At 67.5% G+C, this 111,017-nt stretch carries 110 protein-coding genes, 2 tRNA genes and 1 other RNA gene (2 of these 113 cut by a window edge); 47 read left to right on the plus strand and 66 right to left on the minus strand.

Translation table 11 applies throughout. From position 1 onward, the window contains the following. The 12 genes from LGM42_RS15390 to LGM42_RS15445 all read right to left on the minus strand — a co-directional run. Positions 1–871, minus strand: partial view of a MucB/RseB C-terminal domain-containing protein gene (locus LGM42_RS15390; RefSeq protein ID WP_059638278.1) — the 5' portion only. It extends 182 nt beyond the left edge of the window; only the first 871 of its 1,053 coding nucleotides appear in the window; its start codon is at positions 869–871; the stop codon falls past the left edge of the window. Between the two features lie 5 nt (positions 872–876). Next, positions 877–1,494, minus strand: a complete 618-nt coding sequence (locus tag LGM42_RS15395) for a sigma-E factor negative regulatory protein (protein ID WP_059574007.1) — start codon at positions 1,492–1,494, stop codon at positions 877–879. 86 nt (positions 1,495–1,580) lie between these two features. Further along, positions 1,581–2,180 carry an RNA polymerase sigma factor RpoE gene (gene rpoE / locus LGM42_RS15400; RefSeq protein WP_006490873.1) on the minus strand — a complete coding sequence of 200 codons (600 nt, stop codon included), beginning with the start codon at positions 2,178–2,180 and terminating at the stop codon, positions 1,581–1,583. A 91-nt stretch (positions 2,181–2,271) separates the two neighbouring features. Further along, positions 2,272–2,736: a hypothetical protein gene (locus LGM42_RS15405; protein ID WP_059574008.1), complete on the minus strand. Its 465-nt coding sequence runs from the start codon at positions 2,734–2,736 to the stop codon at positions 2,272–2,274. An 11-nt stretch (positions 2,737–2,747) separates the two neighbouring features. Further along, complete coding sequence (gene fabF, locus LGM42_RS15410) at positions 2,748–3,980, minus strand: beta-ketoacyl-ACP synthase II (RefSeq protein ID WP_059574009.1); 1,233 nt, start codon at positions 3,978–3,980, stop codon at positions 2,748–2,750. A 164-nt stretch (positions 3,981–4,144) separates the two neighbouring features. Next, positions 4,145–4,384 (minus strand): acyl carrier protein, encoded by a 240-nt coding sequence (gene acpP / locus LGM42_RS15415; RefSeq protein WP_004197638.1) that lies wholly within the window; start codon positions 4,382–4,384, stop codon positions 4,145–4,147. Positions 4,385–4,528: 144 nt separating this feature from the next. Continuing rightward, positions 4,529–5,278 (minus strand): 3-oxoacyl-ACP reductase FabG, encoded by a 750-nt coding sequence (gene fabG / locus LGM42_RS15420; RefSeq protein ID WP_226232613.1) that lies wholly within the window; start codon positions 5,276–5,278, stop codon positions 4,529–4,531. Between the two features lie 36 nt (positions 5,279–5,314). Continuing rightward, positions 5,315–6,247 (minus strand): ACP S-malonyltransferase, encoded by a 933-nt coding sequence (fabD, locus tag LGM42_RS15425; protein ID WP_060313575.1) that lies wholly within the window; start codon positions 6,245–6,247, stop codon positions 5,315–5,317. 84 nt (positions 6,248–6,331) lie between these two features. Next, the gene (locus LGM42_RS15430) at positions 6,332–7,321 is read right to left on the minus strand and encodes a beta-ketoacyl-ACP synthase III (RefSeq protein ID WP_006476506.1); all 990 of its coding nucleotides are present in this window, start codon (positions 7,319–7,321) and stop codon (positions 6,332–6,334) included. Beyond that, positions 7,322–8,428 carry a phosphate acyltransferase PlsX gene (gene plsX, locus LGM42_RS15435; protein ID WP_060313235.1) on the minus strand — a complete coding sequence of 369 codons (1,107 nt, stop codon included), beginning with the start codon at positions 8,426–8,428 and terminating at the stop codon, positions 7,322–7,324. It lies immediately after the preceding gene. Positions 8,429–8,557: 129 nt separating this feature from the next. Further along, positions 8,558–8,737 (minus strand): 50S ribosomal protein L32, encoded by a 180-nt coding sequence (rpmF, locus tag LGM42_RS15440; protein WP_006051932.1) that lies wholly within the window; start codon positions 8,735–8,737, stop codon positions 8,558–8,560. A 98-nt stretch (positions 8,738–8,835) separates the two neighbouring features. Further along, the gene (locus LGM42_RS15445) at positions 8,836–9,471 is read right to left on the minus strand and encodes a YceD family protein (protein WP_059638276.1); all 636 of its coding nucleotides are present in this window, start codon (positions 9,469–9,471) and stop codon (positions 8,836–8,838) included. Positions 9,472–9,692: 221 nt separating this feature from the next. Here LGM42_RS15445 and LGM42_RS15450 point away from each other — a divergent pair, with 221 nt between their 5' ends. Both LGM42_RS15450 and LGM42_RS15455 read left to right on the plus strand, forming a co-directional pair. Beyond that, positions 9,693–10,325 carry a Maf-like protein gene (locus LGM42_RS15450; protein ID WP_226232614.1) on the plus strand — a complete coding sequence of 211 codons (633 nt, stop codon included), beginning with the start codon at positions 9,693–9,695 and terminating at the stop codon, positions 10,323–10,325. Continuing rightward, positions 10,322–11,044, plus strand: a complete 723-nt coding sequence (locus LGM42_RS15455) for an SAM-dependent methyltransferase (protein WP_059574014.1) — start codon at positions 10,322–10,324, stop codon at positions 11,042–11,044. Before LGM42_RS15450 ends, LGM42_RS15455 begins: the two co-directional genes overlap by 4 nt. 69 nt (positions 11,045–11,113) lie before the next feature. On the opposite strand, the gene LGM42_RS15460 is transcribed toward LGM42_RS15455, so the two are convergent. The 4 genes from LGM42_RS15460 to LGM42_RS15475 are packed head-to-tail and all read right to left on the minus strand — an operon-like array spanning position 11,114 to position 14,186. Continuing rightward, complete coding sequence (locus LGM42_RS15460; protein ID WP_226232615.1) at positions 11,114–12,106, minus strand: S49 family peptidase; 993 nt, start codon at positions 12,104–12,106, stop codon at positions 11,114–11,116. 12 nt (positions 12,107–12,118) lie between these two features. Further along, positions 12,119–12,520, minus strand: coding sequence for a Rieske (2Fe-2S) protein (locus tag LGM42_RS15465; protein ID WP_059574322.1), 402 nt, complete (start codon positions 12,518–12,520; stop codon positions 12,119–12,121). Next, positions 12,517–13,176 carry an HAD-IA family hydrolase gene (locus LGM42_RS15470; protein ID WP_059574016.1) on the minus strand — a complete coding sequence of 220 codons (660 nt, stop codon included), beginning with the start codon at positions 13,174–13,176 and terminating at the stop codon, positions 12,517–12,519. Before LGM42_RS15470 ends, LGM42_RS15465 begins: the two co-directional genes overlap by 4 nt. Positions 13,177–13,181: 5 nt before the next feature. Next, entirely contained in the window at positions 13,182–14,186 is a 1,005-nt protein-coding gene (locus LGM42_RS15475) for an RluA family pseudouridine synthase (RefSeq protein WP_059574017.1), read from the minus strand. 721 nt (positions 14,187–14,907) lie between these two features. On the opposite strand from LGM42_RS15475, the gene LGM42_RS15480 reads away from it, so the two are divergent. The 6 genes from LGM42_RS15480 to LGM42_RS15505 all read left to right on the plus strand — a co-directional run bounded on the left by LGM42_RS15480 (position 14,908) and on the right by LGM42_RS15505 (position 22,153). Next, positions 14,908–18,054 carry an Rne/Rng family ribonuclease gene (locus tag LGM42_RS15480; RefSeq protein WP_226232616.1) on the plus strand — a complete coding sequence of 1,049 codons (3,147 nt, stop codon included), beginning with the start codon at positions 14,908–14,910 and terminating at the stop codon, positions 18,052–18,054. Positions 18,055–18,186: 132 nt separating this feature from the next. Continuing rightward, positions 18,187–19,299 carry a GTP 3',8-cyclase MoaA gene (gene moaA / locus LGM42_RS15485; RefSeq protein ID WP_059638265.1) on the plus strand — a complete coding sequence of 371 codons (1,113 nt, stop codon included), beginning with the start codon at positions 18,187–18,189 and terminating at the stop codon, positions 19,297–19,299. Positions 19,300–19,328: 29 nt separating this feature from the next. Further along, positions 19,329–19,946: a molybdenum cofactor guanylyltransferase MobA gene (gene mobA / locus LGM42_RS15490; protein ID WP_059574020.1), complete on the plus strand. Its 618-nt coding sequence runs from the start codon at positions 19,329–19,331 to the stop codon at positions 19,944–19,946. A gap of 111 nt (positions 19,947–20,057) precedes the next feature. Then, positions 20,058–21,356 carry a gephyrin-like molybdotransferase Glp gene (gene glp / locus LGM42_RS15495; protein WP_226232617.1) on the plus strand — a complete coding sequence of 433 codons (1,299 nt, stop codon included), beginning with the start codon at positions 20,058–20,060 and terminating at the stop codon, positions 21,354–21,356. Positions 21,357–21,395: 39 nt separating this feature from the next. Next, positions 21,396–21,671, plus strand: a complete 276-nt coding sequence (locus tag LGM42_RS15500) for a hypothetical protein (RefSeq protein WP_006476519.1) — start codon at positions 21,396–21,398, stop codon at positions 21,669–21,671. Next, positions 21,668–22,153, plus strand: a complete 486-nt coding sequence (locus LGM42_RS15505) for a GNAT family N-acetyltransferase (RefSeq protein WP_089464629.1) — start codon at positions 21,668–21,670, stop codon at positions 22,151–22,153. The genes LGM42_RS15500 and LGM42_RS15505 overlap by 4 nt, the downstream gene beginning before the upstream one ends. Before the next feature lie 90 nt (positions 22,154–22,243). On the opposite strand, the gene rmuC is transcribed toward LGM42_RS15505, so the two are convergent. The 5 genes from rmuC to pncB form a co-directional block, all read right to left on the minus strand. After that, entirely contained in the window at positions 22,244–23,719 is a 1,476-nt protein-coding gene (gene rmuC, locus LGM42_RS15510) for a DNA recombination protein RmuC (protein ID WP_226232618.1), read from the minus strand. Then, positions 23,716–24,705, minus strand: a complete 990-nt coding sequence (locus LGM42_RS15515; protein ID WP_059638337.1) for a 2-hydroxyacid dehydrogenase — start codon at positions 24,703–24,705, stop codon at positions 23,716–23,718. The genes rmuC and LGM42_RS15515 overlap by 4 nt, the downstream gene beginning before the upstream one ends. An 81-nt stretch (positions 24,706–24,786) precedes the next feature. Beyond that, entirely contained in the window at positions 24,787–26,217 is a 1,431-nt protein-coding gene (locus LGM42_RS15520) for a sodium:proton antiporter (RefSeq protein ID WP_226232619.1), read from the minus strand. A 43-nt stretch (positions 26,218–26,260) separates the two neighbouring features. After that, positions 26,261–26,923, minus strand: a complete 663-nt coding sequence (locus tag LGM42_RS15525; RefSeq protein WP_226232620.1) for a LutC/YkgG family protein — start codon at positions 26,921–26,923, stop codon at positions 26,261–26,263. Between the two features lie 87 nt (positions 26,924–27,010). Next, positions 27,011–28,210 carry a nicotinate phosphoribosyltransferase gene (pncB, locus tag LGM42_RS15530; RefSeq protein ID WP_059836733.1) on the minus strand — a complete coding sequence of 400 codons (1,200 nt, stop codon included), beginning with the start codon at positions 28,208–28,210 and terminating at the stop codon, positions 27,011–27,013. A gap of 279 nt (positions 28,211–28,489) precedes the next feature. On the opposite strand from pncB, the gene fdxA reads away from it, so the two are divergent. From fdxA to LGM42_RS15570, 8 genes are all read left to right on the plus strand, one after another. After that, positions 28,490–28,813, plus strand: coding sequence for a ferredoxin FdxA (gene fdxA, locus LGM42_RS15535; RefSeq protein WP_011544919.1), 324 nt, complete (start codon positions 28,490–28,492; stop codon positions 28,811–28,813). Positions 28,814–28,915: 102 nt separating this feature from the next. After that, positions 28,916–28,991: transfer RNA gene (locus LGM42_RS15540), tRNA-Asn, on the plus strand. 72 nt (positions 28,992–29,063) lie between these two features. Beyond that, a tRNA-Asn gene (locus LGM42_RS15545) sits at positions 29,064–29,139 on the plus strand. Positions 29,140–29,269: 130 nt separating this feature from the next. Beyond that, positions 29,270–29,755, plus strand: a complete 486-nt coding sequence (locus LGM42_RS15550; RefSeq protein ID WP_059574027.1) for a CreA family protein — start codon at positions 29,270–29,272, stop codon at positions 29,753–29,755. A gap of 61 nt (positions 29,756–29,816) precedes the next feature. Beyond that, positions 29,817–30,743: an AraC family transcriptional regulator gene (locus LGM42_RS15555; protein ID WP_226232621.1), complete on the plus strand. Its 927-nt coding sequence runs from the start codon at positions 29,817–29,819 to the stop codon at positions 30,741–30,743. Positions 30,744–30,870: 127 nt separating this feature from the next. Continuing rightward, a complete protein-coding gene (locus LGM42_RS15560; protein ID WP_226232622.1) occupies positions 30,871–31,638 on the plus strand; it encodes an AzlC family ABC transporter permease in 768 nt (255 codons plus the stop codon). Further along, positions 31,635–31,973, plus strand: a complete 339-nt coding sequence (locus LGM42_RS15565; RefSeq protein WP_059574030.1) for an AzlD domain-containing protein — start codon at positions 31,635–31,637, stop codon at positions 31,971–31,973. The genes LGM42_RS15560 and LGM42_RS15565 overlap by 4 nt, the downstream gene beginning before the upstream one ends. Positions 31,974–32,133: 160 nt before the next feature. Further along, on the plus strand, positions 32,134–32,910 hold the full coding sequence (locus tag LGM42_RS15570; RefSeq protein WP_059574031.1) for a DUF4088 family protein: 777 nt from the start codon (positions 32,134–32,136) through the stop codon (positions 32,908–32,910). Between the two features lie 132 nt (positions 32,911–33,042). Here the strand turns inward: LGM42_RS15570 and LGM42_RS15575 are convergent, their stop codons facing one another. After that, positions 33,043–33,450: a hypothetical protein gene (locus LGM42_RS15575; protein WP_226232623.1), complete on the minus strand. Its 408-nt coding sequence runs from the start codon at positions 33,448–33,450 to the stop codon at positions 33,043–33,045. Positions 33,451–33,718: 268 nt separating this feature from the next. Here LGM42_RS15575 and LGM42_RS15580 point away from each other — a divergent pair, with 268 nt between their 5' ends. The 3 genes from LGM42_RS15580 to fumC all read left to right on the plus strand — a co-directional run bounded on the left by LGM42_RS15580 (position 33,719) and on the right by fumC (position 37,042). After that, positions 33,719–33,937: an RNA-binding S4 domain-containing protein gene (locus LGM42_RS15580; protein WP_006486208.1), complete on the plus strand. Its 219-nt coding sequence runs from the start codon at positions 33,719–33,721 to the stop codon at positions 33,935–33,937. A 137-nt stretch (positions 33,938–34,074) separates the two neighbouring features. After that, on the plus strand, positions 34,075–35,463 hold the full coding sequence (norM, locus tag LGM42_RS15585; protein WP_059574033.1) for a multidrug efflux MATE transporter NorM: 1,389 nt from the start codon (positions 34,075–34,077) through the stop codon (positions 35,461–35,463). Between the two features lie 184 nt (positions 35,464–35,647). Continuing rightward, entirely contained in the window at positions 35,648–37,042 is a 1,395-nt protein-coding gene (gene fumC / locus LGM42_RS15590; protein WP_059574034.1) for a class II fumarate hydratase, read from the plus strand. Positions 37,043–37,088: 46 nt separating this feature from the next. On the opposite strand, the gene LGM42_RS15595 is transcribed toward fumC, so the two are convergent. After that, positions 37,089–37,601 (minus strand): acyl-CoA thioesterase, encoded by a 513-nt coding sequence (locus tag LGM42_RS15595; RefSeq protein WP_023475851.1) that lies wholly within the window; start codon positions 37,599–37,601, stop codon positions 37,089–37,091. A 164-nt stretch (positions 37,602–37,765) separates the two neighbouring features. Then, positions 37,766–37,906 (minus strand): hypothetical protein, encoded by a 141-nt coding sequence (locus LGM42_RS15600; protein ID WP_226232624.1) that lies wholly within the window; start codon positions 37,904–37,906, stop codon positions 37,766–37,768. Between the two features lie 187 nt (positions 37,907–38,093). Between LGM42_RS15600 and LGM42_RS15605 the strand changes: the two genes are divergently transcribed. Together LGM42_RS15605 and LGM42_RS15610 are read left to right on the plus strand one after the other, a co-directional pair. After that, positions 38,094–38,801: an ArsR/SmtB family transcription factor gene (locus tag LGM42_RS15605; RefSeq protein ID WP_059638245.1), complete on the plus strand. Its 708-nt coding sequence runs from the start codon at positions 38,094–38,096 to the stop codon at positions 38,799–38,801. 162 nt (positions 38,802–38,963) lie between these two features. Next, positions 38,964–41,513: a DUF6600 domain-containing protein gene (locus LGM42_RS15610; protein WP_226232625.1), complete on the plus strand. Its 2,550-nt coding sequence runs from the start codon at positions 38,964–38,966 to the stop codon at positions 41,511–41,513. A gap of 97 nt (positions 41,514–41,610) precedes the next feature. On the opposite strand, the gene LGM42_RS15615 is transcribed toward LGM42_RS15610, so the two are convergent. The 3 genes from LGM42_RS15615 to LGM42_RS15625 are packed head-to-tail and all read right to left on the minus strand — an operon-like array spanning position 41,611 to position 44,318. Further along, a complete protein-coding gene (locus LGM42_RS15615) occupies positions 41,611–42,582 on the minus strand; it encodes a thymidylate synthase (protein ID WP_059574036.1) in 972 nt (323 codons plus the stop codon). 42 nt (positions 42,583–42,624) lie between these two features. Beyond that, positions 42,625–44,022 (minus strand): sigma-54 dependent transcriptional regulator, encoded by a 1,398-nt coding sequence (locus tag LGM42_RS15620; protein WP_060313194.1) that lies wholly within the window; start codon positions 44,020–44,022, stop codon positions 42,625–42,627. Then, entirely contained in the window at positions 43,998–44,318 is a 321-nt protein-coding gene (locus LGM42_RS15625; protein WP_185716486.1) for a hypothetical protein, read from the minus strand. The genes LGM42_RS15620 and LGM42_RS15625 overlap by 25 nt, the downstream gene beginning before the upstream one ends. Before the next feature lie 310 nt (positions 44,319–44,628). On the opposite strand from LGM42_RS15625, the gene LGM42_RS15630 reads away from it, so the two are divergent. Further along, the gene (locus LGM42_RS15630; RefSeq protein WP_226093723.1) at positions 44,629–44,841 is read left to right on the plus strand and encodes a hypothetical protein; all 213 of its coding nucleotides are present in this window, start codon (positions 44,629–44,631) and stop codon (positions 44,839–44,841) included. Between the two features lie 287 nt (positions 44,842–45,128). Continuing rightward, positions 45,129–45,629 carry a dihydrofolate reductase gene (locus LGM42_RS15635; RefSeq protein WP_226232626.1) on the plus strand — a complete coding sequence of 167 codons (501 nt, stop codon included), beginning with the start codon at positions 45,129–45,131 and terminating at the stop codon, positions 45,627–45,629. An 84-nt stretch (positions 45,630–45,713) separates the two neighbouring features. Here the strand turns inward: LGM42_RS15635 and pmbA are convergent, their stop codons facing one another. Next, positions 45,714–47,084 (minus strand): metalloprotease PmbA, encoded by a 1,371-nt coding sequence (pmbA, locus tag LGM42_RS15640; protein WP_059574040.1) that lies wholly within the window; start codon positions 47,082–47,084, stop codon positions 45,714–45,716. 127 nt (positions 47,085–47,211) lie between these two features. On the opposite strand from pmbA, the gene yjgA reads away from it, so the two are divergent. Beyond that, positions 47,212–47,814, plus strand: a complete 603-nt coding sequence (gene yjgA, locus LGM42_RS15645; RefSeq protein WP_319001453.1) for a ribosome biogenesis factor YjgA — start codon at positions 47,212–47,214, stop codon at positions 47,812–47,814. Further along, positions 47,798–48,406, plus strand: coding sequence for a molybdopterin adenylyltransferase (mog, locus tag LGM42_RS15650; protein WP_226232628.1), 609 nt, complete (start codon positions 47,798–47,800; stop codon positions 48,404–48,406). The genes yjgA and mog overlap by 17 nt, the downstream gene beginning before the upstream one ends. Before the next feature lie 33 nt (positions 48,407–48,439). On the opposite strand, the gene orn is transcribed toward mog, so the two are convergent. Continuing rightward, complete coding sequence (gene orn, locus LGM42_RS15655) at positions 48,440–49,060, minus strand: oligoribonuclease (RefSeq protein WP_040143720.1); 621 nt, start codon at positions 49,058–49,060, stop codon at positions 48,440–48,442. 125 nt (positions 49,061–49,185) lie between these two features. On the opposite strand from orn, the gene LGM42_RS15660 reads away from it, so the two are divergent. The 3 genes from LGM42_RS15660 to LGM42_RS15670 are packed head-to-tail and all read left to right on the plus strand — an operon-like array spanning position 49,186 to position 51,752. Further along, the gene (locus LGM42_RS15660) at positions 49,186–50,445 is read left to right on the plus strand and encodes a M48 family metallopeptidase (protein ID WP_059574043.1); all 1,260 of its coding nucleotides are present in this window, start codon (positions 49,186–49,188) and stop codon (positions 50,443–50,445) included. Further along, positions 50,442–51,383, plus strand: coding sequence for a ribosome small subunit-dependent GTPase A (gene rsgA, locus LGM42_RS15665; RefSeq protein WP_059574044.1), 942 nt, complete (start codon positions 50,442–50,444; stop codon positions 51,381–51,383). The genes LGM42_RS15660 and rsgA overlap by 4 nt, the downstream gene beginning before the upstream one ends. Positions 51,384–51,434: 51 nt before the next feature. After that, on the plus strand, positions 51,435–51,752 hold the full coding sequence (locus tag LGM42_RS15670; protein ID WP_226232629.1) for a putative signal transducing protein: 318 nt from the start codon (positions 51,435–51,437) through the stop codon (positions 51,750–51,752). 77 nt (positions 51,753–51,829) lie between these two features. Here the strand turns inward: LGM42_RS15670 and LGM42_RS15675 are convergent, their stop codons facing one another. The 6 genes from LGM42_RS15675 to rpsP form a co-directional block, all read right to left on the minus strand. After that, positions 51,830–52,768: a CobD/CbiB family protein gene (locus LGM42_RS15675; protein ID WP_059574045.1), complete on the minus strand. Its 939-nt coding sequence runs from the start codon at positions 52,766–52,768 to the stop codon at positions 51,830–51,832. A gap of 120 nt (positions 52,769–52,888) precedes the next feature. Then, positions 52,889–53,575: a CoA pyrophosphatase gene (locus LGM42_RS15680; protein WP_060313186.1), complete on the minus strand. Its 687-nt coding sequence runs from the start codon at positions 53,573–53,575 to the stop codon at positions 52,889–52,891. 87 nt (positions 53,576–53,662) lie between these two features. Continuing rightward, the gene (gene rplS / locus LGM42_RS15685) at positions 53,663–54,055 is read right to left on the minus strand and encodes a 50S ribosomal protein L19 (RefSeq protein WP_059574047.1); all 393 of its coding nucleotides are present in this window, start codon (positions 54,053–54,055) and stop codon (positions 53,663–53,665) included. A gap of 133 nt (positions 54,056–54,188) precedes the next feature. Then, on the minus strand, positions 54,189–54,983 hold the full coding sequence (trmD, locus tag LGM42_RS15690; protein WP_059638231.1) for a tRNA (guanosine(37)-N1)-methyltransferase TrmD: 795 nt from the start codon (positions 54,981–54,983) through the stop codon (positions 54,189–54,191). 1 nt (position 54,984) lies between these two features. Beyond that, a complete protein-coding gene (gene rimM / locus LGM42_RS15695; protein ID WP_060313183.1) occupies positions 54,985–55,662 on the minus strand; it encodes a ribosome maturation factor RimM in 678 nt (225 codons plus the stop codon). Between the two features lie 42 nt (positions 55,663–55,704). Beyond that, positions 55,705–55,959 carry a 30S ribosomal protein S16 gene (gene rpsP, locus LGM42_RS15700; RefSeq protein WP_006476550.1) on the minus strand — a complete coding sequence of 85 codons (255 nt, stop codon included), beginning with the start codon at positions 55,957–55,959 and terminating at the stop codon, positions 55,705–55,707. Positions 55,960–56,111: 152 nt separating this feature from the next. On the opposite strand from rpsP, the gene LGM42_RS15705 reads away from it, so the two are divergent. Further along, positions 56,112–57,251 (plus strand): PQQ-dependent sugar dehydrogenase, encoded by a 1,140-nt coding sequence (locus LGM42_RS15705; RefSeq protein WP_226232666.1) that lies wholly within the window; start codon positions 56,112–56,114, stop codon positions 57,249–57,251. Positions 57,252–57,360: 109 nt separating this feature from the next. Further along, on the plus strand, positions 57,361–57,828 hold the full coding sequence (locus tag LGM42_RS15710; RefSeq protein ID WP_059574326.1) for an NINE protein: 468 nt from the start codon (positions 57,361–57,363) through the stop codon (positions 57,826–57,828). Positions 57,829–57,879: 51 nt separating this feature from the next. Here the strand turns inward: LGM42_RS15710 and LGM42_RS15715 are convergent, their stop codons facing one another. Both LGM42_RS15715 and LGM42_RS15720 read right to left on the minus strand, forming a co-directional pair. Further along, complete coding sequence (locus tag LGM42_RS15715) at positions 57,880–59,058, minus strand: PA0069 family radical SAM protein (protein WP_226232630.1); 1,179 nt, start codon at positions 59,056–59,058, stop codon at positions 57,880–57,882. Positions 59,059–59,148: 90 nt separating this feature from the next. Further along, complete coding sequence (locus LGM42_RS15720; protein WP_012492860.1) at positions 59,149–59,637, minus strand: Lrp/AsnC ligand binding domain-containing protein; 489 nt, start codon at positions 59,635–59,637, stop codon at positions 59,149–59,151. 145 nt (positions 59,638–59,782) lie between these two features. Here LGM42_RS15720 and LGM42_RS15725 point away from each other — a divergent pair, with 145 nt between their 5' ends. Then, on the plus strand, positions 59,783–61,069 hold the full coding sequence (locus LGM42_RS15725; protein ID WP_226232631.1) for a D-amino acid dehydrogenase: 1,287 nt from the start codon (positions 59,783–59,785) through the stop codon (positions 61,067–61,069). Between the two features lie 337 nt (positions 61,070–61,406). Here LGM42_RS15725 and LGM42_RS15730 read toward each other — a convergent pair whose 3' ends face one another. The 5 genes from LGM42_RS15730 to LGM42_RS15750 form a co-directional block, all read right to left on the minus strand. Then, positions 61,407–62,342: an electron transfer flavoprotein subunit alpha/FixB family protein gene (locus LGM42_RS15730; protein ID WP_059638223.1), complete on the minus strand. Its 936-nt coding sequence runs from the start codon at positions 62,340–62,342 to the stop codon at positions 61,407–61,409. Positions 62,343–62,358: 16 nt separating this feature from the next. Continuing rightward, positions 62,359–63,108 carry an electron transfer flavoprotein subunit beta/FixA family protein gene (locus tag LGM42_RS15735; RefSeq protein ID WP_021157446.1) on the minus strand — a complete coding sequence of 250 codons (750 nt, stop codon included), beginning with the start codon at positions 63,106–63,108 and terminating at the stop codon, positions 62,359–62,361. 227 nt (positions 63,109–63,335) lie between these two features. Continuing rightward, positions 63,336–64,130: a MetQ/NlpA family ABC transporter substrate-binding protein gene (locus LGM42_RS15740; RefSeq protein ID WP_059574054.1), complete on the minus strand. Its 795-nt coding sequence runs from the start codon at positions 64,128–64,130 to the stop codon at positions 63,336–63,338. 29 nt (positions 64,131–64,159) lie between these two features. Continuing rightward, positions 64,160–64,813 carry a methionine ABC transporter permease gene (locus tag LGM42_RS15745; protein ID WP_059574055.1) on the minus strand — a complete coding sequence of 218 codons (654 nt, stop codon included), beginning with the start codon at positions 64,811–64,813 and terminating at the stop codon, positions 64,160–64,162. Further along, entirely contained in the window at positions 64,803–65,837 is a 1,035-nt protein-coding gene (locus LGM42_RS15750; RefSeq protein WP_059574056.1) for a methionine ABC transporter ATP-binding protein, read from the minus strand. Before LGM42_RS15750 ends, LGM42_RS15745 begins: the two co-directional genes overlap by 11 nt. A 216-nt stretch (positions 65,838–66,053) precedes the next feature. Here LGM42_RS15750 and LGM42_RS15755 point away from each other — a divergent pair, with 216 nt between their 5' ends. Further along, entirely contained in the window at positions 66,054–66,962 is a 909-nt protein-coding gene (locus LGM42_RS15755; protein ID WP_226232632.1) for an alpha/beta hydrolase, read from the plus strand. 31 nt (positions 66,963–66,993) lie between these two features. On the opposite strand, the gene LGM42_RS15760 is transcribed toward LGM42_RS15755, so the two are convergent. Beyond that, positions 66,994–67,917, minus strand: coding sequence for a histone deacetylase family protein (locus tag LGM42_RS15760; RefSeq protein ID WP_059574058.1), 924 nt, complete (start codon positions 67,915–67,917; stop codon positions 66,994–66,996). Positions 67,918–67,960: 43 nt separating this feature from the next. Between LGM42_RS15760 and mltB the strand changes: the two genes are divergently transcribed. After that, complete coding sequence (gene mltB / locus LGM42_RS15765) at positions 67,961–69,304, plus strand: lytic murein transglycosylase B (protein ID WP_226232633.1); 1,344 nt, start codon at positions 67,961–67,963, stop codon at positions 69,302–69,304. A gap of 84 nt (positions 69,305–69,388) precedes the next feature. Here the strand turns inward: mltB and cysM are convergent, their stop codons facing one another. From cysM to gyrA, 16 genes are all read right to left on the minus strand, one after another. Next, a complete protein-coding gene (gene cysM / locus LGM42_RS15770) occupies positions 69,389–70,291 on the minus strand; it encodes a cysteine synthase CysM (protein ID WP_059574060.1) in 903 nt (300 codons plus the stop codon). Positions 70,292–70,504: 213 nt separating this feature from the next. Then, entirely contained in the window at positions 70,505–70,852 is a 348-nt protein-coding gene (locus LGM42_RS15775) for a ComEA family DNA-binding protein (RefSeq protein ID WP_226232634.1), read from the minus strand. Between the two features lie 74 nt (positions 70,853–70,926). Further along, entirely contained in the window at positions 70,927–71,919 is a 993-nt protein-coding gene (gene rfaD, locus LGM42_RS15780; RefSeq protein WP_060313159.1) for an ADP-glyceromanno-heptose 6-epimerase, read from the minus strand. A 63-nt stretch (positions 71,920–71,982) separates the two neighbouring features. Next, a complete protein-coding gene (gene rfaE1, locus LGM42_RS15785) occupies positions 71,983–72,933 on the minus strand; it encodes a D-glycero-beta-D-manno-heptose-7-phosphate kinase (protein ID WP_059574062.1) in 951 nt (316 codons plus the stop codon). Between the two features lie 7 nt (positions 72,934–72,940). Beyond that, the gene (locus LGM42_RS15790) at positions 72,941–74,341 is read right to left on the minus strand and encodes a UDP-glucose dehydrogenase family protein (protein WP_059574063.1); all 1,401 of its coding nucleotides are present in this window, start codon (positions 74,339–74,341) and stop codon (positions 72,941–72,943) included. 90 nt (positions 74,342–74,431) lie between these two features. Further along, complete coding sequence (gene lapB, locus LGM42_RS15795) at positions 74,432–75,604, minus strand: lipopolysaccharide assembly protein LapB (protein ID WP_059574064.1); 1,173 nt, start codon at positions 75,602–75,604, stop codon at positions 74,432–74,434. Positions 75,605–75,658: 54 nt separating this feature from the next. Next, complete coding sequence (locus tag LGM42_RS15800) at positions 75,659–75,952, minus strand: lipopolysaccharide assembly protein LapA domain-containing protein (RefSeq protein WP_034183038.1); 294 nt, start codon at positions 75,950–75,952, stop codon at positions 75,659–75,661. Between the two features lie 210 nt (positions 75,953–76,162). After that, on the minus strand, positions 76,163–76,486 hold the full coding sequence (locus LGM42_RS15805; protein ID WP_006486894.1) for an integration host factor subunit beta: 324 nt from the start codon (positions 76,484–76,486) through the stop codon (positions 76,163–76,165). 22 nt (positions 76,487–76,508) lie between these two features. Beyond that, complete coding sequence (gene rpsA, locus LGM42_RS15810) at positions 76,509–78,221, minus strand: 30S ribosomal protein S1 (protein WP_059574327.1); 1,713 nt, start codon at positions 78,219–78,221, stop codon at positions 76,509–76,511. 142 nt (positions 78,222–78,363) lie between these two features. Next, complete coding sequence (gene cmk / locus LGM42_RS15815; protein WP_059574065.1) at positions 78,364–79,050, minus strand: (d)CMP kinase; 687 nt, start codon at positions 79,048–79,050, stop codon at positions 78,364–78,366. A 13-nt stretch (positions 79,051–79,063) separates the two neighbouring features. Continuing rightward, positions 79,064–80,368 carry a 3-phosphoshikimate 1-carboxyvinyltransferase gene (gene aroA / locus LGM42_RS15820; RefSeq protein ID WP_059638209.1) on the minus strand — a complete coding sequence of 435 codons (1,305 nt, stop codon included), beginning with the start codon at positions 80,366–80,368 and terminating at the stop codon, positions 79,064–79,066. Positions 80,369–80,381: 13 nt separating this feature from the next. Further along, complete coding sequence (locus LGM42_RS15825) at positions 80,382–81,308, minus strand: prephenate dehydrogenase (RefSeq protein ID WP_226232635.1); 927 nt, start codon at positions 81,306–81,308, stop codon at positions 80,382–80,384. Positions 81,309–81,494: 186 nt separating this feature from the next. Further along, a complete protein-coding gene (pheA, locus tag LGM42_RS15830; protein WP_034206715.1) occupies positions 81,495–82,577 on the minus strand; it encodes a prephenate dehydratase in 1,083 nt (360 codons plus the stop codon). Positions 82,578–82,610: 33 nt separating this feature from the next. After that, a complete protein-coding gene (gene serC, locus LGM42_RS15835) occupies positions 82,611–83,693 on the minus strand; it encodes a 3-phosphoserine/phosphohydroxythreonine transaminase (RefSeq protein WP_059574068.1) in 1,083 nt (360 codons plus the stop codon). Between the two features lie 155 nt (positions 83,694–83,848). Next, on the minus strand, positions 83,849–84,448 hold the full coding sequence (locus LGM42_RS15840) for a DUF2059 domain-containing protein (RefSeq protein ID WP_006486966.1): 600 nt from the start codon (positions 84,446–84,448) through the stop codon (positions 83,849–83,851). A gap of 83 nt (positions 84,449–84,531) precedes the next feature. Then, entirely contained in the window at positions 84,532–87,135 is a 2,604-nt protein-coding gene (gyrA, locus tag LGM42_RS15845) for a DNA gyrase subunit A (RefSeq protein WP_059574069.1), read from the minus strand. Between the two features lie 535 nt (positions 87,136–87,670). Between gyrA and ompA the strand changes: the two genes are divergently transcribed. The 4 genes from ompA to ssrA all read left to right on the plus strand — a co-directional run bounded on the left by ompA (position 87,671) and on the right by ssrA (position 90,304). Continuing rightward, the gene (gene ompA / locus LGM42_RS15850) at positions 87,671–88,339 is read left to right on the plus strand and encodes an outer membrane protein OmpA (RefSeq protein WP_059574070.1); all 669 of its coding nucleotides are present in this window, start codon (positions 87,671–87,673) and stop codon (positions 88,337–88,339) included. 152 nt (positions 88,340–88,491) lie between these two features. Continuing rightward, the gene (ubiG, locus tag LGM42_RS15855) at positions 88,492–89,190 is read left to right on the plus strand and encodes a bifunctional 2-polyprenyl-6-hydroxyphenol methylase/3-demethylubiquinol 3-O-methyltransferase UbiG (protein ID WP_023475819.1); all 699 of its coding nucleotides are present in this window, start codon (positions 88,492–88,494) and stop codon (positions 89,188–89,190) included. 13 nt (positions 89,191–89,203) lie between these two features. Then, complete coding sequence (gene gph / locus LGM42_RS15860) at positions 89,204–89,917, plus strand: phosphoglycolate phosphatase (protein WP_226232636.1); 714 nt, start codon at positions 89,204–89,206, stop codon at positions 89,915–89,917. Positions 89,918–89,934: 17 nt separating this feature from the next. Further along, positions 89,935–90,304, plus strand: a transfer-messenger RNA (tmRNA) gene (ssrA, locus tag LGM42_RS15865). 259 nt (positions 90,305–90,563) lie between these two features. Here the strand turns inward: ssrA and LGM42_RS15870 are convergent. The 3 genes from LGM42_RS15870 to LGM42_RS15880 form a co-directional block, all read right to left on the minus strand. Further along, positions 90,564–90,917, minus strand: coding sequence for a DUF4148 domain-containing protein (locus LGM42_RS15870; protein ID WP_099316180.1), 354 nt, complete (start codon positions 90,915–90,917; stop codon positions 90,564–90,566). A gap of 354 nt (positions 90,918–91,271) precedes the next feature. After that, entirely contained in the window at positions 91,272–91,541 is a 270-nt protein-coding gene (locus LGM42_RS15875) for a hypothetical protein (RefSeq protein ID WP_059574073.1), read from the minus strand. Positions 91,542–91,642: 101 nt separating this feature from the next. Further along, positions 91,643–92,749, minus strand: coding sequence for a substrate-binding domain-containing protein (locus tag LGM42_RS15880; protein WP_226232637.1), 1,107 nt, complete (start codon positions 92,747–92,749; stop codon positions 91,643–91,645). A gap of 131 nt (positions 92,750–92,880) precedes the next feature. On the opposite strand from LGM42_RS15880, the gene LGM42_RS15885 reads away from it, so the two are divergent. Genes LGM42_RS15885 through LGM42_RS15900 form a run of 4 tightly spaced genes read left to right on the plus strand, consistent with a single transcriptional unit; the run spans position 92,881 to position 98,183 of the window. Then, positions 92,881–93,381, plus strand: a complete 501-nt coding sequence (locus LGM42_RS15885; RefSeq protein ID WP_226232638.1) for an NAD(P)H-dependent oxidoreductase subunit E — start codon at positions 92,881–92,883, stop codon at positions 93,379–93,381. Continuing rightward, positions 93,378–94,955 (plus strand): formate dehydrogenase beta subunit, encoded by a 1,578-nt coding sequence (locus tag LGM42_RS15890; RefSeq protein WP_226232639.1) that lies wholly within the window; start codon positions 93,378–93,380, stop codon positions 94,953–94,955. Before LGM42_RS15885 ends, LGM42_RS15890 begins: the two co-directional genes overlap by 4 nt. A 17-nt stretch (positions 94,956–94,972) precedes the next feature. Beyond that, entirely contained in the window at positions 94,973–97,924 is a 2,952-nt protein-coding gene (gene fdhF, locus LGM42_RS15895) for a formate dehydrogenase subunit alpha (protein ID WP_226232640.1), read from the plus strand. Between the two features lie 7 nt (positions 97,925–97,931). Then, positions 97,932–98,183, plus strand: coding sequence for a formate dehydrogenase subunit delta (locus tag LGM42_RS15900; RefSeq protein WP_060313131.1), 252 nt, complete (start codon positions 97,932–97,934; stop codon positions 98,181–98,183). Positions 98,184–98,191: 8 nt separating this feature from the next. Here LGM42_RS15900 and LGM42_RS15905 read toward each other — a convergent pair whose 3' ends face one another. Then, positions 98,192–99,838: an FAD-dependent monooxygenase gene (locus LGM42_RS15905; RefSeq protein ID WP_226232641.1), complete on the minus strand. Its 1,647-nt coding sequence runs from the start codon at positions 99,836–99,838 to the stop codon at positions 98,192–98,194. A gap of 130 nt (positions 99,839–99,968) precedes the next feature. Here LGM42_RS15905 and LGM42_RS15910 point away from each other — a divergent pair, with 130 nt between their 5' ends. Continuing rightward, positions 99,969–101,804: a tetratricopeptide repeat protein gene (locus LGM42_RS15910; protein WP_413227417.1), complete on the plus strand. Its 1,836-nt coding sequence runs from the start codon at positions 99,969–99,971 to the stop codon at positions 101,802–101,804. Between the two features lie 82 nt (positions 101,805–101,886). Here the strand turns inward: LGM42_RS15910 and LGM42_RS15915 are convergent, their stop codons facing one another. Next, a complete protein-coding gene (locus tag LGM42_RS15915; RefSeq protein ID WP_226232643.1) occupies positions 101,887–103,182 on the minus strand; it encodes an MFS transporter in 1,296 nt (431 codons plus the stop codon). 291 nt (positions 103,183–103,473) lie between these two features. Between LGM42_RS15915 and LGM42_RS15920 the strand changes: the two genes are divergently transcribed. Then, positions 103,474–104,490 (plus strand): hypothetical protein, encoded by a 1,017-nt coding sequence (locus LGM42_RS15920; protein WP_319001454.1) that lies wholly within the window; start codon positions 103,474–103,476, stop codon positions 104,488–104,490. Positions 104,491–104,568: 78 nt separating this feature from the next. On the opposite strand, the gene LGM42_RS15925 is transcribed toward LGM42_RS15920, so the two are convergent. After that, entirely contained in the window at positions 104,569–105,267 is a 699-nt protein-coding gene (locus tag LGM42_RS15925) for a DUF2968 domain-containing protein (protein ID WP_060313122.1), read from the minus strand. 115 nt (positions 105,268–105,382) lie between these two features. Further along, the gene (locus LGM42_RS15930; protein ID WP_089464619.1) at positions 105,383–106,564 is read right to left on the minus strand and encodes a gamma-glutamyl-gamma-aminobutyrate hydrolase family protein; all 1,182 of its coding nucleotides are present in this window, start codon (positions 106,562–106,564) and stop codon (positions 105,383–105,385) included. A gap of 287 nt (positions 106,565–106,851) precedes the next feature. On the opposite strand from LGM42_RS15930, the gene LGM42_RS15935 reads away from it, so the two are divergent. From LGM42_RS15935 to xdhC, 4 genes are all read left to right on the plus strand, one after another. Continuing rightward, the gene (locus tag LGM42_RS15935) at positions 106,852–107,532 is read left to right on the plus strand and encodes a GntR family transcriptional regulator (protein ID WP_059574086.1); all 681 of its coding nucleotides are present in this window, start codon (positions 106,852–106,854) and stop codon (positions 107,530–107,532) included. Positions 107,533–107,538: 6 nt separating this feature from the next. After that, positions 107,539–108,915 (plus strand): amidase, encoded by a 1,377-nt coding sequence (locus LGM42_RS15940; RefSeq protein ID WP_226232644.1) that lies wholly within the window; start codon positions 107,539–107,541, stop codon positions 108,913–108,915. A 158-nt stretch (positions 108,916–109,073) separates the two neighbouring features. Continuing rightward, positions 109,074–109,586: a disulfide bond formation protein B gene (locus LGM42_RS15945; protein WP_060313112.1), complete on the plus strand. Its 513-nt coding sequence runs from the start codon at positions 109,074–109,076 to the stop codon at positions 109,584–109,586. Positions 109,587–110,205: 619 nt separating this feature from the next. After that, positions 110,206–111,017, plus strand: partial view of a xanthine dehydrogenase accessory protein XdhC gene (xdhC, locus tag LGM42_RS15950; protein ID WP_226232645.1) — the 5' portion only. 193 nt of this gene lie beyond the right edge of the window; the window shows 812 of its 1,005 coding nt (coding positions 1–812); it begins with the start codon at positions 110,206–110,208; its stop codon lies off the right edge, out of view.

The raw sequence follows: 111,017 nt of genomic DNA on the forward strand, positions 1-111,017 counted from the left end.
TCGCGAGGCCGTCGGTGAAAACGGCCTGATCGACCGGGATCGGCGGATCGCCCGCATCGCGCGCGGCCATCGGCCGGCGCACTTCACGAATCTTCTGGAAGCCGGCCACGCTCGGCGCGAGCTGCCAGCCCTGCGCTTCCATGTCGACCGTCGCGACCGGCGGGCGCACGACCGTCCAGCCGTTCAGGTTGCGCATGCCGGCGGCAATCGCGGCCTTGTCGCCGCTTGCACCGCCCGTCTGCAATTGCGAGAACGCGATCTGCTCGAGCACGTGATCGTTCGCGTCGAGCGTCTGCGAACGCAGCAGCAGCCCGGTGCGGGCGTCGGCCCACAGCTTGTACGTGAAACGGTACGCATCCTTCGGCACGAGCTCGACGACCTGCGCGTCGATCCCGGCCACGCGGTCCTTGCCGAGCGGCTTCGCATCGTAGACGGACATCACGTGCTCGCCGCTCGCGCCGAGCAGCGCCGGAAACGAATCGCGCGTCTGGCGACGCTCGACCACGCACAGCTTGCGCTCGGGTACGAACGTGTACAGCTCGTCGTTATGCCGCAGCAGCTTGCGCGGCTTGCCGTCGAGCGTCTCGATCCGCTCGAACTCGCCGTCGCGGGACGCGACGTGCGCGATGCGCGACGACTGTACGTACCCGCCGCGCTGGTAGACGAACGTCCCTTCGTAGCTCTGCTGCTGCGCCGCCTGCTGGACGCGGTCGAGCCAGTCCGCGGCGCCCTTGCGGGTGGCGAGGGGATCGTCCGGTTGCTGGGCGCTGGCGGGAAGGGATTGAACGGACAACAGGGCGGCTGCGCAAAGCAGGAGGGCCGGCAGCCGCTTCCATCCGGAGATGGCGTGATTCAACTGCAATGTCCGCATCGGGTTTATTGGCCTGGCGTGGTGGTCACGGCAGCGCGGATCAGCGGCATCGAACCCGTGACGACGGGCTGCTGCGCGAATTGCTGGTGCGCTTCAAGGTATTGGTCGAGGCTGGCGTCGCGAATGATGTTGACGTCCTGCAGGCCCGGCTGGGCCGATGCCTGCGCAACCGTCACGCGCTGCAGGTTGCCGTTTTGCGGCGCGCCTGCCGAGGCGACCTGGACGGCGCCCGGCGCACCGGCCGTCTGCATCTGCGGGACGACGATCCACGTCAGCGTGGCGGCCGCGGCGGCCACCGCGAACGCGGGCACGACACGGCGGCGCAGCGACAGCAGCTTGCGCGCGACCGGCGCGGCCGCCGGCGCCAGCAGGTGCGGCTCGCTCTCGAGCGCGGCCGACATGCGCGCGGTGAACGCGACGCTCAGCGCGGGCGGCAGCGCGAGTTCGTCCGAGCGCAGCGCATCGCCGATCAGGTGGTAATGGGCCCACGCAGCGCGATCCGCGCGGTCGAGCTCAGCCAGAAACTGCCCGTGATCCGGGCCATCGAACATTTCGCCGTCGACCAGCGCGGAAAGGCGCTCGCCGCGCGAGCACGCCTGCGATTGCGTATTGACCGACCCCATGATGCTCCCCATCTTGCACACCCCGTCGTGACTTCACGACTCTATCCGTAACTAGACCCCGACCCGCGTCGCTCCGCCCGTCGCGCTTACCAGCGCTTGCCTTCGGGCGTATCGAGCAGCGGACGCAATTTGGCAGCGATTGCTTCGCGCGCGCGGAAGATCCGCGAGCGGACCGTCCCGATCGGACAGCCCATCATTTCCGCGATCTCTTCGTAGCTCAGGCCCTCGATCTCGCGCAGCGTGATTGCCTGACGCAGTTCCTCGGGCAGCAGAGCCATCGCAGCGTTGACCGTCTCGGCAATCTGCTTGCTCATCAACATCGACTCAGGCGTGTTGATATCCCTTAGTTGGTCTGCGTCGGAGAAAGTTTCCGCTTCCTCCGCATCGGCCTCGGTGGAGGTCGGCGCCCGGCGGCCTTGCGTCGCAAGGTAGTTCTTCGCCGTGTTGACAGCAATTCGGTACAACCACGTATAGAACGCCGATTCGCCGCGAAATTGCGGCAGCGCACGATACGCCTTGATGAACGCGTCCTGGGCCACATCCTCGACCTCGGCGGGATCCCGCACGAGGCGCGAGATCAGCCGAATGATCTTGCGGTGGTATTTGGAGACCAGGAGTTCGAACGCCGCCTTGTCGCCCTTCTGTACGCGCTCGACCAGAGCCTGATCGATTTCTTTTTCACTCACCTGACAAATCCGTTAACTAGGGATGCAACGCGGAGCGTTATTGTAGCGTTCCGGCGCCGGCCGCTGGTTACGGTCGGTAACCATGCCGCCGTCATGCCCGCCCCGCCGCCCCGGCCGTTCTCGCCAGCACCGACAGCGCGCTGAACGACGCGGCATCGAGCGCGTCGGCCGGAATCAGCAGCGGCCGGGCGCGCCGGGCGCCCTGCCCGACCGACAGCACCAGCAGCAGGCTGCTCCAGTGCGCGTGGCCCGTCACGCGGCCGCGGGCCAGCAAGCGCCCGGTGCGGCCAAACGCCGCGATCTCCCCGAACGCATCGATCCGCAACTCGGCCGGCAGCCGGCGGGCGCAAGCCCGCACCGCGCATACGGCCAGCAGTGCAGCCGTCACGGCCGACACGCCCGCGCCGGCGGCAGCGCCCGCGCGCGGCGCCCAGAACAGGTACGCCGAGGCGGCAGCCGACGCGACGAACGCGGCCAGCACGAAATACGACACGGCCGAGGCCCGCAACGCAAAGCGCTGCGGACGCCCGGCCGGAGCATCGAATGGACTCGTCAAGCGATTCAGCGTCAGACGCGCTTGAACACCAGCGTGCCGTTGGTACCGCCGAAGCCGAAGTTGTTCTTCACGGCCACGTCGATCTTCATGTCACGCGCGGTGTTCGCGCAGTAATCGAGATCGCATTCGGGGTCCTGGTTGAAGATGTTGATGGTCGGCGGCGACACGTTGTTGTGCAGCGCCAGCACCGTGAACACCGACTCGAGGCCGCCCGCGCCACCTAGCAGGTGGCCCGTCATCGACTTCGTCGAATTGACCACCATCTTGTACGCGTGCTCGCCGAAGGCCGCCTTCACCGCGTCCGACTCGTTCTTGTCGCCCAGCGGCGTCGACGTGCCGTGCGCGTTCAGGTACTGAACTTCATCCGGGTTCACGCCGGCGTCGCGCAGCGCCGCGACCATGCAGCGGCGCGGGCCGTCCATGTTCGGCGCGGTCATGTGGTACGCATCGCCCGTCATGCCGAAGCCCGAGACTTCCGCGTAGATCTTCGCGCCGCGCGCCTTCGCCGCCTCGTACTCTTCGAGCACCATCACGCCGGAGCCCTCGCCCAGCACGAAGCCGTCGCGGTCCTTGTCCCACGGACGCGACGCGGTGGCCGGATCGTCGTTGCGGGTCGACAGCGCGCGCGCTGCCGCGAAGCCACCGATGCCGAGCGGCGACACCGTCGATTCGGCGCCGCCCGCGACCATCACGTCGGCGTCGCCGGCCTGGATCAGGCGCGCGGCGAGGCCGATGCTGTGCAGGCCGGTCGTGCAGGCCGTCACGGCCGCGAGGTTCGGGCCCTTCAGGCCGAACATGATGCTCAGGTGACCCGAGATCATGTTGATGATCGAACCCGGCACGAAGAACGGCGAAATCCGGCGTGCGCCGCGATCGACGTAGGTCTGGTGCGTATCTTCGATCATCGGCAGGCCGCCGATGCCGGAACCCACCAGCACGCCGATGCGTTCCGCGTTGGCTTCGGTCACTTCCAGCCCGCTGTCCCGCATGGCCTGGACGCCGGCGGCGATGCCGTAATGGATGAACGTATCCATGTTCCGGGCTTCCTTCGCCGGGATGTACTCCTCGGCGCTGAAACCCTTCACTTCGCCCGCGAAATGGCAGGCGAGGTTCGACGCATCGAACTTCGTGACGGTGGCGATACCGGACTTGCCGGCGACGAGATTGGCCCAGCCGTCGGCAACATTATTGCCAACAGGCGAAATCAGCCCCAGGCCTGTAACGACAACACGACGGCGGCTCACGGTAACCTCTTTTCCATTATTGGATGACAAAAACAAAAGCCACAGTGGCCACAGGAACCAGCCCTGCGAGCCCTGTGGCTGTTAGCCCGTCCGGCGCGAAGCCGGCAGGATGGCGCGTCAATCGCGAAGATCGCGGCGACGTGGCGGACAAGCGCGAAAGGCGCTTACGCCTTGACGTTTGCGCGAGCGTAGTCGATCGCTTGCTGAACGGTCGTGATCTTCTCTGCTTCTTCGTCCGGGATTTCCATGCCGAACTCGTCTTCGAGCGCCATCACCAGTTCGACCGTGTCGAGCGAGTCCGCGCCCAGGTCGTTCACGAACGAAGCCTCGTTCTTGATCTCGGCTTCCGCGACGCCCAGTTGTTCAGCGACGATCTTCTTGACACGTTGTTCGATGTTGTCCATTACCCCTCCGAGGGAAAGTTCAGATTTACAAGTGCGCGCATTTTATCAGGTTTGCTGACGCCAAAACGCGCGTTGGCTTGATGGTCGATCAAGCGCCGGTCCGCCTGAAAAACGGGATACGGCGCGGATGGTAAACGAAAACCGTTACGACATGTACATGCCGCCGTTCACGTGCAGCGTCGTGCCGGTGATGTAGCCGGCCTGCGGCGATGCGAGGAACGCGACGGCATGGGCGATGTCCTCCGGGCTGCCGAGTCGGCCGAGCGGAATCTGGGTCTTGAGCGCGGCCTGCTGTTCTTCCGGCAGCGTCTTCGTCATGTCGGTGTCGATGAAGCCCGGCGCCACGCAGTTCGCCGTGATGCCGCGGCTGCCGATTTCGCGCGCGAGCGCGCGCGTCATGCCCGCGACGCCGGCCTTCGCGGCCGCGTAGTTGACCTGACCCGGATTGCCGGCCGAGCCGACCACCGACGTGATGTTGATGATACGGCCGCCGCGCGCCTTCATCATCGGGCGCAGCACCGCGCGCGACAGGCGGAACACCGACTTCAGGTTGGTGTCGATCACCGCGTCCCAGTCCTCGTCCTTCATCCGCATCGCGAGCTGGTCCTGCGTGATGCCCGCGTTGTTGACGAGCACGTTCAGCGCGCCGAATTCCTTCACGGTCGCATCGATCAGCGCCTCGGCGGCGGCCGCGTCGTTGACGTTCAGCACCGCGCCGCGGCCCGTGACGCCCGCTTCCGCGAACGCCGCGGTGATCGCGGCGGCGCCCGATTCGCTCGTCGCCGTGCCGATCACCGTCGCGCCCAGGCGCGCGAGTTCGAGTGCGATCGCACGGCCGATGCCGCGCGACGCGCCGGTCACGATCGCAACCTGTTTATCGAGAGTCTTGTCCATGAATCGAATATCCGTTGCTTGGGAAAAGGCGCCGCGTCAGGCGGTCGCGAGCTTGAGCGCTTCGTCGAGCGAAGCCGGATCGAACACCGACGCGCCCGTCAGGTTGCCGTCGATGCGCTTCGTCAGGCCGGCGAGCACCTTGCCCGGACCGCATTCGATCACGTGCGTGACGCCCGTGCCCGCGATGTGACGCACGCACTCGACCCAGCGCACCGGCCCCGCGGCCTGGCGCACCAGCGCATCCTTGATCGCGGCCGGATCGCTGAGCACGGCGACGTCGATGTTGTTGACGACCGGAATCTGCGGCGCCTTCACGTCGACGTTCGCAAGGTAGTCGCGCAGCTGGTCCGACGCCGGCTTGAGCAGCGACGAATGGAACGGCGCCGACACCGGCAGCGGCAGCGCGCGCTTCGCGCCCTTCGCCTTCGCGATCTCGCACGCCTTTTCGACCGCGGCCTTGCTGCCTGCGATCACGACTTGCGCGGGCGCATTGAAGTTCACCGCTTCGACGATGCCCGCTTCCGCGGCCTCGGCGCACACCGCACGCACCGTGTCGTCGTCGAGGCCCAGGATCGCGGCCATGCCGCCCTGGCCGACCGGCACGGCCGTCTGCATCGCCTGCGCACGGAAGCGCACGAGCGGCACCGCGTCCTTGAATGCAATCGCGCCGGCCGCGACGAGCGCCGTGTACTCACCGAGGCTGTGGCCGGCGACGATCGACGGCGCCGGGCCGCCCGCCTGCTGCCACGCGCGATAGCACGCGTACGCGGCGGTCAGCATCACGGGCTGCGTGTTGGTGGTCAGGTTCAGCTCTTCGGCCGGACCTTCGGCGATCAGCTTGCCGAGATCCTGATTGAGCACATCGGACGCTTCCTGGAGCGTCTCGCGCACGACGGCCAGATCGGCGAATGCGTTGAGCATGCCGATCGCCTGCGAGCCCTGCCCCGGAAAAACGAATGCAAATTTCATATCGTCCCCAATTGAATCGATGCGGACGGCGCGCACGAGCGGCGCGCCGACGGGATCCGCGCGCGGCAAATCGCGCGCCGCGGATCAGAAACGGAAGACCGACGCGCCCCAGGTGAAGCCGCCGCCGACGCCTTCGATCAGCACGTGCTGGCCGCGCTGGATGCGGCCGTCGCGCACCGCGGCGTCGAGCGCCAGCGGAATCGACGCAGCCGACGTGTTGCCGTGCTGGTCGACCGTCACGACCATGCGCTCCTGCGGCAGGCCGAGCTTGCGGCAGGTGCTGGTCATGATGCGGATGTTGGCCTGGTGCGGAATCAGCCAGTCGATTTGCTCGGGCGCGAGATTCGCCTTCGCGAGCGCTTCGATCGCGACCTTTTCGAGCACGTTGACCGCGAGCTTGAACACGGCCTGCCCGTCCATGTGCAGGAACGCGCTGCCGTCGATCACGCCGCGATTGACGTTGCCCGGCGTGCACAGGATGTTCGAGTAGCTGCCGTCAGCGTGCAGCGCGCTGCCGAGCACGCCCGGCTCTTCGGATGCGGACAGGATCACCGCGCCCGCGCCGTCGCCGAACAGCACGCAGGTCGTACGGTCCTTGAAGTCGAGAATGCGCGAGAACGTCTCCGCGCCGACGATCAGCGCGGTGCGGTGCTGGCCGCTGCGGATGAAGCTGTCGGCCGTCGCCATCGCGTACGCGAAGCCCGAACACACGGCCTGCACGTCGAACGCCGCGCCGCCGTTCTTGATGCCGAGCTTGTTCTGCAGCAGGCACGCTGTGCTCGGGAACACGAAATCGGGGGTCGAAGTCGCGACGATGATCAGGTCGATCGACTGCGGATCGACACCGGCCGCCTCGATCGCACGACGCGACGCCTCGAGCGCGAGATCGCTCGTCGTGACGTCCGGTGCGGCGAAATGGCGCGCATGGATGCCCGTGCGCGCCACGATCCATTCATCGCTGGTCTCGATGCCTTCCTTCGCGAGACGATCGGTCAACTGCTGGTTCGTGACGCGGTCGGGCGGCAGATAGCTGCCCGTGCCGAGCACGCGGGAATAGAGAGTCGATTGGGCCATTTATGCTTTAGAGGATTGCGCAGCGGAAGGTTCGGCGTGATGGCCTGGGGCCGGGCTTGCATGGCCCGAGCCGCCCGCGTCGTGTTCGCCCTCGCCGAGCGACACTGAATTATCCGCCATCGCGCGCGCGAGGCGCTCCAGCACCCCGTTTTTGACGGCATCATACCCGCGTTTGATCGCCCACTCAAACGCGTAGGCGTCGGCCGAACCGTGGCTCTTGATCACGAGGCTCTTCAGCCCCAGCAGCGCCGCGCCGTTGTACTGGCGGTGGTCGACGCGCTTCTTGAAACGCATCAGCACGGGCAGCGCGAGCAGCGCCATCAGCTTCGACATCAGCGAACGGCCGAACTCCTCGCGGATGATGTCCGACAGCATCTGCGCGAGCCCTTCGGACGTCTTCAGCGCGACGTTGCCGACGAAGCCGTCGCACACGATCACGTCGACGGTGCCCTTGTAGATGTCGTTGCCTTCCACGTTGCCGCGGAAGTTGAGCGTGCTGGCGCGCAGCAGCTCGCCTGCGCGCTTGATCGTCTCGTTGCCTTTGATGACCTCTTCGCCGATGTTCAAGAGGCCGATCGTCGGGCGCTCCTTGCCTTCGAGCGCGGCCACGAGCGCATGTCCCATCTCCGCGAACTGCAGCAGATGCTGCGGTTCGCAGTCGACGTTCGCGCCGAGGTCCAGCATCATCGTGTAGCCGGTCGGGTTCGGCAGCGCGAACGCGATCGCCGGCCGCTCGATGCCGGGCAGCGTCTTGAGTACGTAACGGGAAACGGCCATCAGCGCGCCGGTATTGCCGGCGGAGATGCAGGCCTGCGCCGCGCCTTCCTTGACCTGGTTGAGCGCGACGCGCATCGAAGAATCCTTCTTCTTGCGCAGCGCCACTTCGACAGGGTCGTCCATCGCCACGACTTCGGTGGCGGGCACGATGGTCAACGCGGGATCGTCGAGGGCTTTCAGCTTCTTGAGCTGAGCGCGAATCGCGCTTTCGATGCCGACGAGCATCAGGTGCGCATCGGGATGCGCGCGGACGAACTTGACTGCCGCGGGAACGGTCACGGACGGGCCGTGGTCGCCTCCCATGCAATCGATTGTGAGCTTTACGGTCATGGAATGCGACGAATTTCAGGCACAAAAAAGCGGCAGTTGAATGCCGCCTTCTTGTTGAGCCAGGAAAGTGTCAAGCGAACCAGTTGTCACGCGAACGGCGAACGTAGCGCGCAACGCGTGACTTGACGCTTAGTCGTTCTTCGTCTTGACGACTTTCTTGCCGCGATAGTAGCCGTTCGGGCTGACGTGGTGACGCAGGTGCACTTCACCCGTGCTCGGCTCGACTGCCAGCGGCGCTGCCGTCAGGAAATCGTGCGAACGATGCATGCCGCGCTTCGACGGCGACTTCTTGTTTTGCTGGACTGCCATGACTAACTCCTAAATAATTTTCCGGATTCTAACACAGCCCGATCCGGCGCTTAACTACCCTGGCCCAAAGCCCTTACGCCTTCCCGCGCCACGACTGCTTAGTGTTTCTTGGTGCCGTCACCGTCCTTCTTCAACGCTTGCAGCGCTGCGAACGGATTCGGCCGTTTGCCTTCGTCCCCGGCTTCGTCGGACGCCTCGTCCGTCTCTTCCGCGGGACCGCTCGCACCCGACACGAGGCTTTCGTGAACTGCCGGGCAAACCTCGTGCTTGGGCACGAGCGGCAACGAAAGCAGCAATTCCTCTTCGATCAAGTCGACGAGATCGAACTGGCGTGAGCCCACGATCACATCGGCTTCATCGTCGTCGAGCGGAAATTCCTCGGCTTCTTCTTCGGTCGCGACGATCCGGTACGTCATGTCGACGTCGAACGTCTGGTCGTACGGCGTCATGCAGCGCTGGCACGTGAGCCACGCATGGCCGTGCACCGCGAGGCGCAGATACGGCTGCTGGCCGTCGGTGCCGTCGTCCTGCAATTCCTTCTGCGTGAACCCTTCCGCCTGCCACGTAAACACCGTGTCGCGATCTGGCGCGTCCGCCGGCACTTCGTTTAACATGCGCGGCAGTTGCGACAGGTGCACCGCGCCAGCCGCTTGCCGCCCGCTGCGGGCGAACTCGAACAGGTCGACCGCGTGCGGGTCGAGCGCCGCCGCAGGCTTGCCAGAAGAAGTGTTCATGCGCGCTCCTGTCTACAGGCTGACTTGCGGGATCCGGCCTGGCACCGGGCTCATCGAAGGATGACGTACCTTCCTTCCGAAGACCGGCAGGCGCCACCACAGCGAAAGCCTGCCGACGAAAAGCGGGAAAGCATACCTGTTTTACCTTTTGCGGTCAATCACTTAAGCTTGCGTCCGCGCAACGCCGCGCCACATCTGACGACTCACCGATCCAACCGACCATGCCGGATACCGTTTGCCGCCCGCCGCGGCTGATTCTTGCTTCCAGTTCCCGTTACCGCCGCGCGCTCCTCGAGCGCCTCGGCGTGCCGTTCGACGTCGTGTCGCCCGACCTCGACGAAACTCCGCTCGCCGGCGAAAGGCCGGCCGCGACCGCGCTGCGCCTCGCCGGCGCGAAGGCACGCGCCGTGGCCGCCACGATCGATGCGCCGGACGGCGTGCTGGTGATCGGGTCGGATCAGGTCGCGACCTTCGACGGGCATCAGATCGGCAAGCCCGGCACGCACGAACGCGCGCTCGCGCAGCTCATGTCGATGCAGGGCCGCGAAGTCGAATTCCACAGCGCGCTCTGCCTGTACGACAGCCGCACCGACGACGCGCAGGTCGAGGACATCGTGACGCACGTGCGCTTCCGTTCGCTGCCCGAGGCCGAACTCGACGCCTACCTGCGCGCGGAAACGCCGTACGACGTGGCCGGCAGCGCGAAGTCCGAAGGGCTCGGCATCGCCCTGCTCGACGCGATCGACTCGGACGATCCGACCGCGCTCGTCGGCCTGCCGCTGATCGCCCTCACGCGGATGCTGCGCGCCGCCGGCTACCCGTTGTTCGCTACCACCCGAGGAGACCGCGCATGACCGCCGGCACGCTTTATCTCGTCCCGAACACGCTCGGCGAAGGCGACGAATCGATGCTCGCCGCCGTGCTGCCCGCCGCCGTGCAGGCGCGCGCCGGCACGCTCGGCTATTACATCGGCGAGAACGCGAAAACGACCCGCGCGTTTCTGAAGAAGATCGGTACGACGCGGCCGATCCAGGAAATCGAGATCAGCGAGCTGAACGTCAATACGCCGGCCGGCGCCATCGACCGGCTGCTCGCACCCGTGCTGGCCGGTGCGGATGCAGGCCTCGTGTCGGAGGCCGGCTGCCCGGCCGTCGCCGACCCCGGCGCGCTGCTCGTGCGCCGCGCGCACGAGCGCGGCGTGAAGGTCGTGCCGCTCGTCGGGCCGAGCTCGATCCTGCTGGCGCTGATGGCGTCGGGCCTGAACGGCCAGAGCTTCGCGTTCAACGGCTACCTGCCGGTCGATGCGGCCGCGCGCGCGAAACGCCTGCGCGAACTCGAGCAACTGTCGCGCAAGGCGCGCCAGACGCAGATCTTCATCGAAACGCCGTACCGGAATCACGCGATGCTGGACACGCTGGTCGCGACCTGCGCGCCGTCGACGCAGATCTGCGTCGCGGCCGATCTGACCCTCGCGACCGAGACGATCGCGAGCCGCACCGTCATGGACTGGAAAAAGGCGCCCGCGCCGAATCTGCACAAGCGCCCCGCGATCTTCCTGCTGCTCGCGAACTGATGCCGCGACCGGCGATCGGCTGACTGAATGAAAGGCGGGCCATCGCGGCCCGCCGGGTACCGTCGATCGTCAGCGCAGGCTGACCGCCGCGCCGCCGGCCGTCAGCGCCTTCATCGCGGCGCCCCCGACGGCCGCGCCGAACTTGCGCGCGACCCGATTCGTCAGGCTTTCCTTCACCGTATAGTCGACCAGATCCGGCGCCTTCAGCACGTCGCGCGCGACCGTATCGGTCGTGCCGTAGCCGTCGGCGAGCCCGAGCTCGACGCTCTTCTCGCCGGTCCAGAACAGGCCCGAGAACATGTCGGGCGTCTCGTGCAGGCGCTTGCCGCGGCCATCCTTCACGGCCTTGATGAACTGCGCGTGCACCTGGTCGAGCAGTGCCTGCGCGTGTGCGTCCATCTTCGGCGTTTCCGGCGAGAACGGATCGTAGAAGCCCTTGTTTTCGCCCGACGTATGCAGGCGCCGCTCGACGCCGAGCTTGCCCATCAGCCCGGTGAAGCCGAAGCCGTCCATCAGCACGCCGATCGACCCGACGATGCTCGCCTTGTCGACGAAGATCTTGTCGGCCGCGGACGCGATGTAATAACCGCCCGACGCGCACATGTCGGTCACGACGACGTACAGCGGCTTGTCCGGATACTTGCCGCGCAACCGCCGGATCTCGTCGTAGACCATGCCCGCCTGCACCGGGCTGCCGCCCGGGCTGTTGATCCGCAGCACGACGCCGACCGTGCCGTCGTCGTCGAACGCGGCGTCGAGCGCCGTGTTGATGTCGTCGGCGTTCGCGTTGACGCCGGCCGCGATCTCGCCGTCGATCGTCACGAGCGCCGTATGCCGCCCGCTCGACGAGAGCTTCGAATCGCCCGAGAAATCGATCAGCGCGAACGCGAACAGCACGAACACGCCGAGAAACGCGAAGCGGAAGAAGATCTTCCAGCGCCGTGCCGCGCGCTGTTCCTTGACGGCCGCGAGCGCGATCCGTTCGAGCGCCGCGCGCTCCCAGCTCGGTTCACAGCTGTCGGGACGGGCGGAGGAATCCGGGGAATTCGGTTGATCGGTCATGCAGTGGTGTCGTCAGTCGGTCGTGGCGGAAGTGGCGGGATGCAGATCGGCATCGGGCACCCAGAATACCGCACGGCCGTCGGGCGTATCGCGCTCGTCGACCTCGACCGGCCGCAAGCGGCCGCCGCGGCACGGGCCGCCGACGCACTTGCCGGTATCCGGCGCGTAGATCGCACCGTGCGTCGCGCACATCAGATAGAGGCCCGACGACTCGAAGAACTGCCCTTCGGCCCAGTCGAGCTCCATCGGCACGTGCGCGCAGCGGTTCAGGTAGCCGTACGCGCGGCCGTCGTAGCGCACGAAGAACACGACGGCCTGCTCGCCGCGCAGCGTCGCGTCGACGCGCACGCCGGCCCCGCCGTCGGTCAACGCGCTCGATGCGCACACGCGCACGGCGTCCGGCGCCGCGCTCATGCGTGCTCCCGCAGCCATGCGGCCAGCGCCCCGACGTCCGGCGCGACGAAGCGCGGGGTGAGCGCCGCCAGCGCATCGGCCGTATGCGCGCCGTATGCCACGCCGACGCCGGCCGCGCCGGCGCTGGCGGCCATCTGCAGGTCGTGCGTGGTGTCGCCGATCATCACGGTGCGCGACAGGTCCTGCCCCAATTCCCGCGACAACTCGTGCAGCATCGCCGGATGCGGCTTCGAGAACGTCTCGTCCGCGCAGCGCGTCGCGTCGAACCAGCTCGTCAGCTTCGACTGGTCGAGCACGCGGTTCAGCCCGACCCGGCCCTTGCCGGTCGCGACGGCGAGCAGATAACCCGTGTCGCGCAGCTCGGCGAGCAGCTCGCGGACGCCGGCGAACAGCTCGATGCGCTGGTCGTCGAGCAGATAGTGATAGCGGTAGCGCTCGGCCAGCCGCGCGTAGTCGGACGGATCGAGGGTCGGCGCGGCGATCTGCAGCGCATCGCGCAGGCCGAGGCCGATCACGTAACGGGACGCCTCGTCGGACGGCGCGGGCAAGCCGAGATCGCGGCACGCGGCCTGGATGCTGTGCGCGATGTGCGCGGTCGAATCCATCAGCGTGCCGTCCCAGTCGAAGACGATCAGGTCAAATTGCTGTCGGGCCATGCGGTTCAGGCGGTATCGCGCAATGCGCTGAGTTGATCGAGGAAGCGCCGGCATTCGGCCGGCAGCGGCGCATCGAACTGCAGCGCCTCGCCGGTCAGCGGATGGGCGAGCTTGAGGCGGTGCGCATGCAGGAACATCCGTTTCAGCGACGGCTGCGCGTTCGCGCGCGCCAGCGCCTTGTTCAGTGCGAAATCGCCGTACTTGGCGTCGCCGGCGATCGGCAGGCCGAGATGCGCGAGGTGCACCCGGATCTGATGGGTCCGCCCCGTTTTGAGTTCCGCTTCGACGAGCACATAGTCGGACCAGCGGTCGACGAGGTTGAACACCGTATGCGACGGCAGCCCGTCGTCCTGCACGCGCACGCGGCGCTCCCCTTCCGGGGTCGAATACTTGAACAACGGCGCCTTCACCGCGCGGCGGCGCCCCCAGTCGGGCTGCCATTCGCCGTGCGCGCACGCGAAGTAGCGCTTGTCCATCCGGTTCTCGCGGATCTGCTCGTGCAGCCCGACGAGCGCCGTACGCTTCTTCGCGAGCATCAGGATCCCGGACGTCTCGCGGTCGAGCCGATGCACGAGTTCGAGGAATTTCGCGCGCGGGCGCGCCTGGCGCATCTGCTCGATCACGCCGAACGCGACGCCGCTGCCGCCGTGGACCGCGACGCCGGCCGGCTTGTCGATCACGAGCATCGCGTCGTCCTCGTACAGCACGTCGAAATTCGCGGGCGGCACGACGGGCGTGTCGGCGCGCGCGAGGTCGGCCGCCGCCACGCGCACCGGCGGCACGCGGACGAGGTCGCCCAGCTCGAGGCGGTACTGCGCGTCGATCCGGCCCTTGTTCACGCGCACTTCGCCGCTGCGGAGGATCCGGTAAATATGGCTTTTCGGCACGCCTTTACAGACGCGCAACAGGAAGTTGTCGATGCGCTGACCGGCCGAGTTTTCGTCGATCTCGATCATCGATACCTGGCCGCTTGCGACCGAATTCTGGGATATTTTGCCTAACTCATTCATACTGAATATAATTTTGCCCAGCCTGACGTTGTGGGTGGCCTGACCGGCCGGCCCCGGCTGAATCGGGCAAGGCGCAAGCGCAAACTGCTATTTTACTTGCGCCGGGGGTCCGCTGCTCGCCCCTGATCAAAGAGATGCAGCAAGTTGCACGCACGGCGCCGCCCGTCGGCAAGGATCTCGCCCACAGGCGGATTCGGTCGGCAAGGCGCCGCGGTAACGGAAAGTTGGTTGAAAAGAATTCGATCGGCAGCCCGACGGCGCGAAGTGCGTCCGCAGGCTGCCGGTTGCGAAAATTACGGCGTTGCGCCCGATTTGGCCCCGCGAAGCGTGCGGGGCTTGGCGACGTCAAACCAGGGAAGTACACCCCAAGCGGGAAAGTCGGGCTGGATTCGATACTCCCCGCTGCGGCCCAAGCCGCAGCATCTGCCGCCCGTCGGCGCGCGCGACGCATTGCGCGCGCCCGTGGCGATGCCCGGATCAGGCTTAGCGCGCTTTTGCAGCGTGCGGTGTGTGAACGCCGTGCTTTGAAGCCGTATTCGCAGGTGCCCTATGGCCGCCGGCCCCGTCTTTCGGGCCCAAGCGCCTCTTCAGGCAATTCTCCCCGCCAGCGTTCCCGCTCCAGCGTGCTCGTGACAACACAACAAGGTGCGGCCTGCCGTCGTTCCCGCCCTCGCGCCTGACAACCGCGAGGCGTCGGCAGCGGAGCCGCCTGGAGCCGTTCATGAAACGCATGCTGTTCAATGCGACGCAGCAGGAGGAGCTGCGCGTCGCCATCGTCGATGGGCAAAAGCTCATCGACATCGACATCGAAACCGCCGGGCGCGAACAGCGCAAAGGCAATATCTACAAAGGGGTCATTACCCGTATCGAGCCGTCGCTCGAAGCGTGCTTCGTCAACTACGGCGAAGACCGCCACGGCTTCCTGCCGTTCAAGGAAGTCGCGCGCCAGTACTTCAAGGACGGTGTCGACATGCGCTCGGCGCGCATTCAGGACGCGCTGCGCGAAGGCCAGGAACTGATCGTCCAGGTCGAGAAGGAAGAGCGTGGCAACAAGGGCGCCGCCCTCACCACCTTCATCTCGCTCGCCGGCCGTTACCTCGTGCTGATGCCGAACAATCCGCGCGGCGGCGGCGTGTCGCGCCGGATCGAAGGCGACGAGCGCCAGGAACTGCGCGAAACGATGGCGCAACTGCAGATTCCGGACGGCATGAGCATGATCGCCCGTACCGCGGGCATCGGCCGCAGCGCCGAGGAACTGCAGTGGGACCTGAACTACCTGCTGCAACTGTGGCGCGCGATCGAGGCTGCCTCGCAAAGCGGCAACGCCGGCCAGCCGATGCTGATCTATCTGGAATCGAGCCTCGTGATCCGCGCGATCCGGGACTATTTCCAGCCCGATATCGGCGAAATCCTGATCGACACGAACGAAATCCACGATCAGGCCCGTGCGTTCATGGACATCGTGATGCCGGACAACGTCGCGAAGGTGAAGCGCTACCACGACGACGTGCCGCTGTTCTCGCGCTTCCAGATCGAGCACCAGATCGAAACCGCGTACTCGCGCACGGTGCCGCTGCCGTCCGGCGGCGCGATCGTGATCGACCACACCGAAGCGCTCGTCGCGATCGACGTGAACTCGGCCCGCGCGACCAAGGGCGCGGACATCGAGGAAACGGCCACCCGCACGAACCTCGAGGCGGCCGACGAAGTCGCCCGCCAGTTGCGCCTGCGCGACCTCGGCGGCCTGATCGTGATCGATTTCATCGACATGGAATCGGCGAAGAGCCAGCGCGAAGTCGAGCAACGCCTGAAGGACGCGCTCAAGCACGACCGTGCGCGCGTGCAGATGGGCAAGATCTCCCGCTTCGGCCTGATGGAGCTGTCGCGCCAGCGCCTGCGTCCGGCGCTGTCGGAAGGCAGCCACGTGACGTGCCCGCGCTGCAACGGCACCGGCCACATCCGCGACACCGAATCGTCCGCGCTGCAGGTCCTGCGGATCATTCAGGAAGAAGCGATGAAGGAAAACACCGCGGCGATCCACTGCCAGGTGCCGGTCGAGGTGACCGCCTTCCTGCTGAACGAAAAGCGTCAGGAAATCAACAAGATCGAGTCGCGCTTCAAGGTCGGTATCGTGCTGATCCCGAACAAGCACCTCGATACGCCGCACTACAAGCTCGAGCGCCTGCGTCACGACGACGCGCGCCTCGACGATCCGCGCGCATCCTGGAAGATGGCCGAGGAAGCGGCGCGCGAGCTCGAGTCGGAAACCGGCTACAGCAAGCGCGCGGCCGAAGTGAAGCCGAAGCAAGAAGCTGCGGTCAAGGGCATCACGCCCGAGCGTCCGGCGCCGAGCCCGGCGCCGCAGCGCGCGGTCGAGCCGGTCCCAGCGCCCGCGCCTGTGGCGGCGACGAGCGGCGGCTTCATCGGCTGGCTGAAGGGCTTGTTCGGCGTGTCGCCGGCACCGGCGCCCGCACCGGTTGCCACGCCGGCACCGGCGAAGGAGCAGGCAGCCCGTCCGGCTCGCGAACGCACCGAAAAGACCGAGCAGCGCGGCGGCGATCGCAATCGCAACCGTCGCGGCGGCGCCCAGCAGGCGCAAGGCGGCCGCGACCAGGCGGCTGCCGGCCGTGGCCAGCCGCAACGCCAGGAGCGCGAAGGCAAGGAAGTGCGCGAACCGCGTGAAGGCCGCGAGCCGCGCGAGGGCCGTGAGCTGCGTGAAGGTCGAGAGGGTCGCGACGGCCGCGAAGGTCGTGAAAACCGCGAAGGTCGCGAGGGCCGTGGCCCGCGCGAAGGCCGTGAGCCGCGCGAACCGCGTGAGAACCGCGAGCCGCGCGAGCGTGCCGAACAGCCGGAAGGCGTCGAAGCAGGCGGTCGTGGCGAGCGCCAGGAACGCGGCGAGCGTCGCGAGCGCGGCGAACGCCGCAAGCCGACCCAGCATGCGGCCACGCTCGAAACCGTCACCCGTGGCGAAAACCATCCGGAACCGGAAACCGACAAGGCCGCGGCAGAAGCCCTGCCCGGCGCGGACCTCACAGCCGATGCGGAAGCCGGTGCGCGTGACGGCGAAGAACGCCGCCGTCGCCGTCGCGGCCGCCGCGGCGGTCGTCGCGAGCGCGAGGAAGACGGCGCGGTCGTCGACCAGGCCGAGCAAGGCGCAGATGGCGAAGTCGCAGCGCAAGCCGTGACGCCGGCCGCCCCGGTCGCAGCCGAACCGGCTTACACGGCCGCACCGGCTGTCGTCGCGGCCGTGGCCAGCGCGGTCGCCGTCGAAGCCGTCGCCGAGCAGCAGGCCGCACCGGCCGTTGTCGAAGCGCAGCCGGCTCCGGCACACGCCGAAGCGGCGCCGGTCGCACCGGTTGAGCCCGTCGTCGCCGTCGAGGCAGCAGAACCGGCACCGGTCGCAGCACCGGTGGCCGCGGAAGCGGGCCCGACGCCGGTCGCGGTGTCCCCGACCGATGCGTTCGAAGTGCCGGCTGCCGCTGCGGCCGCTGTCGAGGCACCGCAAGCCGCGGCCGTCGAGCCAGCCGCACCGGCCGCCGTGGCGATCGAAGCCGCGCCGGTGGCGGTCGAGGCGCCGGTCGAAACCGCGCCTGCGCCTGCGCCGGCCGAGGCCGTCGCCGCGCCGGCACCGGCACCGGCTCCCGCCCCCGCCCCCGCACAACCGGCAGCCGCGCCCGCGTCGGCAAGCCTGGATGTCGTGCTGGAGCAGGCCGGTCTCGTCTGGGTGAACACGGACGCCGACAAGTTCGCGGCCGCGCAGGAAGCCGCGTCGCGGCTCCCGCGTCCGGCCCGCGTGCCGCGCGAACGCAAGGTGCTGCCGCCGGTCGATACGGCCCCGATGCAGCAGGTCGAAACGACGCACCGTTGAACGGCGCATCGCCCGACCAGGAAAAGCCCGCCTTCCGGCGGGCTTTTTTACGTCCGCGCTGCGGGTTTCCGCTCACCGGCCCCGTCAGCCGGTTGCAGCTAAAATAGCGGTCTGGCTCGTACTTCTTTCAACATGTCCCGACGCATCATTCCTCTCGCCGACGTCAGCGGGATGCCGGACGTCTCCGGCGTCGCGCATGCCCCCGACGGCACGCTGGCCGACACGTTCGCCAGGCCGCTGCGCGATCTGCGCATTTCGGTGACGGACCGTTGCAATTTCCGCTGCGTGTACTGCATGCCGCGCGCGGTCTTCGACAAGGATTACCCGTTCCTGCCGCACAGCGCGCTGCTCACGCACGAGGAAATCGAGCGCGTGGCGCGGCTCTTCGTCGCGCACGGCGTCGAGAAGATCCGCATCACGGGCGGCGAGCCGTTGCTGCGCAAGAACCTCGAATTCCTGATCGAGCGCCTCGCGCGCCTGACGACGCACGCCGGCCGCCCGCTCGACCTGACGCTGACGACCAACGGCTCGCTGCTCGCCCGCAAGGCGCGCGCACTGAAGGACGCCGGGCTCACGCGCGTCACGGTCAGCCTCGATGCGCTCGACGATACGCTGTTCAAGCGCATGAACGATGCCGAGTTCGCGAGCGCCGACGTGCTCGACGGCATCTTCGCCGCGCAGGCCGCCGGCCTCGCGCCGGTCAAGGTCAACATGGTCGTGAAGCGCGGCACCAACGACAGCGAGATCCTGCCGATGGCCGAGCGTTTCCGCGGCACCGGCGTGATCCTGCGTTTCATCGAATACATGGACGTCGGGACGTCGAACGGCTGGAACATGACCGAGGTGCTGCCGTCGGCGGACGTCGTCGCGCGCATCGCCGAACATTTCCCGCTCGTGCCGCTCGAGCCGCACACGGCGGCCGAAACCGCGCAGCGCTGGGGCTATGCGGACGGCCGCGGCGAGATCGGCGTGATCTCGAGCGTCACGCAGGCCTTCTGCGGCGACTGCACGCGCGCGCGGCTGTCGACCGAAGGCAAGCTGTACCTCTGCCTGTTCGCGTCGGCCGGCCACGATCTGCGCGCGCTCGTGCGCGGCGGCGCGAGCGATGCCGAGATCGCGACCGCGATCGCCCGCATCTGGCAGGCGCGCACCGACCGCTATTCGCAACTGCGCGGCAGCGCATCGGCCGCCGCCGCGCCCGACGGCGCGGGCAAGCGCGTCGAAATGTCGTATATCGGCGGCTGACGCACGCCGCCCCTTTCCGCCTTCGCACGATGCCCGCTCCCGCCTCCACGTCGATCGCCGGCCTGCTGCTTGCGGGCGGACGCGCCACGCGCATGGGCGGAGTCGACAAGGGCCTGCAACTGCTCGACGGTACGCCGCTCGCGCTGCACGTGTTGCGCCGGCTGTCGCCGCAGGTCGACGAGACGCTGATCAGCGCGAATCGTCATGCCGATCGCTATGCCGAACTCGGTGCGCCGTTCGACGCGCGCATCGTCGCGGATGAAACCCCCGACTTCCCCGGGCCGCTCGCAGGCCTGCTCGCCGGCATGCGAGCGGCGCGCGCGCCGCTGGTCGCGTGCTCGCCGTGCGACACGCCCTATCTGCCCGCCGACCTCGTCGCACGGCTGCATGCGGCGCTCGACGCGCAGCAGGCCGACATCGCGATGGCGGTCACCGTCGACGCGCAGCGGATGCGCTCGCCGCAGCCGACGTTCGCGCTGCTGCGCACGTCGCTGGCCGACGATCTGGCCACCCGGCTCGCGGCCGGCGACCGCAAGGTGCGTGCGTGGTACGCACGCCACAAGACGGTCGAAGTCGAGTTTCGCGACGAGCGTGCGTTTTACAATGCCAACTCCTGGCAGGAACTCGCCGCGCTGGCCCGCCGCTGACGGCCCCGTGCCGTTCCCGCCCGGCGCCCGCCACACGCGACACCCGCGCCCAGGCACCCTCCTCGCGCCACCGGCCACGAACCCGATACGCCTCGCGGCGCAGTCCGACTGATGATCACGCAATCCTCGCCCGCCTCCCGAACCGCACCCGACCCCGACGCCCCGCTGTCGCTCGCCGACGCGCAGGCGCTCGCGTGCCGCTTCGCGACGCCCGTCGACGCGTGCGACACGGTGGCACTGCGCGATGCGCTCGACCGCGTGCTCGCGGCCGACGTACGCGCGCCGTTCGACATTCCCGCGTACGACAACTCGGCCATGGACGGCTATGCGTTCGACGGCGGCAGCGCGGCGCTCGCGGCGCCGCAGGGCGAGGTCGCGATGGCGGTCGCCGGCAGCGCGTTCGCCGGTCATCCGTTCGACGGCGCCGTGGCGGCCGGCGCATGCGTGCGCATCATGACGGGCGCGCCGATGCCGGCCGGATGCGACACGGTGATTCCGCAGGAACGCGTGCGTGTCGATGGCGACACGATCCGCTTCGCCGCGCACGACGTCGCACGCGGCGCGAACCGCCGCCAGGCCGGCGAGGATCTCGCACGCGGCGCCTGTGCGCTCGCCGCGGGCCGCATCCTGCGGCCGTCCGATCTCGGCCTGCTCGCGTCGTTCGGCATCACCGACGTCACGGTGCGCCGGCGCGTGCGCGTCGCCGTGTTCTCGACCGGCGACGAGTTGCGCGAGCCCGGCGAACCGCTCGGCCGCGGCGCGCTGTACGACAGCAATCGCGGGATGCTGATCGCGATGCTCGAACGGCTGCACGTGGACGCGATCGACCTCGGGATCGTCCGGGACGACCCGGCCGCGCTCGAAGCCGCGTTGCGCGACGCCGTCGCCGCGCAGGCCGATGCGGTCATCACGTCGGGTGGCGTGTCGGTCGGCGAAGCCGACTTCACGCGCGACGTGATGGCGCGGCTCGGCGACGTGACGTTCGCGAGCCTCGCGCTGCGGCCCGGCCGGCCGCTCGCATGCGGCACGCTCGCACGCGCGGCCGACGGCGCCGGACACGCGCTGTTCTTCGGGTTGCCCGGCAATCCTGTCGCATCCGCCGTGACGTTCCACGCAATCGTGCGCCCCGCGCTGCTGACGCTGGCCGGCGCACGGACGCCACCGCCGGCCATGTACACGGCACGCAGCACGCAGCCGTTGAAGACGCGTCCCGGCCGCACCGAATACCTGCGCGGCATCGCGACGCGCGCCGCCGACGGCCAATGGCACGTCGCGCCGGCCGGATCGCAAAGCTCCGCGTCGCTGAGCGGTCTTGCCGCCGCCAACTGTTTCATCGTCCTGGGCCACGATACCGCGGCAGTCGACGCGGGCGCCCCGGTCGACATCCTGCCGCTCGACGGCCTGATCTGAATTCCACTATCGGTATATTTCTACGGGGGCAATTCGCACATGAAGAAACAAATCTCGTCGATCGCCGCGGGGCAGACCGCGAAGGCGCTGATTCTCGTCTACCTGACGTTCAGCGTACCGATCGTGCTGCTCGGCATTCTCGTCGCGTACATCCGCTACGGGATGGTCGAACTGAGCACGATCCTGAGCGCGCTGCTGCTGAACGCGATCCTCGGCTTCGTGCTGCTGTGGATCGCGTGCCACGCGTACAACTGGGTCGCGTCGCGCTTCGGCGGCATCGAGATCGTGCTGTCCGATCCGCCGGAGGAAGCGTGAGCGGCACGCCGCTGATCCGCGCGGCCGACCCGCGCGACGTCGGCGCGATCCTCGCGCTGATGCGCGAGCTGGCCGAGTTCGAGCAGCTCACGGCGCTGTTCGTCGCGACCGAAGCCGATCTGGCCGACGCGCTGTTCGGCGAGCGCCCGGCCGCCGAAGCGCTGGTTGCCGAGCGCGACGGCGCGATCGTCGCGTACGCGCTGTTCTTCCACAACTATTCGACGTTCCTCGGCCGCCGCGGGCTCTATCTCGAGGATCTGTACGTGCAGCCGTCGCAGCGCGGCACGGGCCTGGGCACCGCGATGCTGCGTCATCTCGCGGCGCTCGCCGTCGAGCGCCGCTGCGGGCGCTTCGAATGGTCGGTCCTCGACTGGAACCAGCCGGCGATCGATTTCTACGAGAAGATGGGCGCGACCGTGCTGCCGGAGTGGCGCATCGTTCGCGTGACGGGCGACGCGCTCGACACGCTCGCCGCGCATTGAGCGCGAGCCGGCCGCGCCGGCGATCGCCGCAAAGGAAAACGGGCGCCGCAGCGCCCGTTTTCTCTATCCGACGGCTATCGACGACGTGCGTCACGCGTCGTCCGCATCGGCGCCGTCGGCCCCTTCCGCGCCGAGCAGCCCGGCCGCCGTCTCTCCCGGCAGCGCCTCGACCTGCTTCAGCTTGCGGCTCATCACACGCGTGCGCTGCTCGGCGGACTCGATCGAGCGCGTGACCGTTTCGAGCTGCGCCTTCGTGCGCGCGAGCACGTCTCCGAACTTGCCGAACTCGGTCTTGACCGCGCCGAGCACCTGCCATACCTCGCTCGAGCGCTGCTCGATCGCGAGCGTGCGGAACCCCATCTGCAGGCTGTTCAGCAATGCGGTCAGCGTGGTCGGCCCGGCGACCGTCACGCGATAGTCGCGCTGCAGCAGGTCGGTCAGCCCCGGGCGGCGCAGGATCTCCGCATAGAGCCCCTCGGTCGGCAGGAACAGCAGCGCGAAATCGGTCGTGTGCGGCGGCGCGACGTACTTCTCGGCGATCGTGCGCGCCTCCATCCGCACCCGCGCCTCGAGCGCACGCGCCGCTTCCTCGACGGCCACCGCGTCGGCACGCTCCTGCGCGTCGATCAGCCGCTCGTAGTCTTCGCGCGGGAATTTCGCGTCGATCGGCAGCCACACCGGCGGCGCGTCGCGCGTGCCGGCTTCGCGCCCCGGCAACCGGATCGCGAATTCGACGCGCTCGGTGCTCTTCGGCACCGTCGCGACGTTCTTCGCGTACTGGTCGGGCGTGAGCATCTGTTCGAGCAGCGCCGCGAGCTGCACTTCGCCCCAGGTGCCGCGCGTCTTCACGTTGGTCAGCACCTTTTTCAGGTCGCCGACGCCGGCCGCGAGCGTCTGCATCTCGCCGAGCCCGCGATGGACCTGTTCGAGCCGGTCCGACACGAGCTTGAACGATTCGCCCAGCCGCTGCTCGAGCGTCGCGTGCAGCTTCTCGTCGACGGTGCGGCGCATCTCCTCGAGCTTCGCCGCGTTGTTCGTCTCGATTTCCTTCAGCCGCTGTTCGAGCGTCGCGCGCACCTCGCCGATGCGGCGATCGTTCGCCTCGGTCAGTTGTGTGAGCTGCCGGTGCAGCGTGTCGCCGAACAGCCGCAGCGCGCCCGTCTGTTCCTCGCGCGCCTGCTGCGCCTGCCGCTGCAGGCTCTCGCGCATCGCGTCGAACTGCTGCGCATTGCCGGCGACGAGCTTGCCGAGCTGCTGCGCGAAGCCCTCGATCTGGTTGTTCTGCACGGTCGCCACGCTCGTCAGTTGCGCGGCGAGCGTCTGCTGCAACTGGGCGAAGCTGCCGGCCAGCTCGGTACGCGAGCCGCGCGCGTTTTCGACGATCTCGCCGCGCAATTCGCGTTCGAGCCGCTCGACGGCACGCGCCTGCGCATGCGCGGCATCCTCGATCTGATCGCCGAGCACGGCCGCATCGTCGTGGCGGCCGCCGCGCACGAGCGCGACGATCGCCACCGCGAGCGCGACGGCCAGCACGACGACCGCCGCAAGCAACAACGTCATCGTCATGCGCGCGGCTTCCCGATCACGTCAGGGTTGATCGGATTCGGCGGCTGCCCCGCGCGCGGCCCCTCGCCCAGCGCGGCGATCAGGTTGTCGGCGGCGAGATTCGCCATCGCGCGGCGGGTCTTTTCGGTCGCGCTCGCGATATGCGGCGTCAGCACGACGTTCGGCACCTCGAGCAGCGCCGGATGCACGGTCGGCTCGCCTTCGTACACGTCGAGGCCCGCCGCGGCGATCGTCCCGTCGCGCAGCGCGGCGGCCAGCGCCGCATCGTCGACGATCCCGCCGCGTGCGATGTTGGTCAGCGTCGCCGTCGGTTTCATCTTCGCGAGCTCGGCCGCGCCGATCGTGTGATGGTTCTCCTTCGTATATGGCAGCACGAGCACGACATGGTCGGCGCGCGCGAGCAGCGCCTCCTTCGACACGTATTCGGCATTCAGCTCGGCCTCGATCTCGGGCGCGACCCGCGACCGGTTGTGATAGATCACCTGCATCCCGAAGCCGCGCGCACGGCGCGCGAGCGCCTGCCCGATGCGGCCCATGCCGATGACGCCGAGCGTCGAGCCGTAAATGTCGGCGCCGAGGAAACCGTCGTACGCCCACTTCTGCCAGTGACCGGCGCGCAGCCAGTGCTCGGATTCGGCGATCCGGCGCGCGGCGGCCATCATCAGCGCCCAGCCGAAATCGGCGGTCGATTCGTTCAGCACGTCAGGCGTGTTGGTGCCGAGCACGTTCGCCGCGTTGAACGCGGCCATGTCGAAGTTGTTGTAGCCGACCGCCATGTTCGCCACGACGCGCAGGCGCGGCGCCGCCGCGAGCGTCGCCGCGCCGACCGGGTCGCCGGCCGTCAGCGCGCCGTCCTTGTCGGCCAGGCGCGCGGCGAGCGCGTCGGGTGCGAGCGCGTCGCCATCGTTCCAGTCAACGTCGAAATACTGCTTGAGCCGTTCGATCACGTCCGGAAAGATCGGACGCGCGACCAGGATCTTCTGCATCGCCATCTCCGCATGCCGCGGGCCGATCGCGGCGCGCATCGCGCCGCCGGGACTGCCCGCGCTTGGTTGAAAGTCGTCAGGTTACGCCGGGAAGAAAATCAGCGACGTCAGCAGGAACACGGGCACCAGGATAACGAGCGCCCAGCCGAGGTACGCGAAGAAGCTCGGCATCTTCACGCCGCGCGATTCGGCGATCGCCTTCACCATGAAGTTCGGCGCGTTGCCGATGTAACTGTTCGCGCCCATGAACACCGCACCGGCGGAAATCGCGGCGAGCGTCGACGCACCGGCCGTCATCAGCGTCTGCGCGTCGCCGCCCGCGAGGTTGAAGAACACGAGATAGGTCGGCGCGTTGTCGAGGAACGACGACAGGATGCCTGTCGCCCAGAAGTACATCGCGTCGATCGGCTTGCCGTCGGCCCCCGTGACGAGATGGACGATCTGCGCGAACGCGCCGTCCGCGCCCGCGCGCAGGATCACGATCACCGGCGCGATCGTCACGAAGATGCCCGCGAACAGCTTCGCGACCTCCTCGATCGGTGCCCAGTTGAACGCGTTGCCTTCACGTGCGGAACGCGGCGTCAGCGCGAGCGACGCGAGCGTCACCACCACGAGCGCGACGTCGCGCACGAGATTCTGCAGCGCGACGTGCGTACCCCACACGTCGAACGCGATGCCCGGCTTCCATACGCCGCTCATCAGCACGAGTGCGATCACGGCCGCCAGCAGCACGAAGTTGATCTTGCCGTCGATCGACAGCGCCGCGCCGTCGGGCGTCGGATCGAGCGCGGCCGGCCGCTCCTCGCCGCCCTTCCGATAGAAGTACGTATCGAGCGCGAAGAACAGCGTCAGCAGCACCACGCAGATGAACAGCATCGGCAGCGCGAGATGCGTGGTCGTCCAGAAAAAGCTCACACCGTTCAGGAAGCCAAGGAACAGCGGCGGATCGCCGAGCGGCGACAGCGAGCCGCCCGCGTTCGCGACGAGGAAGATGAAGAAGATCACCACGTGCACGACGTGCTTGCGGTTGTCGTTGGCGCGCAGCAGCGGCCGGATCAGCAGCATCGCGGCGCCCGTCGTGCCCATCACGCTCGCGAGCAGCGTGCCGAGCGCGAGGATCGCCGTATTCAGCTTCGGCGAGCCATGCAGGTTGCCGTTCACGCAGATGCCGCCCGCGACCGTGTAGAGCGCGGTGAGCAGCACGATGAACGGAATGTATTCCTCGAGCAGCGCATGCACGAGCGTGCCGAACGCGGCGCCGGCGCCGAACGCGACGGCGAACGGCGCGAGGAACACGATCGCCCAGCCGGCTGCGATCTTGCCGAAGTGGTGATGCCAGAACACGGGGGCGACGAGCGGGAACAGCGCGATGGACAGCAGGATCCCGGCGAACGGGATGCCCCAGAGCGCGGACAGCGTGGCTCCGTCGAGCGTGGCGGCCGATGCGAGCGCGGGCGCGGCGCCAAGCGCGATTCCCGACGCCATGCCCGCCCAGGCGGCATGTCGTTTCATGCAGAACTTCCTTGTTCGAGTAGCGGTGGATGCGGCGGGTGCGTCATGCGCCCCGTACGACGATCGCGTGCACGCGGTACGGGCCGTGCGCGCCCAGAATGATCGTTTGCTCGATGTCGCCCGTGCGCGACGGGCCCGACACGAAATTGACCGCACGCGGCAGCTCGCCGCGCTCCGCGCGAATCAGCGCGAACGCGTCTTCATGACCGGCGACGATGCGCGACGCCGGCACGATCGCGATGTGGGTTTCCGGGAGCAGGCCGGCCGATGCATAAGTGTCGGGGCCGGACAGCAACACCAGCGACCCCGTTTCGGCGGTCGCGCAAAAGCAGCCGGTCAAGCCGACGAGATCGCCGTCGCGCGGCTTGCGGCACTCGACCGACAGGCCGGCGCCGGCCCAGTCGAAATCGGCCAGCGTGCGCCATGCGACGGCCTGCGTCGGCAGACCATGAGCGGCAAGATAACGGGCGGCGGCGGCAGGCACGTCGGCCAGCGTCGCGACTTCGTCGACCGTGGTCGACAGGCGTGCCGCCTCGTCGACGAAAGCGGCGACGAGATCGGCCGGCACCGGCGGGCGCGGGCCCTGCGGATGACGGGCGAGATAGTCGGCGACGCCGTCGCGCTCCGCTGCATCGGGTTCGGCCGCGCGCCCCTGCGCCGCGCGAATGCGCGCGAGGATCTGGCGACGGGCAGCGGAAGTGTCCATGAACGGTCCTCGTGACGTTGGCGTGCAATACGTCGGATTATACCGGCCGCCCCTGCCGCGACGCACCTTCGGCCGAACGGCCAAAGCCTACTTCGACGCGTCTTCCTCGACCGGCTGCGCGATGCCGAAGACCTGCCGCAGGTACGCGAGATACGCCTTGTCGTCGCACATGCTCTTGCCAGGCGAATCGGACAGCTTCGCGACCGGCTGGCCGTTGCAGCGGACCATCTTGATGACGATCTGCAGCGGCACGTAGCCGAGATCGTTGGTGAGGTTGGTGCCGACGCCGAACGCGAGCTTGCAGCGGCCGCGGAACCGTTCGTACAGCTGCATGACCTTCGGAATGTCGAGCGCGTCGGAGAACACGAGCACCTTGGTGCGCGGGTCGCATCGGTTCGCCTCGTAATGGCGCAGCATCCGCTCGCCCCAGTCGAACGGATCGCCCGAATCGTGGCGCGCGCCGTCGAACAGCTTGCAGAAGTACATGTCGAAGTCGTTCAGGAACGCGTCCATGCCGTAGACGTCCGACAGCGCGATACCGAGATCGCCGCGATATTCCTTCGCCCACATCTCGAAGCCGTAGATCTGCGAATCGCGCAGCCGCGGGCCCAGCGCCTGGCACGCCTGCAGGTATTCGTGCGCCATCGTGCCGAGCGGCGTGATGTCGTGCTTCATCGCGTACAGCACGTTGCTCGTGCCCGCGAACTGCGGGCCGAGCCCGTCGCGCAGCGTGAGCGCGACTTCCTCGTGCCAGACCTTCGAGAAGCGCCGGCGCGTGCCGTAGTCGGCGATCTTGCAGTCGGCGAATTCGGGCTTCGCGCCCAGCAGCTTGATCTTCTCGCGCAGCCGCTCGCGGCCTTCGCGATAGTCGGGCTCGCGCTGCGTGTTGCGGAAATAGACTTCGTTGACGATCGCGAGCACCGGAATCTCGAACAGGATCGTATGCAGCCACGGGCCCTCGATCACGATGTCGATCTCGCCGTTGCCCTTCGGCGACGGCGTGATCGAGATGTACTTCTCGTTCAGGTGGAACAGCGCGAGGAAATCGACGAAGTCGCTCTTGATGAAGCGCATCCGCCGCAGGTAGTCGAGTTCGACGTCGGAAAAGCGCAGCGAGCACAGGCCGCGCACCTCGTCGCGAATCTCGTCGATGTACGGGACGAGATCGACGCCGGGCGTGCGGCACCGGAAACGGTATTCGACGTTTGCGGCGGGGAAGTGATGCAGGACGACCTGCATCATCGTGAACTTGTAGAGATCCGTGTCGAGCAGCGAAGTGATGATCATGATGACGGCAGCGCCAATATCGTGACCGGCCCCGGCGCACCGCGCGCCGCCCGGTCTGTCGGTCATGTTACCCGAATGCGTGCCGGACCATCGCGAAACCGCCCCGCCGGCTCGCGCTTCGCGCCGCCGGTGCGTGTGTCCGCGTTGCGCACCCCATAAACTAATCACGAAACGATATAAGCCGGATAGCCGACCACGACATGCGGGTTTTGCGCTTCAGTTACAATGCCGCTTTTGGCGCAAACGCCACCCCATATACCGCCAAGCAGGAGCGTTTTAATGACTCACGTTGTGACCGAAGGCTGCATCAAGTGCAAATACACGGATTGCGTGGATGTGTGCCCGGTGGATTGCTTCCGTGAAGGTCCCAACTTTCTCGCCATCGATCCGGACGAGTGCATCGACTGCGCCGTGTGCGTCGCCGAATGCCCGACCAATGCGATCTATGCCGAAGAAGACGTTCCGGGCGACCAGCAGCAGTTCACCGAGCTGAACGCCGAGCTGGCGAAGAACTGGCCGTCGATCACGAAGACCAAGCCGGCGCCCGCCGACGCGGACGAGTGGAAGGACGTGCAGGACAAGCTGCACCTGCTCGAGCGCTGATCGCGCGGCGGCCGCAAAAAATTTTTATGTGTCGCGGCTCCAAAGTATTGACAGGTTAGCGGACACTCCATACAATCTCGTTTCTCTGCTGTTGTTGTTTGTTCCCCGATAGCTCAGTCGGTAGAGCGCCGGACTGTTAATCCGTAGGTCCCTGGTTCGAGCCCAGGTCGGGGAGCCAAAAACGCAAAGGCCCGTTGAAAGTGGACGGGTTTTTTGTTGAAAAGCACGACACGCAGATATACCGATTTATTCCCCGATAGCTCAGTCGGTAGAGCGCCGGACTGTTAATCCGTAGGTCCCTGGTTCGAGCCCAGGTCGGGGAGCCAAATAGCGAAAGGCCCGTCATTCGACGGGCCTTTTGTTTTTCCGGCCACCGTTCCGTCTTTCTGCTTTTCGTGGCCCGGCCATGCGCATGCTAGAGTCTCTGTCCCGCATTCGCATCCTCCGGTTCCGTCGATGAAGCATCGCCTCCTCCGTTTCGCCCCCGTCGCCCTCCTGCTCTCCGCCTTCGCCGCCGCACCGCTCGCGCACGCGGAGGAAGTCGGCAGCGTCAACACCCATTTCCGCGTCACGGGGTCCGACCGCGTGGTCGTCGAGGCCTATGACGATCCGGTCGTGAACGGCGTGACCTGCTACGTGTCGCGCGCCCGCACCGGCGGCATCAAGGGTACGCTCGGCGTCGCCGAGGATCCGAGCGAAGCGTCGATCGCGTGCCGGCAGGTCGGCCCGATCAGCTTCAAGGAGCCGCTCAAGCAGCAGGCCGACGTGTTCAGCGAACGCATGTCGTTCATCTTCAAGACGCTGCACGTCGTGCGCGTGGTCGACAAGAAACGCAACACGATCGTCTACCTGACCTACAGCGACCGTATCGTCAGCGGCAGCCCGAAGAACGCCGTCACCGCGGTGCCGATGCCGGCCGGCACGACGATTCCGCTCAAGTAAGCCCGCACCCGCCGGGCGCGCGAGCGATACACTGTCGGTTCGACCGCTCCCGCGCCCGATCATGCCCGCCACCCGCCTTCCCGATTCCGCACGCTACTGGCGCACGCCGCTCGTGCCGGACGCGGATCTGCTCACGGCCACCTACCGCGATCACGCGTTCGCGCCCCACTGGCACGACGCGTACACGATCCCGGTGATTCTCGAAGGCGCGGAACGCTTCACCTATCGCGGCACCGGTTATGTCGCCGAGACAGGCACCGTGCCCGTGATCAATCCCGGCGAAGTGCATACGGGCTCGCGTGCCGCCGACGAAGGCTGGTGCTATCGCGTCAGCTACATGCCGGTCGAATTCATCCGCGAACTCGCGAGTGCGATCGCGGGCCGCCCGCACGATGCACCGTGGTTCGCCCCCGGCGTGATTCGCGACGCCGATCTCGCGGCGCGGCTCACGCGGGCGCACCGGATGCTGGAAGCCGGCAGCGAGCGCGCGCTGTCGTCGCATGCGCATGCGCGTGCGCCCGGGCAGCCGGTAGACGATCCGGCGGCCGGCGATCCGGCGGCCGGCGTGCCGCGCCCGTACGATCCGCTCGCCGCCGAAACGGCAATGCTCGACGCGCTGTCGACGCTGATCGCGCGCCACGCCGACGCGCGGCCGCGACCGGCGCCGCTCGCGGCCGACGAACCGCGCGTCGACGCGATGCGCGAGCGGCTCGCCGCCGATCTGACGAGCACGGTGACGCTCGACGATGTCGCACAGGCAGCCGGCCTGTCACCGTTTCACGCGGCGCGCCTGTTCACGCGCACGACCGGCATGCCGCCGCATGCGTGGCGCAACCAGTTGAGGCTGCAGCGTGCGCTGGCGCCGCTGCGCGCGGGCGTGCCGGTCGCCGATGTCGCGGCGGCCAGCGGCTTCGTCGACCAGAGCCACTTCACGCGGCATTTCAAACGGATGTTCGGCGTGCCGCCCGGGCGCTGGCAGGCAAGCTGACGCGCGGCTTCCCGCAGCCGGCCACCACGCTGCAACTCGCTCCGGCCCTCGCTCGGGCACCGGCCCCGCTTCGGCGAGCGCAAGAACATACAAGCCGGCCCGCCAGCGGCCCGCTATCCTCCCGCTCATGGAGGAGCGCTTCTTGAACAAGACACCCGCATCGCCCCCGCGCCGCCCGCTCAACGAATGGCTCGACGGCGCGCGCGACACGATTCCGATGATGATCGGCGCCGCACCGTTCGGCGTGATTTTCGGCACGCTCGTCGGCGCCGGCCCGCTCGCCGCATGGCACGGCGCGCTGATGTCGCTCGCCGTGTTCGCGGGCTCCGCGCAGTTCATCGCACTCGGCCTGATCGCCGGCAGCGCGAGCTTCGTCGTGGTGCTTGCCACGACGCTGATCGTGAACCTGCGCCACCTGCTGTACAGCGCGACGCTCGCGCCCTATGTCGCGCACCTGCCGCTGCGCTGGCGCGCGACGCTCGGCGCGCTGATGACCGACGAAGTGTTCGCGGTCGCCTACGGGCACTACCGGCACCACCCGCCCGGCACGATCGGCCCCCACTACTTCTTCGGCTCCGGGCTCGCGATGTACCTGAACTGGCAGGTCTGGACGCTCGCGGGCATCGGCTTCGGCACGGCGTTCCCCGGCCTGCAGTCGCTCGGCCTCGATTTCGCGATGGCGGCGACGTTCATCGCGATCGTCGTCCCGCAGCTCGGCACGCTGCGCTATTTCGCGGCGGCCGCCACGGCCGGCACGCTCGCGTACTTCTGGCAGGGCTGGCCGTACAAGCTCGGGCTGCTCGGCGCGGTCGCCGCCGGTGTCGCGATCGGCGTCGTGCTCACGCTGCGGCACGATCGCACGCGCGCCGGCTCTCGCCCGGAGGCCGCATCGTGAGCTACGCGCTGTTGATCCTCGGCATGGCCGTCATCACGTACGCGATCCGCTCGACGCTGTTCCTGTTCGGCGAGCGGCTGACGTTCCCGCCGCTCGTGCGCACCGCGCTCGGCTTCGTGCCGGTCACCGTGCTGACCGCGATCATCGTGCCGATGACCGTCTCGCCGCATGGCGGCACGGCCGAACTGACGTGGCGGAATCCGCAGCTCGTCGGCGCGCTCGCGGCCGTACTCGTGTCGGCCGCGACCCGCCGCCCGCTCGTGACGATCGCCGTCGGGCTCGGCGTGTTCTTCCTGTGGCAAGGGGTCGTCCTCCCGCACTGGCCGCCGGCCTGAGCGCACGCTCCACCGTGCGCGCTCAAGTTTCCGCCCGGCGCGCCGATATAGGAGAGGAAGACCCGCCACCGGCCCCGGCGCGCACCGGTCAGTCGACGCTGCGCCCGCTCCGGTGCGCCGTGCCGGCGCCGGCTTGCGCGGGCCGCCATCGAGACGATTCATGGGCCAGATCACCCTTTCCCTCAAGGACGACACGCTCGAGTCCCTGCGCAAGGACTACGACGCGTTCGTGCGCGTGTCGCTGAAACTCGACCCGCAATTCGCGACGCCGTCGTTCGAGGATTTCCTGCGCGCGAAGCTGCTCGACAACATGGTGCCGCTGACCGAGCACGCCGTGCAGCGAATGCTGCAGGGCGGCCAGTACGCGTGGGCCAAGCGCACGCTCGACAAGGAATTCCCGGACGTCGTCGCGATCCTGATGCGGCAGGCCGGCGAATTCGGCTTCGGCTTCGCGTCGCGCTCCGAATGGACGCCCGACGAACTCGCGAAGGCGTGCCGCGACTGGGCGAAGGCGATCGTCGCCGAAGCGCAGGGCGACGCGTCGCTAATCGACCCGCTCGCGTCGCAGATCAAGGGCGCGGCGCAGGACATCCAGACGCTCGAGGAACTGATGCAGACGCCTGCGTGGCGGCTCGCGGAATCGCTGCGGCAGCGGATCTACGAGGCCAAGCTCGCGTGCGAGATGAGCGTCGGCAGCACCGCGCGCGACAAGCTCGGCGAACTGCGCGGGCTGCTGCGGCTCGGGCTCGCGCACGGTTCGTTCCAGAAGCAGGAAGCGCAGCAGATCATGGAATACCTGCGGCTGCTGAAGCCGGAGATCTTCGTCGAGGAACCGTACGACGTCTTCGCGCGGCTCGCCGCGTGGCTGCGCAGCGTGTTCACGCCTGCCGCGGTGCGGCCGGCCCAGGGGCAGGGGCAAGGCCAGCGCCGGCCGTAAGCGCGTCCCGCCGACCGTCTTACTTACCCAACGAAAACGGCCCGGCTCGCGCGAAGCGAACCGGGCCGCCGGACGATCGCCCGTCGCGACGCGTCGTCCGAAGGCGAGCAGCGCGACGGCGCCGCGCACCGCTTACTGCGTGGTGCCCTGGGCCGATGCACCGCCCTGCGTGCCGACCGATGCACCGCCCTCGGTCGCGTCGTCGGCCTTCGCCTTCGCCTTGGCCGAACCCGCATGGCTCTTGGCCGACTTCGCCGCATGCTTCGTGTGCTTCTTGGTCGAATGGACCGCCGACGACGTCGTGTCCTTCGCGCCATCGGCTGCCGCGCCGACCGCATCGGTCGCACCGGTCGTCGCATTGCCCGACGCGTTCGCGCCGGCACCACCCTGCATGCCTGCACCGGCACCTGCCGCCGGCGTCTGCGCCTGCACGCCGGCACCGGCCGCGCCTTGCGTGGTCGTGCCCGTCTGGGCGAATGCGGCCGAAGTGGCGAACGCCGTCAGCGCGGCACCGATCAGCATCGTACGAATCTTGGACATGGCAATTCTCCTCAAGAAGTTGTGCGCCCGGACCACGGCGATGCGGTCCGTTGCATGCCCCACCGCAACACGCGGCAGGTACGACAGAAGACCGGCGGCCCGCGCAGCCGGTTCGCGAATCTCTCAGACTGTTACCCACCGTTTCATTTGCTGACGAATCGCTCACAGTCCTTTACATCCGCCGGCGACCACCCCGCGCTCGCGTGCCGACGCGCGGTGCCGTATGATGCGGAGCGTTTCCTTCCGCGCGTTGCGCACCTTCCTCGTCATGCCCAATCTGGATTTCACGCTGACCGGCGAATACGTCGAGTTGCACAACCTGCTCAAGATCACCGGCCTCGCGGACAGCGGCGGCACCGCGAAGCTGATCGTCGCGTCCGGCGCCGTGAAGGTCGACGGCGCGGTCGAGCTTCGCAAGACCTGCAAGATCCGCGCGGGCCAGGTCGTGCTGCTCGGCGACACGCGCATCGCGGTACGCGAAGCGTAGCGACCGCGGCGGTTCCCCTGCCCGTGACATGGCCATCGGCGCACGCGTTCGACACGGTACGCATAAAGCCGTAAGCTAGCCGTCTCTCAAAATAAATACACAGAGCGCGGGCCCGCACCCGCGCGAGCGCCCATTCCATGTCGCATTCCGGTCTCACGCGGACGGCCGCCGCGCCGCCGTCCTTGTCCAGTCATGCCGCCGATACCGCGCGCCTCGCCGCGCCCCTCGCGATCGCGCAACTTTCCCAGATGGCGATGAGCGTCACCGACACGGTGCTGCTCGGTTCGCTCGGCCCCGATTCGCTCGCGGCGGGCGGGCTCGGCGCGAACTTCTTCTTCGTGATCGTGACGATCCTGCAAGGCGTGCTGTCGTCGGTCAGCGTGAGCGTCGCGCATGCGCGCGGCGCGCAGGCCGAGGACCGCGTGCCGCACATCTACTGGACCGGCTTCGCGCTGTCCGTGCTGCTCGCGATTCCGGCCATCGTCGCGCTGTCGCTCGCCGAACCGATCCTGCTGATGTTCCACGAGCCGCCGCTGCTCGCGCATCACGTCGGCGAATACACGGGCATCCTGCGCTTCGCGGCGCTCGGCAGCCTGATCGGCGTCGGGCTGATGCGCGCGTTCCTGCCGGCGATCGGCGCCGCGCGGCGGCTGCTGTGGGTGTCGATCGGCGGCGTCGGCGTCAACGGCGTGCTGAACTACGGGCTGATCCACGGCGCATTCGGGCTGCCGCGCCTGGGCTTTCTCGGCTCGGCCGTCGCGACGACGATCACGATCTGGCTCACCGCGCTCGCGCTGATCTGGCTGCTGCACGGCCGGCAGCGCTTTCGCCATTTCGTGACCGCCGCGCGCCCGAAGCTGCCCGTGATGGGCGAGCTGATCGGCATCGGCTGGCCGGTCGCGATCACGTATGGCGTCGAATCGACGCTCTTTCTCGCCACCGGCCTCACGGTCGGCGTGCTGGGCGCGACGTCGCTCGCCGCGCACCAGATCGCGCTGAACGTCGCGTCGGTGTCGTTCATGGTGCCGCTCGCGATCGGCCAGGCGGCGAACGTGCGCGTCGGCTACTGGGTCGGCGCGGGCTCGCCCGTCGCCGCGCGGCACGCGGGCTTCGTCGCGCTCGCGCTCGGCGTCGGCTTCATGTCGCTGTCGGGCCTCGTGATGATCGTCGCGCCGCATACGATCGTCGGCCTGTACCTGCACCTCGACGATCCGGCCAATGCGGCGACGGTATCGCTCGCCGCGTCGCTGCTCGGCATCGCCGCGGTGTTCCAGATCGTCGACGGGATGCAGACCGTCGCGTCGGGTGCGCTGCGCGGCCTGAAGGACACGCGCATCCCGATGCTCGCCGCGACCTTCGGCTACTGGGGCATCGGCTTCCCGACCGGCTACTGGTTCGCGTTCCACGCCGGCCTGGGCGCGCGCGGCCTGTGGTGGGGGCTCGCGGCCGGCCTCGCGAGCGTCGCCGCGCTGATGGCCTGGCGCTTTCACCGCAAGACCACCTCGCTCATCGCGGCGGCGCGCTAGCGCCTGTTTGCGCGCGCAACGCGCCCTGGGCGCGACACGACACGAAATCGCGGCCGGCGCTATCCTTGTCGGCTGAGCACCTCGAGACGCCGCGCAAGCGGCGCGACTGCCTCACGATACGTCTGATTACGTCTGACGCCGCGCGACGACGCGCGGCCTTTCCCCTTTCCAGGAGGAGTGCATCATGAACGAAGCAGTTCGGATGGAACGCGACACGTTCGGCGAGATCGCCGTGCCGGCCGACCGGCTCTGGGGCGCGCAGACCGAGCGCTCGCTGCAGAATTTCCGGATCTCGACGGAGAAGCAGTCGCCCGAGCTGATCCACGCGCTCGCGATCGTCAAGCGCGCCGCGGCGGCCGTCAACCAGTCGCTCGGCGTGCTCGCCGACGACAAGGCACACGCGATCATCGCGGCCGCCGACGAGATCATCGCCGGCAAGCATCCGCGCGAATTCCCGCTCGCGGTGTGGCAGACGGGCTCCGGCACGCAGACCAACATGAACCTCAACGAGGTGATCGCGAACCGCGCGAGCGAGCTGATGGGCGGCGAGCGCGGCGAGGCGCGCAAGGTTCATCCGAACGACGACGTGAACCGCGGCCAGTCGTCGAACGACGTGTTCCCGACCGCGATGCACATCGCGGCCGCGTATGCGATCGTCAACCACCTGCTGCCGGCGCTGCGCACGCTGCGCGCGACGCTCGACGCGAAGTCGAAGGCATTCGCCGACATCGTGAAGATCGGCCGCACGCACCTGCAGGACGCGACGCCGCTCACGCTCGGCCAGGAGTTCTCCGGCTACGTCGCGCAGCTCGACCAGGGCATCCGTCACGTCGAATCGGCGCTGCCGCACCTGTACGAGCTCGCGCTCGGCGGCACCGCGGTCGGCACGGGGCTGAACGCGCATCCGGCGTTCGCGGTGCGCGTGGCCGACGAGATCGGCCGTCTGACGAAGCTGCCGTTCGTGACCGCGCCGAGCAAGTTCGAGGTGATGGCGGCCGCCGACGCGCTGGTGTTCGCGCACGGCGCGCTGAAGACGGTCGCGGCGAGCCTGATGAAGATCGCGAACGACGTGCGCTGGCTCGCGAGCGGGCCGCGCTGCGGGCTGGGCGAGCTATCGATTCCGGAAAACGAGCCGGGCAGCTCGATCATGCCGGGCAAGGTGAATCCGACGCAGTCGGAAGCCGTGACGATGCTGTGCTGCCAGGTGTTCGGCAACGACGTCGCGGTCAACGTCGGCGGCGCGAGCGGCAATTTCGAGCTGAACGTGTTCCGGCCGATGATCGCGCACAACGTGCTGCAGTCGGTGCGGCTGCTCGCCGACGGCGCGCAGAGCTTCAACGATCACTGCGCGGTGGGCATCGAGCCGAACCGTTCGCGGATCGACCTGCTGCTGAACGAATCGCTGATGCTCGTGACGGCGCTCAATCCGCACATCGGCTACGACAAGTCCGCGCAGATCGCGAAGAAGGCGCACAAGGAAGGCACGACGCTGAAGGCGGCCGCGCTCGCGCTCGGCTACCTGACGGAAGCGGAATTCGATGCCTGGGTACGCCCCGAGCAGATGATCGGGACGCGGTAACGGCGGAACGACGGGCGCGGCGCGACGAGCGCGGCGCCCGCGGCACTCAGACGGTGCCCTTCGCGACTTCTTCCGGCTTCATCTCGACGATCTTGTCGAGCGCGGCCCGCACGTCGGCCGCATATTTCGCCAGTACCCGCTGCTCGTCGGTTTCCGGCACGAACGGCGGTACCGGCACCGGGTTGCCGTTCTCGTCGACCGCGACGAACACGACGAGGCAATCGGTCGTCTGACGCAACACGCCGCCCTTCGGATCGCCGGCGTGCACCGACACATGGATGTGCATGCTGGTACGGCCCGTCGCGACGACGCGCGCCTTCAGCTCGACCAGATTGCCGACCAGGATCGGACGCTGGAAGCGGATGTTGCCGACGCTGACCGTCACGCAATAGCGGCTCGACCAGACCGCCGCGCACGCATACGCGACTTCGTCGATCCACTTCATCAGCGCGCCGCCATGCACCTTGCCGCCGAAGTTCACGGACGAAGGCTCGGCAAGGAAGCGGAATACGGTTTCGGTGCGGTCGAGTGCGGCCGGCACGGGGGACGGTTGGGGCATTGTTCTGGCTCCAGGCGGCAGGGGCGCTGTGATCGGGCCATTATACGTTGCACCGCGGCAATGCGTCGCGGCGAGCCCCGTGTGGCGGGGCTGCGGCGGCCATACCGACGAGAGCTGTTCACGCCAATAACGGGCTTGCGCTGGCCCGAGCCGAACGGCACCGGTCACCGGCGCACGGTGATGCCCTGGTCGATCGTCCCGTACATCTCGATACTGCCGCCGCGCGCTCCGGTCGCGCCCGCGCCACCGGGCCCACAGGCCGCGCAAAGGAGCGCGGCCGCCAACACACAGAAAATCGTCTTCATCGTCGCATCGCGTCACATGCGGCGGCCCGTTGCCGCCGCGTCCGGCCATTCTACGCGTGCCCTGCAACCGCCCGCGGCCGGTCCGCGCAGCGGCGCCGCCGCTGCGCTCGACATTTCATCCGAAAACGAAACATCGAATGCGGGCACCGACTACACTGCCCCTCATCCCGCTCGACGAGACACGACGATGACCGATCAAGACGACCACCATTTTCCAGGCCTCAGCCGCATCGGCGCGCTGCTCGCCGATCCCGGCCGCGCCGCGATGCTGTGGGTGCTGATGGACGGCAGCGCGCGCCCGGCCGGCGAACTGACGATGATCGCGGGGCTGTCGCCGTCCGCGGCCAGCGCGCACCTCGCGCGTCTGACCGAAGGCGGCCTGCTGGCCCTCGACGTGCGCGGCCGGCATCGCTACTACCGCATTGCATCGGCCGACATCGCGGCCTCGCTCGAAGCGATGGCCAACGTCGCCCGCGCGGCCGCGCCGCATCGCCCGGTTCCGCCGCCGTCGCGCGCGGTCCCGGCCGAACTGCGCTATGCACGCACCTGCTACGACCACATGGCCGGCGAACTCGCGGTGCGCATCTTCGACGGCCTCACCGCGCGCGGCTGGCTGCTCGCAAACGGCGACGCGATCGAGACCACCGAGCTCGGCACGCAGGCGCTCGCGCAATGGGGCATCGACGTCGCGCAGCAGCGCACGCGCCGGCGCCGCTTCGCGTGCGGCTGCCTCGACTGGAGCGAGCGGCGCTCGCACCTCGGCGGCGCGCTCGGCGCGGCGCTGCTCGATAGCTTCTGTTCACATGGCTGGATCGAGCGTGCTGCCCGGCCGCGCGTGCTGCGCGTCACGGTGCGCGGGCAGCAGGTTTTCGATGCGTGGCTTACGTCCGCTTGACGCCGGCATTGCAACTGCACGACAACGGCGCGCGATGGAGAGGTTTTGTTACATCGCGTGCCACTCGACTTACAAAACACCGTGCCTTGAAACAGGCCAAGCGGATATTGTGAACTCGACGGCACGAATCGGCGCGCCGCCATCACGACAATGACGCTCACCATGGCCACCCTGTTCACGCTCAAGCGCACCGCCCGCTGCACGCTGCTCGCGTTCGTCGCGCTTGCGGCGCTGCCGCCCGCCTTCGCGCAATCGGTCGACGCGCCGCCGAATATGGCCGCGGCACGGCAACCGGGCGGCGATCCGCCCGGCCGCGTCGCGCGGCTCAATTACCTGTCGGGCGCCGTGACGACCGAACCGGCCGGCACCGATACGTGGTCGTATGCGGCGGTCAACCGGCCGCTGACGACCGGCGACCAGCTCTGGAACGATGCCGGCGCGCGTTCGGAACTGCACGTCGGCTCGACCGCGGTGCGGCTCGGCGAATCGACGAGCCTGTCGGTGCTGAACCTCGACGACACGACGACGCAGTTGAAAGTGGGGCTCGGCACCGTGTCGACGCACGTGCGCGATCTGCCGGCCGGCGGATCGTACGAAATCGACACGCCGAATCTCGCGCTCGGCATCACGGGCCCGGGCGACTACCGCGTCGATGTCGCGCCGAACGGCGCGAGCACGACGGTGACGGTGCGCAGCGGCAGCGCGACCGTCTACGGCAGCAACGGACAGTATCCGCTGTCGCCCGGCCAACAGGTCGTGTTCACGGGCACCGACCTGCAGGTCGCGCAGCAATCGGCCGCACCGGCCCCCGACGCGCTCGACCAGTGGGCCGCCAGCCGCGACGCGGCCGAAGCGCGCTCGGTGTCGGCCCGGTACGTGTCCCGCGACATTCCGGGCTACCAGGATCTCGACGCGAACGGCACATGGCGCGAAACCCCGAATTACGGCGCGGTATGGGTGCCGAACAACACGCCGGCCGACTGGGCGCCGTATCACGACGGTCACTGGATCTGGCAGGCGCCGTGGGGCTGGACCTGGGTCGACGACGCGCCGTGGGGCTTCGCGCCCTATCACTACGGCCGCTGGGCGTACGTCGACGACAGTTGGGCATGGGTGCCCGGCCCGATGGTCGTCAGCCAGCCGCCAGTCTACGCGCCGGCACTCGTCGCGTTCGTGGGCGGCGGTGGCGGCGGCGGTTCCGACTGGAGCGTCGCGCTCACGGTCGGCGGCGTGGCCGCGGCCGGCTGCGCATGGTTCGCGCTCGGCCCGGGCGAGGCGTGGCATCCGGGCTGGGGCGGCTGGAGCCCGCACTACTACGACCGCGTCAACCGCAACATCGTGGTGAACAACGTCAACGTGAACAAGACCGTGAACGTGACGAACATCACCAATATCACCAACATCAACAAGACGTACGTGAACTTGCGCGCGCCGCACGCGATCACGGCCGTGCCGGCCGCCGCGTTCGTGCACGGCCAGCCGGTCGCGCACTTCGCGCAGCCCGTCGATCCGCGGCAATGGCGCAACGCGCACGTGATGCCGGGCACGCCCGGCATCGCGCCGGTGCGCCAGAGTTTCACCGGCGGGCTGCGCAATGCCGGCTACCGCCCGCCGGCGGCGATCGCGCAGCACCCGTTCGTGGCGACGCGCAATCCGGCCGTGCCGGCCGCGTATCGCGACCAGGCCGCCGCTCACCTCGCGCAGCAGGGCGGGCGCGTACCGGGGGCCGGTGCGCCCGTCGTGAAGACGAACGTACCGGCCGACTATACGGCTCGCCCGGTCCGCGTGCCGGGCAAGCCGGGCGGCGGCGCATGGGCGATGCACAACGTGCAGCTCGTGAATCCGCACGGCCCGGTCGTGCAGCCGGCCCGCGCGCCGCGCGAAGGCCAGCCGGCCGACGTGCGGGCCGGACAGCCGGGCGCACCGGCGCCGGGCATGCCGAATGTCGCGCGGCCGGCGAACGGCGAAGCGCCCAACGCACCGCGTTTCGCCAACGGCGGCACGCGGCAGGCGCCCGGCAATCCGATCCCGCATCAGGCGTTCGCGCCCGGCAATGGCGTCCCGCATCCGCCGGGCGCGAACGACGTTCCGGCGCGGACGGGCGATACGCACGCACCCAACGCGCCGTCGCCCGTGTGGATGCAGCCGCACACGCCGATGGCGCATCAGCGCCCTGCTCCGGCTGCCGCGCTACACGCGGCGGGACAGAACGCGCTGCCGCCCGTGCGCAGCGCGGCGCTCCCGCATCCGGACGGCGTGCCGGCTCCGCAGGGTGGGCAATCCGGTGGGCGCAACGAAGCGCCTCGCGCGCTGCCGCAACCGCAGTCCGACCATACCGCGCAGATTCCGCAACCGCATCCGCGCCCCGATTTCCCGACGCCGGCCCGGCATGCGCAGCCGCAACCGGAGCGGGCCGCCCCCGCGCCACAACCGCGCCCGGACTTCGCTCAACCGGCGCCCCGTCGCGAAGTCGCGCCGCCGCACGTAAACGAGTACCGCCCGCCGGCGCCCGCGGTGCACGACATGCCGCGTTCGCAGCCGCAGGCGCCGCGCATGGAGCCGCGGCCACAACCGGCGCCCCGCATGGAACCGCGCCCGTCGATGCCCGCCCCCCGGATGGAAGCACGCCCGCAGCCGGCGCCGCACGTCGAGGCGCCGCGCCCGAGCAGCCCGCCGCCGCAGGGCGGCCACGAAGAGCGGCATCGCCAGTAAGTGCCGCGGACATGAAACAAAAGGCTCGACCGGCTGATACCGGTCGAGCCTTTTTGCGGCGTGCGGATCGATGAAACCGCGCGGCCCCGCCGCGCGATCAGACCGCCATCGGCGCGGTCAGCGGCTCATGGTGGCGATAGCCGACGAGCGAGAAATCGGACGGCTCGATCTGCTCCAGCCATTCCGGCGCATAGACGCCCGTCTTCGCGTACTCGGGCACGCGCTCGGCGATCTCGAGCCGCGGGCTTTCGTACGGGTCGCGCGTGAGCTGCCGTTGCAGCATGTCGAGCTGGTTCTCGTAGATGTGGGCGTCGCCGATGAAATACGTGAACCAGCGCGGCGTGTAGCCCGTCAGCCGGCCGACGAGCGACAGCAGCGCGGCGCCTTCGGTCAGGTTGAACGGCGTGCCGAGGCCGACGTCGTTACTGCGGATGTACAGGCACAGCGAGATTTCGCGCTTCGTCGCGTTCGGCAGGAACTGGTACAGCAGATGGCATGCGGGCAGCGCGATCTGGTCGAGCACGGCCGGATTCCACGCGTGAAACAGGATACGGCGATCGGACGGGTTCTCGATGATCGTGTCCAGGCACTGGCGCAACTGGTCGATCGCCTTGTACAGCAGCACCTTCGACGTGCCGTCCTCATCGAAACGCGTGACGATCCGGAAGCCGCGGCGCGTCGCATCGGCGATCTGCGCGTCGGCGCTCGCGTCGAGCACCTTGTAGCCCGGCCACTGGCGCCATTGCACGCCGTAGACGTCGCCGAGATCGTCCACGCCCTGGCGATACGGGTTCGCGAGCCACTGCGCGTTCTCGTTCGCGTTCGCATCCCACACCTTGCAGCCGAGCGCGCGGAAATCGGCCGCGCTGCGCGATGCGCGCAGGAAGCCGACCAGCTCGCCGATCGCGGACTTGAACGCGAGCTTCTTGGTCGTCACGGCCGGGAAGCCTTGCTGCAGGTCGAAACGCAGCATCGCGCCCGGCATGCTGATGGTGCGGATGCCCGTGCGGTTCTCCTGCCAGGTGCCGGTATCGAGAATGGTACGAACGAGATCGAGATACTGTTTCATGCGGGTTCCTTCGGCCGCGAGGGGCGGCCGCACTCGCCAATTTTAGCAAGCGTGGCGCGGAAGCTCCGGCAACGGCGCCGAAAACCCTGCCAGCGTGTCGCCGCGCTCGCGCATGCCGTGCGCGCACATCAGCCGGTAGAGCGTGACGCGCGACACGCCGAGCTCCCGCGCGGCATCCGCGAAACGGCCGCGATGGCGCAGCAGCGCCTGCTCGATCGCCTGCCGTTCGGCCGCCTCGCGCGCCTCCAGCAGCGACACCGGCGCGAGCGTCGCATAGTCGCTCAGTTCGAGGTCGGTCGCGGTGATCATCCGACCTTCCGACATCACGATCGCGCGGCGCACGCGATTGATCAGCTCGCGCACGTTGCCGGGCCACGAATAGCCGTACAGCGACGCGACCGCGTCAGGGGAAAAACCGCGCAGGCGGCGATGCGCATCGCCCTTGAAGCGCTCGAGCATGTGGCGCGCGAGCACCTCGATGTCCTTGCCGCGCGCACGCAGCGGCGGCTCCTCGATCTTCAGCACGCACAGCCGATGAAACAGGTCCTCGCGGAAGCGCCCTTCGCGCAGCGCCGCTTCCATGTCCACGTGCGTCGCGCAGATCACGCGTACGTCGACCGGCACCGACACGTGCGCGCCGAGCCGCTCGATCTTGCCCTCCTGCAGGAAACGCAACAGGCTCGCCTGGCTTTCGAGCGGCAGATCGCCGATCTCGTCGAGAAACAGCGTGCCGCCGTTGGCCGCCTCGACGCGGCCGATCTTGCGCTGGTTCGCCCCGGTGAATGCGCCGCGCTCATAGCCGAACAGTTCGGCCTGCAGCAGCGTCGACGGTATCGCCCCGCAATTGATCGCGATGAACGGCGCCTGCGCGCGCGACGACCGCTCGTGAATCGCGACCGCCGTCAGCTCCTTGCCCGTGCCCGACTCGCCGGAGATGAACACCGGTGCGTCCGTCGCCGCCACACGGCGGATCGTCCTGAAGAGCCCGAGCATCGCATCGCAGGTGCCGACCATCTCGCCTTCGGTACGCCCGGCGCCGACGGGCGGCGCGACGGCATCGGTCAGTGCGACCATGCCGTGCGCATGGCCGACGGTCTCGACGATGCGCGCCGTTTCGTACGGCATCGTCACGTAGTCGAAGCAATAGTCGCGGATGAGATGGCGCAACGTCGCGTCCTGCAACTGGCCGCGCCGCGTCGCCGCGATCCAGCCGATGTGCTGGATGCTCAGGCAGGATTCGAGTTCGCGCAGATCCGATGGCTTGAAGCCCGGCGAAAAATCGAGCAGGCCGGCGGTTGCCACGCCCTGCTGCACGACGCGCCGCACGTCGCGCACGGTCTCGGCAAGATCGACGCGCCAGCCGCATTCGTCGAAATGGCCGCGCAACGCATCGTTCGGTTCGCGCGAATAGTAGATCACGTGCCGCTGATCGGCTCCCATATCCTCACCCCGTTCATCAACCGTCTAACGATTGCCGCACACGTCAGGTCGCGTGCAAAAGGATCGAATCGGGTCAGCCCAAGGTGGCTCGATTCGCCATGCCGATGCGCGGCAACGACAATGCCTCGCATGATGGCGCTTATCTTGCGTCCAGTTATTTTGATCAAACAGCGTGTTACGGGCGCAGCATACGACAAGCCCGTTTCAGCGCCGATGGCGATCCGGCCGAATCGCTCAGGAGGTCGATGCAGATCAATCATCTGCACATAGCGCATGCGCAGGAAGGGTTTCGTCATCAACACACGCGCCGATTTTCATCCTTGAAGCGGGTTGGTTGAATCAGCAATATTCCCGAGCCCCCTCGTTTCAGGCCTGAAACATTTTCAGGCGTTTTCGGCCACAATTCGCAACGCTCGCGCGCGAATCGCAATGGCGGCAATGCTCCCGGTATCGTGGCATGTATTTCGCTGAATACGGAAACGACCGGAGACAGTCACCATGCGAAAAATCCTTTTACTTTCTTTCGTGCCGACGACGCTCCTGCTTTCGGCCGCCGGTCCGCCTGCCCCCGCATGCGCGGACGAAGGCATGCGGCCGGATCGCGCGATGCTGCTTGTCGAAAATGTGCCGGTCAGGCAGCACGGCAACGGGTTCGGTATCGTGACCGTGTCGGCGCCGCAACCGCTGCCGGCGCGCCAGGCCTCCGTGACGCTGTGGGACGAGATTCCACCGCCGCCCCAGTTGCCGATGCCGGCACCGCAACCGGGCAACATGCAGCATGCGATGGGAGGCAACGCGCGAAGCAATACGCATCCCTGATCATTTTCCGTCTAAATTCAATCAGGATTGCGTATTGAACCGACGATCCGGTCGGACGGGATGCCATCGACCGGAACCGGTATCGCCGATCTCGCGACGCAAAATGTTTTGGTGCTCCGTCCCCCGGCGGGCACTCTTTTTATTCGGACGGCCGCCGTGATGCGGGCATCCCGCGTCGCGGCGCACCGCGCAACACACGCCGATGCCCACGCGGGCAGGCGGAATCCGGCGCGCGCCGCCGTTCCGGTAAAATCGGCCCATTGCATGTCCCCTCTTCCCCGACCTTCATGACGACGTTGACCCTGATCGTCGCGCGTGCCCGCAACGGCATCATCGGCCGCGACAACCAGTTGCCCTGGAAACTTCCCGAGGATCTCGCGTTCTTCAAGCGCACGACGATGGGCGCGCCGATCGTGATGGGCCGCAAGACCCACGAGTCGATCGGCCGGCCGCTGCCCGGCCGCCGCAACATCGTCGTCACGCGCGACCCCACGCGCCGTTTCGAAGGCTGCGACACGGTCACGTCGCTCGCCGACGCGCTGGCGCTCGCCGCGCGCGACGGGGTGGCCGAGGCATTCCTGATCGGCGGCGCGCAACTCTACGCGGAAGGTCTCGCGCTCGCCGACAAGCTGGTCATCACCGAGATCGATGCCGACTTCGACGGCGACGCGTCGTTCCCGGCGCCCGACGCCGCGCACTGGCGGGAAGTCTCGCGCGACGCGCATCAGGCTGCCGCGCCGAACGCGTTCGGCTATGCGTTCGTCGTCTACACACGCAAGCGCGGCTGACGCCTTCTTCCGCACGATGAAAAAACCCGACCGGCTCACGCCGGTCGGGTTTTTCGTTGACTGTCGGCCTGCGCCGCGTGCGGCTTACTGCCCGGCGATCGTCATCTGCTCGATCAGCACCGAGCCGGTTTCCTTCGTGCCGCGCACGATCGAATCCGCGCCGATCGCGACGATATGGCGGAACATCTCCTGCAGCGTGCTGGCGACGGTGATTTCCTCGACCGGATACTGGATCACGCCGTTCTCCACCCAGAAACCCGCCGCGCCGCGCGAATAGTCGCCGGTCACGTAGTTCACGCCCTGCCCCATCAGCTCGGTCAGCAGCAGGCCCGTACCGAGCTTCTTCAGCATCGCGTCGAAGTCGTCGCCCGCCTGTGTGTTCGAGCTGCGCAGCGCGAGGTTGTGCGAGCCGCCCGCGTTGCCGGTCGTTTGCGTGCCGAGCTTGCGCGCCGAATAGGTCGACAGGAAGTAGCCCTCCACGACACCGTCCTTCACGACGCTGCGCGCACGCGTGCGCACGCCCTCCTCGTCGAACGGCGCGCTGCCCATCGCGCGCGGCACGTGCGGATCCTCGACGACCTGGATATGCGGCGCGAACACCGGCTTGCCGAGGCTGTCGACGAGGAACGACGTCTTGCGGTACAGCGCGCCGCCGCTCACCGCCTGCACGAATGCGCCGAGCAGGCCGGCCGCGAGCGGCGCCTCGAACAGCACGGGCACCTTGCGCGTGTCGAGACGGCGCGCGCCCATCCGCGCGAGCGCGCGTTCGGCCGCGTAGCGGCCCACCGCTTCGGGCGCGGCGAGATCGATCGCGCTGCGCTTCGACGAATACCAGTCGTCGCGCTGCATGTGACGGCCGCTGCCCGCGATCGGTGCGCACGCAATGTAGTGGCGCGAGTACGGGTAGCCGGCGAGGAAGCCGCGCGACGTCGCGAGCACGAACTGCGAGTGCTGCGCCGACACGCTCGCGCCTTCCGAATTGCGAATCTGCGGGCTGACCGCGAACGCGGCGTCTTCCGCGCGGCGCGCCAGCTCGACGGCCTCGTCGGCGCTCAGCGCCCACGGATGGTACAGATCGAGGTCGCGCGGGTCGGTTTCGAGCAACTCGGCTTCGGCAAGGCCGGCCGCTTCGTCCTCGGCCGTGAAGCGCGCGATGTTGTAGGCGGCGGCGACGGTATCCTTGATCGCGGCCGGCGAGAAGTCCGACGTGCTCGCGTTGCCGCGCTTCTTACCGATGAACACGGTGACGCCGACCATCTTGTCGCGGTTGTGCTCGATCGTTTCGACTTCGCCGCGGCGCACCGACACCGACAGGCCGTCGCCCTCGGAGATTTCGGTCGCGGCGTCGGTCGCGCCGAGCGCCTTCGCATGGCGAAGGATGTCCGATGCAATTTCCTTGAGCTGGTCCTGCGTGTGCGGGAAATAGCGCGCTTGTACGTCGAGATTGGCTGCCATCGTCTTGGTATCCGGTGGCGGGCGGGCGCCCGCATGGTCAAAATGTTGCGTATCCCGCGATCATAGCAAGGTCCGGGGCCGCGCACAGACAAGCTTGGGGTGTCCGCGCCGCGATACAATGCGGCCCATGACACGCAAAACCCGAATCCAGCCGATCGAACCTGCCGTCGATGACGACGACCATGGCTACGATCGCCCCAGCAAATCCCAGTTGAAGCGCGAAATGCACGCGCTGCAGGAACTCGGCCAGGCGCTCGTCGACCTGCCGAAGGATGCGCTCAAGCGCATGCCGATGCCCGAGGACCTCGCGGACGCCGTGCGCGAGGCGCGCCGGATCACCGATCACGAAGGCAAGCGCCGCCAGCTCCAGTACGTCGGCCGCGTGATGCGCTCGCTGACCGACGACGAAACGGCCGCGCTGCGCACCGCGCTCGACGCGCAACGCGGCGTGAACAAGGCCGCCACCGCCCGCCTGCACTGGATCGAGCGCACGCGCGAGCAACTGCTCGCGAGCGACGACGCGCTGACCGAATTCCTGCGCCAGCACCCCGACGCCGACATCCAGGAAGGCCGCACGCTGATCCGCAACGCGCGCAAGGAAGCGCAGCAAGGCAAGCCGCCGCGCTATTTCCGCGAGCTGTTCCAATGGATCAAGGCCGCGGGCGGCGCATCCGACAGCGACGACGAAGCGGCCGACGACGCCGGAGACGACCATGACGACGAAGCGTAACCACCCGGACGAGCTCGTGGTCGGCCTCGTGTCGATCAGCGACCGCGCGAGCACGGGGGTTTACGAAGACAAGGGCATTCCGGCGCTGCAGGAATGGCTCGCCGGCACGCTGGTTTCGCCGTGGCGCGCCGAAACGCGCCTGATCCAGGACGACGCGCCGACGATCTCGGCCACGCTCGCCGAACTGGTCGACGTCGCCGGCTGCGACCTCGTGCTGACGACGGGCGGCACGGGCCCCGCGCGCCGCGACGTGACGCCGGAAGCCACGCTGGCCGTGGCGACGAAGGAAATGCCGGGATTCGGCGAACAGATGCGGCAGATCAGCCTGAATTTCGTGCCGACCGCGATCCTGTCGCGGCAGGTCGCCGTGATCCGCGAAACGGCCGACCATGCGGCGCTGATCATCAACCTGCCCGGCCAGCCGAAGTCGATCCGGGAAACGCTGGAAGGGCTGCGCGACGCCGACGGCAAATCGACCGTGCCCGGCATCTTCGCCGCGGTGCCCTACTGCATCGACCTGATCGGCGGCCCGTATGTCGAGACCGACGCCGCGGTGGTCGCGGCGTTCCGGCCGAAAAGCGCGCGGCGCTGAGCATCTGCCGCGCGCCGCACGCGCGCCGCCCGCTCAGGCGGCCGGCACGGAATCGCCTGCCGGCGCCGAGGCGGCCGGAATCAGGAAATGCTCGCGGTAGTACTTCAGCTCGTCGATCGACTCGTGGATATCGGCAAGCGCCGTGTGCATCGCCCGCTTCTGAAAACCCTTGTAGATGGCCGGCTGCCAGCGGCGGCACAGCTCCTTGAGCGTACTGACGTCGAGATTGCGGTAGTGGAAGAACCGCTCGAATTCGGGCATCCAGCGCGCCATGAAGCGGCGGTCCTGGCAAATCGAGTTGCCGCACATCGGCGACTTGCCCGGCGACACGTACTGCGCGAGGAACGCCTGCAGTTGCGCGGCGGCTTCCGCCTCGGTCACGGTCGATGCGCGCACGCGGTCGATCAGCCCCGAACGGCCGTGCGTCGACTTGTTCCAGTCGTCCATCTTCGCGAGCGTCTCGTCGCTCTGGTGGATCGCGAACACCGGGCCCTCGACCGCGATGTCGAGCGTGGAATTGGTCACGACGACCGCGATCTCGATGATGCGGTCGTTATCCGGGTCGAGGCCCGTCATTTCCATGTCGAGCCAGACGAGGTTCAACTCGTTGCGCACGAGCGCGGGCTGGCTGGCGGAAGCGGCGGTATCGGTCATGATTCATCCTGGAAAATGGCGGACCGGGCGCGCCGATGCGGCGCCGCCCGGGCGGCCGGCATCGCGTGAGCGGGGCCGGTCCGCAAGAACATATAATTCTCGCATAGAACCCTTTGGCGCCTTCGATGTCACCCTTTTCGTTCACCCTGCTGTTCGCGATCGCCGTGCTCGCGATGGTCGTCACCAAGCTGTGGCTCGCGTCGCGGCAGATCCGCTTCGTCGCCGCGCACCGCAACGGCGTGCCCGCGCAGTTCAGCGCCACCATCCCGCTGACCGCCCACCAGCGCGCGGCCGACTACACGGTCGAGCGCACCCGGCTGACGATGTTCGAGATCGTCGTCAGCGCGGCCGTGCTGGTCGGCCTCACGCTGCTCGGCGGCGTCGGCGCGCTCGACACGCTGCTGACCGGCTGGCTCGGCCGCGGCTACGGGCAGCAGGTCGCCCTCGTCGCCGCGGTGCTCGTGATCACGGGCGTGATCGACGTCCCGTTCGAGTACTACCGACAGTTCGGCATCGAGCAGCGTTTCGGCTTCAACCGGATGACGAAGCGGCTGTTCTTCACCGACATGCTGAAAAACACGTTGCTCGGCGCCGTGCTCGGCCTGCCGCTGCTGTTCGTCGTGCTGTGGCTGATGAACCAGGCCGGCCACCTGTGGTGGCTGTGGACCTGGATCGTGTGGGTCGCGTTCCAGATGCTCGTGCTGCTGATCTACCCGACCTTCATCGCGCCGCTCTTCAACAAGTTCGAGCCGCTGAAGGACGATGCGCTACGCGCGCGTATCGAGTCGCTGATGAAGCGCTGCGGCTTCGCGGCCAAGGGCCTGTTCGTGATGGACGGCAGCCGCCGCTCCGCGCACGGCAACGCGTACTTCACGGGCTTCGGCGCATCGAAGCGGATCGTGTTCTTCGACACGCTGCTCGCGCGCCTGTCCGGCCAGGAGATCGAAGCCGTGCTTGCGCACGAACTCGGCCACTTCAAGCGCCGCCACGTGATGAAGCGGATGCTCGTGTCGTTCGTGCTGAGCCTCGTGCTGCTCGCGCTGCTCGGCTGGCTCGCGCAACGCACGTGGTTTTATACGGGGCTCGGCGTCACGCCGTCGCTCGACACCAGCAACGCGGGCGCCGCGCTCGTCCTGTTCTTCCTCGCGATTCCCGTGTTCCTGTTCTTCGCGACGCCGTTCAGCAGCCTCACGTCGCGCAAGCACGAATTCGAGGCCGACGCGTTCGCGGCCAGCCAGACCGACGCACAGGATCTCGTCAGCGCGCTCGTGAAACTCTACGAGGACAACGCGTCGACGCTCACGCCCGACCCCGTCTACACGGCTTTCTATTACTCGCATCCGCCCGCGTCGCAGCGGATCGACCGCCTGCTGCAGCACGCATGAGCCGGCCGACCTCCCGCAAGCCGGCCGCGCGCGCGTCGGGCGCGCAACGGGCCGAAGGCCGCGTGATCGCGGCGCACGGCCGCCACTACATCGTCGCCCCCGACGACGGCGGCCCGATGCTTCAATGCTTCCCGCGCGGCAAGAAGAGCGACATCGCGGTCGGCGACCGCGTCGCGTACGAACTCGCGTCGGCCGACCAGGGCGTGATCGTGGAGATCGGCGAACGGCGCAACCTGCTGTACCGCTCCGACCAGTTCAAGTCGAAGCTGTTCGCGGCGAACCTCGACCAGTTGCTGATCGTGCTCGCGACCGAGCCCTATTTCAGCGAGGATCTGCTCGGCCGCGCGCTGATCGCGGCCGAAGCGAACGAACTGAAGCCGCTCGTCGTGCTGAACAAGATCGACGTCGAGGCCGCGCTGCCGGTCGCGCGCGAGCGCCTCGCGCCGTACCGCGCGCTCGGCTACGACGTGCTCGAGCTGTCGGTGAAAGGCGCGCCGGACGATGCGCGCGCGCAGTTGATGCCGCACCTCGCCGGGCATTCGACGATCCTGCTCGGCCAGTCCGGGATGGGCAAGTCGACGCTCGTGAACCTGCTCGTGCCCGACGCCGAAGCCGCGACCCGCGAGATTTCGGCCGCGCTCAACAGCGGCCGTCACACGACGACGTTCACGCGCCTGTACCCGCTGGAAGGCGGCGGTGCGCTGATCGATTCGCCGGGCTTCCAGGAATTCGGCCTCTACCACCTGACCGAAGGCCGCCTCGAGCGCGCGTTTCCGGAATTCCGGCCGCTGCTCGCGGACTGCCGTTTCTATAATTGTCATCATCTGCACGAGCCCGGCTGCGCGATCCTCGAAGCCGTCGCCGACGGCCGTATCGCGCCGTCGCGGCACGCGCTGTACGCGCAACTCGTGCACGAGGCGAGCCAGATCGTCCGCTGATCGCGCGACGGCCGGCCGGCGCCATGCCGGCCTTCATCGACAGGAGCCGCGATGCGTTTCAAGGCACCCGACCTCGCGACCGCGCAGCATTGGGCCAACGTGCTCCAGGTGGCCGGCATCGGTTGCGAGTTGCACAACCGCTACGCGACCGGCGCGCTCGGCGGCCTGCCCGCCGACGCGTGCACGCCCGAGCTGTGGCTCGACGACGAACGCGACGATGCACTCGCCCGCCGGCTCCTCGATGCCGCGTCGCACGGCCCGTCGGCCGGCGCGGCACCGTGGCGCTGCCGGCGGTGCGGAGAAGCGCTTGAAGCGCAATTCACCGCGTGCTGGCAATGCGGCGCCGTGCGCGACCCGCTCGACGACTGAACGCACTGCGCCGACCCACAGCGAAAAGGCCGGCATCCAGCCGGCCTTTGTCTTTCATCGGGTACTGCGCTGCGCCGTCACGACACCCAGACGGCGAGCGTCAGCATCAGCAGCAGGATCATCCACAGGATCACCGCGCGCCACACGAGGCCGACTGCCGACTGCAGCGTGCGCGGCGTGCAATCGTCACCAACCGTCAACGGACCGCTGTCGCCGACCGCCAGCGCATCGAGGCTCGACGGTTCCGCGAGCGGCCCGGCGAGACGCGCACCGAGCGCCCCGCTGCCGGCCGCCAGCAGCACGCCGTCGTTCGGGTCGGGCCACTGGCGCGTATGGTTGCGCCATGCATAGATCGCATCCTCGAAATTGCCGACGATCGCGAAGCCGAGCGCCGTCAGTCGGGACGGAATCCAGTCGATCACGAAGAACGCGCGCTGCGCGAACGTCGAGAACGCGGCCGTGCGATCGTCGCCCGGCGTCGACCAGCTGCGCGCGAGGTATTCGGAAATCCGGTACAACACGGCGCCGGCCGGACCGATCGGCAGCACGTACCAGAAGAACACGCCGAAGACGTGCCGATGCGACGCGACGACCGCATGGATCAGCGTATGGCGGACGATTTCGCCGACCGGCATGTCGACCGTGTCGATACCCGTCCACTCATGCAGGATTTCGCGCGCGCGCGGCACGTCGTCGTTGTTGAGCGCGAGATGGATATCGGTGAAGTAGTGGCTGAACTGACGGAAGCCGAGCGTGAAATACACGACGACGACGTTCCATATGAACGCGAGCACGAAGCTCACCTTGTACAACAGGAAATAGACCAGCGCGACGATCAGCACCCACGGCAGCACGACCGCGAGCCATGCGAGGAGCCCGTGCTTCTGCTTGCCGGCGTCGAGGCCATGCGCGACGGTTTCCGCATGAAACTGGAACAGCGCGAACACCGGATTGCTCGGCGACAACGCGCGGACCTGTTCGATGATGAGGGCGAGGAGAACCGAAAAGAAAGTCATGCGTGGCGCCGTCTTCGGAGTTATGTCATTTTTTGCATAACGATAGCACAGCGTCAGCCGCGCATGGCTGCCGGCGCGGTCGCCGGGCAGCCGCTCGCGCGCGCCGGCCGGCGCGCCCGCCTAGCCGGCGGCCAAGAAGCGATACAGATTGCGAAACATGGCGGCAGTTGCGCCCCAGATGAAGTATTGCCCGCCCGCTTCGCCGTTCGGGTAAGGCATGGCAAAAAAACGACGCTCGCCGCCTTCCCACCGAAACACGCGGACCTGATGGTTCGCGGGATTCATCAAGAACGCGAGCGGCACTTCGAAAATCTCGGCGACTTCGAACGTGTCGGCCTGCACGGTGAACGGCGGATGCACGAGGCTGACGACCGGTGTCACGCAGAAGCCCGTGCCGGTCAGGTAGTCGGGCAGCACGCCGAGAATCTCGACGCGTTCGGCGGCCAGCCCGATTTCCTCTTTCGCCTCGCGCAACGCGGTGGCGGTCGCGTCTCGATCGAACGGCTCGCGACGGCCGCCCGGAAAGCTGATCTGTCCGGCATGGTCGTTCAGGTGATCGGCGCGCTGCGTCAGCAGTACGGTGAGGCCCGTCTCGCGTGCGACGAGCGGCATGAGAACGGCCGCGCTGCGCGGATCGACACCTTCCTGCAGCCTCGCCTCGCCGGGCTCGACGCTCCATTCGAGCGTGCGTGAGAAACGTTCGCGCAGGCCGGACGGCGTCATCAGCCGGGAATCGATGACAGGCAGGCCGGCGCCGGTGCCTTCGACCGGCAATACTTCGGGATCGATGATGGGGCGGCGATTCAATGGGGCTCTCGGGTTCGTGTCGTATCGAGCATATTGTCGCGCCAGAATGAAAAAAGCACCCGGTTGGGTGCTTTTTCCTTACAGCTCTTACTCTTGGGAAGCTGCTGCGGCGCGATCCTTCGACACCAGCTTTTCCTTGATACGAGCCGACTTGCCCGAACGCTCGCGCAGGTAGTACAGCTTCGCACGACGCACATCACCGCGACGCTTCACGACGATGCTTGCCAGCAGCGGCGAGTACGTCTGGAACGTACGCTCGACGCCTTCACCCGACGAGATCTTGCGAACGATGAAGTTCGAGTTCAGGCCACGGTTGCGCTTCGCGATGACGACGCCTTCGTAAGCCTGAACGCGCTTGCGGTTACCTTCAACCACGTTCACGTTCACGATCACCGTGTCGCCCGGGGCGAAATCGGGGATCGTCTTGCCGGCGAGCGCGCGCTCGATCTCTTCCTGCTCAAGTTTTGCGATCAGATTCATTACTGACTCCTTATGCCATCGTGTCGGCGTTCGTACCCGCCTGCTTCCAGGCTCGGCCCCGATAGAGGATGGATTCACATCAGGCGCCGCACACGCATGTACGGCACCGCCAATTCCCGCCCGCGCAGCCGCCTCAGGAGGCGTCCTTCGCTTCGCGTGCGAGGTTCGCAAGCCACGCCTCGTCGGCCCGGCTCAACAACTTCTCGCGGCGCGCCCGGGCGATCAGGTCCGGGCGCTTCCGCAACGTATTCCTCAATGCTTCCTGACGCCGCCACTTCTCGATCTCGGCATGATGCCCGCCGAGCAGCACGTCCGGCACGCGCACGCCCTCGTATTCCTCGGGCCGCGTGTAGTGCGGACAATCGAGCAGACCGTCGGCGAAGCTGTCCTGCACGGCCGACAGCGAATCGTTCAGCACGCCGGGCAGCAGCCGCACGACTGCATCCATCAGCGCCATCGCCGGCAGTTCGCCGCCCGACAGCACGAAATCGCCGAGGCTGATTTCCTCGTCGACGCAACGATCCAGCAAGCGCTGGTCGATCGCTTCGTAGCGGCCGCACAGCACGACGACGCCGGGTTCCTGCGCCATCCGCACCGCACGATCATGCGTGAGCGGCGCGCCTTGCGGCGACATCATCACGACGCGCGTGCTCGCGATGCCCTGCTCCGCCTGCGCCGCTTTCGCGGCGTCGATCGCGGCTTCGAGCGGCCTGGCCAGCATCACCATGCCCGGACCGCCGCCGTACGGACGATCGTCGACCGTGCGGTAGTTGTCCGTCGTGAAATCACGCGGGTTCCAGGTGCGCAACCCGAAGCGCCCCTGCTTCACGGCCCGGCTGGTGATTCCCCAGTCGGTCAGCGCGCGGAACATCTCGGGAAAGAGCGTGACGACGTCGAACTGCACCGCGCGCTCGGTAACCTGGTTCATTTCAGTAATCGGCTTCCCAGTCGACGACGATGCGACGCGCCGCCTGATCCACCGTTTTGACGTAGACGCCGACGAACGGAATCAACCGCTCGTCGGTGGTCGGCTGACCGTCTTTGCCGGTCGCCGGATACTCGACACGCATGATCGAATGCACGCCGTTGTCGATCATCCCGCTCACCTTCCCGAGCGCCACCGATTGCTCGTTGACGACGTCGAGACCGATCAGGTCGACCCAATAGAATTCGTCCGCGGCCAGTGCCGGGAAATCTTCCCGGCGCACGAACACGCGAAAGCCGCGCATGGACAGCGCGGCATCGCGGTCGCTGACGCCCGCGGGTTGCGCAACGACAGTGTCGCTGTGCGTCTTCGACTGCATGATGCGGGCGGAAAGCCGCTCCGCACCGCGTTCCAGCCACCAGCGACGCGCGTTGAGCAGCGCGTCGCCACCGCGACCGGCATCGGCATGCGTCGCCACCTTGATCCAGCCTTTCAGGCCGTAGGCGTCGACCACCGCCCCGACCTCGACGGCATCGTCAGGCCAGGCTTGCGTCGCTTCGGGACTGCCTTGTTCGGCAGCCTGACCGGCGTTCGCGACCGTGTCGCGCTCGACCGGCTTGCGGACGAATGCGCCAAATGACGCACGCCCGCGCCTTGCATTACCGGAATCGTGACCCGCCATCAATGCACCTCACAGCCGGCACGACCGGCACACCGTGCCATGTCAGGCAGCCGGTTGCGCCTTTTGCGCTTCCTTCACGAGACGCTGGACGGTCGGCGACAGTTGCGCGCCAACGCCTTGCCAGTACGTCAGGCGATCCTGAGCGATACGCAGCGATTCGCCCTTCGTGGCGACCGGGTTGTAGAAGCCGACGCGCTCGATGAAGCGGCCGTCACGACGGTTGCGCGAATCGGTAGCAACGATGTTGTAGAACGGGCGCTTCTTCGAGCCGCCACGAGCCAGACGGATGATAACCATATGATGTCCTTCGGGAAAACCGGGTTCGAAACTACTGAAACACGCGATTATAGCCGGAAAGCAGAGGTACAACAAACACTTACGCGTAAAAATCCGCGGACGGCCCGTCCAGCAGGCATACAATCGGCGTGTCCACGACGCTCCCGACCGTCATGCCGCCCTTTCGCGCCGCCCCCGCGCGCCGCGCGCAGCACCGATTCGCGGCGCTGCTTGCCGGCCTTGCCTGCCTCGTCTCCCTGCCGGCGTTTGCCGCGCCGTTGCCGGTGAACGAACTCGTCGTGCCGCCCGGCTTCCACGTGGAAGTGCTGACGGACGCGGTGCCGGCCGCGCGCGAAATGGCGTGGTCGCCACGCGGCATTCTGTATGTCGGCACGCGGGAAGGCCGAGTCCATGCATTCGTGATGCGCGAGGGTCGGATCACCGCGCGCTACGTGATCGCGTCCGGACTCGATATGCCAGTCGGCGTCGCCTATCGCGATGGCGCTCTCTATATATCGGCCGTGTCGCGTATCCTGCGCGTCGACCGTATCGACGACCGGCTCGCCAGACCGCCCGCCCCCGTCGTCGTGACCGACGCGCTGCCGACCGACCACCATCACGGCTGGAAATTCATCGCGTTCGGCCCCGATGGCAAGCTCTACGTACCGACCGGCGCTCCGTGCAATGCCTGCCTCGCCGATCGCAGCCGCTACGCGATCATTGCGCGAATGAACGCCGACGGCAGTGGGCGCGAAGTGTTCGCCCGCGGCATACGCAATACGGTCGGCTTTGCATGGCACCCCGATTCAGGGGAGCTGTGGTTCACCGACAACGGGCGCGACATGATGGGCGACGACGTACCCGACGACGAGCTGAACCGTGCGCCGCGCGCCGGCCTCGACTTCGGCTTTCCATACTGCCACGGCGGCGATACGCCCGACCCCGAATTCGGCAGCGCCGACGTCTGCCGCCGTTATGTACCACCCGTCCTGAAACTCGGCGCACACGTGGCGGCGCTCGGCATGCGCTTCTACACCGGATCGATGTTTCCTGCGTCGTATCGAAATAATGTCTTCATCGCCGAACACGGCTCGTGGAACCGCAGCACGAAGGTCGGCTACCGCGTGATGCGCGTGGTCGCCCCCGTGGACGGCAGCCACGCACGTCAGACGCCGTTCATCGCCGGCTGGCTGCGGCCCGACGGCACGGTATGGGGACGCCCGGCCGACGTACTGCCGCTGCCGGACGGTTCGTTGCTCGTCAGCGACGATTACGCGGGCGCGATCTATCGCGTGACTTATGCGGCACCTTGACGCAGCCGAGGGGTGACCGGGCCCGACCGGGCATCGTAGAATGCGTGCCGGGCCGTGCGCCCGCGCCGGCTTGCCGGCCGCCCAAGCCAACGACAATACGCCGCCATCCATGTCCAGCAGCACCGCATCACCCCGCCGCTTCCGCTCCAAGACGCTCACCGCCGCCCTCGCGTTCCTGCTCGGATCGCTCGGTGCGCACCGCTTCTATCTGTACGGCTTTCGCGACGTGTACGGCTGGGCCCACCTGCTCGCGACGATCGTCGGCATCCCGGGCTTCCTGCTGCTCGCGGCAACCCAGCGCAGCGCCGGCCTCGGCTGGTGGCTCGCGGTGCCCGGCGCAATCTCGCTGCTGGCGGCGTTCCTCGCCGCCCTCGTCTACGGGCTGCGCCCCGACGAAAAATGGGATGCGCAATTCAATGCGGACACCGGCAAGCACAGCCAGTCGGGCTGGACCGTGATCTTCGTCGTGATTTTCTCGCTGCTGATCGGCGCGTTCCTGCTGATGACCGCACTCGCGCTGTCGTTCCAGACGTACTTCGAATCGCAGGTCCAAGCGGCCAAGCAGATTTCGCAGTAAGCCCGGCCAGCACGATCGATACGGGACACCGGCGACTACGTTGCTCGTCGGTCAGAACAGGCTCAACTGGATGTCGTCGCGCGACTTCGCGCCGGCTGCTCGAACCGCGACAGGCGGCGCTGATACTCCAGCGACCGGCGCGCCGCGGAATCGCGACAGATCCAGAATGCCGTTCGTGCGCTCGTTCAGCCCGAGCCGCTTGACGGCCTGACGGAAGCGTTGCCGCAACAGGTCGGCCCAGATCCCCTCGCCCTTCATCCGTTTCGAGAAGTCCGAATCGTAATCCTTGCCGCCGCGCATGTCGCGCACGCGGTTCATCACGCGCTCCGCACGATCGGGAAAATGCGCGGCAAGCCACTGCTTGAACAGCGGCGCGACCTCCCACGGCAATCTCAGGATGATGTAGCTCGCATGCGTCGCACCGGCTTCCGCGCAGGCTTCGAGCACGCGCTCCATGTCTGGCTCGGTGACGAACGGAATCACCGGTGCAATGCTCACGCCGACCGGCACACCCGCATCGCGTAGCGCCCGGATCGTGCGCAACCGCCGCGCCGGGGTGGCCGCGCGCGGCTCGAGCGTGCGCGCGAGCTCGGCATCGAGCGTCGTGATCGTGACCGCCGCCATCACCTGCCCGCGTTCGGCCATCGGCGCGAGCAGGTCGAGATCGCGCTCGATCAGCGACGATTTCGTGATCGCCGCGAACGGCAGCCCGCGATCGCGCATCACCTGGATCACGCTGCGCGTGATGCGCAGGTCGCGCTCGACCGGCTGGTACGCATCGGTGTTGACGCCGAGCGCGATCGGCTCGGGCACGTAGCGCTTGCGCGAAATCTCGCGCTCGAGCAGTTCGGCTGCGTTCACCTTCGCGTAGATGCGGCTTTCGAAATCGAGCCCCGGCGACAGCCCGAGATAGCTGTGCGTCGGCCGCGCGAAGCAGTAGATGCAACCGTGCTCGCAGCCGCGATACGGATTGAGCGACACGCTGAACGGAATGTCGGGCGACTGGTTGTGCGTGAGGATGCTCTTCGCCCGCTCCTCGAATACCTGCGTGCGCAGCGGCGCGGGGAAATCGGCATCGTCGGACTCGTGCGTCCAGCCGTCGTCGACCGCTTCGCGCTGCGCGATTTCATACCGCCCCTGCAGGTTGTCGACCGCACCGCGCCCCTTGCGGGGCACGGGCGGCGCTACCGGAAATTCGTTGTCGGACCGATCGTCCATGTGCCCACCCATTCGCCTGCGCCCAATACTGTACATTTATACAGTATTGGGCGCAGCATGCCAAGAGCGGGATAAAGGGCCCGACGGCCGGCCGCCGGTGCGTCACTCGCCGACGGCGATCGTCAGCGTTTCCTTGATTTCCTCCATCACGACATAGCTCTTCGACTGCACGGCGCCCGGCAACTGCAGCAGGATGTCGCCGAGCAGCTTGCGGTAGTCGGCCATCTCGCCGATTCGCGCCTTGATCAGGTAGTCGAAATCGCCGGAGACGAGATGGCATTCGAGCACCTCGTCGATCTTCATCACTTCCCGGCGGAATTGCTCGAACATGTTGCCGCCCTTGTGGCCGAGCGTGATCTCGACGAACACCAGCAGCGCGGCGCCCAATTGCCCCGGGTCGACCCGCGCGTGATAGCCGGTGATCACGCCATCGCGCTCCATGCGCCGCACGCGCTCGATGCACGGCGTGACGGTCAGTCCGACCTGTTCCGCGAGGTCTTTCATCGCCATCCGGCCGTCGTCCTGGAGCAGTTTCAGGATGCGCCGGTCGAGCTTGTCGAGCGAGCGTACGGGCTGACGTTGCGTTCTCATTTGTTTATGCTGAAAACCAGAAAAATACAATAACAAAAACTGCAGATTCGACAATACCATAGCGCAAAAAACTAGATCAGCTAGAGGTAACACGGAGCCGCGGGTGCGCCCGGCCTCGACCTGATTCCTTCCATCTGGAGCAGCTATGCGAGTCGTCATTCTGGGCAGCGGTGTGGTGGGCGTGGCAAGCGCGTATTACCTCGCGCGCGCCGGCCACGAAGTCACGGTGATCGACCGGGAAGCCGGCCCGGCGCTGGAGACGAGCTTCGCGAATGCAGGCCAGATCTCGCCCGGCTATGCGGCGCCGTGGGCCGCGCCCGGCGTGCCGCTGAAGGCCGTCAAGTGGATGTTCGAAAAGCACGCGCCGCTCGCGATCCGCCTCGACGGCACGCGCTTCCAGCTCCAGTGGATGGTCCAGATGCTGCGCAACTGCACGGCCGAGCGCTATGCGGTGAACAAGAGCCGCATGGTCCGTCTCGCCGAATACAGCCGCGATTGCCTGCAGGCGCTGCGCGCCGATACCGGCATCCAGTACGAAGGCCGCACGGGCGGCACGCTGCAACTGTTCCGCACGCAGCAGCAACTCGACGGCGCGGCGAAGGACATCGCCGTGCTGCAGGAAGCGAACGTGCCGTTCGAACTGCTGTCGCCGGCCGAGCTGAAAAAAGCCGAGCCGGCGCTCGCCGCCGTCTCGCACAAGCTGACGGGCGGCCTGCGCCTGCCGGGCGACGAAACCGGCGATTGCCAGTTGTTCACGACGCGCCTCGCCGCGCTCGCCGAATCGCTCGGCGTGAAGTTCCGCTACAACACGCCGATCGATGCGCTCGCGATCGCGGGCGGCAAGATCGCCGGCGTGCAATGCGGCAGCGAGACGGTGCGTGCCGACGCGTACGTCGTCGCGCTGGGCTCGTACTCGACGCGCTTCGTCTCGAACCTGATGAAGATTCCCGTCTATCCGCTCAAGGGCTATTCGATCACCGCGCCGATCGTCGACGAAGCCGCCGCGCCGGTGTCGACCGTGCTCGACGAAACCTACAAGATCGCGATCACGCGCTTCGACCAGCGCATCCGCGTCGGCGGGATGGCGGAAATCGTCGGCTTCGACAAGACGCTGCGCGCCGCACGCCGCGAAACGCTCGAGATGTGCGTGAACGACCTGTTCCCGGGCGGCGGCGACACGTCGAAGGCCACGTTCTGGACGGGCCTGCGCCCGATGACGCCGGACGGCACGCCGATCGTCGGCCGCACGCCGGTGTCGAACCTGTTCCTGAACACCGGCCATGGCACGCTCGGCTGGACGATGTCGTGCGGCTCGGGCCAACTGCTCGCGGACCTGATCTCGGGCAAGATGCCGGCGATCCAGGCCGACGACCTGTCGGTGCATCGTTACCTGAAGGACGCGCCCGGCCAAGCGCGCCCGGCCTACGCGTAAATCGGAACGGCCCGCGGCGAGGCGGGCCCGTTGCATCGACGAGAAAGGCGCCCTAGGGCGCTTTTCTCGTTTCCGTGACTGCGAGTGCGAGTGCGAGTGCGAGTGCGAGTACCGACTCGGCGCGACGCTTCAGTCAACGTGCGCATGCTCTCGTTGGACGGCGAGCGAACCGACGCTGCCCGTCGGGTGTACGCGACGATATGTTCGGCACGGCACAGTACGATCGCGGATCTTCCAGGCAAACGACGCTCGCGCCGCTTCCGCGACGACACAGCGAAAAAGGGGCGCTCATCGCGCCCCTCTTCTCGTGTGCTTACCGCTGAAGCGTCACGCCGCGTCAGCCGAGCTCGTTCACGAGCTCCGGCACGAGCGAGAACAGATCGCCGACGAGGCCGTAATCGGCCACGCTGAAGATCGGCGCTTCGGGATCCTTGTTGATCGCGACGATCACCTTCGAATCCTTCATCCCGGCCAGATGCTGGATCGCACCCGAGATACCGACCGCGATGTACAACTGCGGCGCGACGATCTTGCCCGTCTGGCCGACCTGGTAGTCGTTCGGCACGTAGCCGGCGTCGACTGCCGCGCGCGACGCGCCGAGCGCTGCCGACAGCTTGTCCGCCAGCGGCTCCAGCACCTTCGTGTAGTTCTCGCCGCTGCCCAGACCGCGGCCGCCCGACACGATGATGCTCGCCGACGTCAGCTCCGGACGGTCCAGCTTCGTCACTTCACGGCTCACGAACTGCGACTTGCCGGCGTCGGCCGCCGCTTCGATCTTCTCGACCGCTGCGCTGCCGCCTTCCGCCGCCACCGGATCGAAACCCGTCGCACGCACCGTGATGACCTTGATCGGATCGCTCGACTGCACGGTCGCGATCGCGTTGCCCGCGTAGATCGGGCGCTCGAACGTGTCGGCCGAATCGACCGCCGTGATGTCCGAGATCTGCGCGACGTCCAGCTTCGCGGCGATGCGCGGCGCGACGTTCTTGCCGTAGGCCGTCGCCGGCGCGAGGATGTGCGAGTAGTCCTTCGCGATGTTCAGCGCGGTCGCCTCGACGTTTTCCGCCAGGCCTTCGGCCAGTTGCGGCGCGTCGGCCAGCAGCACCTTCGACACGCCCGCGATCTTCGCTGCCGCGTCGGCCGCCGCTTGCGCGTTGTGGCCCGCGACCAGCACGTGGATGTCGCCACCGATCTTCGCTGCCGCCGCCACCGTGTTCAACGTCGCGGCCTTGATCGACGCGTTGTCGTGTTCTGCAATCACCAGAATCGTCATTTCCTTGCGCTCCCTCTTACAGCACCTTGGCTTCGGTCTTCAGCTTCTCGACCAGCGTCTTCACGTCCGGCACCTTCACGCCGGCCGCGCGCTTCGGCGGCTCGGCCACCTTCAGCGTCTTCAGACGCGGCGCGACGTCCACGCCCAGGTCTTCCGGCTTCACGGTTTCCAGCGGCTTCTTCTTCGCCTTCATGATGTTCGGCAGCGTCACGTAGCGCGGCTCGTTCAGGCGCAGGTCGGTCGTCACGACCGCCGGCAGCGTCAGCGACAGCGTTTCCGCGCCGCCGTCGACTTCGCGCGCAACGGTTGCCTTGCCGTCGGCGATCGTCACCTTCGACGCGAACGTCGCCTGCGGCAGACCTGCGAGCGCGGCCAGCATCTGGCCCGTCTGGTTCGAATCGTCGTCGATCGCCTGCTTGCCGAGGATCACCAGTTGCGGCTGTTCCTTGTCGACCAGTGCCTTCAGGATCTTCGCGACGGCCAGCGGCTCGACGCTGTCGTTCGACTCGACGAGGATCGCGCGATCCGCGCCGATCGCCAGCGCCGTGCGCAGCGTTTCCTGCGCTTGAGTCACACCCACCGACACCGCGATCACTTCGGTCGCGACGCCCGCTTCCTTCAGGCGCACGGCTTCTTCCACGGCGATCTCGTCGAACGGGTTCATCGACATCTTCACGTTCGCGATGTCGACACCCGTGTTGTCCGACTTCACGCGGACCTTCACGTTGTAATCGACCACTCTTTTCACTGGCACCAGGATTTTCATGCACACGCTCCAAAGTTACGAATACGACCAGAGGCCATTTTAAGCGAGGCCTCATGACTGCGCGGCCAGGCGGACCCAACCATGATGGTTGTCGAGGATACCGCTTCTTGGCGACGCGCCAATGATAGCGAACGGTCGTTCTATTTTAAAAGAGAAAAAACCCGGACGCAAAGCCCGGGTTTTCGATCATCGACTCTAATCGCTCCGGGCGTCCCGTGCTGCGGCCGTTACCAGGCGGCAATGACCGCGCCGCCGAACTTGCCTTCGATGAACTGTTTCACGTCGGCCGAGTGATAGGCCGCAATCAGCCTGGCGACCCACGGCTTGTTCCGGTCCGCGTCGCGAATCGCGAGGATGTTCGCGTACGGGCCGCTCGGGCCCTCGATCGCGATCGCGTCCTGCTTCGGTTTCAACCCCGCTTCCATTGCGTAGTTGGTATTGATCGCCGCCGCGTCGACGTCGCCGAGCGAGCGCGGAATCTGCGCCGCATCGAGCTCGACGATCTTCAGCTTGCGCGGATTGTCGACGATATCGAGCGGCGTCGCCTTCAACCCCGCATCCGCGCGCAGCTTCAGCAGCCCCTGCTTCTGCAGCAACAGCAGCGCGCGGCCGCCGTTGGTCGGATCGTTCGGCACCGCGACGCGCGCGCCCGGCTTCAGCTCGGCCAGCGACTTCACGCGCTTCGAGTAGATGCCCATCGGAAACGTGACGGTATCCGCGACCTTGATCAGCTTGTAGCCGCGATCCTTCACCTGCGCCTGCAGATACGGATCGTGCTGGTAGCTGTTCGCGTCGAGGTCGCCCGACGCGAGCGCGGCGTTCGGCTGCACGTAGTCGGAAAATTCGACGATGCGGATCTCGAGCCCCTCCTTCGCCGCGACCTTCTTCACCACTTCCATGATCTGCGCGTGCGGGCCACCCGTCACGCCGACCTTGATGGTTTCGGCCCGGGCTTGCGCGCCCGCGAACAGTGCGGCCGCGCCCAGCGCCGCCGCGAATTTCAGCATGAAGCGTCGTTGCATCGTCTCTCCCCTATCGAATCGGTCTGATCTTATTTGTGGCTCAGCCGGCGCACCAGCCAGTCGCCGAGCGATTGCACGATCTGCACGAACACGATCAGGATCGCGACGACCGTCCACATCACTTCCGGCAGATAGCGCTGGTAACCGTAACGGATCCCGAGATCGCCGAGCCCGCCGCCGCCGATCGCGCCCGCCATCGCCGAATAGCCGACCAGCGACACGAACGTGATCGTCAGGCCCGCGACGACGCCCGGCAGCGATTCGGGCAACAGCACCTTGAATACGATCTGCGACGTGGTCGCGCCCATCGATTGCGCGGCCTCGATCAGCCCGCGATCGACTTCACGCAGCGCGGTTTCGACGAGACGCGCGATGAACGGCGCGGCCGCGAGCGTCAGCGGCACGACCGCCGCGGCCGTGCCGATCGACGAACCGGTAACGAGCCGCGTGAACGGAATCACCGCGACCAGCAGGATGATGAACGGCGTCGAGCGGACCGCGTTCACGATGCCGCCGAGCACGCGATTGACCGCGAGATTCTGCAGCACGCCCTGGCGATCGGTCAGGTAGAGCAGCACGCCGAGCGGCAGGCCGACGAGCGCGCCGACCGCCCCGGAAATGCCGACCATGATCAGCGTCTCCCAGAACGACTGCACGAACATATCGAACATCTCACTCAACATACGAAAGCTCCTCTACCACCACACCTTGCTCGCGCAGGAACGCGAGCGCCTGCCCGACCTTGCCCGGCTCGCCGCCCGCGAGCACCGCGAGCGAACCGAATGCCTGCCCCTGGATCTCGTCGATCTGGCCATGCAGGATGTTGAAATCGAGTTCGTACCGGCGGATCGTCTCCGACAGGATCGGCTGGTCGACGCCCGAGCCCGTGAACGCGAGCCGCAGCAGATGCCCGCTGCCCGTCTTCAGCCGCTCGGCCACGCGTGCCTTCAGCGCGGGCGGCAACTCCTGCGCGATCACGTCGCCGATCAGCGCGCGCGTCACTTCGTGATGCGGCTGCAGAAACACGTCGATCACGCGGCCTTCCTCGACCACGCGCCCCGCATCGAGCACCGCCACGCGATCGCAGACCTGCTTGATCACTTCCATCTGGTGCGTGATCAGCACGATCGTCAGGCCGAGCTCGCGGTTGATGCGCTTCAGCAGGTCGAGGATCGAACGCGTGGTTTCGGGGTCGAGCGCCGACGTCGCCTCGTCCGACAGCAGCACCTTCGGCTGGCTCGCCAGCGCGCGGGCGATGCCGACGCGCTGCTTCTGCCCGCCGCTGATCTGCGCCGGATAGCGATCCTTCTGCGCGGACAGCCCGACCAGGTCGAGCAGCGGCAGCACCGCGGCTTCGATGTCGGCACGGCTCGCGCCGGCCAGCTCGAGCGGCAGCGCGACGTTGTCGAACACCGTGCGCGACGACAGCAGGTTGAAGTGCTGGAAGATCATGCCGATTTCGCGGCGCGCTTCGCGCAGCGCGCCGGCCGACAGCAGCGTGAGATCGCGCCCGCCGACGACGACATTGCCTTCGGTCGGCCGCGTGAGCAGGTTGATGGTGCGCACGAGCGTGCTCTTGCCTGCGCCGCTTCGGCCGATGATGCCGAACACCTCGCCCTGCGGGATCGTCAGGTTGACGTTGTGCAACGCTTCGACCCAGCCGCCCGGGCCGGGGAAACGCTGCGAAAGATTGCGCAATTCGATCATGTAAACAAAACGGCGGCCGGCCGGCGAGTTGGCCCGCCAGTCGGCCGCCGATGCATCTGGAATAACCGGCGATTTTACCGCAAACCCCTCATTCCCCTTAATAATCGATTTCGATCTTTTCATAACCAAATGAAATTAGAGGGGCGCCGCTGGGCGCTCGCGAGAATCCCGCGACTATGATCCGGAACACTGACCAACGAACAGGGGACACGCCCGATGAGCACGACCACCACGCCGGCCGCCGCACCCGCCACCGCCGGATCGGCGCCCGCGTCGCGGATGGGCCGGCTGCGTACCGCCGACGGGCTCGAACTGGCGTCGTACCGCTGGCCGGCCGGCGACGGCGCCGCGCCGCCGCGCGCGACGATCGCGCTGGTGCACGGCCTCGCCGAACACGCGGGCCGCCATGCCGCACTCGCCGGCCGGCTGAACGCGGCCGGCATCGACGTGCTGGCGATCGATCTGCGCGGGCATGGCCACTCGCCCGGCAAGCGAGCCTGGGTCGAACGTTTCGACGACTACCTGAACGATGCGGACGCGCTGTTCGCCGAAGCCGCGCGCGGCGACGCGCCGCTGTTCCTGATGGGACACAGCATGGGCGGCGCGATCGCGGCGCTCTACGCGATCGAACGTGCACCGGTACGCGGCCACGCGCTGACGGGCCTCGTGCTGTCGAGTCCGGCGCTTGCGCCCGGGCGCGACGTGCCGCGCTGGATGCTCGCCGTCAGCCGCGTCATCAGCCGCGTGTGGCCCACTTTCCCCGCGATCAGGATCGATGCGGCGCTGCTGTCGCGCGATCCGGCCATCGTCGCGGCCAATCGCGCCGACCCGCTCGTGCATCACGGCGCCGTGCCCGCACGCACTGGTGCGGAGATTCTCGACGCGATGGCGCGCATCGAAAACGGCCGCGACACGCTGCGCGTGCCGGTGCTCGTCTATCACGGCACCGAGGACAAGCTGACCGAACCCGACGGCAGCCGCGCGTTCGGCGCACGCGTCGGCTCGCCCGACCGTACGCTGACGCTGTACGAAGGCGGCTTCCACGAAACGATGAACGATCTCGAACGCGATCGCGTGATCGACGCGTTGATCGCATGGATTCACGCGCGCGTGCCGGCACGCTGAGCGCGCCTCGGCCCGACCGGTCGAGCGAGGATCAGATCCCGGCCAGCACGCGCAGGTGCGCGACGACGCTGCGCCCCAGCGCGGACAGGTTGTAGCCGCCTTCGAGGCAGCTGACGATGCGGCCCTGCGCATGCCGGCGCGCCACCTCGACGATCTGCGCGGTCAGCCATTCGAAGTCGGCCTCGACGAGACCGAGATTGCCGATGTCGTCCTCGCGATGCGCGTCGAAGCCGGCCGACACGAACAGCATTTGCGGCTTGAACGCGTCGAGGCGCGGCAGCCAGAACATGTCGACGGCTTCGCGGATCGCCATCCCGTTGCTGCGCGCGGGCATCGGCAGGTTGACCATGTTCGGCGCCTGATGATCGACGCCCGAGAACGGATACAGCGGATGCTGGAAGAAGCTGCACATCAGCACGCGCTCGTCGTTCGCGAACGCCGCCTCGGTGCCGTTGCCGTGGTGCACGTCGAAATCGATGATCGCGACCCGTTCGATGCCGTGTACGTCCAGTGCGTGCCGCGCGGCGATCGCGACGTTGTTGAAGAAGCAGAAGCCCATCGCTCGGGCAGGCTCCGCATGATGGCCGGGCGGGCGGACGCCGCAGAACGCATTCGCATAGCGGCCCTCGATCACCGCGTCGGTCGCCGCGATCGCGGCGCCGGCCGCGCGCAGCGCCGCGCGCCACGTGTCGGGATTCATCAGCGTATCGGGATCGATCTCGACGTAACCGTCGACCGGCGTCATGCTGCGGATGTAGTCGATGTGCGCCTGCGTATGCACGCGGCCCAGCGCGACCTCGCTCGCGAACGGCGCGGTTTCGTGCACGATCAGGTCGTCGATGCGGCTCGCAATCAGTTGATCCTGGATCGCCGACAGGCGGGCCGGGCATTCCGGATGCCACTCCCCCATCTCGTGCAGCATGCAGTCGGGGTGCGTATAGAAAGCGGTTGCCATAAGCTGTCATCCGTGGCGCAGGGTGCGCCGCAGGTCTCCCTCAATGATGTCCATCGTCTGCCGCGAATTCGCCGCTAACTTACCACAACGGGGGCCCGCTTCGGCCCGGCGCGCCGGATGCGTCGGGTATACTGCGCCGAACACCATCGCCCTGTCCGCCCGCTTCGACATGAATTCCAGCAAGCCTGCCGCCCTTCTCTCCGCGCTGTTCCGCGTTCACGCTCCGCTCGTCGCCGCTGCCATCGCCACGGCCCTCGGCACCGCGCCTGCCGTCGCGCAGACGCAGCCGGCGAAGCCCGCCGGCACGCTCGTCGCGCAGGCCCAGCCGCAGCAGCCGACGCCGCAAGGCCAGACTTTCGAAGAGGAAATCGTTCCGCAGCGGTACGCGAACAACGCGAAGGTCGACGCGTTCATCGACGAGATGGTGAGCCGCAACGGCTTCGATTCGGCGAGCCTGCATGCGCTGTTCTCGCGCATCAGCTACTCGGCGACGGCCGTCAAGCTCGTGCGGCCCGCGCCCACGCCTTCGGTCAAGAACTGGCGCGTCTATCGCTCGCGCTTCATCGAACCGATCCGCATCAACGCCGGCGTGAAGTTCTGGAAGGCGAACCAGGCGACGCTGCAGCGCGCGTCCGAGCAGTTCGGCGTGCCGCCCGAGGTGATCGTCGGCATCATCGGCGTCGAGACCATCTATGGCCGCTACATGGGCAATTTCCGCGTGCTCGACGCGCTGACTACACTGACGTTCGACTACCCGGACACGCCGAATCGCGACAGCCGCCAGGCCACGTTCCGCAAGAACCTCGAAGACTTCCTGGTCTGGACCCGCGACAACCAGCTCGACCCGACCACCGTGCTCGGCTCGTACACCGGCGCGATCGGGATTCCTCAGTTCCTGCCGAGCAGCATCCGCGAATACGCGGTCGACTTCGACGGTACGGGCCACGTCGATCTGCGCAGCAGTCCTGTCGATGCGATCGGCAGCGTCGCGAACTACCTGAAGCAGCACGGCTGGGAAACCGACCGCCCGGTGGTCTGGCAGATCACGCCCGACACGGGCAGCCTGGGCATCGCGCAGGCCGCCGCGGACGGCCAGCCGGAACCGCACTGGGCACTGTCGCAACTGCTGCGCGCGGGCATGACGCTGAACGAGCCGACGGTCAACATCACGGCCGAAGCCGGCACGCCGGTGACCGTGGTCGACCTGCCGACGCCGGGGCGCGCGACCGAATACATGCTCGGCCTGAAGAACTTCTACGTGCTGACGCGCTACAACCGCAGCTTCTTCTACGCGCTCGCCGTGTACCAGCTCGGCGAGGCCGTGAAGGCGCAGATGGAAGCCAATGGCGCGCTGCAACCGGCCGCCGACGACGCGCAGCCGCAGTAAGCGCTGGTCGCCCAAAGAAAAAGCGCCGCGGTTCACGGAACGCGGCGCTTTTTTATCGACGCGCGAATCGCGCCCCGCTCTCGCTCAGGCGGGAAACACGCCCGTGGAGAGGTAGCGGTCGCCGCGATCGCAGACGATGAACACGATCGTCGCGTTCTCGACCTGCCGTGCGATGCGCATCGCGACTTCGCATGCGCCGCCCGACGAAATGCCCGCGAAGATGCCTTCGACCGCCGCAAGCCGGCGCGTCATCGTTTCCGACGCCGCCTGGCTCACGCTTTCGACGCGATCGACACGGCTGCGATCGAAGATGGTCGGCATGTACGCTTCCGGCCACTTGCGGATGCCCGGAATACGCGAGCCGTCTTCCGGCTGCGCGCCGATAATTTCGATCGCCGGATTCTGTTCCTTCAGGTAGCGCGACGTGCCCATGATCGTGCCCGTCGTGCCCATCGCGGACACGAAGTGCGTGATGCGCCCTTCGGTATCGCGCCAGATCTCCGGCCCCGTTCCTTCGTAGTGCGCGACGGGATTGTCGGGATTGCCGAACTGGTCGAGGATCACGCCCTTGCCTTCGCGCTGCATCTGCTCCGCGAGATCGCGCGCCAGCTCCATCCCGCCCTTCACCGGCGTCAGGATGATTTCGGCGCCATAAGCGGCCATGCTCTGGCGGCGCTCGACCGACAGATCCTCCGGCATGATCAGCACCATCTTGTAGCCGCGGATCGCCGCGGCCATCGCGAGCGCGATGCCCGTGTTGCCGCTCGTCGCCTCGATGAGCGTATCGCCCGGCTTGATGCGCCCGCGCGCCTCGGCCTTGCTAATCATCGACAGCGCCGGGCGATCCTTCACGGAACCGGCCGGATTGTTACCCTCGAGCTTCGCGAGCAGCACGTTGTTGCGCGCGCGAATCTCGTCGTCCGGCAGGCGGACCAGTTGCACGAGCGGCGTATTGCCGATCGTGTCTTCGATAGTTTTGTAAGCCATGGATATACCGTGAGTGCGAGGCCGATCAATCGATCGATTGTAAACCAGCACCGGCACGCGCGCCGGCAACCCCATTACGACGATGGAATACGCGCGCCGCGCGGTTCGCGATCGTCGCGCAGCCCGCCGCACGCAAAAAACCCGCGGCATGCCGCGGGAAGCCGTCGCAACGACGGCGGCTGAAGGAGCCCTGTGTCGGGTATGTGCGACCCGTTATTTCTGCGCCGTGCGGGCCGGTGCGGCGGCGGGCTTTGCCGCCGCCGGCTTGCCCGCGGCCGGCGGCGTCGTACCCGTACCGGCCGCCGCACCGATCGTCAGCCCTTCCTGCTGAAGCCGCTCGACGGTATGCCCGCCCATGCCCTTCACGCGCGTGGCGAGATCGTCCGCATTCCTGAACGGACCGTGTGCGCCGCGCTCGTCGAGAATCGCCTTCGCCCGCGCCGGGCCAATGCCCTTGATGCCGACGAGCGCATCCTCGTTCGCGGTGTTGACGTCGACGGCCGCCCAGGTCGACGCCACCGCACCGAGCATGACCGCCGCGGCAAACCATTTCCTGATCATGTGCTGGATCTCCGAAGAAAAACGGCCGGCGGCTGCCGACCGTGAGACCCAGTCTATCGATGTGACGCGCCGGTTTAAACCTGGCCGGATAGCCAACGGACGTAGCGATCGACGCCTTCCTGCACGGTCAGGAACGGTGCGTCGTAGCCGGCCGCGCGCAGTTTCGTCTGGTCGGCCTGCGTGAAGCACTGATACTTGCCGCGCAGCGCATCGGGGAACGGCACGTATTCGATCAAGCCCTGCTCGACCTGCTGCGCGAGCGTCAGCGGCGGCTGGTTGTCGAGCGCGCGCAGCGTGTTCACGACCGTCGACGCGATATCGTTGAACGGCTGGGCGCGGCCCGTGCCGAGATTGAAGATGCCCGACTTCTCCGGATGATCGAAGAAGAACAGGTTCACCTTGGTCACGTCCTCGACCGACACGAAATCGCGCGTCTGCTCGCCCGGCGCATAGCCGTTGTACTCGCCGAACAGCTTCACCTTGCCTTCCGCGCGGAACTGGTTGAAGTTGTGGAACGCGACCGACGCCATGCGGCCCTTGTGCGTCTCGCGCGGGCCGTACACGTTGAAATAGCGGAAGCCCGCGATCTGGCTCTTCGCGCCCGGCAGCACGCGACGGATCACCTGGTCGAACAGGAACTTCGAATAGCCGTACACGTTCAGCGGCGCCTCGACGTCGCGCTCCTCGACGAAACGCGTCGAGCCGCCGTAGATCGCGGCCGACGAGGCATACAGGAACTGCGTGCCCTGCGCGAGGCAGGTATCGAGCACCGCGCGGCTGTAGCGGAAGTTGTTGTCCATCATGTAGCGGCCGTCGGTTTCCATCGTGTCCGAACAGGCGCCTTCATGAAATACCGCGCGTACCTTGCCGAAATCGCCGCGCGCGAAGCGTTCGACGAATTCGGTCTTGTCGAGATAGTCGTCGATCTCGCAGTCGACGAGATTGCGGAACTTGTCCGCGCGCGTCAGGTTGTCGACCGCGATGATGCGCGTCTCGCCGCGCTCGTTGAGCGCCTTGACGATGTTCGCGCCGATAAAACCGGCTGCGCCGGTGACGATGAGGGTCATGATCGTCCTGCCTGAAAAGTGCGAGCCATGCGTGCGGCGCGCTCGTCGCGCCGCCGAATGCGCTCAGTGAAACAGTTCGTCGTAATCCACGGTGGCCGTGCCGAGCTTGCCGACCACGATGCCTGCCGCGCGATTCGCGAGCACCACGGCGTCGACGAGCGGCACACCGGCGCCGAGCATCGTCGCGACCGTCGCGATCACGGTGTCGCCCGCGCCCGACACGTCGAACACCTCGCGCGCGAGCGCCGGCGCATGCAGTTCGCCGCCCGCGGAAAAGAGCGTCATGCCCTCCTCCGAACGCGTGAGCAGCAGCGCGTCGATGCCGAGCTCCGCACGCAGATTCGCGACGCGCGCGCGCAGGTCGTCTTCCGATTTCCACTGCCCGACCACCTCGCGCAGTTCCGCACGATTCGGCGTGATCAGCGATGCGCCGCGATAGCGTGCCCAGTCGTCGCCCTTCGGGTCGACCAGGACCGCCTTGCCGGCCGCACGCGCCTTCTCGATCATCGTCGTCACGTGCGTGAGGCCGCCTTTGGCGTAATCCGACATCAGCACGACGTCGTGCTGCGGCAGCAGCACGTCGAAGCGTGCGAGCCCCGCGAGCAGCACCTCGTGCGTCGGCATCGCCTCGAAATCGACGCGCAGCAGTTGCTGCTGGCGCGCGAGCACGCGCAGCTTGATCGTGGTCGGGAGTGCGGGATCGCGCTCGAGATGCGGCGTCACGCCGCTGCTGCCGAGCAGCTCGACGATCCGCTCGCCGGGTTCGTCGCAACCGACGACGCACAGCAGGCCGGCCTGACCGCCGAGCGTCACGGCATTGCGTGCAACGTTGGCCGCGCCGCCGAGCCGCTCCTCCTGGCGCTGCACGTGCACGACCGGCACCGGCGCTTCAGGTGAAATGCGGTCGACGTTGCCGAACCAGTAACGGTCGAGCATCACGTCGCCGACGACGAGCACACGCGAGCGCGCGAGTTGCTCGCGCGGCACCGGAACGATTTCGCGAAGAGTATTCATCGTACGTTCAGCCACGGGAGGACGACTGGGGATCGACGTACGGCCGGCCGATCGCGTAATAGTCGATGCCCAGCTCGGCCATCGCGTCCGGCTCGTACAGGTTGCGCCCGTCGAAGATCACCGGCGCCTTCAGTTCGGCCTTCAGGCGCGTGAAATCGGGGCTGCGGAATTCCTTCCACTCGGTCACGATCACGAGCGCATCCGCGCCGGTGACCGCGAGATCCTGCGTGTCGACGAGATGCAGCCGCGCCAGTGCGTGCGCATCGTCGCCGAAATCCAGCGCGAACACGCGCCGCGCTTCGTCGACGGCGACCGGATCGTACGCGCGCACGGTTGCTCCGCGTTCGAGCAGCGCGGCGATCAGGCGGCGGCTCGGCGCCTCGCGCATGTCGTCGGTGTTCGGCTTGAACGCCAGGCCCCAGACCGCGAACTCGCGGCCCGTCAGGTCGGCGCCGAAGCGCTGCTCGATCTTGCCGATCAGCACGTCCTTCTGCGCATGGTTGGCGGCCTCGACGGCCTCCAGGATGCGCAGCGGCTGGCCGTTCTCGCCCGCAGTGCGGATCAGTGCCTGGACGTCCTTCGGGAAGCACGAGCCGCCGTAGCCGACGCCCGCGTACAGGAAGTGATAGCCGATGCGCGGATCGGAGCCGATCCCGCGTCGCACGGCCTCGATGTCCGCGCCGACCTTGTCGGCGAGATTCGACATCTCGTTCATGAACGAGATGCGCGTCGCGAGCATCGCGTTCGCCGCATACTTCGCGAACTCGGCCGAACGCACGTCCATGTAGATCGTGCGCTCGTGATTGCGGTTGAACGGCGCGTAGAGCTTCTTCATCTTCTCGCGCGCGGTCGTGCCGGTTTCGTCGTCGTCGACGCCGATGATGATCCGGTCCGGACGCATGAAGTCCTCGACCGCGGCGCCTTCCTTCAGGAATTCCGGATTCGATACGACCGAGAAGCGATGCGCGACGCTGCCCGCGAGCCCGCGTGCGGCAAGCGCCTCGTCGACCACGCCGCGCACGCGTTGCGCGGTGCCGACCGGCACCGTCGACTTGTCGACGATCACCTTGAAGCCCGTCATGTGGCGGCCGATGTTGCGCGCGGCCTCGAGCACGTATTGCAGGTCGGCCGAGCCGTCCTCGTCGGGCGGCGTGCCGACCGCGATGAACTGGATCTCGCCATGCGCGACGCTCGCCTCGATGTCGGTCGAGAAGCGCAGGCGCCCCGCCGTGCGGTTGCGCGCGATGATGTCCAGCAGCCCCGGTTCGTGAATCGGCATCCCGCCGTTGTTCAGGATGTCGATCTTGCGCGGATCGACGTCGAGACAGAAGACGTCGTGACCGATCTCCGCGAGGCAGGCGCCCGTGACGAGACCGACATAGCCGGTGCCGATGATGGTGATTTTCATAGATGTTCCGGTACTTCCCGGTAATTGACTAACTTGGCCGCCGGGACGAGCCCGGCGGCAACCGCTGCGCGTTGGCTCCGCGCGCCGGGATCAGCCCGGCATCGCAGGTTCGACGCGGCGCGGCGCATAGGTTTCCCAGCCGCTGCAGCCGGGGCACTGCCAGTAGAAGAGCCGTGCCCGGAAACCGCAATTCTGGCACGTATACCGTGGCAGATTTTTCGTGCGCTGCTTGATCAGCGCACGCATCATTTCAAGTTCCTTACGACGCGGTTCGTCGGCCGCCGCGATCTGCGCATCGAGCAGGTGCAGCATCCCCGACAGGTTCGGCGACTTTTCCATCTGCGTGCGCGCGAGCGTGTGCGCGGCATCCTGGCCGCGCAACCCGGCGATATGCTGATAGGCGATGTCGAGCAGGTCGTTCGACGGATAACGATCGACGTACCCCATCAGCAGCTCCGCGCCTTCGACGTTCTTGCCGAGTGCGACGTACGCCTTCATCAGTTTGTCGGCGACGAGCGGCAGATACGCCGGATTCTGCGCTTCGACGCGCTTCCAGTACTCGATCGCGGCCGCGTGGTCGCCTGCCGCTTCCGCCGCATCGCCGGACAGAACCGTCGCACGGACGTTCTGCGGATTCACGGTCAGCGCAAGGCGCAGTTGCTCGGCCGCCGCTGCGGCATTTTTGCGCTGCAGCGCGTCCTGCGCGAGTTCGCAGTGAAACTGCGCAATTTCGATGCCGAGCGGCTTGTCGCTCATCGATTCGATGCGTTTGGCCGTGTCGATCGACTTGTTCCAGTCCTTCTCGATCTCGTAGATCGTCAGCAACGCCCGCTGTGCGCCGAGCGCGTAGTCGCCGTCCGCGAGCTTGTGGAACGCCTCTTCGGCGCGATCCAGCAGGCCGGCCTTCAGGAAGTCCTGGCCCAGTTCGTACAGCGCGTGGTCGCGCTCGTTGACCGGCAGATCGGTGCGGCTCAGCAGGTTCTGGTGCACGCGGATCGCGCGGTCGGTCTCGCCGCGACGGCGAAACAGGTTGCCGAGCGCGAAGTGCAGCTCGACCGTCTCGGGATCGAGCTTGGCCACCTCGATGAACGCATCGATCGCCTTGTCCGGTTGTTCGTTCAACAGAAAATTCAGGCCGCGAAAATACGAGCGCGGCAGGTTGGCACTCTCCGACAGGAGATTCTTCAGGTCATAGCGTGACGCCGCCCAACCGAGCGCGAATGCGACCGGAATCGCGAGCAACCACCAGAAATCCAGATCCATGCGAAATATCGAAGCAGAGACGAAAACCGCGCGAGGAATCGCGCGGCGTCCGTGTTAAATGACGGGCGGCATCGGCGGCTGGTCGATGACGGCGGGCGTTTCGCGCGCCGCACGCAGATCGCGCTTCAAACGCCCGTTCTCGAGACGCAGGCGGAAGATCGAAGGCAGCGCGGACAGCAGGCCGGCCAGCAGCCCCACGACGAAGAATGCCAGGCCGATCAGGATCAGCGGCGCTTGCCATGCGTAGCCGGCAACGAAATTCAGCGTCGCGGTTTGTGTATTGGCCAGCGCGAGCACCAGCAGCAGGACGAACACCAATACCCGGATCAGCCAGACGATAAACTTCATGAAGCCCTCTCTTTGTTGAGGTTTGCCGCGGCGCGCGACTCCCCTTCGTCGCACCGAATCGACCCGTATTGTAAAGGAAGCGTTTCCGCGGCTGCGCAGATCCTGTGCGCCCGCGTTGCACACCCGTGGCCCGAAATGAAAAAAGCGCCCGCAAGGGGCGCTTTTCTTTTCAGCCTTCGCCGGACAGGTTCCGGGCACACCGAACGACGCTCAACGCTCGTCGTCCGGATCGTCAGCCTTCAGCGGTTCACCGGCGCGGCCGTCGACGCGTTCACGCAACTCCTTGCCAGGCTTGAAGTGCGGCACGAACTTCTCGGGCACCTGCACTTTCTCCCCCGACTTCGGGTTGCGTCCGACGCGCGCCGGGCGACGGTTGAGGCCAAAGCTGCCGAAACCCCGAATTTCAATGCGATGCCCTTTCGCCAAGGCGTCGGACATCGCATCGAGCATCGTTTTCACCGCGAAATCCGCATCCTTGAGGACAAGTTGCGGAAATCGCGATGCCAGCTGCGCGACCAACTCGGATTTGGTCATACTTCAGCAGACCTCGTAAGGCTTACTGGTTCTGGCCGTCGAGCTTCGCCTTCAGCAGCGCGCCGAGGTTGGTCGTACCGGTCGCGGCAGCGCTCGTGTCCGACTGCAGGCCGCGGATCGCTTCCTGTTGCTCGGCCGAATCCTTCGCCTTGATCGACAGGTTGATGCCGCGCGACTTGCGATCGATGTTGATCACCATCGCGTTGACCTTGTCGCCTTCCTTCAGCACGTTGCGTGCGTCTTCGACGCGATCCTGCGAGATTTCCGACGCACGCAGGTAGCCTTCGACGTCGCCCGTCAGCGTGACGACTGCACCCTTCGCATCGACCGTCTTCACGACGCCGTCGACGATCGAGCCCTTGTCGTTCATGGCAACGTAGTTGCTGAACGGGTCGCCTTCGAGCTGCTTGATGCCGAGCGAAATGCGCTCCTTCTCGACGTCGATACCGAGCACGATTGCTTCGACTTCGTCGCCCTTCTTGTACTTGCGAACGGCTTCTTCGCCGGCTTCGCTCCACGACAGGTCCGACAGGTGGACCAGGCCGTCGATGCCGCCCGGCAGACCGATGAACACGCCGAAGTCGGTGATCGACTTGATCGCGCCCGTGATCTTGTCGCCCTTCTTGAAGTTGCGGCTGAAGTCATCCCACGGATTCGGCTTGCACTGCTTCATGCCGAGGCTGATACGACGGCGGTCTTCGTCGATCTCGAGGACCATGACTTCGACTTCGTCGCCCAGCTGGACAACCTTCGACGGCGCAACGTTCTTGTTGGTCCAGTCCATTTCCGACACGTGGACGAGGCCTTCGATGCCCGATTCCACTTCGACGAATGCGCCGTAGTCGGTGATGTTCGTGACCTTGCCGAACAGGCGCGTGCCCGACGGGTAACGGCGCGAGATGCCTTCCCACGGATCGTCGCCCAGTTGCTTGATGCCCAGCGAGACGCGGTTCTTCTCCTGGTCGAACTTGAGGATCTTCGCGGTGACTTCCTGGCCAACCGACAGGACTTCGCTCGGGTGACGCACGCGACGCCATGCGATGTCGGTGATGTGCAGCAGGCCGTCGATGCCGCCGAGGTCGACGAACGCGCCGTAGTCGGTGATGTTCTTGACCACGCCGTTGACGATCGCGCCTTCCTTCAGCGTCTCGAGCAGCTTCGCGCGCTCTTCGCCTTGCGTGGCTTCGATCACTGCACGACGCGACAGCACGACGTTGTTACGCTTGCGATCGAGCTTGATCACGCGGAACTCGAGCGTCTTGCCTTCGTACGGGGTCGTGTCCTTGACCGGACGCGTGTCGACCAGCGAACCCGGCAGGAACGCGCGGATGCCGTTGACCATCACGGTCATGCCGCCCTTCACCTTGCCGGTGATGGTGCCGGTGACGAGCTCGTTGTTGTCGAGCGCCTTTTCCAGCGACAGCCACGATGCAAGGCGCTTCGCCTTGTCGCGCGACAGGATCGTGTCGCCGTAGCCGTTTTCGAGTGCGTCGATCGCGACGGACACGAAATCGCCCGACTGCACCTCAACCTCGCCCTGATCGTTCAGGAATTCCTCGATCGGAATGTAAGCCTCGGACTTCAGGCCTGCATTGACGACCACGAAGTTGTGGTCGACGCGCACGACTTCGGCGGAGATCACTTCGCCGGCGCGCATGTCTTGGCGGGTCAGCGACTCTTCGAACAGAGCCGCAAAGGATTCGGTATTCGGGTTGGAGGTTTGCAGGTCGGACATAAAAATCTGATTGTGCATGGCTCGCTGTGCCACGCCGGCCGGAATGGCAGGCTGAAAGGGCCAGATCGAGGACCACACGGGGTTAAGGGTTCGAAACACGCTCCGCGCTTGCGACGCGAAGCACCTACCGCTGCCTGCCTTCTCAGGCCGGCTGGCCGAGTGCCCGGTACCACTGCAGCACCTGGTCGACGGCTTCATCGACCGACAGTGCCGACGTATCGAGCAGCTTGGCATCTGCCGCAGGCTTCAGCGGCGCGGCCGCGCGATTGCTGTCGCGCGCGTCACGTTCACGAAGATCCCGGAGCAAGTCATCTATATTAGCAGAAAAACCTTTTTGCATCAATTGCTTATGCCGCCTGGTCGCGCGTGCCTCGGCGCTGGCCGTCAGGAACACCTTCAGCACGGCGTCCGGGAAGATCACGGTGCCCATGTCGCGCCCGTCCGCCACGAGGCCCGGCGTCTTGCGGAACGCGCGCTGGCGCGCGACGAGCGCGGTGCGCACGGGCCCGTGCACGGCGATGGCCGACGCCCGGTTGCCGACCGCTTCGGCGCGGATGTCGTTCGACACGTCGACGCCGTCGAGCTGCGCGCAACCTTCACGGAACGTGATGTGCAGGTCGTCGATCAGCTTCACCAGCGCGTCGACGTCTTCCGCGGCGATGCCGTAGCGCACGCTCGCGAGCGCCGCGAGCCGGTACAGCGCGCCGCTGTCGAGCAGGTGAAAACCCAGGTGCGCGGCGACGAGCGCCGCGACGGTGCCCTTGCCGGAAGCGGTCGGGCCGTCGATCGTGATGACGGGAGTCGGGTGAAAGGGTCGGGTGGATTTCATCGGAGCAGTCGGGTCAGGCCTTGGCGAGCGCGGCGAAGCGGTCGAAATAGTCGGGGAACGTCTTGCCGACGCACTTCGGATCGTTGATCCGCACGGGCACGCCGCCCAGGCTGACGAGCGAGAAGCACATCGCCATCCGGTGATCGTCGTACGTATCGATCGCCGCATTCGGCGTGAGCTTTTCCGGCGGCGTGACGACGAGATAGTCGGGGCCTTCCTCGACGATCGCGCCGACCTTGCGCAGCTCGGTCGCCATCGCGGCGATGCGGTCCGTCTCCTTCACGCGCCAGCTCGCGATGTTGCGCAGCGTGCTCGTGCCGTTCGCGAACAGCGCCGCGACCGCGATGGTCATCGCCGCGTCGGGAATCAGGTTGAAGTCCATGTCGATCGGCTCGAGCTTGCCGTGATCGTGGCCGATGCCGCGCACGTCGATCCAGTCGTCGCCCATCGTCACGTTCGCGCCCATCTGCATCAACGCGTTCGCGAAACCGACGTCGCCCTGGATGCTCGCGCGCCCCACGCCCTCGACCCGCAACGGGCCGCCGCCCAACGCGCCGGCCGCGAGAAAGTACGACGCGGACGACGCGTCGCCCTCGACCATGATCCGCCCCGGCGAGCGGTAGCGGACGCCGGCCGGCACGACGAAGCGCTGCCAGCCGTCGCGCTCGACGGTCACGCCGAAACGCGCCATGAGCCGGATCGTGATGTCGATGTACGGCTTCGAGATCAGCTCGCCGTCGACTTCGACGACGGTCCTGCCCTCCTTCGCCTTCACGAGCGGCAGCGTCATCAGCAGCGCGGTGAGGAACTGGCTCGACACGTCGCCGCGCACGCGGATCGGCGCGTCGACCGAGATCGTCGCCGGCTTGATCCGCAGCGGCGGGTAGCCGTCGTTGAGCTCGTAGTCGATCTGCGCGCCGATCTGGCGCAAACCGTCGACGAGATCGCCGATCGGCCGCTCGTGCATGCGCGGCACGCCGTGCACGCGATAGTCGCCGCCGTTCACCGCGAGCGCGGCGGTCAGCGGCCGCACCGCCGTGCCCGCGTTGCCGAGGAACAGGTCGGCCGTCTTCGCGGTGAACGCGCCGCGCGTGCCGGTGACGACACAGGTGTCGCCGTCGCGCGCGAGCTTCACGCCGAGCTTGCCGAGCGCGTCGAGCATCACGCGCGTGTCGTCGGAGTCGAGCAGGTTGGTGATCGTCGTTTCGCCTTCGGCGAGCGCCGCGAGCAGCAGCACGCGGTTCGAAATGCTCTTCGAGCCGGGCAGGCGCACGGTGCCCGATGCGCTGGAGTATGGGCCGAGATCGAGATAGTCCATGGGAATCGTCCTGTTATTTCTTGACCGGTTCGGCAGCCGGCGTGCCGCCGCGTTCCTGCCATGCCTTGCGTGCGGCGCGCGAGCGCGTGAATACGGCTTCGAGCGCCGCGCCGTCGCCGGCGTCGATCGCCGCGCGCAACCGCGTGAGCACGCGCGTATAGCCGTCGAGCTCGTCGAGCAGCGCCGCGCGATTCGCGACGCACACGTCGCGCCACATTTCCGGGTTCGACGCCGCGATGCGTGTGAAATCGCGGAAACCGCCGGCCGCGTACGAGAATTTCAGTTCCGCGTCGGCTTCGCCGAGAATCTGCTCGACGAGCGCGAACGACAGCAGGTGCGGCAGATGGCTGATCGACGCAAATACGCGATCGTGCTGCTCGGTGCTCATCGTGCGCACGTCGGCGCCGGTCGCGCGCCACATCGCATCGATCCGCGCCACGGCTTCGGGCGCGTTCTCCGGCAACGGGCAGAGCACGACGTTGCGGCCGACGTAGAGATCCGGCAACGCGGCCTCGACACCGCTCGATTCGCGCCCCGCGATCGGATGACCCGGCACGAACTGCGCGATGCGCGTGCCGAGCGCTTCGCGCGCCGCCGCGACGACATCGGACTTGGTGCTGCCCGCATCGGTGACGATCGTCGCGCGGTCGAGCCACGGCGCGACGCGCGCGAGCAACGGGCCCGTCTGCGCGACGGGCGCGGCCAGCAGGACGAGATCGGCGCCGGCCAGCGCGTCGCGCAATTGCGCGTCGTCGTCGAGCGCCGCCGCACGGTCGATCACGCCGAGCGACAGCGCGCGCTCGACCGACGCCTGCGAACGGCCCACGCCGACGATCTCGCCCGCGCTGCCCGGCGCGCGCTCGCGCAACGCGCGCGCGAGCGACCCGCCGATCAGGCCGACGCCGAAGATGACCAGTTTGTTGAATGCAAAGCCTGACACGACAAGAGCCAAGTTACGCGCGCGAAACGACGCCCCGCACGCGGAATTCCAGATTCCGGGCAGCGGGCCCGCACCCGGCGCAACCTGCACCGGATACCGCCCGAGCCCGCCTTCGGCAGCGCCGACCGGCCTGCCCTGCCCGCCCGGCCACCACGCCTGCACAAGCGGGCGCCGGGCCGCAGCGCGTCACCGTGCGCGCGGATACGAGCCGAGTATCTTCAGGAACGCGGCCTTCTGACCGAGTTCCGCGAGCGCGGCCGCCACCGCCGCATCGTCGCGGTGCCCTTCGATGTCGATGTAGAAGTAATACTCCCACGTGCCGACGCGGGCCGGACGCGATTCGAAGCGCGTCATCGACACGCCGTGCCGCGCGAGCGGCTCGAGCAGCTTGAACACGGCGCCCGGCTCGTTCTTCACCGACACGATCAGCGACGTCTGGTCGTGACCGCTTTGGCCGGCCGGCTGCTTGCCGACGATCACGAAGCGCGTGCGGTTGTGCGGGTCGTCCTGGATCAGCGAGAACGCGATCTGCAAACCGTAGTGCGCGGCCGCGCGGTCGCCCGCGATCGCGGCGACGGTCGGATCGGCCGCTGCGAGGCGCGCGGCCTCCGCGTTGCTCGCCACGGCTTGCCGCTCGAGCTGCGGCGCATTCGCCGCGAGCCACTGCTGGCATTGCGCGAGCGCCTGCGCATGTGCGCAGACACGCTTCACGCCGTCGAGCGTGCCGCTCTGCGTGAGCAGGTTGTGATGGATGGGCAGCGCGAGCTCGCCGCTGATCACCAGCTGGGTCTGCAGCAGCAGGTCGAGCGTGCGCGAGACGGCGCCTTCGGTCGAATTCTCGACCGGCGCGATGCCGAACGCGGACGCACCGGCCTCGACCGAGCGGAACACCTCGTCGATCGACGGGCACGGCAGCCCTTCGATCGACTGGCCGAAATACTCGAGCATCGCCTGCTCGCTATACGTGCCGACCGGCCCGAGGAACGCGACGTGGATCGTCTGCTCGAGCGCGCGGCTCGCCGCCATGATCTCGCGCCAGATGGCGCTGATGTGCTCGCTCGCGAGCGGCCCGGCGCTCATGTCCTGCAGCCGCGCGATCACCTGCAGCTCACGCTCCGGCCGGAACACCGGCGCGTTGAAATGCTTCTTGACCTCGCCCACCTCCAGCGCCACCGCGGCGCGCTGGTTCAGGAGCGCGATCAGCTGCGCGTCGATCGCGTCGATGCGGTCGCGCAGCGGTTTCAGGCGGGAATTCAGTTCGTCGTCCATGCGTTTTGCCGTGCTGTTTGAACAGCGCCGCCGTCAGGCGCCGCGCCGCTCGAAGTCCTTCATGTACTCGACGAGCGCCTTCACGCCCTCGAGCGGCACCGCGTTATAGATCGACGCCCGCATGCCGCCGACGGACTTGTGGCCCTTCAGCTGCAGCAGCCCGCGCGCCTTTGCGCCGGCAAGGAAGTCTTCGTTGCGCGATTCGTCGGCCAGGAAAAACGGCACGTTCATGCGCGAACGTGCTGCCGGCTCGACCTTGTTCAGATAGAAACTGCTCGCGTCGATCGTGTCGTAGAGCAGCTTCGCCTTTTCGGTGTTGCGGGCCTCGATCGCTTCGAGGCCGCCCTGCCGCTTCAGCCACTGGAACACGAGGCCCGCGATGTAGATCGCGTAAGTGGGCGGCGTGTTGTACAGCGAGTTGTTCGCGGCGATGGTCTTCCATTCGAACGCGGACGGGCAGATCGACAGCGCGCGATCGAGCAGATCCTCGCGCACGATCACGACCGTCACGCCGGCCATCCCGATGTTCTTCTGCGCGCCGCCGAACAGCACGCCGTATTTCGCGACGTCCATCGGGCGCGACAGGATGTGCGACGAGACATCCGCGACCAGCGGCACGTCGCCGAGATCGGGGATCTCGAACGTCTCGACGCCGTCGATCGTCTCGTTGGTGCACAGATGCACGTAGGCCGGATCGTCGGACAACTGCCATTCGGCGCGCGCGGGCGCACGCGTGAAGCCGTCCTCCGTCTTGCCGGTCGCGGCCAGATGCGGCGTGCAGAACTTCTTCGCCTCGCCGAACGATTTCTGCGACCACGAACCCGTCACGACGAAATCGGCCGTCTTGCGCGAGCCGAGCAGGTTCATCGGCACGATCGCGTTTTCCGCGATGCCGCCGCCCTGCAGGAACAGGATCCGGTGGCTCGCCGGCACGCCGAGCAGGTCGCGCAGATCGGTCAGCGCGGCCTCGTGGATCGACATGAATTCCTTGCCGCGATGGCTCATCTCCATCACGCTCATGCCGCTGCCGTGCCAGTCGAGCATTTCGTCGGCGGCTTGCCGCAGCACTTCCTCGGGCATCGCCGCCGGGCCGGCGGAGAAATTAAAGACGCGCATCGTGAAAACCTCGGGAAGGACGCGACCGGCTTGCCGCCGGCAAAACGCGCCAGAAAAGAAATGGCCGCTTGCGCTCGCGCGCAAACGGCCATTATCGCACTGTCGTCAGGCTCCCGCCAAACCCGGCCGAACGGCCGGGGGCGCGCCCGGACGGCTTACTTGCCCGGCTTGACTGCTGCGACTTCCTTGTCAGCCTGCGTACGCGTTGCCTGGATCGCTTGCGGCATGTACTTCTGCATCAGGCCGTTGACCACGTCGCGACCGACCTGATCCTGAACCTGGATGAACTTGCGGCCCGTCGGGCTCTTGTAGAACGTCGTCAGATCCTTGATCTCCGACGTGCTGTAGTACTTCGCGTACGCGTCGTACTGCGCCGACATCGCATCGCTCTGGAACTGCTGCGTGCCGAACACCTTGCCTGCGCCGTCGACCAGCTTCGGCACCGCGTTCTTCTGCAGCGTCGGAACGGCAGCCTGCTTCTGCTTGTCGTTCAGCGTCTTGTTTTCCGACAGCGCGTCCGACAGGATGGCCGGTACGAGCTGCTTCGCCTGCATTTCGGCGCTGTTGCCGATTGCCGACACGAGCTTCGGCGCGTCGATCGCGTCGAGCAGATCCTTGATCGCAGCCTTCTTGTCGGCGTCGATCGGCGCAGCTGCCGCCGGAGCAGCCGGTGCGGAATTCGACAGCGCCTGCGCCATCGCGAACGTCGGCACCAGTGCAGCCAGCAGAACCAGTTGCTTGAATTGCTTTTGCATCATCACTCCCTTTTGGAAATATGAATGGTTGCTCGCCGGCCGCGGCGCTTTTCGCCCGCGGCGGCCAGAGTCTCATCCGTTCTTCAGGCTTCGCCGTCCGACGCCTCGTCGGCTTCGCCCTCTCCCTCTTCGGCCTCCGCGATCTGCTGCAGGCCAGAGAGCTTGGTACCCTCATCGAGACTGATGAGTGTAACACCTTGCGTGGCGCGCCCCATCTCGCGTATCTCGGAAACACGGGTGCGAATCAACACGCCGGCCGTCGTGATCAGCATGATCTGATCCTCGGCGTCGACGAGCGTCGCGGCCACGACCTTGCCGTTGCGCTCGGACGTCTGGATCGCGATCATACCCTTCGTGCCGCGGCCATGGCGCGTGTACTCGGTGATCGGCGTGCGCTTGCCGTAGCCGTTTTCGGTCGCGGTGAGCACGGTCTGCTCCTCGCTGCCCGCAACCAGCATCGCGATGACCTGCTGCCCGTCCTCGAGCTGCATGCCGCGCACGCCGCGCGCCTCGCGCCCCATTGGACGCACGTCGTTCTCGTCGAAACGCACGGCCTTGCCGGCGTCGGAGAACAGCATCACGTCGTGCGCGCCGTCGGTGATCGACGCACCGATCAGGTAGTCGCCGTCGTCGAGGCCGACCGCGATGATGCCCTTCTTCATCGGGCGGCTGAATGCCTCGAGCGGCGTCTTCTTCACGGTGCCGAGCGACGTCGCCATGAAGATGAACTTGTCGGCCGAGAATTCCTTGACCGGCAGCACGACGTTGATCTTCTCGCCTTCCTGCAGCGGGAACATGTTGACGATCGGGCGGCCGCGCGAGTTGCGCGAGCCCTGCGGCACTTCATAGACCTTGACCCAGTACACGCGGCCGCGGTTCGAGAAGCACAGGATGTAATCGTGCGTGTTCGCGATGAACAGCGTCTCGATCCAGTCGTCTTCCTTCATCTGCGTCGCCTGCTTGCCGCGACCGCCGCGCTTCTGCGCGCGGTACTCGGACAGCGGCTGCGACTTCACGTAGCCCGCGTGCGACATCGTGACGACCATGTCCTGCGGCGTGATCAGATCCTCGGTGTTCAGCTCGGTCGCGTTCAGCTCGATCCTCGAGCGGCGCGCGTCGCCGAATTCGGCCTTCACCGAGGTCAGCTCGTCGCCGATCATCGTCGTGATCCGCTCGGGGCGCGCGAGGATGTCCAGCAGGTCGGCGATCTGCGCCATCACGTCGCGGTACTCGCCGATGATCTTGTCCTGCTCGAGGCCGGTCAGGCGCTGCAGACGCATCTGCAGGATTTCCTGCGCCTGCGTGTCGGACAGGCGGTACAGCCCGTCGCCCTGCATCCCGAACGCCGGGTTCAGGCCTTCCGGACGGTACGCGGAACGGCCGCCGGCCGCCGCGTTCTCGCTCTCGGCGCGCGTCAGCATCTCGCGCACGAGCGACGAATCCCAAGGCTTCGCCATCAGCTCCTGCTTCGCGATCGGCGGCGTCGGCGCGGCCTTGATGATCGCGATGAATTCGTCGATGTTCGCGAGCGCGACCGCGAGACCTTCGAGCACGTGGCCGCGTTCGCGGGCCTTGCGCAGTTCGTAGATCGTGCGGCGCGTCAGCACTTCGCGTCGGTGCGACAGGAAGCACTGCAGGATTTCCTTCAGGTTCAGCAGCTTCGGCTGGCCGTCGACGAGCGCGACCATGTTCATGCCGAACGTGTCCTGCAGCTGCGTCGCCTTGTACAGGTTGTTCAGCACCACTTCGGGCACTTCGCCGCGCTTGAGCTCGATCACGACGCGCATGCCGCTCTTGTCGGACTCGTCGCGGATGTCGGAGATGCCCTCGAGCTTCTTCTCGTTGACGAGCTCGGCGATCCGCTCGAGCAGCGAGCGCTTGTTCACCTGGTACGGCAGCTCGTCGACGATGATCGCCATCCGCTGGCCGCGGTCGATCTCCTCGAAGTGCGTGGCCGCGCGCATCACGACGCGGCCGCGCCCGGTGCGGTAGCCGTCGCGCACGCCGGCGACGCCGTAGATGATGCCGGCCGTCGGGAAGTCCGGCGCCGGGATGATCTCGATCAGCTCGTCGATCGTCGCGTCCGGGTTGCCCAGCAGGTGCTGGCACGCGTCGACGACTTCGTTCAGGTTGTGCGGCGGGATGTTGGTCGCCATGCCGACCGCGATGCCCGACGAGCCGTTGATCAGCAGGTTCGGGATGCGCGACGGCAGGACCGACGGCTGCATTTCGTTGCCGTCGTAGTTCGGCTCGAAATCGACCGTTTCCTTGTCGATGTCGGCGAGCAGCTCGTGACCGATCTTCGCCATGCGAATTTCGGTGTAGCGCATCGCCGCGGCATTGTCGCCGTCGATCGAGCCGAAGTTGCCCTGCCCGTCGATCAGCATGTAGCGCAGCGAGAAATCCTGCGCCATCCGCACGATCGTGTCGTAGACCGCGGTATCGCCGTGAGGGTGGTATTTACCGATCACGTCACCGACGATACGCGCCGACTTCTTGTACGCGCGGTTCCAGTCGTTGTTCAGTTCGTGCATCGCGAACAGCACGCGCCGATGCACGGGCTTCAGGCCATCGCGGACATCCGGGAGGGCACGTCCGACGATCACGCTCATCGCGTAATCGAGATACGAACGGCGCATTTCCTCCTCTAGGGAGGTGGGCAGGGTCTCTTTGGCGAATTGATCCATGTATCCGTATCGTTTCGGAGCGAAGACGGCGAACGCCTTTCGCGTGGGCGCTGCATGCGCAACGCAACGCGAGATTCTAACATGCGCCCATCAGCCGCCAATTCGCCTCCCCCTCTATATATAGATAGCGAAAATCGCGGCGGCGGCAAGCCGGACGCAACCGCGCGCCGGCTCGGACCCGACATCGCGGACGACTGCGCGGCGCGCGTTTCATGCGCACGCGTAAACAACCGCACGCCGGCGCGCAACCTCACGCGCGCTCTTGACAATTTCTAAAAGTTGCGGCAGGCCGGTGTTGCGCATGCACCACAAAGTTGAAGCGATCTTGGGGTGGGGAGGATTTTTTTTCGTAGGAAGGGAACGATATGGCAAAATGCCAACGCACTGAAAGTTAGACGCTGCTCGAAGTCTACCTACAAGGAGCGGCGCCGCATTTTTGTGCCGCACCAATGTTATACTTCGAGCAATGTATGACTTGTCACCGTCAACAGGCTCGCAGTAAACCTGCGGTAATCTCAATTTCGAGAGGAGAAATATGAATAAACTTTCAAAGCTCGCGTTCATTGCAGCTACCGCAGTTATGGCTGCATCCGCTTCGGCACAATCGGTGCCGGCGTCGCGTCAGGCCGTCAATGACAACTGGGTGAACGGCACGGGCGAATGGGTGTGGATGAACGGCACGAACGAGCTCTGCTGGCGCGATGCGTTCTGGACGCCGGCCACCGCCAACGCCAAGTGCGATGGCGCACTGGTCGCCCAGGCACCGCAGCCGCCGGTCGCTCCGGTCGCTCCGGTCATCTCGAGCCAGAAGATCACGTATCAAGCCGACGCACTGTTCGACTTCGACAAGGCAACGCTGAAGCCGCTGGGCAAGCAGAAGCTGGACGAACTGGCTTCGAAGATCCAAGGCATGAACACGGAAGTGGTCGTTGCAACGGGCTACACGGACCGCATCGGTTCGGACAAGTACAACGACCGCCTGTCGCTGCGCCGTGCTCAAGCCGTGAAGTCGTACCTGGTCAGCAAGGGTGTGCCGGCCAACAAGATCTACACGGAAGGCAAGGGCAAGCGCAACCCGGTTACGACTGGCTGCAACCAGAAGAACCGCAAGCAACTCATCGCCTGCCTCGCACCGGACCGCCGCGTGGAAGTCGAAGTGGTTGGTACGCAGCAAGTGGAAAAGACGACCGTTCCGGCAAACTAAGCCGCGGCTCTCGACTGCTTCAAAGCCCCGCTCCGGCGGGGCTTTTTCATTGACGCCCGTCCAGGCGCTCGCTGGCCACGTCGTTCGCCCGCTTATATACTCGGGGCTGACGCACCGAAGCACCGCCCTCCTCTCGTAGCCCGTTTGCCGACATGACCAACGCCGATCCGCACGAACTCCAGAAATTCAGCGACCTCGCCCATCGGTGGTGGGATCCGAATGCCGAATTCAAACCGCTGCACGACCTGAACCCGGTCCGGCTCGGCTGGATCGATGCCCATGCGCATCTGGCCGGCAAGCGCGCGCTCGACATCGGCTGCGGCGGCGGCATCCTGTCCGAATCGATGGCCGGGCTCGGCGCCCAGGTGAAAGGCATCGATCTGTCGACCGAAGCGCTGGGCGTGGCCGACCTGCACAGCCTCGAAAGCGGCATTTCGGTCGAATACGAGGCGATCGCCGCCGAAGCGATCGCCGCGCGCGAACCCGGCACCTACGACGTCGTCACGTGCATGGAGATGCTCGAGCACGTGCCGTCGCCCGGCGACATCGTGGCCGCGTGCGCGACGCTCGTGAAGCCGGGCGGCTGGGTGTTCTTCTCGACGCTGAACCGCAACCTGAAGTCCTACCTGTTCGCCGTGATCGGCGCGGAGTACATCGCGCAAATGCTGCCGAAGGGCACGCACGACTACGCGCGCTTCATCCGCCCGTCGGAACTGGCCGGCTTCGTGCGCGCGACGGATCTGCACATCGTCGAGATCAAGGGCATCACCTATCACCCGATCGGCAAGCGCTTCGCGCTGTCGAACGACACCGACATCAACTACCTCGTCGCGTGCCGCCGCGGCGCGTGACCCTCCGAACGGCATGACGACTCCCCTTTCGACCGCGCGGATCGCAGACGAACCGCGCCTGCTGCACTGCGATGCGGTCCTGTTCGACCTGGACGGCACGCTCGCCGATACCGCGCCCGATCTCGCGGCAGCCGTCAACAAAATGCAGCGCGAGCGCGGCCTGCCCGAAACGCCGCTCGACGTGTTGCGGCCGCTGGCGTCCGCCGGCGCGCGGGGCCTGTTGGGCGGCGCGTTCGGCATCGATCCGCACACGCCCGGCTACGAAGCGATGCGCGACGAGTTCCTGATCAATTACGCAACGGATATCTGCGTACATACCACGCTGTTTCCCGGCATCGGCGACGTGCTCGACGAACTCGATGCGCGCGGCGTGCGCTGGGGCATCGTCACGAACAAGGCGATGCGCCTCACGGCGCCGCTGGCCGACCTGCTCGGCCTGTCGTCGCGCGCGGCCTGCATCGTCGGGGGCGACACAACGCCGCACTCGAAGCCGCACCCGGCTCCGCTGCTGCATGCGGCAGCGCAGATGGCGCTCGCGCCCGAGCGCATCGTCTATGTCGGCGACGATCTTCGCGACATTCAGGCCGGAAGCGCCGCTGGCATGGCGACGGTCGCCGCCGCGTACGGCTACTGCGGCGACGGCGCGGCGCCGGCTGACTGGCAAGCGCAGCATCTCGTCGGTTCGACGCAGGAACTGCGGCACCTGCTGCGCGATGTTGGGCTATAATGATCGATCTTATCCGCGGGGGCGACCTGGTTTCGACAGGGGTTGTGAAGCGGCTAGGGCATGTCGAGGACCCGTCACCTCGTTAATCAATGGGAAAATCGTAACTGCAAACGACGATACGTTCGCACTGGCAGCCTAAGGGCCGCCGTCCTCTGCCTAGTTCACTGACGGGCTAGTGTCGCAAGACCGGTAGCAATACCGCCAGAGGTCATTTACGTCAGTTAAGCCCTGTCGGCGTCGCGACGCCAGGGTCGAAAACCTAGCGAATCGCCGTAGTGCAGCGTGTTCGTCCGCGTCGCTGCGGTTAAATCAAAAGACCGAACTAAACATGTAGAACTAGTCGTGGAGCGCTTCTGGACGCGGGTTCGATTCCCGCCGCCTCCACCAAATTCCGCGCTCGTCGCACGAACCCCGCATGACGCCAGTCTGCGGGGTTTTTTGTTGCCGGCGACACGCACGCCGACTCCTTCCGAAAAAGCGCCCAGCCCCGGACGGGCCGGGCGGAATGCCACCGGTGCTCCGGCGGCAGGAGGTGACGGATGTTCTGGCGCGGTCGCCCCATCAGCGATTGCGCCGCGCAGCGGCCGGCCCGCTGGTCAGGGTTTGGGCACGACTTGGGCCCCGACCGTGACCGGCGACGCGGGGCTCAACTGCCGCGATACAGCGACTTCATTTCGTCCGCGCTGGCCGGGCGCACGCCCATTGCGCGCGAACCCGACGCCGATGCGCCCTGTGCCTGCGCACCGTAGCCGCTGGCGTCGGCGCCTTGAGCTTGAGCCAGTGCACTGCGCTGCTGCTCCGCGACACGCGCGGTTGCGGCCTGGATCGCTTCCGGATAATGCGGATCTTCGCCGCGGGCGGAGTTGTAACCGGCCTGCTGCAGTTGAACCAGTTCGGCACGGACCTGCGCACGGGTGATCGTCGAGCCCGACTGGGCGAACGACGCAACCGGGGCAACGAGAGCGGCAGCAACGACAACGGCTTGAACGAGCGACTTCATGATGACCTACCTCCAGATTTGTCTGATTCGGCGGTGAACACCCTTGATCAGCGCCGACAAACCGAAGTTTATGTAGGTGGATGCTTAAGAATAAGGCAGGTTTCAGGAAGACATCCTTCCTGATTTACGGGTTAACCCTAGAATCCTTGCCCGCACGATGATGCGGGCGAATCGCCGTTTCGTCTCCCGCATTGCATGAACGGCCCGCCGAAAAGCACGAGCCCCGCAAAGCGCAGGCTTCGCGGGGCTCGAACAAAGCAGGATTGGGTGGAGCGCGGGTTAGGAGGTTCGTCGATTGATCGAACCGCTACGTGGAACACAGCACCCCACTCGCACAGGCCAGTTGCCTCCGCGCTACCGGGCATCCATCGGGCACTTCAGGTTGCAGCCGTTCGGGTCGCCCAGGTCGCCCTTGCGGCGCAACGCCGACTTCTTGCCGGTCTGGTATTTGTCCGACGGCGCCGATGCCGCGAACGGCATCTGCGGATGTTCGTTCAGTCGGAACTGTTCGCTCAGGATGCCGCCGGGCACGCCCGGGGAATTCTGCGCGAACGCAAACGGCGAAGCGACGACCAGCAACCCCGCGGTCAACGCTGCCGCGGCAAGGGGAACGGGAAATTTCATGGCGGGATGACGCCTGAACGGCGTGCTTGTTGGAACGTTGATCAAGCGGCAAGCGTAGCGCAAATCCCCCGCTGCTGCAGCGCGGTTCGATCGCGTCCTCGTTACCGGGAATTGCCGTCCGGCACGCTCGAGCCGTCGCCGCCGGCCAGTCCGGTCGCGATGCGCTCCAGCGCGCCGCACGCAGCCGGATCGTAGCCGTCGAGACGCGCGACGCGTTCGACGAAGCGTGCGTCGCGCAGCAGCGCCAGCACATCGGCGAGCGGCCGCACATCGAGCCGCGCGCGTTCGCATGCGAAGTAATAGTCTTCGTCGACGATCGGGATGAAGTCGAGCCCGAAGTGACGGGCGGCCGGCTCGACGCCGAAGCCGAGATCGGCCATGCCGCTCGCGACGAACGCCGCGATCGCCGAATGCGTGAGTTCGGCCGACGCATAGCCGTCGATGCGCTCCGGATCGATGCCGATCGCGCGCAGCGCGAGATCCAGCAGCATGCGCGTGCCCGACCCCGGCTGGCGGTTGACGAAGCGGATGTCGTCACGCGCGAGATCCGCCAGCCCGCGCACCTGCTTCGGGTTGCCGCGCGGCACGAACAGCCCCTGCTGGCGGCGTGTCAGGTGGATCAACACGTGGCGCGCGTCGTCGAGCCACGGCCGGTAGATCTGCGCGCACTGCGCGCGAAACGCGCCGCGCGGCAAATGGAAACCGGCGAGGTCGCATTCGCCGCGGGCGAGCGCCTGCACGGCCTCGACGCTCTCGCGATACTTGATGTCGACGGCCGCCTGCGCATCGACGAGCGCGGAAACGAGCGTCGCGACCGCATAACCGTGCGACGCATGGATGCGCACGGCGCCGTCGCGCTGCGCGAGCCGCCGGTTCAGGTCGCTGGCCACCTCGGCCGCCAGCGTGCGCAGGTTCCCGTCGAGGCGACTATGCGCCAGACGCTGCGCATCGACGACCGCCCGGCCGAGCGCCGACAACGTCGAACCCTTGCCGCGCGCGGTTTCGATCAATTCCCCGCCGATGCACGATTCCAGCGCGCGCAGCATGCCCCACGCGTGCCGGTACGACAGTCCCTTGGCTTGCGCGGCCTGCGCGATGCTGCCCGTATCGGCCACGAGTTCCAGCAGCGGAGCGACGTCCGACAGACTGGCCGACCGGCCTTCCGTGTCGCGTACGGTCAGATACGCGTCGCATTCGATCCGAATCAATTATGCACTCCGATTTCCTATTGCGACCGCGAAATCTTCCGCTTATCGTGGGTGAAAATCAATCAGAACGAAGTCGCGATGCGCACTATATGAATTTCGAGCGCATATGAGGCTTTGGAGGAGCAAAACCGATGTCCCCGAATTCCCCTGCGCCCGACGTGCTCGTCGAGCGCCATGCGCGCGCCGGCCGCTCGCTCGTCGCGATCCTGCATGCGATCCAGGACGACGCGGGCTACGTGCCGGCGGGCTGCGTCGCGCCGCTGGCCAAGGTGCTGAACCTGTCGCGCGCGGAAGTACATGGCGTCCTGACCTACTACCACCACTTCCGCACCGCGCCGCCCGCCCGCGTGACGATCCAGATGTGCCGCGCCGAAGCGTGCCGCAGCATGGGCTGCGAAACGCTCGCCGCCCACGCGGAAGCCCGCACGGGCTGCCGGTTCGACGCCAAGCACGGCGATGCCGCCGCGGCCCGTACGCCGGACGACGTCGCGCTCGAGTCGGTCTACTGCCTTGGACTGTGCGCGCAATCGCCGTCGATGACGGTCAACGGGGTGCTCCACGCCAAGGTCACGCCGGAGAAGTTCGACGCGCTGCTGGCCGACGCGGTGGCCCACGCGCAGGAGGCGGCATGACGACCCGCATCTACGTTCCGCGCGATTCGTCCGCGCTGGCGCTCGGCGCCGACGCGCTCGCCGCCGCGATCTCGGCCGAAGCCGAACGGCGCGAGGTCGCCATCGAGGTGGTCCGCAACGGGTCACGCGGGCTGCTGTGGCTCGAACCGCTCGTCGAGGTCGGGACGGCCGCAGGCCGCGTCGGCTATGCCAACCTGTCGGCCGCCGACGTGCCCGCCCTATTCGACGCCGGCTGGCTCGACGGCGGCGCGCACCCGAGCGGCGTCGGCCTCGTCGACGCGCTGCCCTACCTCGCCCGCCAGCAGCGGCTCACGTTCGCACGGATCGGCCTGACCGATCCGCTGTCGATCGACGACTATCTGCAACACGAGGGGCTTGCCGGCCTGAAGAACGCGCTGGCGCTCGACGGCGACACCGCATGCGAAACGCTGATCGAGTCGGGGCTGCGCGGCCGCGGCGGCGCGGCGTTCCCGGCCGGCATCAAGTGGCGTACCGTGCGGCAGGCGCGCGCCGCGCAGAAATACATCGTCTGCAACGCGGACGAAGGCGATTCGGGCACGTTCTCCGACCGCCTGCTGATGGAATGCGACCCGTACTGCCTGATCGAAGGGATGATCATCGCGGGCGTCGCCACCGGCGCGACGGTCGGCTACATCTACGTGCGCAGCGAATACCCGCACGCGATCGCCACGCTCGAAGCGGCAATCGTCCGCGCGCGTGAAGCGGGCTGGCTCGGCGAGCACGTGCTCGGCTCCGCGCATGCGTTCGAGCTGCACGTCGCGAAAGGCGCGGGCTCGTACGTATGCGGCGAGGAAACGGCGCTGCTCGAATCGCTCGAGGGCAAGCGCGGCGTCGTGCGCGCGAAGCCGCCGCTGCCGGCGCTCGCCGGCCTGTTCGGCCAGCCGACGGTCATCAACAACGTGATCACGCTCGCGACGGCGCCCGTGATCTTCGCGCGCGGCGCCGCGTTCTATCGCGACTACGGGATGGGCCGCTCGCGCGGCACGCTGCCGTTCCAGCTCGCAGGCAACATCCGTCACGGCGGTCTCGTCGAGCTCGCATTCGGCGTCACGCTGCGCGAACTGCTGTTCGACTTCGGCGGCGGCACGGCCAGCGGCCGGCCGGCACGCGCCGCGCAGGTCGGCGGCCCGCTCGGCACCTACCTGCCCGACCACCAGTGGGACGTGCCGCTCGACTACGAGGCGTACGCGGCGATCGGCGCGGTCGTCGGCCACGGCGGCGTCGTGCTGCACGACGACACGTCGAATCTCGCCGAGCTGGCCGAGTATGCGATGAAGTTCTGCGCGATCGAATCGTGCGGCAAGTGCACGCCGTGCCGGATCGGCTCGACGCGCGGTGTCGAGACGATCGCGCGGATCCGCCACGGCGATACGTCGGAGCGGCAGGTCACGCTGTTGCGCGACCTGTGCGACACGATGCTGGCCGGTTCGCTATGCGCGATGGGCGGCATGACGCCGTACCCGGTGCTGTCCGCACTCGACCATTTCCCCGAAGATTTCGGGCTCGCTGCCGGCAAGGATGCCGCGTCGGGCCCGGTCAAGGCCGCGGCCTGACCCAGAAGGAGCCCTGCATGTCACTCGACACGAACAACGTCCGCCAAGGCGGCTGCGGCTCGGGCCAATGCGCGTGCAAGAGCGCGGCACAGGCGCGCGCCCGCGACCCGTTCGACGATACCGATTACGGCACGCCGCAACGGCATGCCGATACCGACGTCACGCTCGAAATCGACGGCCAGCCGGTCACGGTGCCGGCCGGCACGTCGGTGATGCGCGCGGCGATCGAAGCCGGCGTCAACGTCCCGAAGCTCTGCGCGACCGATTCGCTCGAGCCGTTCGGCTCGTGCCGGCTGTGCCTCGTCGAGATCGAGGGCCGGCGCGGCTATCCGGCGTCGTGCACGACGCCCGCCGAAGCCGGCATGAAGGTGCGCACGCAGTCGGACCGGCTGCAGTCGCTGCGCCGCAACGTGATGGAGCTGTACATCTCTGACCACCCGCTCGACTGCCTCACGTGCCCGGCCAACGGCGACTGCGAGCTGCAGGACATGGCGGGCGTGGTCGGGCTGCGCGAGGTGCGTTATGGTTTCGACGGCGCGAATCACCTGAAGGACACGAAGGACGAGTCGAATCCGTACTTCACGTATGACCCGTCGAAGTGCATCGTCTGCAACCGCTGCGTGCGCGCGTGCGAGGAAACGCAGGGCACGTTCGCGCTGACGATCGCCGCGCGCGGCTTCGAGTCGCGCGTCGCCGCGGGCGAAAGCGAATCGTTCATGGCATCGGAATGCGTGTCGTGCGGCGCGTGCGTCGCCGCCTGCCCGACGGCCACGCTGCAGGAAAAATCCGTCGTGCAGTTGGGGCAGGCCGAACACTCGGTCGTCACGACCTGTGCGTATTGCGGCGTCGGCTGCTCGTTCAAGGCCGAGATGAAGGGCACGCAGGTCGTGCGCATGACGCCGCACAAGAACGGTCTCGCGAACGAAGGCCACGCGTGCGTGAAGGGACGCTTCGCGTGGGGCTATGCGACGCACAAGGACCGCATCACGAAGCCGATGATCCGCGAGAAGATCACCGACCCGTGGCGCGAAGTGAGCTGGGAAGAGGCGCTCACGTACGCGGCGACGCAATTCCGCAAGCTGCAGCAGAAGTACGGCCGCGATTCGATCGGCGGCATCACGTCGTCGCGCTGCACGAACGAGGAAACCTATCTCGTGCAGAAGCTCGTGCGCGCCGCGTTCGGCAACAACAACGTCGATACCTGCGCACGCGTGTGCCACTCGCCGACCGGCTATGGCCTCAAGACGACGCTCGGCGAATCGGCCGGCACGCAGACGTTCGCCTCGGTCGGCCAGGCCGACGTGATCGTCGTGATGGGCGCGAACCCGACCGACGGCCATCCGGTGTTCGGCTCGCGGCTGAAGCGGCGCGTGCGCGAAGGCGCGAAGCTGATCGTGATCGACCCGCGCCGCATCGACGTCGTCGACGGCCCGCACGTGAAGGCCACGCACCACCTGCAGTTGCGCCCCGGCACCAACGTCGCGATCGTCAATGCGCTGGCGCACGTGATCGTCACCGAAGGGCTGGTGGCCGAGGCCTTCGTCGCCGAGCGCTGCGACACGCGCGCGTTCGAGCAATGGCGCGACTTCGTCGCGCAGCCCGACAATTCGCCCGAGGCGACCGCGGACGTCACCGGCGTGCCGGCCGAGCGGGTGCGCGAGGCCGCGCGCCTCTACGCGACGGGCGGCAACGCCGCGATCTATTACGGCCTGGGCGTGACCGAGCACGCGCAGGGCTCGACGACGGTGATGGGCATCGCGAACCTCGCGATGGCGACCGGCAACGTCGGCCGCGAAGGCGTCGGCGTCAATCCGCTGCGCGGTCAGAACAACGTGCAGGGTTCGTGCGACATGGGCTCGTTCCCGCACGAGCTGCCCGGCTACCGGCACATCGGCGACGCGGTCGTGCGCACGCAGTTCGAGCAGGCGTGGTCGGCCACGCTGCAGCCGGAGCCGGGGCTGCGCATCCCGAACATGTTCGACGCGGCGCTCGATGGCAGCTTCAAGGGGCTCTACTGCCAGGGCGAGGACATCGTCCAGTCGGATCCGAACACGCAGCACGTGGCGGCCGCGCTGTCGGCGATGGAATGCATCGTCGTGCAGGACATCTTCCTGAACGAAACCGCGAAATACGCGCACGTGCTGCTGCCGGGCTCGACGTTCCTCGAGAAGGACGGCACGTTCACGAACGCGGAGCGGCGGATCTCGCGCGTGCGCAAGGTGATGCCGCCGCTCGCCGGCTACGCGGACTGGGAAGTCACGCTGCTGCTGTCGCAGGCGCTCGGCTACGACATGCACTACGCGCATCCGTCGGAAATCATGGACGAGATCGCGCGGCTCACGCCGACTTTCGCGGGGGTGTCGTACGAGAAGCTCGACGCACTCGGCAGCATCCAGTGGCCGTGCAACGAACACGCGCCGGAAGGCACGCCGACGATGCACATCGACACGTTCGTGCGCGGCAAGGGCCGGTTCGTGATCACCAAGTTCATTCCGACGCCGGAGAAGGTCACGCAGCGCTATCCGCTGATCCTGACGACGGGCCGCATCCTGTCGCAATACAACGTGGGCGCGCAGACGCGCCGCACCGAAAACGTCCGGTGGCATGAAGAGGATCGCCTCGAGATCCATCCGCACGATGCGCAGGATCGCGGGATCCGCACCGGCGACTGGGTCGGCATCGAGTCGCGCGCGGGGCAGACGGTGCTGCGCGCGCTCGTGACGGAGCGCATGCAGCCGGGCGTCGTGTACACCACGTTCCACTTCCCCGAATCGGGCGCGAACGTGATCACGACGGACAGCTCCGACTGGGCGACGAACTGCCCCGAATACAAGGTGACGGCCGTGCAGGTGTTGCCGGTTGCGCAACCGTCCGACTGGCAGCGTGCCTATGCGCGCTTCAACTCGGAGCAGCTCGACCTGCTCGAGCGCCGCGCGGCCGCGCCGGTCGCCGTGACGACAGGCAAGTGAGGCAGCAATGGACAACGAACACCTGATCGACATGGCCAACCAGATCGGCGCATTCTTCGAATCGATGCCCGATCGCGACGAAGCGCTGGCCGGCATCGCCGAGCATATCCGGCGCTTCTGGGAGCCGCGCATGCGCCGAGCGCTGCTCGCCGCGCTCGACGATCCGTCGAACGCGGCCGGGCAACGCGCGACGCCGATCGTGCGCGACGCGATCGCCGCGCACCGCGCGTCGCTCGTCCCTGCCGCGGCGCCCGCCTGACCGCGCGGCTACGCGGACACCGACATGCCCGCGAACCAGTTTTCGCAATGGCGCAGCAGCGCATTGGCGTCGGTCGCCGTGCGCCCGCGCGCGGCAACATAGCCGTCCGGCCGCAGCAGATAGAACGACGGCCGCGAGCGGCCGTATTCCTGCGCGAGCCCCGCCGCCCCGTCGCCTTCGGCATCGGCGACACGCCACACGCGCACCGCTTCCGGCATGATGCGCTCGAGCCCCTGCACGAGCCCCCGCGCATCGGCCGGGATCGGCGGCACCTCGCCGGCGTCGGTGTCCACCGGCTCCTCCAGCAGCAACAGCGTGAAGCTCGCCGGATCGTGAAGATCGTATAGCCGCGCCGTGCCGGGCGCACGACCGAGCGGCCCGTCGAGCACGTGCACGAGCGCATCGGGCGCGCGCTCGCCCGCGCGCGGGCCGCCGTCGAGCACGCGCTCGAGCGTGAGCGGACTCTTCCGGTACTGCACGCCGAGCTCGCTCACCGTGCGCCGCAGCGCGTCGCGCATCGGCCCGAACGACACCAGCAGCGGCACGACGTGATCGCGCAGCAGCTTCATCGCGCCGCGCTCGGCTTCGACGACCTGCGTGACGAAACCGGTCTGCCGCAGCACGTCGCGCTCGATCGGATGGCGCTCCGCGTGATACGTGTCGAGCAACCGCTCGGGTGCGCCTGCGCCAAGGACGCGCGCGAGCTTCCAGCCCAGGTTGAACGCCTCCTGGATGCCGGTGTTCATGCCCTGCGCGCCGGCCGGGCTGTGGACGTGCGCGGCGTCGCCCGCGAAGAACACGCGGCCATGACGCAGCCGGTCGACCATCCGGCTGTGCAGGTGGAAATAGGACGACCACGCGAGATCGCTCGGCGAGATCGAGGCGCCGACGCGCGCGCGGATGATCGCGTCGCATTCCTCGAGCGACGGCGCCGGCGCGCCGGGCGACGCGTCGCTGCCGGGCGGCCGGTCCGCGACGAGCCGGTAACGGCCGCTTCCCATCGGAAACAGCCCCGCGATACCTTCGGGCGTCGTGAACAGGCGGATCTCTTCGTCCGGCCAGTCGGGTATCGCCGCGAAATCGGCCAGCAGGAAAGTCTGTTCGAATGCATGCCCGGCGAAGCCCAGGCCGAGCAGATGCCTGACCGTGCTGTGCGCGCCGTCGGCCGCGATCAGGTACGACGGCGCGAACGACTCGTCGCGACCATCTGCGCGGCGCAGCGTCACGTCGAGCGACGTGCCGCCCGCGTCGCACGCGGTCAGCGCGGTACCGCGTTCGACGGTCACGCCCATCCCGGCGAGATGCTCGGCGAGCAGCCGCTCGGTGATGCTCTGGTCGAGAAACATCAGATACGGATAGCGCGTTTGCAGCGGATCGAAATCGAGCCGCGCGATCACGCGGCCGTCGGCATGCAGCTCGGCCGCATGCGCGCGATGGCCGAGCGCGAGAAACGGTTCGACCGCGCGATGCTGCTCCAGCAGCTCGAGCGTGCGCGCCTGAATGCCGATCGCGCGCGAAAACGGCGCGGGCGCGGCCAGGCGATCGATGATGCGCACCGGCACGCGGGCCCGCGCCAGGCTCATCGCCGCGGCAAGGCCGGTCGGCCCCGCGCCGACGATCAGCACGGGTGGGATATCGGACAGTGTGTCAGCCATGGAAACCTCGATGACACGCGACTCTGCAAGTCTACGCCGCTCCGCGTGACGGGGCCATATGCCGACCGGCCGATACGCGGCCCTACCGCGCGGTGTGGGAAAATACGCGCTTTCCGCCAGTTTTCGCGTCATGGATTCCGCATTCGACCGGGCGTACGCCGCACACCGCGCGGGCCGCCTCGCCGAGGCCGAGCACGGCTATCGCCACGCGCTCGCCTCCAACCCCGCCGACGCCGACGCGCTGCACCTGTTCGGCGTGCTGCGGCACCAGCAGGGCCAGCACGCCGAGGCCGCCGATCTCGTCGGCCGGGCCGTCGCGCTGCGCCCCAACGATGCCGCACTGCAGCTCAATCTCGGCAACGCGCTGAAAGCGCTCGGCCGGCTCGACGAAGCGATCGACCGCTTTCGCAATGCGCTGACGCTCGCGCCCGAATTTCCGCTCGCACACTACAACCTCGGCAACGCGTATGCGGCGCTGCAGCGTCACGACGATGCGATCGACGCCTTCGGCCGCGCGCTGCGGCTCACGCCGGACGACGCGTCGATCCACAACAATCTCGGCAACGCGCTGAACGCGCTTGGCCGCCACGACGACGCGCTCGCCGCGTTCGGTCGTGCGCTCGAGCTCCGGCCCGGGCATGCGGGCGCGCACAACAATCTCGGGATGGCGCTGAACGCGATGGGGCGCGCCGACGATGCGATCGCGCACTTCCAGGCCGCGATCGCCGTGCAGCCGCGTTTCGTCGCCGCGCATTTCAATCTCGGCAACACGTTCGATGCACTCGGCCGGCATGCCGAGGCGGCGGCCGCGTTCGAAGCCGCGCTCGCACTGCACCCGCCGTTTCCGCTCGCGCTGTTCGGGCTCGCAAACGCGCTCTGCGCGCAGGCGCGCCACCGCGACGCACTGCCCTACTACGAGCGCGCCGTCGGGCTCGATCCGTCGTTCGGGCTCGCGTGGCTGAATCTCGGCAACGCGCATCACGCGCTCGGCGCGCACGAGATGGCGCTGCGCGCATTCGACCAGGCGCTGCGTGTCGCGCCCGATCTCACGCTCGCGCGGCTGCATCGCGCGGTCACGCTGCTGACGCTGCGCGACTTCACGCGCGGCCTGCCCGCCTACGAAGCGCGCCACGAGACGCCCGGCGCGACGCCGCTCGGCGCGCTGCCGCGCTGGCAGGGCGAGCCGATTGCGTCGCGCACGCTGCTGATCCGCGCGGAACAGGGATTCGGCGACACGCTGCAGTTCGTCCGCTTCGTGCCGCTCGCCCGCGCACGCTGCGCGCGCGTCGTACTCGAAGTCCAGCCGGAACTCGTCGCGCTGCTGACACCGGCCGCGTCGCGCTGGCGCGTGACGCTCGTCGCCCAGGGCGCCGCGAAGCCGCCTGCCGCGGATGTCGCGTGCACGCTGATGAGCCTGCCGTTCGTGCTCGGGCTTCAGCCGGAGGACATCGTCGGCGCGCGCTATCTGCACGCGCCCGACGGCGCCCGCCGGCGCTTTCGCGGCTCGCTCGGCGGGCAGTCGAAGCGCAAGTTCGGCCTGGCATGGTCGGGGCGCCGACAGGCACAGGAAAACCGCTCGATGCCGTTCGACGCGCTCGCGCCGCTGCTCGCACTGCCGGACATCGACTGGATCGTGCTGCAGCCCGCGCTCGACGACGACGAGCGGACGCGCATCGACGCGCATCCGCGCATGCATCGTCTCGACGGCCGGCTGAACGACTTCGGCGATACGGCCGCGCTGATCGAACGCCTCGACGGCGTCGTCACGATCGACACGGCGGTCGCGCACCTCGCGGGCGCGCTTGGCAAGCCGCTCTGGGTCATGCTGCCGTTCGCGGCCGACTGGCGCTGGTTCACCGGCGACGATTGCCCGTGGTATCCGCAGGCCAGGATCGCCCGCCAGCCTGCGCCGGGCGCATGGCTCGACGTGGCGGCCACGGTGGCCGACATGCTGCGCGAGGCATGATCGCAAACGAAACAGGGAGCGCATCGCGCTCCCTGTTTCGATGAGATGCGCGGCCCGACGCCGCGCGACATGCGGGTGGCCGTCAGGCCGACTTGTACTGATCGCGCGCGTCGGGTGTGCGGTACAGCACGAGCGTCGCGATCAAGCCGCAGATCGCGGCCACGCTCAACCACAGCCCCGGCGCCGCCTTATTGCCCGTCTCGTGGATCAGCAGCGTCGAGATCGCCGGCGTGAAGCCGCCGATCGTCGTGGCCAGGCTGTACGCGAGCGAGAAGCCGGCCGTGCGCACGTCGGCCGGCATCACTTCGGTCAGCGCGACGACCATCGCCCCGTTGTACGACGCATACAGGAACGACAGCCACAGCTCGACCGCGAGCAGCCGCAGGAACGACGGATCGCCGACGAGCCACAGCACCGCCGGATAAGCCGTCAGCAGCGTCAGCACGGTGAACGCGATCAATACCGGACGGCGGCCGACGCGGTCGGACAGCGCGCCGGACAATGGCAGCCACACGAGGTTCGAGATACCGATGCAAACTGTCACGACGAGCGCATCGAGCGACGACAGGTGCAGCACTTCCTTGCCGAAGGTCGGCGTGTAGGCGGTGATCATGTAGAACGACACCGTCGTCATGATCACCATCCCCATGCCGGCCACCACGATACCCCAGTTGTCGAGCATCGAGCGCATGATCTCGCCCATCGTCGGGAGGTGACGCTTCGCCAGGAATTCGTCGGTTTCCTTCAGCGAGCGGCGGATCAGGAACAGGAACGGCACGATCAGGCAGCCGATCAGGAACGGAATGCGCCAGCCCCACGCGGTCATTTCCTCGACCGGCAGCGCGCGGTTCAGCACGACGCCGACGAACGCGGCGAACACGACGGCCACCTGCTGGCTACCCGACTGCCACGACGTATAGAACCCCTTGTGGCCCTTCGTCGCGATCTCCGACAGATACACCGACACGCCGCCCAGCTCGACGCCCGCCGAGAAGCCCTGCAACAGCCGGCCGAGCAGCACGAGCACCGGCGCGAGCACGCCGATCGTCGCATAGCCGGGTATCGCGGCCACCGTGAGCGTGCCGATCGCCATCAGCCCGAGCGTCAGGATCAACCCCTTGCGGCGGCCGTGATGGTCGATGTATGCGCCGAGCACGATCGCGCCGACCGGCCGCATCAGGAAGCCCGCGCCGAATACCGACAGCGACAGCATCAGCGACGCGAACGCGTTGCCGCTCGGAAAGTACGTTTTCGCGATGGCCGACGCGTAATACCCGTAGACCATGAAGTCGTACATTTCGAGGAAGTTGCCGCTGACGACGCGGAAGACGGTGCGGACTTTCGATTCCTGCGCGATGGCAGGCGATGCTGTGGACATGTTTTCTCGCTAAGCTCGGATGGCGCGAATTCCGCGCCGCATGAAACCGACGATGCGCGGCGCGCAGCGTTGGCACGCGCACACGGGCATCGCTGCCCGCCGGCGGCGCGGCGCGTAACGGCGCGCCGCCAGCAAGATTCGCGCATCATGCCACGTCAAGCCGACATTTGCCTTGTGGTGCCCCATCACGGCCGTCACGGCGTCCGCCTCGTACAAGTCGCCCCGAAACGGGCACAAGAATCAGATCGATCTGATCGACCGACCCGCGCCGGCTGACGACAATGGCAAGATTTGCGACGACGTTTCCGCGCCGCGTCGGCACGGGCCTGTGTCGCACGGCGTACCGCTCTCATGACCCCATCGCCCCTCGTTCCGGTCGAAGGCGCGCTCGCCCGCCCTCGCGCCACTCCGCTCGATCACGTCCCGCCGTTCGGCCGCGAATGGCGGTTCCTCGGTGCGTCCGGCGCACGGCCCGGCAGCCACTGCCTCGCGACACTGACGACATCCTGCATCGATATCGACCGGCCGCACAGCGCGTGCCGCTGGCAGCCGCTGCCGGTGGCGGCGGCACTGCCCGCTTCGGCCGGATTGCCCGTCACGCCGGCGGCTGGCGCCGGTCGGTACTTGCGCCGTTCCGTGCGCCCGCCTCGCGATCGGCGCGCGCGATACGCCGTCTGCTGGAGCATCGGCGCGCTCGGCATCATCGCCTGGCTGATCGGCGCGCACGAGCCACCTGCAGATTCCGTTCCCGCATACGCGATTCAAGCCGCCGGCGGCGCACCCGCTCACATCGCGACATCGACCGACACCACGCATGTCGCCGCGGCTGCACCGGTCACGTCGACGAACGCCATGCCGCAACCCAAGGTAGCGACGGCTGGCGCGCATACGATGGTCTCGCCGCCAGCCACGCACCGTGTCGCGCGCGGCCCCGCATCGCTTCACCCGCAAGCAACGCCCGACGTGCGGCATGCCGCTCCTGCCTCGCCACGTCCGGCAGCCGGCCAGCGCACGACGGAAGCGCCGCCCCGCACACCGGCCGTGCCACGGCTGGCTGCGCATCCGCCGATTCAGCACGACGCCACCAACGCCGGCACGCGCGTTCGGCGCGCCACACCGCCGCACGAGGCAGACACGCGTGTCACGCGCGACGCGCTCGACGATCCTGCCACGTTGATCGCCATGGCGAACGCGCTGCGCGCCACGCAGCCGGCCGGCCCCACGCACCCGCGCGCGGCCGGTTTCGACTGGACGTCGCAACTGTCGCACCGCCGCGTGACCGACGTGCCGGACGCGTTCGCGCATTGATGCCCGCGCAATAAAAAACCCGGCGAAGATCGCTTCGCCGGGTTTTCGCTTGTCTCGCTCCGTCCGCTCGACGGATCGTTATTTGTGCACGGGCAACCCCGTCTCGGTCTGCTTCTCGAGTTGCCGCACCTGCTCCTGCAGATCGCGCAACTGCAGCTGCGCCGCCCGCTTCTCGACCTGCAGCGCCTGCGCCTGCTCCTGCGCCGACTTCTGCCGTTGCGCGACTTCGGCCTGCTGGCTGCGCGCGACGCTCAGGTCGGCCTGCAGTTGCTGCGCACGATTCGCCTGCAGCGCGATCACGCGTTCGAGAAATGCCTTCTGCGCCTGCAGCTCGGTCCGGCGGATCTCGATATCGGCGAGTTGCACCGTTTGCTGGACGAAGTTCGCATACACCATCTCCGCGCGATTCTTGTCCTGCGAACGGATCACGCGCCACAGATTCTTGTCCTGGAACAGCGCGACGTAATACGTCATCTCGCGCGGATCGAACATCAGGCTCGCGCCGTAGCTGCCGTTGTACGTCGTACGCATCTCGACGATCCGGCCGTCGTGCAGCATCTGCGTCAGCTCGGCAACGTTGCCTTGCGCGGCGACGTCCGTCGCGGCCGCGGCCGATGCCGCGGGCGACGCGCCGCCGCTCAGGCTCGTGACCGCCGGACGCGTACCGGCAGCGGGGGCGGTCGCGTCGGCGGACCAGGCCGCGCCCGCTTGCGCGCAGGCAGCCAGTGCAACGATCCACGTTGCGCATCGTGCAGGGGAAAAGTTTCGGAAAGCCAACGTCAGACTCCGGCGAACGAATCGGAACTCGCGATTATCGTTCAAAACGAAACGGCCGCATCTCGAATTTATCGGGATGCGGCCGGCCTGAGTTCAACACGAAAAATACGGCGGGCTACAGGCGCGTTTCGCGCGCCGCGCGCAGAAATGCATCGAGCAGCGGCGTGCAGTCGAGCAGTTCCGAGCCGCCCGCGCGATGGAACTCCGGATGCCACTGCACACCGACGACGAACGGCGAACGCCGATGGCGAATGCCTTCGATGATCCCGTCGCCGGCCGACACGGCTTCGATGTTCAGATCGCGGCCGAGATCGCGGATCGCCTGATGGTGAATCGAGTTGACGATCGCTTCGCTGCGCCCCGGGAACATGCTCGCGAGCGTCGACGTGTCGGGAAAACGGATCGCGTGACGGTGCTGGTCGTAATGCTCGCTCACGTGCGCATGGGCGGTCGGCACGTCGGTGGCGATGTCCTGGTACAGCGAACCGCCGAACGCGACGTTGATCAACTGGCAGCCGCGACACACGCCGAGCACGGGTTTGCCGGACTCGACGAATTCGTGCAGCAGCTCGAGCTCGTACATGTCGCGCACGCGATCGCCCGGCCATTCGGGTCGCGCATCCGACGCCGCGTAGGTCTGCGGCGACACGTCGGCGCCGCCTTGCAGCAGCAGGCCGTCGAGATGCTTCGCGTAGTCGCGCAGGCGGATGTTGCTCGGATGGATCATGCCTTGATGGCCGACGGTCGGAATCATGAACACGAGCACGTCGCGCGACATCACCCAGTGGGCGATCGATTCCTCGAGATACTGCAGCGTCTTGCCGCGCAGCCCCTTCGCGCCCGGCTCCGGATGGAAGATCCGCGCCGACACGCCGATGCGCAGCGTGCGCTGCGTGATGCGCTGGCCGGCGCGGTCGAACAGCCGCCGCGCGCGCGCCGCGACGATCCGGCCGAATACCGACCACGGGGTATCGCTCTGCTTCAGGTAGGCCGGCGGCGCATTCTGCGCGTTCGCGGGCGGCGGCCGCGGCGTGTCGAAATCGGGCTGCGCGCCGAAGCCGGGTGGCGGCGCACCCGGCTTCGGCGGCGCGGCCGTGGCGGCGCCGTCCCCGATCGCGCCCGCGGCACCGGGTGCACCGGGCTCGGATGCGGCCGTCACGGGCGACGCGCCGTCGTCGGCGGCGTTCTGCACGGCGGCCTGCGCATCGTGCGTTTTCGCCGGATCGGGACGCGGGGAATCGGAAGAAGCGGAAAAGGTGCCGGGCAGACCGGCCGGGGAAGGCGTGTTTTCGCTCATGACGATGGTCTGGTACGTCGCTCACGCGTAGGAATAGACGAGGATTCATTATGCTTCAGTGCACGATCACGCGGCAAACCTGCAACATCCTGTCGATATTGTTGCAAGTCGGTGGCAGGGCCGCCGCGGCGGCATGCGGCCCCGTTCGCGCACCCGGCCCCCGCTGCCCGTGCCGCTCCTGGGCTGGACACCTGTGATATATCACAATAATATCCAGAGATCGCCCACGCTTCCCGAGCCCGCCGCGTCATGATCGCGCGCCTTCCGGCCCCGGTGCCGAACCCCATATGAGCACCCTGACCGACGTCACCCGCGACCGCCCCGCCGCGTCGCCGGCGAGTCTCGCCGACCGCGCGTACGCACTGATCCAGCGCGACATCGTCACGATGCGCCTGAAACCGGGCGCCGCGCTCAACGAAGCCGAACTCGTCGCACGGACGGGAATCGGCCGCACACCGGTGCACCAGGCCGTGCATCGGCTCGTGCTCGAGGGGCTGCTGTCGGTGATGCCGCGCAAGGGCCTGATGGTGCAGCCGCTGTCGCTCGACGACATCGTCGCGGTCATCGACGTGCGGCGCATCAACGAAGCGCACTGCGTCGAACTCGCCGCGCGCCATGCGACGCCCGACGATCTCGCGCGCCTGGCCGCGCTGCTCGACGACGGGCAGGCCTGCGTCGACGCACACGACGTCGAGGGCATGATGGAGCTCGACCGCGCGTTTCATCAGACGATCGCCGCGGCCGCACGCAACGCGGTGCTGGCCGACATCCTGCGCGCGCTGCACGAGCGCTCGCTGCGCTTCTGGTTCGTCACGCTGTCCGAACCGCACCATCTCGCCGACGTCCAGCACGAGCACCGCGCGCTGTTCGACCGGCTGTCCGCACGCGACGCCGCCGGCGCGCGCGCAGCCGTCGAAAGCCATATCGATTCGTTCCGCTCCACGCTTGTTCAACATCTTCGCCCCTGAGCCGCCATGACCACTTTCACGCCGTTCCCCCCGCTCGCCCAGCTCGCCGCCGACCTCGCCGCCGGCCGGACCACGAGCCGCGCGCTCGTCGACACCGCGCTCGACCGGATCGCCGATTCGTCGGGCCAGGGCGCCGTCGTCTTCACCGAAGTCGATGCCGACAACGCACGCGCGGCCGCCGACGCGCACGACCGGCTGCGCGCCGCGGGCACCGTGCTGTCGCCGCTCGCGGGCATCCCCGTGTCGGTCAAGGACCTGTTCGACGTCGCGGGCCAGGTCACGCGCGCGGGATCCCGCGTGCTCGACGGCGCGCCGGCCGCGCGCACCGATGCGGTCGCCGTCGCGCGGCTCAGGCGCGCGGGCGCGGTGCTGGTCGGCCGCACCAACATGAGCGAGTTCGCGTTCTCGGGGCTCGGGCTGAATCCGCACTTCGGCAACCCGCGCTCGCCGTACCGCCGCGACGTGCCGGGCGATGCGCGGATTTCGGGCGGCTCGTCGTCGGGCGCGGCCGCGTCGGTCGCCGACGGGATGGCCGCCGTCGCGCTCGGCACCGACACCGGCGGCTCGATCCGCATTCCGGCCGCGCTGTGCGGGCTGACGGGCTTCAAGCCGACCGCGAGCCGGATCCCGACGCAAGGCGGCGTGCCGCTGTCGACGACGCTCGATTCGTTCGGGCCGATCGGGCTGACGGTCGCGTGCTGCGCGCTCGTCGACCGGATGCTCGCGGGGCTCGAGCCGCACGTGCCGGCCGCCCGGCCCCTCGAAGGCGTACGGCTCGGCGTGCTGACGAACTACGTGACGGACGGCGTCGATGCCGACGTCGCGGCCGCGCTCGACACCGCGCTCAAGCATCTCGAAGCCGCCGGCGCGATCGTCACCGAAGTGCGCTTTCCCGCGCTCGACCGGCTGCCGGAGATCAACCGTTTCGGCTTCTCGCCGATCGAGGCGTACGCATGGCATCGTCCGCTCCTCGCCAAGCATCGCGACCAGTACGACCCGCGCGTGCTGACGCGGATCCTGAAGGGCGAGCCCGCGAGCGCGGCCGACTATCTCGACCTGCTCGCCGCGCGCGCCGCGATGCTCGACGAAGCCGCGCACACGGTCTGGGCGCGCTTCGATGCGCTCGTCGCGCCGACGGTGCCCGTCGTGCCGCCGCGCATCGCCGACCTCGAAACGGACGACGACGCGTTCACGCGCACCAACGCGCTGATCCTGCGCAACCCGAGCGCGTTCAACTTCCTCGATGCGTGCGGGCTGTCGCTGCCGTGCCACGCGCGCGACGCGGCGCCGGTCGGCCTGATGCTCGCGGCGGCGCCGCATCGCGACGACGCGCTGCTGGCGATCGGCCAATCGGTCGAGGCCGTGCTGAACACGATCCGCTGACCGCGCCAGCCGATCGCAAGCCGATGGCGAGCCGATCGCCGGCGGCCCGCGCGCGGTGCGGCAGGCTGCCGCACGCGCGCTGTCAGTTTCGTGCCAGATCATTCGCGCTAAAATCGCGCGATTGTTTTCCGGACCGACCGACGAGGAACCCCGCCGACATGAACGACTACACGCTTGCACTCCGCCGCGAACGCCATCTGCTGATGCTGCTCGGATGGCTGTGCATCGCCCTGCTGGCCGGCGCGCTGTACCTGCAGTACGTGAAGAACGAAGACCCGTGCCCGCTGTGCATCATCCAGCGCTACTTCTTCTGCGCGATCGGGATCTTCGCGTTCCTGGCCGCCGGGATCCGCAACTGGCGCGGTGTCTGGGTGCTCGAGCTGCTGATCGCGATCGCCGCGGCCGGCGGTGTCGGCACGGCCGCGCGGCACCTGTCGATTCAGATGAATCCGGGCTTCAGTTGCGGCTTCGACACGCTGCAGCCGATCGTCGACAGCCTGCCGCCCGCGCAGTGGTTCCCCGGCATGTTCAAGGTCGCCGGGCTGTGCGAGACCGTCTACCCGCCGATCCTCGGCATCCTGCTGCCCGGCTGGGCGCTGATCGGCTTCGCCTTGATCCTGGTCGCGGTCATCGCGAGCCTCTGGCGCCATCGCCGCAAGCTCGCGGGCTGACCGAGCCCGCGTTGCCGGCCGACAGCATGCGCGGCCGGACCGAATGGGCCGCGCCGCCGGCGAGTCGCCACCGGGCGCCGGCCGATGCGTGCGCCGGCCCCGCCCCGTCGTCGCGCGTAAACACCTACCCCGCCGCCGCGCGGATGTCGGGGCCGGCGGCGCGGCGCGCGATCGCCGCGCCTCGCCCCGTCACACGTGCGTTTCGGCCCGATGCGCATGCATCGGCACCCCGATCCGGCGCGGCGGGCCTATGATCGACATGATCGCCGCCTGATACCCCGGATCACCGCCCGGCCATGTTCCCGCCGCGTGGCGATGCTATCTTCGGGACTGGATGGCGATCTACGTGCGCGAGGCCAGGCGGTCTCACCGCTGCCTGCGTAACGCGCGCCCGATCCGCAATGTCGACTGGATTCATCATGACAACGCAAACCATCCGCATCCATCACCCTCATGGCGTCCGCGCGTCCGGCGGCGCCGTTCGCGCACGCCGCCGGTCCGCGGCCGTCGCACGGCATCGGCCGTGCCGTCGGCCTGCCCCGCTCCCGTCCGTCCTCGCCACCGCGCCCGCCAGCCGGCGCCGCGCATCGTGCCGCGTCGTCCCGAACGGAGCGTGCTGATGGAAGCCTGGCTCGGCGATCTGCAGCAACTGCTCGCGCACGGCGAAGCGGCCGTGCTCGTGACGGTCGCGCACACCGACGGCTCCGCGCCGCGCGAAGCCGGCACCAAGATGCTCGTCACGCGCGACACGGCCCGCCATACGATCGGCGGCGGTCATCTGGAATGGAAGGCGATCGAGATCGCGCGGCACCTGCTGAAGGACGGCGCGCACGTGCCGCACGCACGCCGGCTCGAGCGGCTCGCGCTCGGCCCGAGCCTCGGCCAGTGCTGCGGCGGCGCCGTGGTGCTCGCGTTCGAACGGCTCGACGTCGGCGACCTCGGCTGGATCATGTCGCTCGCCAAGCGCGTCGCGGCCTGCGCCGCGACCGTGCGTAGCGTATCATTCGGCCCCTCGCCGGGCGCGCCGCTGCTGAGCGAGCCCGAATCGGAAGCCGCGCGGGCCGACTGCCTGCTGTGGGAAACCGGCGGCGTGTCGCTGATGACCGAAACGATCGCGCCGTATGCGTTCCCCGTCGTGCTGTTCGGCGCGGGGCACATCGGCACCGCGCTCGTGAAGGTGCTGGCGACGCTGCCGTGCCACGTACGCTGGATCGACGGGGCCGACGCCGCGTTCCCGCCGGCCGACGCGCTCGCCGGCATCGGCAACGTCACGATCGACGCGCCCGCTTCCCCGGCGGACGCGGTCGACGCGGCGCCGCCGCGGTCCTACTTCGTCGTGATGACGCACGACCACGCACTCGATTTCGTGCTGGCCGAGCGCATCCTGCGACGCGGCGACTATGCGTACTTCGGGATGACCGGCTCGCGCAC

The organism is Burkholderia sp. AU39826, from assembly GCF_020419965.1.
GTDB classification, from domain to species: domain Bacteria; phylum Pseudomonadota; class Gammaproteobacteria; order Burkholderiales; family Burkholderiaceae; genus Burkholderia; species Burkholderia semiarida.

Excerpts from the sequence above, each read along its gene's own strand:
- LGM42_RS15720 (WP_012492860.1), bottom strand. The coding sequence starts at position 59,637 with ATGAGAACGCAACGTCAGCCCGTACGCTCGCTCGACAAGCTCGACCGG.
- rpmF (WP_006051932.1), bottom strand. The coding sequence starts at position 8,737 with ATGGCAGTCCAGCAAAACAAGAAGTCGCCGTCGAAGCGCGGCATGCAT.
- LGM42_RS15755 (WP_226232632.1), top strand. The coding sequence starts at position 66,054 with ATGAGCACGACCACCACGCCGGCCGCCGCACCCGCCACCGCCGGATCG.
- rpsP (WP_006476550.1), bottom strand. The coding sequence starts at position 55,959 with ATGGTTATCATCCGTCTGGCTCGTGGCGGCTCGAAGAAGCGCCCGTTC.
- LGM42_RS15470 (WP_059574016.1), bottom strand. The coding sequence starts at position 13,176 with ATGGCCCGACAGCAATTTGACCTGATCGTCTTCGACTGGGACGGCACG.
- LGM42_RS15675 (WP_059574045.1), bottom strand. The coding sequence starts at position 52,768 with ATGACTTTCTTTTCGGTTCTCCTCGCCCTCATCATCGAACAGGTCCGC.
- LGM42_RS15670 (WP_226232629.1), top strand. The coding sequence starts at position 51,435 with ATGCGTTTCAAGGCACCCGACCTCGCGACCGCGCAGCATTGGGCCAAC.
- LGM42_RS15745 (WP_059574055.1), bottom strand. The coding sequence starts at position 64,813 with ATGTTGAGTGAGATGTTCGATATGTTCGTGCAGTCGTTCTGGGAGACG.
- yjgA (WP_319001453.1), top strand. The coding sequence starts at position 47,212 with ATGACACGCAAAACCCGAATCCAGCCGATCGAACCTGCCGTCGATGAC.
- rmuC (WP_226232618.1), bottom strand. The coding sequence starts at position 23,719 with ATGACGATGACGTTGTTGCTTGCGGCGGTCGTCGTGCTGGCCGTCGCG.
- fabG (WP_226232613.1), bottom strand. The coding sequence starts at position 5,278 with ATGGACAAGACTCTCGATAAACAGGTTGCGATCGTGACCGGCGCGTCG.
- LGM42_RS15605 (WP_059638245.1), top strand. The coding sequence starts at position 38,094 with ATGACCGATCAAGACGACCACCATTTTCCAGGCCTCAGCCGCATCGGC.
- LGM42_RS15740 (WP_059574054.1), bottom strand. The coding sequence starts at position 64,130 with ATGCAACGACGCTTCATGCTGAAATTCGCGGCGGCGCTGGGCGCGGCC.
- LGM42_RS15790 (WP_059574063.1), bottom strand. The coding sequence starts at position 74,341 with ATGAAAATCACCATCATCGGCACCGGCTATGTCGGTCTCGTCACGGGC.
- LGM42_RS15520 (WP_226232619.1), bottom strand. The coding sequence starts at position 26,217 with ATGAAACGACATGCCGCCTGGGCGGGCATGGCGTCGGGAATCGCGCTT.
- serC (WP_059574068.1), bottom strand. The coding sequence starts at position 83,693 with ATGCGCGTCTTTAATTTCTCCGCCGGCCCGGCGGCGATGCCCGAGGAA.
- LGM42_RS15870 (WP_099316180.1), bottom strand. The coding sequence starts at position 90,917 with ATGAAGTCGCTCGTTCAAGCCGTTGTCGTTGCTGCCGCTCTCGTTGCC.
- LGM42_RS15915 (WP_226232643.1), bottom strand. The coding sequence starts at position 103,182 with ATGTCCACAGCATCGCCTGCCATCGCGCAGGAATCGAAAGTCCGCACC.
- trmD (WP_059638231.1), bottom strand. The coding sequence starts at position 54,983 with ATGAACCAGGTTACCGAGCGCGCGGTGCAGTTCGACGTCGTCACGCTC.
- LGM42_RS15875 (WP_059574073.1), bottom strand. The coding sequence starts at position 91,541 with ATGAAATTTCCCGTTCCCCTTGCCGCGGCAGCGTTGACCGCGGGGTTG.
- LGM42_RS15635 (WP_226232626.1), top strand. The coding sequence starts at position 45,129 with ATGACGACGTTGACCCTGATCGTCGCGCGTGCCCGCAACGGCATCATC.
- LGM42_RS15460 (WP_226232615.1), bottom strand. The coding sequence starts at position 12,106 with ATGACCGATCAACCGAATTCCCCGGATTCCTCCGCCCGTCCCGACAGC.
- rpsA (WP_059574327.1), bottom strand. The coding sequence starts at position 78,221 with ATGTCCGACCTGCAAACCTCCAACCCGAATACCGAATCCTTTGCGGCT.
- LGM42_RS15725 (WP_226232631.1), top strand. The coding sequence starts at position 59,783 with ATGCGAGTCGTCATTCTGGGCAGCGGTGTGGTGGGCGTGGCAAGCGCG.
- LGM42_RS15625 (WP_185716486.1), bottom strand. The coding sequence starts at position 44,318 with ATGACGAAACCCTTCCTGCGCATGCGCTATGTGCAGATGATTGATCTG.
- LGM42_RS15905 (WP_226232641.1), bottom strand. The coding sequence starts at position 99,838 with ATGGCTGACACACTGTCCGATATCCCACCCGTGCTGATCGTCGGCGCG.
- LGM42_RS15600 (WP_226232624.1), bottom strand. The coding sequence starts at position 37,906 with ATGAAGACGATTTTCTGTGTGTTGGCGGCCGCGCTCCTTTGCGCGGCC.
- rplS (WP_059574047.1), bottom strand. The coding sequence starts at position 54,055 with ATGAATCTGATCGCAAAACTTGAGCAGGAAGAGATCGAGCGCGCGCTC.
- moaA (WP_059638265.1), top strand. The coding sequence starts at position 18,187 with ATGTCCCGACGCATCATTCCTCTCGCCGACGTCAGCGGGATGCCGGAC.
- rfaD (WP_060313159.1), bottom strand. The coding sequence starts at position 71,919 with ATGACCCTCATCGTCACCGGCGCAGCCGGTTTTATCGGCGCGAACATC.
- LGM42_RS15885 (WP_226232638.1), top strand. The coding sequence starts at position 92,881 with ATGTCCCCGAATTCCCCTGCGCCCGACGTGCTCGTCGAGCGCCATGCG.
- LGM42_RS15840 (WP_006486966.1), bottom strand. The coding sequence starts at position 84,448 with ATGCAAAAGCAATTCAAGCAACTGGTTCTGCTGGCTGCACTGGTGCCG.
- LGM42_RS15735 (WP_021157446.1), bottom strand. The coding sequence starts at position 63,108 with ATGAAAATCCTGGTGCCAGTGAAAAGAGTGGTCGATTACAACGTGAAG.
- LGM42_RS15945 (WP_060313112.1), top strand. The coding sequence starts at position 109,074 with ATGAACGACTACACGCTTGCACTCCGCCGCGAACGCCATCTGCTGATG.
- LGM42_RS15550 (WP_059574027.1), top strand. The coding sequence starts at position 29,270 with ATGAAGCATCGCCTCCTCCGTTTCGCCCCCGTCGCCCTCCTGCTCTCC.
- LGM42_RS15900 (WP_060313131.1), top strand. The coding sequence starts at position 97,932 with ATGGACAACGAACACCTGATCGACATGGCCAACCAGATCGGCGCATTC.
- glp (WP_226232617.1), top strand. The coding sequence starts at position 20,058 with ATGATCACGCAATCCTCGCCCGCCTCCCGAACCGCACCCGACCCCGAC.
- LGM42_RS15615 (WP_059574036.1), bottom strand. The coding sequence starts at position 42,582 with ATGAAACAGTATCTCGATCTCGTTCGTACCATTCTCGATACCGGCACC.
- acpP (WP_004197638.1), bottom strand. The coding sequence starts at position 4,384 with ATGGACAACATCGAACAACGTGTCAAGAAGATCGTCGCTGAACAACTG.
- LGM42_RS15940 (WP_226232644.1), top strand. The coding sequence starts at position 107,539 with ATGACCACTTTCACGCCGTTCCCCCCGCTCGCCCAGCTCGCCGCCGAC.
- LGM42_RS15575 (WP_226232623.1), bottom strand. The coding sequence starts at position 33,450 with ATGTCCAAGATTCGTACGATGCTGATCGGTGCCGCGCTGACGGCGTTC.
- LGM42_RS15450 (WP_226232614.1), top strand. The coding sequence starts at position 9,693 with ATGCCGGATACCGTTTGCCGCCCGCCGCGGCTGATTCTTGCTTCCAGT.
- LGM42_RS15465 (WP_059574322.1), bottom strand. The coding sequence starts at position 12,520 with ATGAGCGCGGCGCCGGACGCCGTGCGCGTGTGCGCATCGAGCGCGTTG.
- LGM42_RS15715 (WP_226232630.1), bottom strand. The coding sequence starts at position 59,058 with ATGGGTGGGCACATGGACGATCGGTCCGACAACGAATTTCCGGTAGCG.
- LGM42_RS15775 (WP_226232634.1), bottom strand. The coding sequence starts at position 70,852 with ATGATCAGGAAATGGTTTGCCGCGGCGGTCATGCTCGGTGCGGTGGCG.
- LGM42_RS15730 (WP_059638223.1), bottom strand. The coding sequence starts at position 62,342 with ATGACGATTCTGGTGATTGCAGAACACGACAACGCGTCGATCAAGGCC.
- LGM42_RS15455 (WP_059574014.1), top strand. The coding sequence starts at position 10,322 with ATGACCGCCGGCACGCTTTATCTCGTCCCGAACACGCTCGGCGAAGGC.
- gyrA (WP_059574069.1), bottom strand. The coding sequence starts at position 87,135 with ATGGATCAATTCGCCAAAGAGACCCTGCCCACCTCCCTAGAGGAGGAA.
- LGM42_RS15620 (WP_060313194.1), bottom strand. The coding sequence starts at position 44,022 with ATGGGAGCCGATCAGCGGCACGTGATCTACTATTCGCGCGAACCGAAC.
- pmbA (WP_059574040.1), bottom strand. The coding sequence starts at position 47,084 with ATGGCAGCCAATCTCGACGTACAAGCGCGCTATTTCCCGCACACGCAG.
- mltB (WP_226232633.1), top strand. The coding sequence starts at position 67,961 with ATGATGTCCATCGTCTGCCGCGAATTCGCCGCTAACTTACCACAACGG.
- pheA (WP_034206715.1), bottom strand. The coding sequence starts at position 82,577 with ATGGACGACGAACTGAATTCCCGCCTGAAACCGCTGCGCGACCGCATC.
- cmk (WP_059574065.1), bottom strand. The coding sequence starts at position 79,050 with ATGAAATCCACCCGACCCTTTCACCCGACTCCCGTCATCACGATCGAC.
- rfaE1 (WP_059574062.1), bottom strand. The coding sequence starts at position 72,933 with ATGAATACTCTTCGCGAAATCGTTCCGGTGCCGCGCGAGCAACTCGCG.
- LGM42_RS15515 (WP_059638337.1), bottom strand. The coding sequence starts at position 24,705 with ATGCAGAAGATCCTGGTCGCGCGTCCGATCTTTCCGGACGTGATCGAA.
- LGM42_RS15395 (WP_059574007.1), bottom strand. The coding sequence starts at position 1,494 with ATGGGGTCGGTCAATACGCAATCGCAGGCGTGCTCGCGCGGCGAGCGC.
- aroA (WP_059638209.1), bottom strand. The coding sequence starts at position 80,368 with ATGGACTATCTCGATCTCGGCCCATACTCCAGCGCATCGGGCACCGTG.
- fabD (WP_060313575.1), bottom strand. The coding sequence starts at position 6,247 with ATGAAATTTGCATTCGTTTTTCCGGGGCAGGGCTCGCAGGCGATCGGC.
- fumC (WP_059574034.1), top strand. The coding sequence starts at position 35,648 with ATGAACGAAGCAGTTCGGATGGAACGCGACACGTTCGGCGAGATCGCC.
- ubiG (WP_023475819.1), top strand. The coding sequence starts at position 88,492 with ATGACCAACGCCGATCCGCACGAACTCCAGAAATTCAGCGACCTCGCC.
- LGM42_RS15445 (WP_059638276.1), bottom strand. The coding sequence starts at position 9,471 with ATGAACACTTCTTCTGGCAAGCCTGCGGCGGCGCTCGACCCGCACGCG.
- LGM42_RS15630 (WP_226093723.1), top strand. The coding sequence starts at position 44,629 with ATGCTGCTTGTCGAAAATGTGCCGGTCAGGCAGCACGGCAACGGGTTC.
- LGM42_RS15800 (WP_034183038.1), bottom strand. The coding sequence starts at position 75,952 with ATGAAGTTTATCGTCTGGCTGATCCGGGTATTGGTGTTCGTCCTGCTG.
- LGM42_RS15570 (WP_059574031.1), top strand. The coding sequence starts at position 32,134 with ATGGGCCAGATCACCCTTTCCCTCAAGGACGACACGCTCGAGTCCCTG.
- LGM42_RS15480 (WP_226232616.1), top strand. The coding sequence starts at position 14,908 with ATGAAACGCATGCTGTTCAATGCGACGCAGCAGGAGGAGCTGCGCGTC.
- LGM42_RS15580 (WP_006486208.1), top strand. The coding sequence starts at position 33,719 with ATGCCCAATCTGGATTTCACGCTGACCGGCGAATACGTCGAGTTGCAC.
- rimM (WP_060313183.1), bottom strand. The coding sequence starts at position 55,662 with ATGGCGGGTCACGATTCCGGTAATGCAAGGCGCGGGCGTGCGTCATTT.
- fdhF (WP_226232640.1), top strand. The coding sequence starts at position 94,973 with ATGTCACTCGACACGAACAACGTCCGCCAAGGCGGCTGCGGCTCGGGC.
- norM (WP_059574033.1), top strand. The coding sequence starts at position 34,075 with ATGTCGCATTCCGGTCTCACGCGGACGGCCGCCGCGCCGCCGTCCTTG.
- pncB (WP_059836733.1), bottom strand. The coding sequence starts at position 28,210 with ATGATCATCACTTCGCTGCTCGACACGGATCTCTACAAGTTCACGATG.
- LGM42_RS15710 (WP_059574326.1), top strand. The coding sequence starts at position 57,361 with ATGTCCAGCAGCACCGCATCACCCCGCCGCTTCCGCTCCAAGACGCTC.
- LGM42_RS15660 (WP_059574043.1), top strand. The coding sequence starts at position 49,186 with ATGTCACCCTTTTCGTTCACCCTGCTGTTCGCGATCGCCGTGCTCGCG.
- LGM42_RS15560 (WP_226232622.1), top strand. The coding sequence starts at position 30,871 with ATGGAGGAGCGCTTCTTGAACAAGACACCCGCATCGCCCCCGCGCCGC.
- LGM42_RS15610 (WP_226232625.1), top strand. The coding sequence starts at position 38,964 with ATGGCCACCCTGTTCACGCTCAAGCGCACCGCCCGCTGCACGCTGCTC.
- LGM42_RS15475 (WP_059574017.1), bottom strand. The coding sequence starts at position 14,186 with ATGAATGAGTTAGGCAAAATATCCCAGAATTCGGTCGCAAGCGGCCAG.
- LGM42_RS15935 (WP_059574086.1), top strand. The coding sequence starts at position 106,852 with ATGAGCACCCTGACCGACGTCACCCGCGACCGCCCCGCCGCGTCGCCG.
- LGM42_RS15430 (WP_006476506.1), bottom strand. The coding sequence starts at position 7,321 with ATGGCCCAATCGACTCTCTATTCCCGCGTGCTCGGCACGGGCAGCTAT.
- LGM42_RS15760 (WP_059574058.1), bottom strand. The coding sequence starts at position 67,917 with ATGGCAACCGCTTTCTATACGCACCCCGACTGCATGCTGCACGAGATG.
- LGM42_RS15500 (WP_006476519.1), top strand. The coding sequence starts at position 21,396 with ATGAAGAAACAAATCTCGTCGATCGCCGCGGGGCAGACCGCGAAGGCG.
- ompA (WP_059574070.1), top strand. The coding sequence starts at position 87,671 with ATGAATAAACTTTCAAAGCTCGCGTTCATTGCAGCTACCGCAGTTATG.
- LGM42_RS15930 (WP_089464619.1), bottom strand. The coding sequence starts at position 106,564 with ATGAGCGAAAACACGCCTTCCCCGGCCGGTCTGCCCGGCACCTTTTCC.
- LGM42_RS15750 (WP_059574056.1), bottom strand. The coding sequence starts at position 65,837 with ATGATCGAATTGCGCAATCTTTCGCAGCGTTTCCCCGGCCCGGGCGGC.
- LGM42_RS15890 (WP_226232639.1), top strand. The coding sequence starts at position 93,378 with ATGACGACCCGCATCTACGTTCCGCGCGATTCGTCCGCGCTGGCGCTC.
- mobA (WP_059574020.1), top strand. The coding sequence starts at position 19,329 with ATGCCCGCTCCCGCCTCCACGTCGATCGCCGGCCTGCTGCTTGCGGGC.
- plsX (WP_060313235.1), bottom strand. The coding sequence starts at position 8,428 with ATGACCGTAAAGCTCACAATCGATTGCATGGGAGGCGACCACGGCCCG.
- LGM42_RS15555 (WP_226232621.1), top strand. The coding sequence starts at position 29,817 with ATGCCCGCCACCCGCCTTCCCGATTCCGCACGCTACTGGCGCACGCCG.
- LGM42_RS15910 (WP_413227417.1), top strand. The coding sequence starts at position 99,969 with ATGGATTCCGCATTCGACCGGGCGTACGCCGCACACCGCGCGGGCCGC.
- mog (WP_226232628.1), top strand. The coding sequence starts at position 47,798 with ATGACGACGAAGCGTAACCACCCGGACGAGCTCGTGGTCGGCCTCGTG.
- orn (WP_040143720.1), bottom strand. The coding sequence starts at position 49,060 with ATGACCGATACCGCCGCTTCCGCCAGCCAGCCCGCGCTCGTGCGCAAC.
- LGM42_RS15595 (WP_023475851.1), bottom strand. The coding sequence starts at position 37,601 with ATGCCCCAACCGTCCCCCGTGCCGGCCGCACTCGACCGCACCGAAACC.
- LGM42_RS15805 (WP_006486894.1), bottom strand. The coding sequence starts at position 76,486 with ATGACCAAATCCGAGTTGGTCGCGCAGCTGGCATCGCGATTTCCGCAA.
- gph (WP_226232636.1), top strand. The coding sequence starts at position 89,204 with ATGACGACTCCCCTTTCGACCGCGCGGATCGCAGACGAACCGCGCCTG.
- lapB (WP_059574064.1), bottom strand. The coding sequence starts at position 75,604 with ATGGATCTGGATTTCTGGTGGTTGCTCGCGATTCCGGTCGCATTCGCG.
- cysM (WP_059574060.1), bottom strand. The coding sequence starts at position 70,291 with ATGGCTTACAAAACTATCGAAGACACGATCGGCAATACGCCGCTCGTG.
- fdxA (WP_011544919.1), top strand. The coding sequence starts at position 28,490 with ATGACTCACGTTGTGACCGAAGGCTGCATCAAGTGCAAATACACGGAT.
- LGM42_RS15705 (WP_226232666.1), top strand. The coding sequence starts at position 56,112 with ATGCCGCCCTTTCGCGCCGCCCCCGCGCGCCGCGCGCAGCACCGATTC.
- rsgA (WP_059574044.1), top strand. The coding sequence starts at position 50,442 with ATGAGCCGGCCGACCTCCCGCAAGCCGGCCGCGCGCGCGTCGGGCGCG.
- LGM42_RS15525 (WP_226232620.1), bottom strand. The coding sequence starts at position 26,923 with ATGGACACTTCCGCTGCCCGTCGCCAGATCCTCGCGCGCATTCGCGCG.